Annotated in this window: 120 protein-coding genes, 4 tRNA genes, 1 rRNA gene and 4 pseudogenes; 97 read left to right on the forward strand and 32 right to left on the reverse strand. The window is 43.0% G+C overall.

Translation table 11 applies throughout. The features are described 5' to 3' along the window. The 8 genes from OQ477_RS10950 to dnaA all read right to left on the reverse strand — a co-directional run. A 16S ribosomal RNA gene (locus tag OQ477_RS10950) occupies window positions 1-66 on the reverse strand; the annotation flags it as partial. A 299-nt stretch (window positions 67-365) separates the two neighbouring features. Beyond that, window positions 366-2825, reverse strand: a complete 2460-nt coding sequence (gene gyrA, locus OQ477_RS10955) for a DNA gyrase subunit A (protein WP_032875298.1) — start codon at window positions 2823-2825, stop codon at window positions 366-368. A gap of 215 nt (window positions 2826-3040) precedes the next feature. Then, window positions 3041-4957, reverse strand: a complete 1917-nt coding sequence (gene gyrB, locus OQ477_RS10960) for a DNA topoisomerase (ATP-hydrolyzing) subunit B (protein ID WP_007409911.1) — start codon at window positions 4955-4957, stop codon at window positions 3041-3043. 56 nt (window positions 4958-5013) lie between these two features. After that, a complete protein-coding gene (remB, locus tag OQ477_RS10965; protein ID WP_004392908.1) occupies window positions 5014-5259 on the reverse strand; it encodes an extracellular matrix regulator RemB in 246 nt (81 codons plus the stop codon). A 17-nt stretch (window positions 5260-5276) separates the two neighbouring features. Further along, window positions 5277-6389 carry a DNA replication/repair protein RecF gene (recF, locus tag OQ477_RS10970; RefSeq protein WP_007409910.1) on the reverse strand — a complete coding sequence of 371 codons (1113 nt, stop codon included), beginning with the start codon at window positions 6387-6389 and terminating at the stop codon, window positions 5277-5279. Between the two features lie 15 nt (window positions 6390-6404). After that, window positions 6405-6620, reverse strand: coding sequence for a ribosome maturation protein RlbA (gene rlbA, locus OQ477_RS10975; RefSeq protein ID WP_004392910.1), 216 nt, complete (start codon window positions 6618-6620; stop codon window positions 6405-6407). A 134-nt stretch (window positions 6621-6754) separates the two neighbouring features. Next, window positions 6755-7891, reverse strand: a complete 1137-nt coding sequence (dnaN, locus tag OQ477_RS10980) for a DNA polymerase III subunit beta (RefSeq protein WP_007409909.1) — start codon at window positions 7889-7891, stop codon at window positions 6755-6757. Window positions 7892-8075: 184 nt separating this feature from the next. Then, a complete protein-coding gene (dnaA, locus tag OQ477_RS10985) occupies window positions 8076-9416 on the reverse strand; it encodes a chromosomal replication initiator protein DnaA (RefSeq protein WP_007409908.1) in 1341 nt (446 codons plus the stop codon). A gap of 620 nt (window positions 9417-10036) precedes the next feature. Here dnaA and rpmH point away from each other — a divergent pair. The 10 genes from rpmH to OQ477_RS11035 all read left to right on the forward strand — a co-directional run bounded on the left by rpmH (window position 10037) and on the right by OQ477_RS11035 (window position 19406). After that, complete coding sequence (gene rpmH / locus OQ477_RS10990) at window positions 10037-10171, forward strand: 50S ribosomal protein L34 (protein ID WP_003178075.1); 135 nt, start codon at window positions 10037-10039, stop codon at window positions 10169-10171. Between the two features lie 154 nt (window positions 10172-10325). Continuing rightward, window positions 10326-10676, forward strand: coding sequence for a ribonuclease P protein component (gene rnpA / locus OQ477_RS10995; RefSeq protein WP_004392944.1), 351 nt, complete (start codon window positions 10326-10328; stop codon window positions 10674-10676). Between the two features lie 160 nt (window positions 10677-10836). Continuing rightward, window positions 10837-11586: a YidC family membrane integrase SpoIIIJ gene (spoIIIJ, locus tag OQ477_RS11000; RefSeq protein ID WP_007409906.1), complete on the forward strand. Its 750-nt coding sequence runs from the start codon at window positions 10837-10839 to the stop codon at window positions 11584-11586. Then, a complete protein-coding gene (gene jag, locus OQ477_RS11005) occupies window positions 11583-12224 on the forward strand; it encodes an RNA-binding cell elongation regulator Jag/EloR (RefSeq protein WP_017418434.1) in 642 nt (213 codons plus the stop codon). The genes spoIIIJ and jag overlap by 4 nt, the downstream gene beginning before the upstream one ends. Before the next feature lie 289 nt (window positions 12225-12513). After that, entirely contained in the window at window positions 12514-13893 is a 1380-nt protein-coding gene (mnmE, locus tag OQ477_RS11010; protein ID WP_007409903.1) for a tRNA uridine-5-carboxymethylaminomethyl(34) synthesis GTPase MnmE, read from the forward strand. A 16-nt stretch (window positions 13894-13909) separates the two neighbouring features. After that, on the forward strand, window positions 13910-15796 hold the full coding sequence (gene mnmG, locus OQ477_RS11015; RefSeq protein WP_007615086.1) for a tRNA uridine-5-carboxymethylaminomethyl(34) synthesis enzyme MnmG: 1887 nt from the start codon (window positions 13910-13912) through the stop codon (window positions 15794-15796). 13 nt (window positions 15797-15809) lie between these two features. Then, complete coding sequence (rsmG, locus tag OQ477_RS11020; RefSeq protein WP_007409901.1) at window positions 15810-16529, forward strand: 16S rRNA (guanine(527)-N(7))-methyltransferase RsmG; 720 nt, start codon at window positions 15810-15812, stop codon at window positions 16527-16529. A 121-nt stretch (window positions 16530-16650) separates the two neighbouring features. Continuing rightward, entirely contained in the window at window positions 16651-17502 is an 852-nt protein-coding gene (gene noc / locus OQ477_RS11025; protein WP_007615083.1) for a nucleoid occlusion protein, read from the forward strand. A 298-nt stretch (window positions 17503-17800) separates the two neighbouring features. Beyond that, window positions 17801-18562 (forward strand): sporulation initiation inhibitor protein Soj, encoded by a 762-nt coding sequence (gene soj / locus OQ477_RS11030; RefSeq protein ID WP_007409899.1) that lies wholly within the window; start codon window positions 17801-17803, stop codon window positions 18560-18562. Then, window positions 18555-19406, forward strand: a complete 852-nt coding sequence (locus OQ477_RS11035) for a ParB/RepB/Spo0J family partition protein (protein ID WP_265972459.1) — start codon at window positions 18555-18557, stop codon at window positions 19404-19406. Before soj ends, OQ477_RS11035 begins: the two co-directional genes overlap by 8 nt. 29 nt (window positions 19407-19435) lie before the next feature. Here the strand turns inward: OQ477_RS11035 and yyaC are convergent, their stop codons facing one another. Both yyaC and OQ477_RS11045 read right to left on the reverse strand, forming a co-directional pair. Continuing rightward, the gene (gene yyaC / locus OQ477_RS11040) at window positions 19436-20050 is read right to left on the reverse strand and encodes a spore protease YyaC (protein WP_004392969.1); all 615 of its coding nucleotides are present in this window, start codon (window positions 20048-20050) and stop codon (window positions 19436-19438) included. A gap of 174 nt (window positions 20051-20224) precedes the next feature. Further along, on the reverse strand, window positions 20225-20728 hold the full coding sequence (locus tag OQ477_RS11045; protein WP_265972461.1) for a GNAT family N-acetyltransferase: 504 nt from the start codon (window positions 20726-20728) through the stop codon (window positions 20225-20227). A gap of 143 nt (window positions 20729-20871) precedes the next feature. Here OQ477_RS11045 and OQ477_RS11050 point away from each other — a divergent pair, with 143 nt between their 5' ends. The 12 genes and pseudogenes from OQ477_RS11050 (at window position 20872) to OQ477_RS11105 (ending at window position 30219) form a co-directional block, all read left to right on the forward strand. Then, window positions 20872-21897 (forward strand): hypothetical protein, encoded by a 1026-nt coding sequence (locus OQ477_RS11050; protein ID WP_088005468.1) that lies wholly within the window; start codon window positions 20872-20874, stop codon window positions 21895-21897. An 85-nt stretch (window positions 21898-21982) separates the two neighbouring features. Beyond that, window positions 21983-22189: a DUF951 domain-containing protein gene (locus OQ477_RS11055; protein WP_004392973.1), complete on the forward strand. Its 207-nt coding sequence runs from the start codon at window positions 21983-21985 to the stop codon at window positions 22187-22189. Window positions 22190-22235: 46 nt separating this feature from the next. Next, the gene (locus tag OQ477_RS11060) at window positions 22236-24239 is read left to right on the forward strand and encodes a molybdopterin-dependent oxidoreductase (protein ID WP_265972463.1); all 2004 of its coding nucleotides are present in this window, start codon (window positions 22236-22238) and stop codon (window positions 24237-24239) included. Window positions 24240-24365: 126 nt separating this feature from the next. Then, on the forward strand, window positions 24366-25466 hold the full coding sequence (ychF, locus tag OQ477_RS11065) for a redox-regulated ATPase YchF (protein WP_004392975.1): 1101 nt from the start codon (window positions 24366-24368) through the stop codon (window positions 25464-25466). A gap of 111 nt (window positions 25467-25577) precedes the next feature. Beyond that, a complete protein-coding gene (rpsF, locus tag OQ477_RS11070; protein ID WP_004392977.1) occupies window positions 25578-25865 on the forward strand; it encodes a 30S ribosomal protein S6 in 288 nt (95 codons plus the stop codon). Window positions 25866-25904: 39 nt separating this feature from the next. Next, window positions 25905-26423, forward strand: coding sequence for a single-stranded DNA-binding protein SsbA (gene ssbA, locus OQ477_RS11075; RefSeq protein WP_007615071.1), 519 nt, complete (start codon window positions 25905-25907; stop codon window positions 26421-26423). Window positions 26424-26466: 43 nt separating this feature from the next. Further along, window positions 26467-26706: a 30S ribosomal protein S18 gene (gene rpsR / locus OQ477_RS11080; protein WP_029325793.1), complete on the forward strand. Its 240-nt coding sequence runs from the start codon at window positions 26467-26469 to the stop codon at window positions 26704-26706. A 188-nt stretch (window positions 26707-26894) separates the two neighbouring features. Beyond that, entirely contained in the window at window positions 26895-27476 is a 582-nt protein-coding gene (locus tag OQ477_RS11085) for a bifunctional transcriptional activator/DNA repair enzyme AdaA (protein WP_265972467.1), read from the forward strand. Beyond that, on the forward strand, window positions 27473-28030 hold the full coding sequence (locus OQ477_RS11090; RefSeq protein ID WP_265972469.1) for a methylated-DNA--[protein]-cysteine S-methyltransferase: 558 nt from the start codon (window positions 27473-27475) through the stop codon (window positions 28028-28030). The genes OQ477_RS11085 and OQ477_RS11090 overlap by 4 nt, the downstream gene beginning before the upstream one ends. Then, window positions 28027-28785, forward strand: coding sequence for an exodeoxyribonuclease III (gene xth, locus OQ477_RS11095; protein ID WP_038464547.1), 759 nt, complete (start codon window positions 28027-28029; stop codon window positions 28783-28785). Before OQ477_RS11090 ends, xth begins: the two co-directional genes overlap by 4 nt. A 62-nt stretch (window positions 28786-28847) precedes the next feature. Continuing rightward, window positions 28848-29782, forward strand: a pseudogene (locus tag OQ477_RS11100) (LacI family DNA-binding transcriptional regulator). A gap of 56 nt (window positions 29783-29838) precedes the next feature. Further along, on the forward strand, window positions 29839-30219 hold the full coding sequence (locus OQ477_RS11105; protein WP_265972472.1) for a VOC family protein: 381 nt from the start codon (window positions 29839-29841) through the stop codon (window positions 30217-30219). Between the two features lie 31 nt (window positions 30220-30250). On the opposite strand, the gene OQ477_RS11110 is transcribed toward OQ477_RS11105, so the two are convergent. Continuing rightward, entirely contained in the window at window positions 30251-31582 is a 1332-nt protein-coding gene (locus OQ477_RS11110; RefSeq protein ID WP_265972474.1) for an MFS transporter, read from the reverse strand. A gap of 214 nt (window positions 31583-31796) precedes the next feature. Here OQ477_RS11110 and OQ477_RS11115 point away from each other — a divergent pair, with 214 nt between their 5' ends. Beyond that, a complete protein-coding gene (locus OQ477_RS11115; protein WP_265972476.1) occupies window positions 31797-32693 on the forward strand; it encodes a CPBP family intramembrane glutamic endopeptidase in 897 nt (298 codons plus the stop codon). Here OQ477_RS11115 and OQ477_RS11120 read toward each other — a convergent pair. Together OQ477_RS11120 and OQ477_RS11125 are read right to left on the reverse strand one after the other, a co-directional pair. After that, on the reverse strand, window positions 32690-34579 hold the full coding sequence (locus tag OQ477_RS11120) for a thioredoxin domain-containing protein (RefSeq protein ID WP_265972478.1): 1890 nt from the start codon (window positions 34577-34579) through the stop codon (window positions 32690-32692). The genes OQ477_RS11115 and OQ477_RS11120 overlap by 4 nt on opposite strands. 38 nt (window positions 34580-34617) lie before the next feature. Beyond that, window positions 34618-34779 carry a DUF255 domain-containing protein gene (locus tag OQ477_RS11125; RefSeq protein ID WP_088680211.1) on the reverse strand — a complete coding sequence of 54 codons (162 nt, stop codon included), beginning with the start codon at window positions 34777-34779 and terminating at the stop codon, window positions 34618-34620. Between the two features lie 279 nt (window positions 34780-35058). Here OQ477_RS11125 and emrC point away from each other — a divergent pair, with 279 nt between their 5' ends. The 3 genes from emrC to OQ477_RS11140 all read left to right on the forward strand — a co-directional run bounded on the left by emrC (window position 35059) and on the right by OQ477_RS11140 (window position 37623). After that, the gene (gene emrC / locus OQ477_RS11130; RefSeq protein WP_265972481.1) at window positions 35059-35436 is read left to right on the forward strand and encodes a multidrug efflux transporter outer membrane subunit EmrC; all 378 of its coding nucleotides are present in this window, start codon (window positions 35059-35061) and stop codon (window positions 35434-35436) included. Window positions 35437-35631: 195 nt separating this feature from the next. After that, on the forward strand, window positions 35632-36213 hold the full coding sequence (locus tag OQ477_RS11135; RefSeq protein WP_257182299.1) for a hypothetical protein: 582 nt from the start codon (window positions 35632-35634) through the stop codon (window positions 36211-36213). Between the two features lie 213 nt (window positions 36214-36426). After that, window positions 36427-37623: a Rap family tetratricopeptide repeat protein gene (locus OQ477_RS11140; protein ID WP_323054507.1), complete on the forward strand. Its 1197-nt coding sequence runs from the start codon at window positions 36427-36429 to the stop codon at window positions 37621-37623. A 112-nt stretch (window positions 37624-37735) separates the two neighbouring features. On the opposite strand, the gene OQ477_RS11145 is transcribed toward OQ477_RS11140, so the two are convergent. Both OQ477_RS11145 and OQ477_RS11150 read right to left on the reverse strand, forming a co-directional pair. Continuing rightward, window positions 37736-38266, reverse strand: coding sequence for an ImmA/IrrE family metallo-endopeptidase (locus OQ477_RS11145; protein WP_257182298.1), 531 nt, complete (start codon window positions 38264-38266; stop codon window positions 37736-37738). Next, window positions 38263-38646, reverse strand: coding sequence for a helix-turn-helix domain-containing protein (locus tag OQ477_RS11150; RefSeq protein WP_019716391.1), 384 nt, complete (start codon window positions 38644-38646; stop codon window positions 38263-38265). Before OQ477_RS11150 ends, OQ477_RS11145 begins: the two co-directional genes overlap by 4 nt. Window positions 38647-38942: 296 nt before the next feature. Between OQ477_RS11150 and OQ477_RS11155 the strand changes: the two genes are divergently transcribed. From OQ477_RS11155 to OQ477_RS11260, 22 genes are all read left to right on the forward strand, one after another. Beyond that, entirely contained in the window at window positions 38943-39122 is a 180-nt protein-coding gene (locus OQ477_RS11155; RefSeq protein ID WP_017418449.1) for a hypothetical protein, read from the forward strand. 32 nt (window positions 39123-39154) lie between these two features. Next, on the forward strand, window positions 39155-39379 hold the full coding sequence (locus OQ477_RS11160) for a hypothetical protein (protein ID WP_373692319.1): 225 nt from the start codon (window positions 39155-39157) through the stop codon (window positions 39377-39379). Between the two features lie 52 nt (window positions 39380-39431). Then, the gene (locus OQ477_RS11165) at window positions 39432-39692 is read left to right on the forward strand and encodes a hypothetical protein (protein WP_257182296.1); all 261 of its coding nucleotides are present in this window, start codon (window positions 39432-39434) and stop codon (window positions 39690-39692) included. A gap of 205 nt (window positions 39693-39897) precedes the next feature. After that, window positions 39898-40014, forward strand: coding sequence for a hypothetical protein (locus tag OQ477_RS11170; protein ID WP_129138121.1), 117 nt, complete (start codon window positions 39898-39900; stop codon window positions 40012-40014). Between the two features lie 47 nt (window positions 40015-40061). Beyond that, a complete protein-coding gene (gene helP, locus OQ477_RS11175) occupies window positions 40062-40442 on the forward strand; it encodes a helicase processivity factor HelP (RefSeq protein ID WP_087614343.1) in 381 nt (126 codons plus the stop codon). A 29-nt stretch (window positions 40443-40471) separates the two neighbouring features. Continuing rightward, window positions 40472-40705 carry a hypothetical protein gene (locus tag OQ477_RS11180; protein ID WP_257182295.1) on the forward strand — a complete coding sequence of 78 codons (234 nt, stop codon included), beginning with the start codon at window positions 40472-40474 and terminating at the stop codon, window positions 40703-40705. A 31-nt stretch (window positions 40706-40736) separates the two neighbouring features. Beyond that, on the forward strand, window positions 40737-42158 hold the full coding sequence (locus OQ477_RS11185) for an ATP-binding protein (protein WP_265973216.1): 1422 nt from the start codon (window positions 40737-40739) through the stop codon (window positions 42156-42158). After that, window positions 42151-43209: a DNA relaxase NicK gene (gene nicK / locus OQ477_RS11190; RefSeq protein WP_265972486.1), complete on the forward strand. Its 1059-nt coding sequence runs from the start codon at window positions 42151-42153 to the stop codon at window positions 43207-43209. Before OQ477_RS11185 ends, nicK begins: the two co-directional genes overlap by 8 nt. Before the next feature lie 266 nt (window positions 43210-43475). Beyond that, window positions 43476-43742, forward strand: coding sequence for a hypothetical protein (locus OQ477_RS11195; RefSeq protein WP_080624164.1), 267 nt, complete (start codon window positions 43476-43478; stop codon window positions 43740-43742). A gap of 11 nt (window positions 43743-43753) precedes the next feature. Beyond that, a complete protein-coding gene (locus OQ477_RS11200) occupies window positions 43754-44071 on the forward strand; it encodes a hypothetical protein (RefSeq protein ID WP_265972490.1) in 318 nt (105 codons plus the stop codon). A gap of 12 nt (window positions 44072-44083) precedes the next feature. After that, window positions 44084-44362: a hypothetical protein gene (locus OQ477_RS11205; RefSeq protein WP_080624166.1), complete on the forward strand. Its 279-nt coding sequence runs from the start codon at window positions 44084-44086 to the stop codon at window positions 44360-44362. Window positions 44363-44379: 17 nt separating this feature from the next. Continuing rightward, window positions 44380-44529, forward strand: coding sequence for a hypothetical protein (locus tag OQ477_RS11210; protein ID WP_003328171.1), 150 nt, complete (start codon window positions 44380-44382; stop codon window positions 44527-44529). Between the two features lie 27 nt (window positions 44530-44556). Next, the gene (locus OQ477_RS11215; RefSeq protein ID WP_265972502.1) at window positions 44557-45621 is read left to right on the forward strand and encodes a conjugal transfer protein; all 1065 of its coding nucleotides are present in this window, start codon (window positions 44557-44559) and stop codon (window positions 45619-45621) included. A gap of 13 nt (window positions 45622-45634) precedes the next feature. Next, window positions 45635-45883 carry a hypothetical protein gene (locus tag OQ477_RS11220; RefSeq protein WP_080624168.1) on the forward strand — a complete coding sequence of 83 codons (249 nt, stop codon included), beginning with the start codon at window positions 45635-45637 and terminating at the stop codon, window positions 45881-45883. A gap of 12 nt (window positions 45884-45895) precedes the next feature. Further along, on the forward strand, window positions 45896-46420 hold the full coding sequence (locus OQ477_RS11225; RefSeq protein WP_213384640.1) for a conjugal transfer protein: 525 nt from the start codon (window positions 45896-45898) through the stop codon (window positions 46418-46420). Beyond that, on the forward strand, window positions 46308-48803 hold the full coding sequence (gene conE, locus OQ477_RS11230) for a VirB4-like ATPase ConE (RefSeq protein WP_265972504.1): 2496 nt from the start codon (window positions 46308-46310) through the stop codon (window positions 48801-48803). Before OQ477_RS11225 ends, conE begins: the two co-directional genes overlap by 113 nt. Window positions 48804-48820: 17 nt before the next feature. Further along, entirely contained in the window at window positions 48821-49147 is a 327-nt protein-coding gene (locus OQ477_RS11235; RefSeq protein ID WP_031600315.1) for a YddF family protein, read from the forward strand. 3 nt (window positions 49148-49150) lie between these two features. After that, window positions 49151-51574, forward strand: coding sequence for a CD3337/EF1877 family mobilome membrane protein (locus tag OQ477_RS11240; protein ID WP_265972505.1), 2424 nt, complete (start codon window positions 49151-49153; stop codon window positions 51572-51574). Further along, on the forward strand, window positions 51571-52560 hold the full coding sequence (locus tag OQ477_RS11245) for a bifunctional lytic transglycosylase/C40 family peptidase (RefSeq protein WP_144482757.1): 990 nt from the start codon (window positions 51571-51573) through the stop codon (window positions 52558-52560). The genes OQ477_RS11240 and OQ477_RS11245 overlap by 4 nt, the downstream gene beginning before the upstream one ends. Before the next feature lie 14 nt (window positions 52561-52574). Beyond that, a complete protein-coding gene (locus OQ477_RS11250; RefSeq protein ID WP_160216259.1) occupies window positions 52575-53081 on the forward strand; it encodes a hypothetical protein in 507 nt (168 codons plus the stop codon). Window positions 53082-53143: 62 nt separating this feature from the next. Then, entirely contained in the window at window positions 53144-53524 is a 381-nt protein-coding gene (locus tag OQ477_RS11255; RefSeq protein WP_160216296.1) for a DUF4467 domain-containing protein, read from the forward strand. Window positions 53525-53753: 229 nt separating this feature from the next. Beyond that, window positions 53754-54122 carry a hypothetical protein gene (locus OQ477_RS11260; protein WP_144486887.1) on the forward strand — a complete coding sequence of 123 codons (369 nt, stop codon included), beginning with the start codon at window positions 53754-53756 and terminating at the stop codon, window positions 54120-54122. Between the two features lie 32 nt (window positions 54123-54154). On the opposite strand, the gene OQ477_RS11265 is transcribed toward OQ477_RS11260, so the two are convergent. The 3 genes and pseudogenes from OQ477_RS11265 to OQ477_RS11275 form a co-directional block, all read right to left on the reverse strand. Further along, complete coding sequence (locus OQ477_RS11265; protein WP_265972508.1) at window positions 54155-55666, reverse strand: recombinase family protein; 1512 nt, start codon at window positions 55664-55666, stop codon at window positions 54155-54157. A gap of 76 nt (window positions 55667-55742) precedes the next feature. Then, window positions 55743-55922 (reverse strand): annotated as a pseudogene (locus OQ477_RS11270) (DUF255 domain-containing protein); the annotation flags it as partial. A 149-nt stretch (window positions 55923-56071) separates the two neighbouring features. After that, window positions 56072-56983: a DMT family transporter gene (locus tag OQ477_RS11275; RefSeq protein WP_140957738.1), complete on the reverse strand. Its 912-nt coding sequence runs from the start codon at window positions 56981-56983 to the stop codon at window positions 56072-56074. Window positions 56984-57111: 128 nt separating this feature from the next. Here OQ477_RS11275 and OQ477_RS11280 point away from each other — a divergent pair, with 128 nt between their 5' ends. From OQ477_RS11280 to OQ477_RS11295, 4 genes are all read left to right on the forward strand, one after another. Next, window positions 57112-58560, forward strand: coding sequence for a PLP-dependent aminotransferase family protein (locus OQ477_RS11280; protein WP_265972510.1), 1449 nt, complete (start codon window positions 57112-57114; stop codon window positions 58558-58560). 285 nt (window positions 58561-58845) lie between these two features. Then, window positions 58846-60294 (forward strand): NAD(P)/FAD-dependent oxidoreductase, encoded by a 1449-nt coding sequence (locus OQ477_RS11285; RefSeq protein ID WP_265972511.1) that lies wholly within the window; start codon window positions 58846-58848, stop codon window positions 60292-60294. Window positions 60295-60308: 14 nt separating this feature from the next. After that, window positions 60309-60737, forward strand: coding sequence for an NUDIX domain-containing protein (locus OQ477_RS11290; protein ID WP_265972512.1), 429 nt, complete (start codon window positions 60309-60311; stop codon window positions 60735-60737). Window positions 60738-60739: 2 nt separating this feature from the next. Beyond that, window positions 60740-61387 (forward strand): HAD family hydrolase, encoded by a 648-nt coding sequence (locus tag OQ477_RS11295; protein WP_265972513.1) that lies wholly within the window; start codon window positions 60740-60742, stop codon window positions 61385-61387. Window positions 61388-61615: 228 nt separating this feature from the next. Here OQ477_RS11295 and OQ477_RS11300 read toward each other — a convergent pair whose 3' ends face one another. Continuing rightward, on the reverse strand, window positions 61616-62401 hold the full coding sequence (locus OQ477_RS11300) for a 3-hydroxybutyrate dehydrogenase (protein WP_101670647.1): 786 nt from the start codon (window positions 62399-62401) through the stop codon (window positions 61616-61618). 118 nt (window positions 62402-62519) lie between these two features. Between OQ477_RS11300 and OQ477_RS11305 the strand changes: the two genes are divergently transcribed. Both OQ477_RS11305 and OQ477_RS11310 read left to right on the forward strand, forming a co-directional pair. Next, window positions 62520-63428, forward strand: a complete 909-nt coding sequence (locus OQ477_RS11305; protein WP_265972514.1) for a LysR family transcriptional regulator — start codon at window positions 62520-62522, stop codon at window positions 63426-63428. Window positions 63429-63532: 104 nt separating this feature from the next. Next, window positions 63533-63934, forward strand: a complete 402-nt coding sequence (locus tag OQ477_RS11310) for a carboxymuconolactone decarboxylase family protein (RefSeq protein ID WP_007615035.1) — start codon at window positions 63533-63535, stop codon at window positions 63932-63934. A 181-nt stretch (window positions 63935-64115) separates the two neighbouring features. Here OQ477_RS11310 and OQ477_RS11315 read toward each other — a convergent pair whose 3' ends face one another. After that, window positions 64116-64982, reverse strand: a complete 867-nt coding sequence (locus OQ477_RS11315) for a DUF1259 domain-containing protein (RefSeq protein WP_265972515.1) — start codon at window positions 64980-64982, stop codon at window positions 64116-64118. 356 nt (window positions 64983-65338) lie between these two features. Beyond that, window positions 65339-65770: a GNAT family N-acetyltransferase gene (locus OQ477_RS11320; protein ID WP_032875371.1), complete on the reverse strand. Its 432-nt coding sequence runs from the start codon at window positions 65768-65770 to the stop codon at window positions 65339-65341. A 120-nt stretch (window positions 65771-65890) separates the two neighbouring features. Here OQ477_RS11320 and OQ477_RS11325 point away from each other — a divergent pair, with 120 nt between their 5' ends. The 5 genes from OQ477_RS11325 to OQ477_RS11345 all read left to right on the forward strand — a co-directional run bounded on the left by OQ477_RS11325 (window position 65891) and on the right by OQ477_RS11345 (window position 69014). Further along, entirely contained in the window at window positions 65891-66343 is a 453-nt protein-coding gene (locus OQ477_RS11325) for a MarR family winged helix-turn-helix transcriptional regulator (protein ID WP_007615031.1), read from the forward strand. A 168-nt stretch (window positions 66344-66511) separates the two neighbouring features. Then, complete coding sequence (locus OQ477_RS11330; RefSeq protein WP_265972516.1) at window positions 66512-67390, forward strand: YitT family protein; 879 nt, start codon at window positions 66512-66514, stop codon at window positions 67388-67390. Window positions 67391-67528: 138 nt separating this feature from the next. Then, window positions 67529-67963, forward strand: coding sequence for a MarR family winged helix-turn-helix transcriptional regulator (locus tag OQ477_RS11335; RefSeq protein WP_007409877.1), 435 nt, complete (start codon window positions 67529-67531; stop codon window positions 67961-67963). Between the two features lie 13 nt (window positions 67964-67976). Continuing rightward, window positions 67977-68615, forward strand: coding sequence for a nitroreductase family protein (locus OQ477_RS11340; protein ID WP_004393039.1), 639 nt, complete (start codon window positions 67977-67979; stop codon window positions 68613-68615). 30 nt (window positions 68616-68645) lie between these two features. After that, window positions 68646-69014 carry a DUF1304 domain-containing protein gene (locus OQ477_RS11345; protein WP_265972517.1) on the forward strand — a complete coding sequence of 123 codons (369 nt, stop codon included), beginning with the start codon at window positions 68646-68648 and terminating at the stop codon, window positions 69012-69014. A gap of 183 nt (window positions 69015-69197) precedes the next feature. Here OQ477_RS11345 and OQ477_RS21065 read toward each other — a convergent pair. Continuing rightward, window positions 69198-69322, reverse strand: a pseudogene (locus OQ477_RS21065) (LysR family transcriptional regulator); the annotation flags it as partial. Between the two features lie 226 nt (window positions 69323-69548). On the opposite strand from OQ477_RS21065, the gene OQ477_RS11350 reads away from it, so the two are divergent. The 4 genes from OQ477_RS11350 to OQ477_RS11365 all read left to right on the forward strand — a co-directional run bounded on the left by OQ477_RS11350 (window position 69549) and on the right by OQ477_RS11365 (window position 73614). Further along, window positions 69549-70691 (forward strand): delta-aminolevulinic acid dehydratase, encoded by a 1143-nt coding sequence (locus OQ477_RS11350; RefSeq protein ID WP_265972518.1) that lies wholly within the window; start codon window positions 69549-69551, stop codon window positions 70689-70691. 103 nt (window positions 70692-70794) lie between these two features. Then, the gene (locus OQ477_RS11355) at window positions 70795-71745 is read left to right on the forward strand and encodes a DMT family transporter (protein WP_095271394.1); all 951 of its coding nucleotides are present in this window, start codon (window positions 70795-70797) and stop codon (window positions 71743-71745) included. A gap of 91 nt (window positions 71746-71836) precedes the next feature. After that, entirely contained in the window at window positions 71837-73054 is a 1218-nt protein-coding gene (locus OQ477_RS11360) for an MFS transporter (RefSeq protein WP_265972519.1), read from the forward strand. Between the two features lie 50 nt (window positions 73055-73104). Beyond that, a complete protein-coding gene (locus OQ477_RS11365; RefSeq protein ID WP_265972520.1) occupies window positions 73105-73614 on the forward strand; it encodes a DinB family protein in 510 nt (169 codons plus the stop codon). A gap of 77 nt (window positions 73615-73691) precedes the next feature. Here OQ477_RS11365 and OQ477_RS11370 read toward each other — a convergent pair whose 3' ends face one another. From OQ477_RS11370 to OQ477_RS11390, 5 genes are all read right to left on the reverse strand, one after another. Next, a complete protein-coding gene (locus tag OQ477_RS11370) occupies window positions 73692-74354 on the reverse strand; it encodes a GntR family transcriptional regulator (RefSeq protein WP_265972521.1) in 663 nt (220 codons plus the stop codon). A gap of 79 nt (window positions 74355-74433) precedes the next feature. Then, window positions 74434-75978 (reverse strand): glycoside hydrolase family 32 protein, encoded by a 1545-nt coding sequence (locus OQ477_RS11375; RefSeq protein WP_323054508.1) that lies wholly within the window; start codon window positions 75976-75978, stop codon window positions 74434-74436. Between the two features lie 73 nt (window positions 75979-76051). Next, a complete protein-coding gene (locus OQ477_RS11380; protein ID WP_032875393.1) occupies window positions 76052-77473 on the reverse strand; it encodes a glycoside hydrolase family 68 protein in 1422 nt (473 codons plus the stop codon). Between the two features lie 347 nt (window positions 77474-77820). Beyond that, window positions 77821-78738, reverse strand: coding sequence for an EamA family transporter (locus tag OQ477_RS11385; protein WP_323054509.1), 918 nt, complete (start codon window positions 78736-78738; stop codon window positions 77821-77823). A 182-nt stretch (window positions 78739-78920) separates the two neighbouring features. Then, a complete protein-coding gene (locus tag OQ477_RS11390; protein ID WP_004393053.1) occupies window positions 78921-79850 on the reverse strand; it encodes a manganese-dependent inorganic pyrophosphatase in 930 nt (309 codons plus the stop codon). Between the two features lie 206 nt (window positions 79851-80056). On the opposite strand from OQ477_RS11390, the gene OQ477_RS11395 reads away from it, so the two are divergent. Further along, a complete protein-coding gene (locus OQ477_RS11395; protein WP_007615010.1) occupies window positions 80057-80428 on the forward strand; it encodes a winged helix-turn-helix transcriptional regulator in 372 nt (123 codons plus the stop codon). A gap of 36 nt (window positions 80429-80464) precedes the next feature. Here the strand turns inward: OQ477_RS11395 and OQ477_RS11400 are convergent, their stop codons facing one another. Further along, window positions 80465-80950, reverse strand: coding sequence for a spore coat protein (locus tag OQ477_RS11400; protein ID WP_007407913.1), 486 nt, complete (start codon window positions 80948-80950; stop codon window positions 80465-80467). Between the two features lie 133 nt (window positions 80951-81083). On the opposite strand from OQ477_RS11400, the gene OQ477_RS11405 reads away from it, so the two are divergent. The 10 genes from OQ477_RS11405 to OQ477_RS11450 all read left to right on the forward strand — a co-directional run bounded on the left by OQ477_RS11405 (window position 81084) and on the right by OQ477_RS11450 (window position 91192). Beyond that, entirely contained in the window at window positions 81084-81236 is a 153-nt protein-coding gene (locus tag OQ477_RS11405) for a hypothetical protein (protein WP_004393059.1), read from the forward strand. 243 nt (window positions 81237-81479) lie between these two features. Beyond that, window positions 81480-82415 carry a YybS family protein gene (locus OQ477_RS11410; RefSeq protein WP_265972523.1) on the forward strand — a complete coding sequence of 312 codons (936 nt, stop codon included), beginning with the start codon at window positions 81480-81482 and terminating at the stop codon, window positions 82413-82415. 30 nt (window positions 82416-82445) lie between these two features. Further along, complete coding sequence (locus OQ477_RS11415; protein WP_007407911.1) at window positions 82446-84425, forward strand: DHH family phosphoesterase; 1980 nt, start codon at window positions 82446-82448, stop codon at window positions 84423-84425. Next, on the forward strand, window positions 84422-84871 hold the full coding sequence (gene rplI, locus OQ477_RS11420) for a 50S ribosomal protein L9 (RefSeq protein WP_004393063.1): 450 nt from the start codon (window positions 84422-84424) through the stop codon (window positions 84869-84871). Before OQ477_RS11415 ends, rplI begins: the two co-directional genes overlap by 4 nt. Before the next feature lie 40 nt (window positions 84872-84911). Continuing rightward, window positions 84912-85577, forward strand: coding sequence for a kinase (locus OQ477_RS11425; RefSeq protein WP_323054510.1), 666 nt, complete (start codon window positions 84912-84914; stop codon window positions 85575-85577). An 87-nt stretch (window positions 85578-85664) separates the two neighbouring features. Next, entirely contained in the window at window positions 85665-86321 is a 657-nt protein-coding gene (locus tag OQ477_RS11430; RefSeq protein ID WP_007407908.1) for a PIG-L deacetylase family protein, read from the forward strand. Then, entirely contained in the window at window positions 86318-87652 is a 1335-nt protein-coding gene (locus OQ477_RS11435) for a glycosyltransferase family 4 protein (protein WP_265972524.1), read from the forward strand. Before OQ477_RS11430 ends, OQ477_RS11435 begins: the two co-directional genes overlap by 4 nt. Then, entirely contained in the window at window positions 87642-88829 is a 1188-nt protein-coding gene (locus OQ477_RS11440) for a carbamoyl-phosphate synthase (protein ID WP_007614989.1), read from the forward strand. Before OQ477_RS11435 ends, OQ477_RS11440 begins: the two co-directional genes overlap by 11 nt. After that, window positions 88822-89877 carry a phosphotransferase gene (locus OQ477_RS11445; protein WP_265972525.1) on the forward strand — a complete coding sequence of 352 codons (1056 nt, stop codon included), beginning with the start codon at window positions 88822-88824 and terminating at the stop codon, window positions 89875-89877. Before OQ477_RS11440 ends, OQ477_RS11445 begins: the two co-directional genes overlap by 8 nt. A gap of 22 nt (window positions 89878-89899) precedes the next feature. After that, window positions 89900-91192: a glycosyltransferase family 4 protein gene (locus OQ477_RS11450; protein ID WP_265972526.1), complete on the forward strand. Its 1293-nt coding sequence runs from the start codon at window positions 89900-89902 to the stop codon at window positions 91190-91192. 79 nt (window positions 91193-91271) lie between these two features. Here OQ477_RS11450 and OQ477_RS11455 read toward each other — a convergent pair. Both OQ477_RS11455 and OQ477_RS11460 read right to left on the reverse strand, forming a co-directional pair. After that, a pseudogene (locus tag OQ477_RS11455) lies at window positions 91272-91499 on the reverse strand (hypothetical protein); the annotation flags it as partial. Between the two features lie 78 nt (window positions 91500-91577). Then, window positions 91578-91721 (reverse strand): YycC family protein, encoded by a 144-nt coding sequence (locus tag OQ477_RS11460; RefSeq protein ID WP_014306172.1) that lies wholly within the window; start codon window positions 91719-91721, stop codon window positions 91578-91580. Between the two features lie 118 nt (window positions 91722-91839). Here OQ477_RS11460 and OQ477_RS11465 point away from each other — a divergent pair, with 118 nt between their 5' ends. Further along, a complete protein-coding gene (locus OQ477_RS11465; RefSeq protein WP_015418617.1) occupies window positions 91840-92049 on the forward strand; it encodes a hypothetical protein in 210 nt (69 codons plus the stop codon). A gap of 30 nt (window positions 92050-92079) precedes the next feature. Here OQ477_RS11465 and OQ477_RS11470 read toward each other — a convergent pair whose 3' ends face one another. After that, on the reverse strand, window positions 92080-92277 hold the full coding sequence (locus tag OQ477_RS11470; RefSeq protein WP_007407900.1) for a DUF2188 domain-containing protein: 198 nt from the start codon (window positions 92275-92277) through the stop codon (window positions 92080-92082). Window positions 92278-92447: 170 nt separating this feature from the next. Between OQ477_RS11470 and dnaB the strand changes: the two genes are divergently transcribed. The 20 genes from dnaB to OQ477_RS11570 all read left to right on the forward strand — a co-directional run bounded on the left by dnaB (window position 92448) and on the right by OQ477_RS11570 (window position 111923). Next, window positions 92448-93812, forward strand: a complete 1365-nt coding sequence (gene dnaB / locus OQ477_RS11475) for a replicative DNA helicase (RefSeq protein WP_004393100.1) — start codon at window positions 92448-92450, stop codon at window positions 93810-93812. 116 nt (window positions 93813-93928) lie between these two features. Beyond that, window positions 93929-94342, forward strand: a complete 414-nt coding sequence (locus OQ477_RS11480) for a VOC family protein (protein WP_265972527.1) — start codon at window positions 93929-93931, stop codon at window positions 94340-94342. 238 nt (window positions 94343-94580) lie between these two features. After that, entirely contained in the window at window positions 94581-95873 is a 1293-nt protein-coding gene (purA, locus tag OQ477_RS11485) for an adenylosuccinate synthase (protein ID WP_012118894.1), read from the forward strand. Window positions 95874-96075: 202 nt separating this feature from the next. Continuing rightward, window positions 96076-96151, forward strand: a tRNA-Lys gene (locus OQ477_RS11490). Window positions 96152-96159: 8 nt separating this feature from the next. Next, a tRNA-Glu gene (locus tag OQ477_RS11495) sits at window positions 96160-96231 on the forward strand. Window positions 96232-96315: 84 nt separating this feature from the next. Beyond that, a tRNA-Asp gene (locus OQ477_RS11500) sits at window positions 96316-96392 on the forward strand. A gap of 36 nt (window positions 96393-96428) precedes the next feature. Then, window positions 96429-96501 (forward strand) — tRNA-Phe (locus tag OQ477_RS11505). A gap of 337 nt (window positions 96502-96838) precedes the next feature. Further along, a complete protein-coding gene (gene walR / locus OQ477_RS11510; RefSeq protein ID WP_004393104.1) occupies window positions 96839-97546 on the forward strand; it encodes a cell wall metabolism DNA-binding response regulator WalR in 708 nt (235 codons plus the stop codon). Window positions 97547-97552: 6 nt separating this feature from the next. After that, complete coding sequence (gene walK, locus OQ477_RS11515) at window positions 97553-99388, forward strand: cell wall metabolism sensor histidine kinase WalK (protein WP_004393106.1); 1836 nt, start codon at window positions 97553-97555, stop codon at window positions 99386-99388. Continuing rightward, a complete protein-coding gene (yycH, locus tag OQ477_RS11520; protein WP_015418614.1) occupies window positions 99378-100736 on the forward strand; it encodes a two-component system activity regulator YycH in 1359 nt (452 codons plus the stop codon). The genes walK and yycH overlap by 11 nt, the downstream gene beginning before the upstream one ends. Continuing rightward, the gene (locus OQ477_RS11525) at window positions 100723-101562 is read left to right on the forward strand and encodes a two-component system regulatory protein YycI (protein ID WP_044802320.1); all 840 of its coding nucleotides are present in this window, start codon (window positions 100723-100725) and stop codon (window positions 101560-101562) included. The genes yycH and OQ477_RS11525 overlap by 14 nt, the downstream gene beginning before the upstream one ends. A 14-nt stretch (window positions 101563-101576) precedes the next feature. Beyond that, entirely contained in the window at window positions 101577-102371 is a 795-nt protein-coding gene (locus tag OQ477_RS11530; RefSeq protein ID WP_007614969.1) for an MBL fold metallo-hydrolase, read from the forward strand. Between the two features lie 86 nt (window positions 102372-102457). Then, a complete protein-coding gene (locus OQ477_RS11535; RefSeq protein WP_007407894.1) occupies window positions 102458-103654 on the forward strand; it encodes a S1C family serine protease in 1197 nt (398 codons plus the stop codon). Window positions 103655-104141: 487 nt separating this feature from the next. Beyond that, window positions 104142-104354, forward strand: a complete 213-nt coding sequence (locus OQ477_RS11540) for a winged helix-turn-helix domain-containing protein (protein WP_032875422.1) — start codon at window positions 104142-104144, stop codon at window positions 104352-104354. Beyond that, on the forward strand, window positions 104351-105769 hold the full coding sequence (locus OQ477_RS11545) for a sensor histidine kinase (protein ID WP_265972528.1): 1419 nt from the start codon (window positions 104351-104353) through the stop codon (window positions 105767-105769). Before OQ477_RS11540 ends, OQ477_RS11545 begins: the two co-directional genes overlap by 4 nt. Before the next feature lie 232 nt (window positions 105770-106001). After that, on the forward strand, window positions 106002-107009 hold the full coding sequence (locus OQ477_RS11550) for a ThiF family adenylyltransferase (RefSeq protein WP_265972529.1): 1008 nt from the start codon (window positions 106002-106004) through the stop codon (window positions 107007-107009). Beyond that, a complete protein-coding gene (locus OQ477_RS11555; protein WP_265972530.1) occupies window positions 107006-108328 on the forward strand; it encodes an ABC transporter substrate-binding protein in 1323 nt (440 codons plus the stop codon). Before OQ477_RS11550 ends, OQ477_RS11555 begins: the two co-directional genes overlap by 4 nt. 18 nt (window positions 108329-108346) lie before the next feature. Beyond that, window positions 108347-109537, forward strand: a complete 1191-nt coding sequence (locus tag OQ477_RS11560) for an MFS transporter (protein ID WP_014306161.1) — start codon at window positions 108347-108349, stop codon at window positions 109535-109537. Window positions 109538-109564: 27 nt separating this feature from the next. Next, a complete protein-coding gene (locus OQ477_RS11565) occupies window positions 109565-111190 on the forward strand; it encodes an ABC-F family ATP-binding cassette domain-containing protein (RefSeq protein WP_007614956.1) in 1626 nt (541 codons plus the stop codon). A 13-nt stretch (window positions 111191-111203) separates the two neighbouring features. Next, window positions 111204-111923 (forward strand): cupin-like domain-containing protein, encoded by a 720-nt coding sequence (locus OQ477_RS11570; RefSeq protein WP_007407887.1) that lies wholly within the window; start codon window positions 111204-111206, stop codon window positions 111921-111923. Window positions 111924-111963: 40 nt separating this feature from the next. Here OQ477_RS11570 and OQ477_RS11575 read toward each other — a convergent pair whose 3' ends face one another. Beyond that, a complete protein-coding gene (locus tag OQ477_RS11575) occupies window positions 111964-113379 on the reverse strand; it encodes a sigma-54 interaction domain-containing protein (RefSeq protein WP_416346530.1) in 1416 nt (471 codons plus the stop codon). 174 nt (window positions 113380-113553) lie between these two features. Between OQ477_RS11575 and OQ477_RS11580 the strand changes: the two genes are divergently transcribed. Beyond that, window positions 113554-113841 (forward strand): autorepressor SdpR family transcription factor, encoded by a 288-nt coding sequence (locus OQ477_RS11580; protein WP_032875437.1) that lies wholly within the window; start codon window positions 113554-113556, stop codon window positions 113839-113841. After that, the gene (locus tag OQ477_RS11585) at window positions 113838-114473 is read left to right on the forward strand and encodes an SdpI family protein (RefSeq protein WP_265972531.1); all 636 of its coding nucleotides are present in this window, start codon (window positions 113838-113840) and stop codon (window positions 114471-114473) included. The genes OQ477_RS11580 and OQ477_RS11585 overlap by 4 nt, the downstream gene beginning before the upstream one ends. Window positions 114474-114630: the final 157 nt, after the last annotated feature.

Below are 114630 nucleotides of genomic sequence, written 5' to 3' on the forward strand. Positions count from 1 at the left end.
CTCGACTTGCATGTATTAGGCACGCCGCCAGCGTTCGTCCTGAGCCAGGATCAAACTCTCCGATAAAGTAGTTTGACTGACTACGCACATCGCTGTGCGATTTATTTAAAACTTTGAATTAACAGGTGCGTTTTGTCTTGTTTAGTTTTCAAAGAACTTTTTTCACTTCTCTCGAAGCGACCTCTTAATCATAACATTTTTAGTTTGCTAGGTCAATACTTTTTTAAAAAATATTTTCGCTAGGCTTGCCTTTCTATTAAAAAGACAACAAAAATGATTATATCAGCATCATCACTATGTGTCAAAGCTTTTTTTCATTTCTTTATATAGTAAAAGCGCAGCTGTAACAGGCTGCGCTTTTACGTTTATACTTCTTCCGTTTCTTCCGGCTCTTCTTCATTCTTTTCCACAAGCGCCACAGTGGCTACATGCTCTTGATCAGACATGCGGATCAGACGGACGCCTTGTGTTACGCGTCCCGTAGTGGAAATATCATTAATATCCATTCTGATTAACACGCCGCTTGCCGTAATAATCATTAAGTCCTCTTCGCCTTTTGTTGCTTTCACGGTTACTAACGGACCGTTGCTGTCAGTGATTTTACATGTTTTAAGGCCTTTTCCGCCCCGGCTTTGAACTCTGTATTCTGAAGCAGGTGTGCGTTTGCCGTAGCCGTTTTCTGTCACTATGAGGACGTGGGAGTCTTCTTCAAGAATCTCCATGCCTACAACGACATCATCGTCTGTCAGCGTGATGCCTTTAACACCCGCAGCTGTGCGTCCCATTTGTCTTACATCTTCTTCAGGGAAACGGATCAGCAAACCGTTCTTCGTTCCGATGATGATTTGTTTCTTGCCGTCAGTCAGGCGGACGGCCATCAGTTCATCGTCTTCCCGGAGACCTAGGGCAATCAGCCCGTTATTCCGTATATTCGCAAACTGGGACAGTGCCGTACGTTTCGACACCCCTTGTTTGGTCGTAAAGAAGAGGTATTGCTCCTCATCAAACGTGCTGACCGGAATAATGGCATTAATCCATTCGCCTTTTTCAACTTCCAGAAGGTTAATAATCGGAATGCCTTTTGCCGTACGGCCGTATTCAGGGATTTCATATCCTTTAGAACGGTATACCTTCCCTTTATTAGAGAAGAACAGGATCGTATCGTGCGTTGATGTGGAAATTAAGTGTTCCACAAAGTCATCTTCATTCGTTCCCATTCCCTGTACGCCTTTTCCGCCCCGTTTTTGGCTGCGGTATGTGGACGCCGGGAGACGTTTAACATAGCCGTTATGGGTCAGTGTGATGACGATATTTTCTCTCTCGATAAGATCTTCATCTTCAATTGTTTCAAGACCGGACGTCACGATTTCAGTGCGTCTCTCATCATTGAAACGCTCTTTGATTTCATTGAGCTCTTCACGGATGATCTCAAGAACTCTTTCTTCATTGGCTAAAATATCTTTCAGCTCGGCGATAAGCGCAACAAGTGATTGATATTCCTCTTCAATCTTTTCGCGCTCCAGACCGGTTAATCGCTGAAGGCGCATATCCAGAATGGCTTGCGCTTGTTTTTCAGTCAGTGAGAATTGTTCGATCAAACCTGTTCTCGCAATTTCAGCCGTCTGGGAACTGCGGATAAGAGAAATAACAGCATCTAAATGATCGAGAGCGATTCTTAAACCTTCCAGAATGTGAGCTCTCGCTTCCGCTTTGCGAAGTTCGTAAGCCGTTCTGCGCCGGATCACAATCTTTTGGTGATCAAGATAATGCTCCAGACATTGTTTCAGGCTTAGTACCTTCGGCTGTCCGTCAACGAGCGCCAGCAGGTTGATTCCGAAAGACGTCTGCAGGGCCGTTTGTTTGTACAGGTTATTCAAAATGACGTGAGCATTGGCGTCACGGCGGATCTCAATGACGATTCTCATTCCGTTACGGTCGGATTCGTCACGCAGATCGGTAATTCCTTCGATTTTTTTGTCCCGGACAAGATCTGCGATTTTTTCAATTAATCTCGCTTTGTTCACCTGATAAGGAAGTTCTGTGACAATAATTCTTTCTTTTCCCGATGATGTCTCTTCGATTTCAGCCTTAGCCCGGATTGTGATGGATCCCCGTCCGGATTCATATGCCTTGCGGATGCCGCTCCGGCCCAAAATCTGACCTGCAGTCGGAAAATCCGGGCCCGGGATGTATTCCATCAGCTCCTGGTTTGTAATCTCAGGATTCTCACTTACGGCAAGCACGCCTTCAATGACTTCCCCAAGCTGATGCGGAGGAATATTTGTCGCCATTCCGACCGCAATACCGGCAGCTCCGTTTACGAGCAGATTCGGAAATCTCGAAGGCATGACGACAGGTTCTCTTTCTGCGCCGTCATAGTTATCTTGATAATCAATCGTATCTTTCGTAATGTCCCGGAGGATTTCCATTGCGATTTTTGACATTCTCGCTTCTGTGTAACGCATCGCGGCCGCTGAGTCGCCGTCAACCGAACCGAAGTTGCCGTGTCCGTCAACAAGCATGTAGCGGTAGTTAAAATCCTGCGCCATTCTGACCATTGATTCGTAAACCGCTGAGTCACCGTGCGGGTGGTACTTACCGATAACTTCACCGACGATACGGGCAGATTTTTTATATGGTTTGTCACTGGTCATGCCTAAATCATTCATTGCGTACAAAATCCGTCTGTGAACCGGCTTCAGACCGTCACGCACATCCGGAAGCGCCCGGGATACGATAACGCTCATTGCATAGTCCAGGAAGGATGTCCGCATTTCCTGACTGATATTGACTTCACGTACTTGTGGTGTGTTTTGTTCACTCATTAAAAAAACCTCCCTGAAGTATCACATGAAATAATGTGGGAGTAGATTGTCCATTATGATCTTCAATACGATTTCACTATTCTCCATTATATCAATAAACTTGTGTTTATACACATTAATTTAGTAGAATATACGGGTTTTGCGGGTTTTCAGAGGCTTTAGAAGCCGCTTTGAGAAAAAAGCCTTATTTCTTAACGAAAATAAGGCTTTCTTGGTTAAATATCAAGATTTTTCACGTATCTGGCGTTTGCTTCTATGAAGTTTCTCCGCGGTTCTACTTTGTCACCCATCAGCATTTCAAAAGTCTCGTCAGCGTCCATTGCATCTTCAAGATTAACTTGCAGAAGCGTTCTGGTCGCAGGGTCCATTGTCGTTTCCCAAAGCTGAGTCGCGTTCATTTCTCCAAGACCTTTATAACGCTGGAGGCCGGGCTTAGGTGATTGCGGAAGTTCTTTTAACAGCTCATCAAGCTGCTTATCGTTATAAGCGTATTCCACCCGTTTTCCCTGCTGCACTTTATAAAGCGGCGGCTGGGCAATGTAGACATAGCCGTTTTCGATGATTTCCCGCATGTATCTGTAGAAGAACGTTAATAAAAGCGTTCTGATGTGGGCGCCGTCAACATCGGCATCCGTCATGATGACCACTTTATGATAACGCGCTTTTTCAAGATTAAAATCTTCTCCGATTCCTGTTCCGAGGGCCGTGATCATTGATCTGACCTCATTGTTTGAGAGAATCTTATCAAGTCTGGCTTTCTCAACGTTCAGAATCTTACCGCGCAGCGGCAGAATGGCTTGGAAATGACGGTCCCGTCCCTGTTTCGCTGATCCGCCCGCAGAGTCACCCTCTACGATATACAGCTCGGAAATGCTCGGATCTTTAGAAGAACAGTCCGCCAGTTTGCCCGGCAGATTGGAAATCTCAAGCGCACTTTTGCGCCGGGTCAATTCCCGCGCTTTTTTCGCTGCCATCCGCGCTCTTGCGGCCATTAAACCTTTTTCAACGATTTTGCGGGCTGAGTCCGGATTTTCAAGAAGGAATGTTTCCAGCGCAGAAGAAAACAGCGTATCAGTGATCGTTCTCGCTTCGGAGTTGCCGAGCTTCGTTTTCGTCTGCCCTTCGAATTGCGGATCAGGGTGCTTAATTGAAATAATGGCAGTCAGCCCTTCTCTCACATCATCCCCGCTTAAATTCGGATCATTTTCTTTGAAAATCCCTTTTCTTCTTGCATAGTCGTTTATGACACGGGTCAGACCGGTTTTAAATCCGGCTTCGTGCGTGCCGCCTTCGTATGTGTTGATATTATTTGTGAAAGAATAAATATTGCTTGTATAGCTGTCGTTGTATTGCAATGCAACTTCAACCGTTATGCCGTCTTTCTCGCCTTCGATATAAATCGGCTCTTCATGAACGACTTCTTTGGAACGGTTTAAGTACTCAACATAGCTTTTGATTCCGCCTTCGTAGTGGTACTCGTTTTTCCGTTCTTGTCCTTCACGTTTGTCTTCAATCGTGATGTTTACGCCTTTTGTCAGGAAGGCCAATTCCCGGACACGGTTTGAAAGCAGGTCATAGTCGTATTCGGTTGTTTCTTTGAAAATTTCCGGATCCGGAACGAAGTGCGTAATCGTTCCGGTCTTATCAGTATCACCGATTACTTCAAGATCGGCCACAGGTACACCGCGCTCGTACGCCTGATAGTGGATTTTTCCATCACGATGAACCGTAACATCAAGAGTAGTCGACAAGGCGTTTACGACAGACGCCCCTACACCGTGAAGACCGCCGGATACTTTATATCCGCTTCCGTCAAATTTACCGCCGGCGTGGAGAACGGTCATGATGACTTCAACCGCAGGGCGGCCCATCTTCTCCTGGATACCGACCGGAATTCCGCGCCCGTTGTCCTTAACGGTAATGCTGTTATCTTTTTCAATCTCGATGTTAATATCTGTACAATAACCGGCCAGGGCTTCGTCAATACTGTTGTCGACGATTTCCCACACCAAGTGGTGAAGGCCTTTGCTGTTAGTTGATCCGATGTACATCCCCGGTCTCTTTCGAACAGCTTCCAAACCTTCTAATACCTGTATCTGATTCTCATCATAACTATTTTGCTGCTGTTCCATAGCCATGCACATTCACCTACACTTTTCTTAAACGATATATTCATTGTAAAGATCCGCTAAGAATCTATTTCTAACATAAATTGCGCACGTTTCTTCAGTGTGCCGGAAGATAAGGGAGAGTAATATATATTCTCAGTCGTGACTACGATAGACTTTGGCGTGCCGTTTACGGACGGCACTACTTTTTCTTTCTGTCTGTCCAGAAATTCTTCAACGATCGGCGATACATTGACCTTGCAGTCAAAAATGCCGACGATATCGCGTGTTGAAACGACAAAGTCGTCACCTAAATGAATATACAATCGCTCACCTCATTTCTTCACTTCACTAACGTACCGTTTTCCACACGGAACATTCCTGCTTGATGTAAGGTATCGTGGTCAATGCCATCCACGCTTGTCGTGGTGACAAATGTCTGCACACGGCCTTGGATCGTATGAAGCAAATGGGACTGTCGGTAATCATCCAGCTCGCTTAGTACATCATCCAAAAGTAAAATGGGGTATTCTCCGATTTCTTCATGAATCAAATCTATTTCGGCCAGCTTCAAAGACAAAGCCGTCGTACGCTGCTGTCCCTGTGAACCGTACGTCTGCACATCGCGTCCGTTCACATAAAAAAGGACATCATCCCGATGCGGTCCGAATAATGTGACGCCTCGTTCTATTTCTTTTTCTTTTAATTTCGAAAAAGACTCCTGGTAGCTGTTACCTATTTTCGACAAATCTTTGGGATCTGATACATCAAGCGCCGTGTGATACTTAAGCGTCAGTTCTTCAAGTCCCCGGGAAATGCCGGAATGGATCGGCTGCGCCCATTTTTCAAGCTGCGCCGTAAACTGCAGACGTTTGGCGACAACTTTTGCGGCTGCTTCAATCAGCTGATCAGTGAGAACGTCAAGCATAGTCCGGTCAGTCTGTTTCCGGCTTTGCAGCTGTTTCAGAAAATGATTCCGCTGTGAAAGGATTTTTTGATAAAGAGATAAATCATACAGATAAACGGCAGAAACCTGCCCGATCTCCATATCGAGAAATCTCCTCCTCACCTGAGGGCTTCCTTTGACGAGATTTAAATCCTCAGGGGCAAACATAATGGTGTTCAGCGCTCCGACATACTGACTGAGTTTTTGCTGCTCTATATGATTGACCTTGCCCTTTTTACCTTTTTTGGAGATGACAAGCTGCATCGGGATGTCCCCGTTACGCTTCATCACTCTTCCTTCTATTTTAGCATAGTCTTCGTCCCACCGTATAAGTTCTTTGTCATTTGAGGTGCGGTGTGATTTTGCCATCGAAAGGACATAGATGGCTTCCATCAGATTGGTTTTGCCTTGGGCATTTTCCCCGATGATCACATTCACCTTGTTTTCGAATTGAAGCTCAGCGCGCTCATAATTACGGTAGGATGTTAATTCTAAATTTTGGATATACAACCGCTGTCACCCGCTTTAATTGACGACTTGAAATGAACCAAATCCTTCAATCGCGACCACGTCTCCAACGTAAAGCTTTCTGCCGCGGCGATTGTCAGGTTCATTGTTGACAGTCACCTCATGCTCGCTCAGAAACCACTTCGCCATGCCGCCGGACTGAATCACATCGGCTAATTTTAAAAACTGGCCAAGCGTAATCATTTCTGTATCAATCGAAATCGGATTTGCCATATTATCGACCTCTTTCAAATATCACTAATATCTAATTGTACTAAAAAATCCTGAAATAAGGAAAGGGAAAACTTGAGGGAGCGGCTGATGAATAGAAAAGCTGCCGAACTAAGCCGGCAGCACATTCTGTTTGATTAATACGTTCTGACCGGAAGGATGAGCTGAACGATGGTTTCATCATTCGGCGTACGGATAAGAAACGGTCTCATCGCTCCCGTAAAGCTGATACGGATGTCCGCTCCTTCAAGTACTTTCAGTGCGTCCATCATATATTTTGGACTGAATGAAATATTTAATTCCTCGCCGTCAATCTGGTCAGCCAGCACAGCTTCGACCACTTTCCCGATTTCCGGAGAATTTGATGAAATCTCCAGCGAATCCGCCGGTTTGGCAGAAAGCTTTACAACGTTGTTTCGGCCTTCTCTCGCCAATAAAGAAGCACGGTCTATCGCCTGTAAAAATTCCTTCGTGTTCACGACGATTTCCGTTTTGCTTTCCTGCGGAATTAAGCTGGTCGTGTCCGGATAGTTTCCGTCAAGCAATCTTGAGAAGAACAATACGTTTTTCGCTTTGAACAGAACTTGAGTTTCTGTAATGACGATATCAACCAGTTCTTGGTTGTCATCAAGAATTTTGCTCAGCTCGGTTAAGCTTTTCCCGGGAATGACCACGTTATAAGAGCTGTCTTCCGGAATATCAAGCTTCGCCTTTCTTAAAGCGAGTCGGTGGCTATCCGTGGCAGTGCATAATAATTCACCGTTTTCGACTTTCCAGTTTACACCTGTCAAGATAGGGCGTGTTTCTGAGGCGGACACAGCGAACACGGTTTGGCGGATCAGGTTTTTTAAAAGATCCGTCGGAATCTGAATGGCATGATGCTCTTCGATTTGCGGTAGATGCGGATATTCATCTGCATCAAGGCCGTTTAAATTAAATTCGGCTTTTCCGGAACGGATAATCGTTAAATATTGATTTTGAACTTCGATTTCAACAGTCGCCATCGGCAGTTTTTTAACGATTTCACTGAAGAAACGCGCTTGCAGTACGATACTTCCCGGCTGATCGATCGTCACGATTTCTTTATCATCATCTTCTTTCGGAATGAATGACTCGATTGAAATATCAGAGTCACTTCCTGTGAAAGATACACCTTCATCTGAGGCGACGATCTTAATACCAGTGAGAATGGGAATTGTGGTTCTGGATGAAACGGCTTTTAGAACGTCTTGTACACTTTCGACTAAACGATCTTTTTGAATCGTAAATTTCATGTTTATCCTCCTAACGGATAATATAATTAATATATTTTAAAAATAGCAGTAGTAATAGTAGGGCCTGTGGATTTGTGGATAAGTTGTGAAAAAGACAGGAAACACAGCCTATCCACATGTGGACAGACTGTGTATGGCTATGAAAAAGTTATTCACACTTTCCCCGATTCATCCGAGGACACTATTATTTAAGAAGTTCTTTTATTTCTTTCACCTGCTGCTGAAGCTGCTCGTCATCAATCAGCAGTTTTGAAATCTTTTCATGGGCGTGAATGACGGTTGTATGGTCTCTGCCGCCAAATTCTTCCCCGATTTTAGGCAAAGAAGAATCTGTCATTTCTCTTGAAAGATACATCGCGATTTGTCTTGGGAACGCCACGGATTTCGTACGCTTTTTCGCTTTGAAATCTTCAAGCTTAATGTTGAACTGCTGTCCGACAATCCGCTGAATCTCTTTTATCGTAATGACCTTCGGCTTAGAAGACGGAATAATATCTTTCAATGCTTCTGCAGCCAGGTCTGCGTTAATGTCTTTATTGATTAAGGATGAATAGGCGACAACCCGGATTAATGCCCCTTCCAGTTCGCGGATGTTACTGTCAATCTGATTCGCGATGTAAAGCATGACCTCGTTCGGAATATCAAGGCCTTCCGCCTTCGCTTTCTTTCTCAGGATGGCAATCCGCGTTTCCAGATCCGGCGGTGTGATATCCGTAATCAATCCCCATTCGAACCGCGAACGCAGGCGGTCTTCAAGGGTCGGGATCTCTTTCGGCGGTCTGTCGCTGGAAATCACGATTTGTTTGCTTTCTTCATGAAGCGTGTTGAATGTATGGAAAAACTCTTCCTGTGTTTGTTCTTTTCCGGCTAAAAATTGAATATCATCTATCAAAAGTACATCAACGTTCCGGTAGCGGTTGCGGAAATCAACGGCTTTATTATCGCGGATTGAGTTGATGAATTCATTTGTGAATTTTTCAGAAGATAGGTACACCACTTTGGCTGAAGGATTATGATCAATGACATAATGGCCGATCGCGTGCATTAAGTGGGTTTTTCCTAAGCCGACTCCCCCGTATATAAATAAAGGGTTGTACGCTTTAGCGGGTGCTTCCGCCACAGCCAGTGATGCTGCATGGGCGAATCGGTTTCCCGATCCGATGACGAATGTGTCGAATGTATATTTCGGGTTGAGCATGCTTTGGGGAAAATCAGACGGTTCCTCTTTTGCCGCTTTTTTCACTTGCGGTTTCGGTAAAAAGTTTTCTTCGTCCTGATTTTGAGGAATGACAAATTTGACGCTCAATTCTTCCCCGGTTAATTCGTATATGGTATCTGCAATGAGATGTAAGTACCTGGACTCCAGCCAGTCTCTGGCAAATTCATTGGGAGCGGTGATGGTTAAGGTATCCCCTTGCAGCGAATGGGCTTTCGTCGACTTCATCCAAGTTTCGAAACTCGGTTTGCTTAGCTTTTTCTCAATTTGAGCTAGAGCTTGATTCCAAAGATCTAATATATTCTCCATTATCCGGCACAGCCCTCCTTTTCTTTAAAAATCAGCGCCCTTTCCCTGTTATAGAACACAAAAAAAGAGCATATGGCTCTGACCATTCGTACACACGAAATGTTGAAAACATATAGTATAGTAGAAAAACAGCTTTTCGACAAATTCCACAAGTTGTGGACAACAATCTACACAAGCTGTGTAAAAACAATCCACAACTTATCCACAGTTTGTGGATAAAGAGAATGGGCTGGATAAGTAATTAAGAGTTAAAACACAAATATAATATCAAATTAAGCGAGGACTTGCAATGGTTCTCGTAATCTTATCCACAAACCTGACAACTTGTTGAAAAATCTTTGTCCACAGGGGTTAGCAATGTGAAAATGTTGTCGATAACGACTGTGGATATTAAAAAAAGGCAAAAAAATTATCCACATGTCGTTTTTTCGGGGGAGCGCGGCTTTTTTTTGCGTTAAAAAAAGGAATATGAAAAATAAGGTTTCTAAACTGGTTAAGGTATGTTATCCTATTATGGTTGTAAGAAATAAAAGCACTGCTAAAGTTGACAATGAATAGGCAGCACAAATATAATAAGTAAGACTGTCTTTAACAGCTATTCCTCGAGGGAGGTGTCATAAATGAAAAGAACATTCCAACCGAATAACCGTAAACGCAGTAAAGTTCATGGCTTCAGAAGCCGTATGAGTTCAAAAAACGGTCGTCTAGTATTAGCACGCCGTCGCCGCAAAGGCAGAAAAGTATTATCAGCTTAGGCCACTGAATAATGTCAGTGGTCTTTTTTCACATTAAGAGAAAAGTGATGTCATGCGTCGCCCGGTACTGGAGAAATTTCTTCAGTATTCCGGCGGCCCGTTTTTTTTAGATAGAAATAAAAGTTTCTGCGAGTGAATATCGGAGTGAATTAAAGTGAAGAAGCGAAATCGGTTAAAGAAAAATGAAGATTTTCAAAAAGTGTTTAAACGCGGAACGTCTATGGCAAACCGCCAGTTCGTGCTGTATACGCTTGATCAGCCGAAACAGGAAGAGCTCCGGGTAGGGCTTTCTGTCAGTAAAAAAATCGGCAATGCCGTCGTGCGCAATCGGGTGAAGCGGTTAATCAGACAGGCTGTTCAGGAGGAAAAAGAGCTGCTCAAGCCGAAAGATTTTATTATTATCGCAAGAAAACCCGCCGGCGATCTCAGTTTTGAAGAAACGAAAAAGAGTCTGCAGCACTTATTCAGAAAAACCTCATTATATAAGAAATCTTCGTCAAAATAGCTCATATTTTGTTTTCTTCACGTTTTTAAAAGCGCTTCCTTTTATTTGGCGAAAAATGAACGCCATTTGAAACTGAAAGATGCTAAAATACATACAAGGTTCATAAAGATTGGTATAGGAGGAAACGTTCTTGAAAAGGAGAATATGGTTACTACTGAGTATGGTCGGTATGCTCGTGCTGCTGGCCGGGTGCTCGAGTGTGAAAGAGCCGATTACGGCGAATAGTCCGCATTTCTGGGACAAATATGTTGTGTATCCATTGTCAGAAGTCATTACGTACGTAGCGAAACTGACGGGCGATAACTATGGTTTATCGATCATCATCGTTACGATTTTAATTCGTCTGCTGATTCTGCCGCTGATGATCAAGCAGCTTCGAAGCTCAAAAGCAATGCAGGCGCTGCAGCCTGAAATGCAGAAGCTCAGAGAAAAATACAGCTCTAAAGATCAAAAAACGCAGCAGAAGCTTCAGCAGGAAACGATGGCCCTGTTTTCAAAGCACGGGGTAAACCCGCTGGCGGGATGTTTCCCGATCCTGATTCAAATGCCGATTTTGATCGGATTCTACCACGCCATTATGCGTACGCAAGCCATTTCACAGCACAGCTTTTTATGGTTTGACCTAGGAGAGAAGGATCCTTACTATATTCTTCCTATCGTTGCGGGTGTGGCCACTTTTGTCCAGCAGAAGCTGATGATGGCCGGAAATCCGACTCAGAATCCTCAAATGGCAATGATGGTATGGATTATGCCGATCATGATTATCGTATTTGCGATCAACTTCCCGAGCGCGCTTTCTCTGTATTGGGTAGTCGGAAACCTGTTTATGATTGCTCAGACATTCCTTATTAAAGGACCTGACATTAAACACGATCCGGAAACGCAGAAAGCGGGAGGAAAGAAAAAGTGAAGAAGGTGACTGCTGCGGGACGGAATGTCGAAGAAGCAGTTCAATCAGGCCTTCAGGAACTTCAACTGACGAAAGATCAAGTAGAAATAACGGTGGTGCAAGAAGAATATAAAGGGTTTTTGGGTATTTTCGGGAAAAAGAATGCGATCGTAGAACTGGAAGAGAAAAGAAATCCTGTTCAGGAAGCGAAAGCGTATTTGGAAGAAATCATCCATTCCATTGCCGGGCCTTCTGAGATTGTTACGGAAGAAAACAAGAAAACAGTCTGTTTTCACATTAAAGGTGAAAAAGCGGCGCTGCTTATTGGCAAAAGAGGACAAACACTCAATGCCCTGGAAACATTGACGCAGCTTGTTTTGAACCGCGGCTCCGGCCAGTATCGCCAAGCTGTTGTCGACGCTGAGAATTATCGGCGGAAAAGAAGAGAAATTCTGGATCAGCTGGCAAACAGGCTGGCCAAGCAAGTGTCGAAAACGAAAAAAGATGTGCATTTAGAACCGATGCCGTCAGGTGAAAGAAAAATCATCCATGACGCGCTGTCAAAGCATCCAAATATCAAAACATTTTCTACCGGTGAAGGCCGGTACCGCCATCTCGTTATTTCCCATAAAGATAGCAGAAAACCGAAGTCCGGGTAAAATCGGAACTTCGGTTTTTTTATTGGTAAAAATGGCTCTATTCCTAAGCAGAATCGCATTTTTTGCGTTTAAGTTTTTTCTTTTTCGGTCTATGCTGTTGATAAAAAAGGTTTTAGGAAATAAAATTAATTGTTATTCACATGTGGATAAGTTAAAGTAATAAGGGATGAATTTCTGCCTTTGTGGATAACGTATCTTCCACTTCAAACCAAACTATGTTATCTTTTAATTTTGGCGTAAATAAAATTTTTTATATAGATGGAAACAGAGATAAAGAGAGGTGAACAGCATGGATACAATTGCAGCGATTTCAACTCCGATGGGTGAAGGCGCGATCGCGATCGTTCGGCTGAGCGGCCCGGAAGCCGTAAAGATCGCCGACAAAATGTACAAGGGTCCGAAAGGCAAAACGCTCAGTTCGGCAGAATCGCATACCATTCATTACGGGCATATCGCGGACAGCACGACGGGACGGATTATTGAGGAAGTCATGGTGTCTGTTTTAAGAGCGCCCAGAACATTCACAAGGGAAGATGTCATTGAAATCAATTGTCACGGAGGTATTGTGACGGTTAATCAGGTGCTCCAGCTTGCTTTAAGAGAAGGTGCGAGACTGGCAGAACCCGGTGAGTTTACGAAGCGCGCATTTTTAAACGGACGGATTGACCTATCACAGGCGGAAGCGGTGATGGATCTGATCAGGGCCAAAACGGACCGTGCCATGAATGTCGCCATGAACCAGATGGAAGGACGGCTTTCCGCGCTTGTCCGCCGTCTGCGTGATGAGTTGTTAGAAACACTTGCCCATGTTGAGGTTAATATAGATTATCCGGAATATGATGACGTCGAAGAAATGACGCATCAGCTTTTAGTGGAGAAGGCAAGCGGCGTGAAGAAAGAAATCGAGGCGCTGCTCCGTACGTCTGAGCAGGGGAAAATTCTGCGTGAGGGACTGTCTACCGTGATCATCGGCCGTCCGAACGTCGGAAAATCCTCTCTGCTTAACAGCCTTGTCCATGAAACGAAGGCGATCGTAACCGATATTCCGGGAACGACGCGTGATGTGATTGAGGAATATGTCAACGTGCGAGGCGTGCCGCTTCGGCTTGTCGATACCGCGGGAATCCGTGAGACAGAAGACATCGTCGAAAGAATCGGTGTGGAACGGTCACGGCAGGTTCTGAAGGAAGCGGATCTCATTTTGCTTGTGCTTAACCACAGCGAAGAGCTTTCTGAAGAAGATGTGAAATTGTTTGAAGCGGTTGAGGGAATGGACGTCATTGTGATTATGAATAAGACGGACCTTGAGGCTAAGATTGACGCTGAGCGCGTCAAGGAACTGGCGAAAGGCCGGCCTGTCGTCACGACCTCATTGCTGAAAGAAGAAGGCATTCAAGATTTAGAGGAAGCGATTCAGTCGCTATTTTATACAGGAGCGATCGAAAGCGGAGATCTCACCTATGTCAGCAACACCCGTCATATCTCGATTCTGCATCAGGCAAAGCAAGCGATTGATGATGCGCTGAACGGAATTGAACAGGATGTTCCGATTGATATGGTCCAAATTGATTTGACAAGGTGCTGGGAACTGCTGGGCGAAATCATCGGTGATGCCGTCCACGAAAGCTTAATTGATCAGCTCTTTTCACAATTTTGTTTAGGTAAATAAAAGGGAGGAAAAAACCATGGGGTATGAAGCAGGCCAATACGACGTGATTGTCATCGGCGCCGGGCATGCCGGTGTTGAGGCTGCCCTCGCATCCGCGCGCCAGGGAGCCAAAACGCTTGTTTTGACGATTAATCTTGATATGGTTGCGTTTATGCCATGTAATCCGTCTGTCGGCGGCCCCGCGAAAGGGATTGTCGTCCGCGAAATTGACGCGCTCGGCGGAGAAATGGCTAGAAATATAGATAAAACTCATATTCAAATGAGAATGCTGAATACAGGAAAAGGTCCGGCCGTACGGGCGCTGCGTGCGCAGGCGGATAAATTCCAATATCAGCACGAAATGAAGCATACGCTGGAAAAAACACCGAATTTGACACTTCTTCAAGGGATTGCCGAGCGTTTAATCATTGAAGACGGAGAGTGCCGCGGTGTCATTACGCAAACCGGTGCTGAATACAAGGCAAAAACGGTCGTGCTGACAACCGGAACGTATTTAAGAGGGCGGATCATTCTCGGTGATCTGTCTTACTCAAGCGGCCCGAATAACCAGCAGCCGTCTATTAAACTTTCTGAGCACTTAGAGGAGCTCGGTTTTGATCTCGTCCGTTTTAAAACGGGCACGCCTCCTCGTGTCTCAAGCGATTCCATTGATTACAGCAAAACAGAAATCCAGCCGGGGGACCCGGTTCCGCGCGCTTTCTCATATGAAACGGTTGAATACATTACCGATCAGCTGCCTTGCTGGCTGACTTACACGAGTCCTGAGACTCATGAGATCATCGACAGCAACCTGCATCGTTCGCCAATGTATTCCGGTATGATTAAAGGAACGGGACCGAGATACTGCCCTTCGATTGAAGATAAAGTCGTTCGGTTTAATGATAAACCGCGTCATCAGATTTTCCTTGAGCCGGAAGGCAGAAATACGCAGGAAGTATACGTTCAAGGTTTATCCACGAGTCTTCCTGAGGACGTGCAGCAGCGGATGCTGGCGACCATTCCGGGACTGGAAAAGGTGCAGATGATGAGAGCCGGATACGCGATTGAGTATGACGCAATTGTACCGACACAGCTCTGGCCTACACTGGAGACGAAAAAAATCCCTAACCTGTACACAGCCGGTCAAATTAACGGTACATCAGGTTATGAGGAAGCGGCCGGGCAAGGAATTATGGCAGGGATCAACGCAGGCCGCAAAGCGCTTGGAAAAGAAGAAGTGATCCTCAGCCGTTCCGATGCTTATATCGGTGTATTGATTGATGATTTGGTAACGAAAGGAACCAATGAACCGTACCGTCTGCTGACTTCACGGGCGGAATACAGACTGCTGCTCCGTCACGACAACGCGGATCTTCGTCTGACGGAAATCGGCCACGATATCGGCTTAATTTCTGATGAGCGCTATGAAGCGTTTGAGAAGAAAAAAGCGGCGATCGAGGCGGAGAAAAAACGTCTCTGGTCTGTTATTATCAAGCCGTCTCCTGAGAATCAGGAATATATCCGTTCACTCGGCGGAAGCGAGCTGAAAGACGGAGTGCGCGGCACAGATTTAATGAAACGTCCGGAAATGAATTACGAAACAGTGACAAAACTTGCGCCTGCAGATTCTCCGGTTCCGCAAGATGTGGCGGAACAAGTGGAAATTCAGGTGAAATATGAAGGATATATCGAAAAATCCTTGCAGCAAGTGGAAAAGCTGAAGAAAATGGAAAACAAAAAAATCCCTGATCGGATTGATTATGACGCCATTAAAGGAATTGCTACTGAAGCCCGTCAAAAGCTGAAAGAAGTGCGTCCTTTATCAGTTGCTCAAGCGTCCCGTATTTCCGGCGTCAATCCGGCAGACATTTCAATCCTGCTGGTATACCTGGAGCAGGGCCGTATTGCCAAGGTAGCTGAATAGAAAGGATGACGGCATGAATATAGAGGAATTTACATCCAGTTTAGCGGAGAAAGGGATTTCCCTTTCTGACCGCCAGCTGGAGCAATTCGAGTTGTATTACCGGATGCTTGTGGAATGGAACGAAAAAATGAATCTGACATCCATCACTGAGAAAAAGGAAGTTTATCTCAAGCATTTTTATGATTCGATAACGGCGGCATTTTATATTGATTTTGAAAAGGTCACCACTCTTTGTGATGTCGGCGCCGGCGCCGGTTTTCCAAGCCTGCCCATCAAAATCTGCTTCCCGCATCTGCATGTCACCATCGTCGATTCACTGAATAAGCGGATTACGTTTTTGGAAACTCTCTCTGATGCTTTACAATTAGAGCATACGACATTTGTCCATGACAGAGCGGAGACATTCGGACAGCGGAAAGACGTCCGGGAAAGCTTCGATCTCGTGACGGCCCGTGCGGTGGCGCGTCTGTCGGTCCTGAGTGAGCTTTGTCTGCCGCTGGCCAAGAAAAACGGCGTATTTGCGGCACTAAAAGCAGCAGCAGCTGATGAAGAGCTGAAAGCGGGGCAAAAGGCGATTAAAGTATTGGGAGGAGAGCTTGAACAAGTTCATTCCTTTACACTTCCTGTTGAAGAAAGTGAACGGAACATTATGATCATTCGCAAGACGAAAAGCACTCCGAAAAAATATCCGAGAAAACCGGGTACTCCAAATAAATCGCCAATTGAAGGGTAATTTAGACAGCCTGATGTGACAATTCCATCATATTTTCTGCAAAATTGATGAAGATACAGCAGGAAAAACCATGAGAAAATAGAATTATAAAAATGGCAGTTTTTAAAGGTGGTGTAGGTACATGAAGCATTCATTCTCTCGTTTCTTCGGGTTTGGTGAGAAGGAAGAGGAACCGGAGATAGCTGAGCATGATACAAACAAAGAAGAGATACTCGAAATACCGGTACATGCTATCGTTCCCAACCGTTTTCAGCCACGCACCATTTTCTCAGATGAAAAAATCAAAGAGTTAGCAATGACTATCCATACACACGGCATCATTCAGCCGATTGTTGTCAGACATACAGAAGATGAAGGACAATATGAGCTCATTGCGGGTGAAAGGCGCTGGAGAGCGGTACAGACGCTTGAATGGGAGAAGATTCCCGCAATTATTAAAGATTTTTCTGATACGGAAACAGCATCTGTCGCTTTGATTGAAAACCTGCAAAGGGAAGAATTGTCCTCCATTGAGGAAGCTCATGCGTACGCAAGGCTGTTAGAACTTCATGATTTAACACAGGAAGCCTTGGCGCAGCGCTTAGGAAAAGGCCAGTCAACGATTGCGAACAAGCTCCGATTGTTAAAGCTCCCGGAACCCGTCCAGGATGCGATTATGGAGAAAAAAATTACGGAACGTCATGCAAGAGCACTGATTCCGCTCAAACAGCCGGAGCTTCAGGTCACATTGCTTGCGGAAATCATTGAGAAAAGCTTAAACGTTAAGCAGACGGAAGACAGAGTGGTGAAAATGCTTGAACAGAATAAGCAGAAACCAAAGCCGAGACGCAAAGCGTTCAGCAGGGATACAAGAATTGCGATGAATACGATTCGTCAGTCACTGTCTATGGTAGAAGACAGCGGAGTCAGACTGAATACTGAAGAAGAAGAATTCGAAGAGTACATCCAGCTTACCATTCGGATACCTAAATAAAAACTCTCCTGATCAGCAGGGGAGTTTTTATTTTAATCAAAAAACTATTTTGAGATAATGATAGATTTATTGTGCACTATACATTGTATATGTAAAATTTTATCTTTTTGTGTCGTGAATTGTCTTTTCACAGTCAAAAAAGTCACTTTATCGGAGAACTTATATTAGAAAGTGTCTTTTTCGTTTACATTTTTTTCACTTGCTGATAAACAAATTATGAAAAAAATAAAACGCTTTACTCTTTTTTTGATAAGATAGAAACAAGACAGTACATGTTCATGTGAAGGTAGGTGACATCGTGGGAAAAATCATAGCAATTACGAACCAAAAAGGCGGAGTCGGGAAGACAACGACTTCTGTTAATCTGGGGGCTTGCTTGGCTTACATAGGTAAAAGGGTTCTTCTTGTTGATATTGATCCGCAGGGCAATGCAACGAGCGGATTAGGGATTGAAAAAGCCGATGTGGATCATTGTGTGTACGACATTTTAGTAGATGATGCAGATGTTACAGATATTATTAAACCGACTTCAGTAGAGAACTTAGATGTCATTCCGGCCACGATCCAGCTTGCGGGAGCGGAAATCGAATTGGTTCCGACGATCTCACGGGAGGTCAGGCTGAAAAGAGCATTAGAATCTGTGAAACAAAATTACGATTACATGATTATTGATTGTCCTCCGTCTCTCGGGTTATTAACGATTAATGCGCTTACCGCTTCAGATTCAGTCGTTATCCCGGTTCAGTGCGAATACTACGCTCTTGAAGGATTGAGTCAATTATTAAATACAGTTCGGCTTGTGCAAAAACATTTAAATACCGACTTAATGATAGAAGGAGTGCTTCTGACGATGCTTGATGCCAGAACGAATCTCGGCATTCAAGTGATAGAAGAGGTAAAGAAATACTTTAGAGATAAAGTGTATCAAACCATTATCCCTCGCAATGTCCGTTTAAGTGAGGCGCCGAGTCACGGCAAGCCGATCATATTATACGATCCGCGTTCGAGAGGTGCGGAAGTATATTTAGATTTAGCAAAGGAAGTGGCAGCGAATGGCTAAAGGCGGGCTCGGAAAAGGGATTAACGCGTTGTTTAATCAGGTTGATTTGTCTGAAGAGACAGTGGAAGAGATTAAAATCAGTGATTTACGTCCCAATCCTTATCAGCCAAGAAAACAATTTGATGATGAGTCATTAGCTGAACTGAAGGAATCCATCATTCAGCATGGCATTCTTCAGCCCATTATCGTGAGAAAATCATTGAAGGGCTATGATATTGTAGCCGGCGAACGCCGTTTCCGCGCCGCAAAACTTGCCGGTAAAGAGACAGTGCCGGCTATCGTGCGGGATTTATCTGAATCGCTGATGCGGGAAATCGCTCTTTTGGAAAACCTTCAGCGTGAAGACTTATCACCGCTTGAAGAAGCTCTGGCATATGACTCACTGCTGAAGCATTTGGATTTAACCCAGGAACAGCTCGCTAAACGGCTCGGGAAAAGCAGGCCTCATATTGCCAACCATTTAAGACTGCTGACGCTGCCGGAAAGCATCCAGAACCTCATTGCAGAAGGTACGTTATCCATGGGACACGGCAGAACCTTGCTTGGTTTGAAAAATAAAAACAAGCTTGAACCGCTTGTGAAGAAAGTGGTTGAAGAACAGCTGAACGTCCGTCAGCTTGAGCAGCTGATTCAGCAGTTAAACAGCAATGTTCCACGTGAAACAAAGAAAAAAGAACCTGTTCAAGATGTTGTGTTAAAAGAGCGGGAATCGTATTTGCAAAATTACTTCGGAACAACAGTAAATATTAAGAGACAAAAGAAAAAAGGGAAGATTGAGATTGAGTTTTTCTCCAATGAAGATCTTGAACGTATCCTGGAACTATTGTCTGAAAGAGAAGCGTAAAAACCATCTTTTTATAAAAAGATGGTTTTTTATATACGTCTTGTCAGCTTATGAAACGGACTGAGCCGTTCCTGCCGGCCTTCTGATTTATCTGTCAGCTGTAACCCCTCTGCTAAAACATTTGCCATGCTCATAACAAGATGAAGCCTCGTATTCTGCAGGACAAAATACTCCATAAACCCGCTGACATTGACGATTCCGTTGATATGGACGTCACCGATTTCAGGAAGGTCTTTTTGAACACCTGCTCCGGGCTTCAGCGGCCCATCGCCGATTTGAAATGACCCTACGCTTTTGACGCGGCCTAAACAAGCATCAACCGCTATAATAAACGGATTTTTATGTAGATGTTGAATATCTTTCAGCTTGTCTTTCATATTGACGGCGTGAACAGGATCTGACAGCGTGCCGTAAACGTGCAATCTGCCTAAATTCATTTTTTCTAACTTTGTTCCTACGAGCGGACCTAATGAATCTCCGGTCGACCGATCTGTACCGATACACACGGTGACTAACGGTCTGCCGGCTGCTTTACGTAAAGATGAAGTAAGGATCGCTTGTATTTGATTCGCAGCAGAAGAATCCGTATGAGAAACATATTGTTTTGCCCGTTCTTGAGAAAAAAGCCCGCCTTTTCGATTCATAAGGTTCACTTCCTTGTCATGTCATACGAGTAATACATTGTTGTTTTTGGTGTTGTATGGTTGTTTACAGTATATCCAGCGCTGCCTTTTTTTATGCTTATGTCATGATGAGCATGCCGGTTGTTTGAAAAGAGCGGGATAGAAAAAAGAACTCAGAGCAGTTATTCTCTAAGTTCATGAAAGAAATAAGACCATTTGATCTACGTCGACATATTGCTGATGATCCAATTTCAGCGCTCTTTTTTCTGTAGAGAAGAGGATAAATCCTAACTGAGCGTAGAGTTTTTTTGCGGGTTCATTTGTTGAAGTAACAGAGAGATGGAGCTGTTCTGTGTCTTTCATCTTTTTTGCCCGGTTGATGGCTTCCGTCATTAAAGCTTTTCCCGCGCCTGACCCTCGGTGTTTGGGGGAAATATACATAGAACCGATAACCGCAATGTGTCTTAGTTTAAACAGCGGATGCTTGGAGATCTTGAGGATTCCTATCAGTCTGTCTTGTTCAAAGGCGCCAAGCACGATAGCATTGCCGGCTTCAAGCCTGGCTTTGAATTTTTCGGACGGCCATTCTTTCTCCTCCTCATAGCTGACGGCGAATGCGTCGGGGTGATCTTTTAAAGCTTTGAGCCTGATATCGGAGTAAGGCTGGGTATCACTTGCGGTTAAACGCCTGATGTACATGATTTGAGCTCCTTATATAAATAAAATTTTCTGAATAGTTAATCGTCGTTATCATACCATATTTGTCCCATTTGTATGAATGTTTGCCGCTGTCACTCAATATAGTAGCAATATGCGGAGATGATCAGAAATTTTATGAGGTGATGAGGGTGTGGAGAGCCGGGATGAAGTGGATGCTGCTCATATTAAGCAGCCAGATTGGGGCTGGATATGCAAGCGGGCAGGAAATATGGCAGTTTTTCGGTGTCGAAAGCGGACTGGCTATTGTATTGTTTACAGTCATGTTTACGATTTCGGCTTATATTGTGTTGAAGATCAGCTATCGGGTTCAATCAACGCACTTTTTACCTGTGCTTGAGCATCTGATGGGGCCGGCTCTTGCTAAAGTCTATGATGTGCTTATTATGTTTTATTTGTTTTCAATGACGATGGTTATGATTGCCGGCGGCGGTGTGACGCTGCAAATGTACAAGCTGCCGTTTTGGATCGGTATTTTTCTTCTTTGCATTGTGACCGTCGGTTTATTCTTTTGGGATATAAAAGGAATATTATCTCTGAATAGTATTTTGATACCGATTCTTGTAGCGGGGCTGTTATATGCATTGGTCTTTTTTCAGACAACCCATCATTACACCTGGACGATAGATTTGACCCGCCAGTATAATTGGCCGGCAAGCATTACCTTCACGTCCTTAAACATCCTTTCTGTTGTCGCTGTTCTTTCTTCAATCGGGAAAGATATGAAGGGACTGGGAGAAGCGAAAATCGCAAGCGTTGCAAGCGGACTGATTTTCGGTATGATTTCATTTGTTTACAATGAAACGCTTGTACAGCTTTCAGGCAGTCTTACACAATATGAGATTCCTCTTTTCGCCGTTCTTGAAGGCGCTCCTTATCCGTTATTTCTTTGTATGGCCGCCGTGCTTTTTTTAGCCATCTATACGACAACCGTGACCGGTCTGTTCGGGCTGTCCAGCCGCATGCTTGCATTTGTGAAATTGCCGAGATGGACGCTCGTATCTCTTCTTTTAGCTGTGATGGTGCCTTTTACGACAATCGGTTTTTCAGATTTGATCGCCATTTTATATCCCATTTACGGGCTTTTAAGTCTTTATTTGCTGGTATGTCTTCTTCTTTACCCTATTTTAGGGAGATGGAAAAAAGTATAATGCTCATTTTGAGTGCGGCCGTTGCTCTTATCCTGTCTTTTTTTGTACAATAAATAAAGCAGTCTATGGAGAGAGGTGAAGGGTCTTGGCGGATAAAGACTTTGGCCTGAATGATATTGTTGAAATGAAGAAACCGCATCCTTGCGGTGAAAACAGGTGGAAAATCATTCGGATGGGAATGGATATTCGGATCAAATGCACGGGTTGTTCCCACAGTGTCATGATTCCGAGAAGAGATTTTGAGAGAAAGCTGAAAAAAGTACTCGTCAAGCATGAGGAGCCTACATCATAAGGGCTGGCGCTCATGCTTTTTCATATAGAGGAGAGGAAGAGGCCCGATGAGCAAAGTGCATCAGTCAGCGTGCCCGCTGAATTGCTGGGACAGCTGCGGCTTTTTGGTGACAGTTGAGGATGGAAAGGTGACGAAAGTAGACGGAGACCCGAATCATCCCATTACAGAAGGGAAAATTTGCGGCCGTGGCAGAATGCTGGAGACGAAAACGAATGCGCCGGAACGGCTTCGTTTTCCTTTAAAAAAGAAAGACGGCGAATTTGTCCGCGTTTCCTGGGAGCAGGCGTTAGATGAAATCGCTGAAAAAATGGCGGTGATTAAGGAGACGTTGGGCACTGCCGCAGTGCTGCACAGTCATGATTACGCCAATAACGGTCTTTTGAAGGCGCTCGACCAGCGTTTTTTCAATGGATACGGCGGTGTGACGGAGATTGCAGGCAGCATTTGCTGGGGTTCCGGCATTGAAGCGCAGCGCTGGGATTTCGGGCGTTCTTACGGGCATGGACCGCTTGATATTTATCACAGCAAGCATGTGATCGTATGGGGCAGAAACGTGTCCCGGACGAATATGCACCTCTATCATCATCTGCAGCAGGTGAAGAAAAAAGGAGCGACACTGACGGTCATTGATCCTATTTTTAACCCGACTGCAAAGCTTGCCGATCGGTATATATCCGTCAAACCCGGCATGGATGGCTGGCTTGCGGCGGGTGTTTTAAAAATATTATGCCAAACCGGCAGAACCGATTCTGATTTCATTCAAAGGCATTCGGTCGGTTTTGAAGAAATAGAAAAGCTTCTACAGACGATTTCTTTTGAGGAGATCATTGAGAAAACAGAAACGTCTTTAGAAGTGCTAGAATATCTTGCTGATTTATATGCTGACGGTCCCGCCTCCACTTTTATGGGTCTTGGGATGCAGAGATATAAAAACGGGGGCGGGACGATACGGTGGATTGACGCTTTAGCTGCGGCGAGCGGAAATGTCGGTATCAAAGGCGGCGGCGCAAACTTCGGAAATGTGCAAGTCGGTGAAAGCTTTGCAAAGGCCGAGCTCACCCGTCCTGATCTGAAGAAAAGTTCGAGAACGTTTTCGATGATGACTCAAGCCGAAGAGGCGCTGAATGCAGCCGATCCGCCGATTGAGATGATCATCGTGACGTGCGGCAATCCGCTGACACAGGTGCCGAATACAAAAAAAGTGAAGGAAGCGTTTGAAAAAACACCGGTCACAGTGGCCATTGATTCGGTCATGACCGATACGGCGAAGCTCTGTGACTATGTGCTGCCGACGGCCGTTGTTTTCGAAGAGGAAGATATTTATTATTCCAGCATGTATCATCACTATGTTCAATATGGCAAGAAGCTTGCGGAACCGCAGGGAGAGGCAAAATCAGACCGCTGGATCTGGACGGAGCTCGCAAAGCATCTCGGATTCGGGGAACTCTTTGATTACAGTACGGAAGATTTCTTGAAAATGGGGCTCTCTTCTTTGGAGAAAGAAGGAATCACCCTTGAGCAATTAAAGGAAAAAGGACATATGCCGCTTCCGGTCAAACAGGTTCCGTGGAATGATTTTCAATTTTTAACCCCGAGCGGAAAATTTGAATTCGTCTCGTCACTGGCAGAAGAGAAAGGATACAGCGGCCTCCCTCAATTGGAAGTGCCGGAGGAGTCTGTTTATCATGACGCCGGACTGGCCGGGAAATATCCGTATACGCTGCTGTCCATTCACCCGCAGCGCTCCAATCATTCACAGCACGTGCCGTTTATTGAAAAGCTTCAGCAGATTCAGGTGGATCTGTCGCCGGATATCGCCGAGGAGCTTTCACTTCAAGACGGAGATACGGCAGAGGTATACAATGACCGCGGCCGTCTGCGCGGCAGGATAAAAATCATGAAGCAGGCTCACCCGAAGACGGTGAATATAGATGAAGGCATGTGGGCGGCATTCGGAGGCTCCGTCAACATGCTCACAAAGGATTCAAATTCCGATAATGGAATGGGAAGTACGCTTTTTGACTGTCTGGTAGCGGTTAAAAAAGGATAATCTAAGGAGAGAGAGGGCGGGAAATGCTTTTTTCTCAGCTTGTCTTTTCCTATGAACCTCCTTATAATTGCTCTAGGTTTACAATACGTTTATACGATGATGGTTTGATATAGAGGAGATGAAAGAATGGCTTTAACTGCTGGAATTGTCGGTTTGCCGAATGTCGGAAAATCGACGTTATTTAATGCAATTACCCAGGCTGGTGCCGAATCAGCCAACTACCCGTTCTGTACAATTGATCCGAACGTGGGGATCGTGGAAGTGCCGGATGAACGTCTGCAAAAGCTGACTGAATTGGTGAATCCGAAAAAAACGGTGCCGACTGCGTTTGAATTCACTGATATCGCGGGGATCGTAAAAGGCGCATCTAAAGGTGAAGGACTCGGAAATAAGTTTCTTTCTCATATCCGTCAGGTTGATGCGATCTGTCACGTTGTACGCGCGTTCGCTGATGACAATATTACGCACGTGTCAGGGAAAGTCGATCCGATTGACGATATTGAAACGATCAATCTTGAATTGATTCTTGCCGACATGGAGACAGTCGAAAAACGCATCACGCGTGTAAGCAAGCTTGCTAAGCAAAAAGACAAAGAAGCGGTTTTTGAATTTGACATTCTGTCTAAATTAAAAGAAGCTTTCGAACAAGAAAAGCCTGCCCGTTCCGTTGAATTTACGGAAGAACAGCAAAAGCTTGTGAAGCAGCTTCATTTGCTTACGTCAAAACCCGTGCTTTATGTGGCAAATGTAAGCGAGGATGAAGTGGCTGATCCTTCAGATAATGAATATGTTGCGAAAATCCGGGAGTACGCCGCGGGTGAAAACGCCGAAGTTATCGTCGTCTGCGCGAAAATTGAGTCTGAAATTGCTGAATTGGAAGGCGAAGAAAAACAAATGTTCCTTGAGGAGCTCGGCATCGAAGAATCAGGTCTTGATCAGCTGATTAAAGCGTCATACTCTCTTCTCGGCCTTGCGACATACTTTACAGCGGGCGAACAGGAAGTGCGCGCATGGACATTCAGAAAAGGCATGAAAGCTCCTGAGTGTGCGGGTATCATCCACACTGACTTTGAACGCGGCTTTATCCGCGCTGAAACGGTTGCTTATGAAGACCTTTTGGCAGGCGGCGGAATGTCCGGAGCGAAAGAAGCCGGAAAAGTGCGTCTGGAAGGTAAGGAATATGTAGTCCAAGACGGAGATGTCATTCATTTCCGATTTAATGTATAGGACACAGTTGTAAAGGGACAAGAGCTTTGGTATAATATAAACTTGTGAGTAATAGAATTATTGCTCCTTGCCCATTATAGGGCCGCTTAGACCAAAAGGAGGTGCAAACAGATGAAAAAGTACGAAGTTATGTACATTATCCGTCCGAACATTGACGAAGAGTCAAAGAAGGCAGTTATCGAGCGTTTCAACAACGTATTAACTTCTAACGGAGCGGAGATCACTGGAACAAAAGATTGGGGTAAACGTCGTCTTGCTTACGAAATCAACGATTTCCGTGACGGTTTCTACCAAATCTTAAACGTTCAGTCTGAAGCTGCAGCGGTTGCTGAATTCGACCGTTTAGCTAAGATCAGTGACGATATCATTCGCCACATCGTTGTTAAAGAAGAAGAATAAGCAATTTGAAATATATAATGTTAAAAGGTGGTCTTTCATATGCTTAACCGAGTTGTATTAGTCGGAAGACTGACAAAAGACCCAGAGCTTCGTTATACGCCAAGCGGTGCGGCTGTCGCCACGTTTACTCTTGCTGTGAATCGTACATTCACGAACCAGTCCGGAGAACGTGAAGCCGATTTCATTAATTGTGTCACTTGGAGAAGACAAGCCGAAAACGTTGCAAACTTTCTTAAAAAAGGAAGCCTTGCCGGCGTAGACGGCCGACTCCAGACAAGAAATTATGAAAACCAGCAGGGACAGCGTGTCTTCGTGACAGAAGTCCAAGCTGAAAGTGTTCAATTTCTTGAGCCTAAAAACAACGGCGGTTCTGGATCAGGCGGATACAACGAAGGAAACAGCGGCGGAGGCCAATACTTTGGCGGAGGCCAAAATGATAATCCGTTCGGCGGAAATCAGAACAACCAGAGACGAAATCAAGGGAACAGCTTTAATGATGATCCATTTGCCAACGACGGCAAGCCGATTGACATCTCGGATGATGATCTTCCGTTCTAATAGATTATCGCTATATTCATAACGAGAAAGGTGGGAAATGACAATGGCAGGAGGACGCAGAGGCGGTCGTGCGAAACGCCGTAAGGTTTGTTACTTCACTTCTAACGGCATTACGCACATCGATTACAAAGATGTAGATCTTCTTAGAAAGTTTGTTTCTGAGCGTGGTAAAATCTTACCTCGCCGTGTAACTGGAACACATGCGAAATACCAACGTAAATTGACTATCGCGATCAAACGCGCACGTCAAATGGCTTTACTTCCATACGTAACTGGCGAGTAAGCCGAAAGAAAAGAGCAAGAGCCTGCGGGCTCCTGCTCTTTTTTTATATCAGTCTCCCTCCATCCTGCCGAAATGTTTCACATGAAACATGGAAGTGCTTCTTACACCTTTGTTATCTTGCTCCTCTATTCAAAAACGCGTACTTATAGAATGAATTTGTTTATACTGAAAAACAGGGGGTGGCTGAGATGGAGACAGACAGAAATATCCTGACTGATGAAAAGTGGAGCGCAATCATACACAATGATGCTTCTTATGACGGGGCATTTTATTATGCAGTAAAAACGACGGGGATTTTCTGCCGGCCTTCTTGTAAATCGAGAGTTCCGAATAAAGAAAACGTACTGGTGTTTGATACGGCTGATGCAGCGCTCGATAAACAGTTTCGTCCCTGTAAAAGGTGCCGGCCGAACGGTCTTCGTCTTCCAGATGAAGAATGGATTGCTCAAATCATTGAATACATTGAACACCATTATCACGAATCCCTGACTCTGAGTGTACTGGCCGAAATGTGTCACGGCAGCCCCTATCATTTACAGCGGACATTTAAAAAAATCAGGAGAATATCCCCGATTGCGTATATACAGAAAATAAGATTGTCGAAGGCGGAACACCTTTTAAAGCATACTGATATGACAGTCATGGAGATCGCTCTGACTGTCGGAATTCCAAACACAGCGCATTTCGCGACTCTTTTTAAAAAGAGAACCGGGAGTTCGCCCACAGAATACAGAAAAACCGCCAAAATGGGACAGGGAGGTTCAATATGAATAAAGAGACTGTGATCTATTGGACACTCTTCACACGGAATGATTGGAGCCTGTATACAGCCGCCACATCTAAGGGGCTTTGCTTTATAGGTTCAAATCATGGAAGCTTTGAAGAGCTTGAGCAGTGGGCAAAAAAATCACTGCCGCAATACCGATTGGCACGTGATGATGAAAAGCTGGCGCCTTACACGGCAGAGCTGTCCGAGTACATTGAAAATGGCAGATCAGCTTTTTCAGTGCCGGTAGATCTTTACGGGACAGAATTTCAGCTTGCTGTATGGAAAGCGCTTATGGACATACCGTACGGCGAGACATACTCCTATTCGGATATAGCAGAAATGATTCAGAAACCGGCAGCTATAAGAGCCGTGGGCGCAGCGATTGGAAAAAATCCGGTATTGATTACGGTTCCGTGCCATCGCGTCATCGGAAAAAACGGGAAACTGACCGGATTCAGAGGCGGTTTAGAAATGAAAAAGCAGCTGCTGGCGTTAGAGGGCGGAAACATTGAAACACTGGAATACCGGCTGAGCCGGACAGGAGGGATCACATGAAACTGATTTCTTGGAATGTAAACGGCTTGCGTGCCGTGATGAAAAAGATAGATATCAATACTTACGTTCAGGAAACGGAAGCCGATATTCTATGTCTGCAAGAAACAAAAGTACAAGACGGACAAGTATCATTACAGCCTGAAGGATATCACGCCTATTGGAACTATGCGGTGAAAAAAGGCTACTCAGGCACGGCTGTTTTTTCGAAAGAAAAGCCGCTGCACGTGTTCTATGGACTGGGGATTGACGATCATGATCAAGAAGGACGGGTGATCACCCTTGAATTTGAGAACGTGTTTGTCGTCAACTGTTACACGCCAAATGCCAAACGCGGATTAGAGCGAATTGATTACCGTCTTCAATGGGAAGCCGATTTTAAGGATTATCTGCAGAAGCTTGACCGGAAGAAGCCCGTGATCTTATGCGGCGATCTGAATGTCGCACACAGGGAGATAGACTTAAAAAATCCGAAAGCCAACCGGAAGAACGCCGGCTTCTCGGAGCAGGAGCGGGAAGCGTTCAGCGCCCTGCTGAACGCGGGATTTACCGACTCATTCCGCTATTTATATCCTGATCGGGAAGGCGCCTATTCCTGGTGGTCTTACAGGACGAACGCACGTGAGAAAAACATCGGCTGGCGGCTTGATTACGTCATTGTTTCAGACAGACTGAAGCCGCGGATCAGCGAAGCGGCCATTTGTGCCGATATCATGGGTTCTGACCATTGCCCTGTTGAAATGACAGTGGATTTATGATGAGATAGCAGTAAGAGAAATCCACTCTTGCTGCTTTTTTATCACCGAAAATGGAGGAGCACATGGCAAATATAAAAGAGATTGCGAAACTGGCGAATGTGTCGGTGGCCACCGTATCACGCGTATTAAACCGACACCCGTACGTATCTGAGGAGAAAAGGCGTCTTGTGAATCAAGTGATGAAGGAGCTGGATTATACCCCTAATCGAACCGCCATTGATCTGATTCGCGGAAAGACCAATACAATCGGTGTGATTTTGCCGTACAGCGACCATCCCTGCTTTGACAAAATTGTAAACGGTATCACGAAGGAAGCGTTTGCCCATGATTACGTGACAACCCTTCTCCCCACCAACTATGACCCCGCTATAGAGATGACCTATTTCGAACTGCTGAAAATGAAAAAAGTTGACGGACTGATTGTCACGTCCCGCGCGAATGAATGGGAAACCGCCGTGCCTTACCTTGAATACGGCCCCATTGTCGCTTGTGAATATACACACCATCAAGAGATTCCCTGCGCTTATAATGACAGGCAGCATACAGAGAAAGCTTTTTGTATTTGAAAAACCGCGGACATCAAGACGTTGCTTTTACATGTGTGCGGGGAGCGGAAAAAAGCCCGAGTACGGCCGACAAGGTAACCGCATATAAGGCCGTTTTCGGCTCTCTTGATGAAACCCGCATTCTGGTCGGATGCCATGATATGGACGACGGAAAGTGGGCGGGTGAGCACTTCTGGGGTTTCGACAAGGCGCCGACGGCCATCTATGCGCACAGTGATGATGTGGCTGCCGGCTTGTACCAGTTTGCGAAAGAACAGAAATGGGACGCGGAGATCATCGGAGAGGGAAATCTGAGCGTCAGCCGGGCATTGAATATTCCATCCCTGGAACTTCATTTGGAACGGGTCGGAAAGGAAGCATTTTTATTGTTTTTTCACGAAGAAACGGCTAAAAAACAAATTATGCATCAATTTCAGCGGAAAAAGTCTTGAGCTGAAATGGGTTTCATGCTTTATAAATAGATTGAGAAAAAAAGGGAGGCGGACATATGCGAATTGAACATGCAGCGATATGGGTGAAAGATTTAGAACGAATGAAAGAATTTTATGAGACATACTTCGGCGCCAAGGCCAATGACCTTTATCATAATGAGAAAAAAGATTTCAAATCGTATTTTCTGACATTTGACTCTGGATGCAGGCTGGAACTTATGAAAAAAGGCGGCATTGATGAAGCTCCGTCACAGAATATGACCGGATGGGCGCATCTCGCATTTTCTACAGGCAGCAAGGAGCGGGTGAATGAATTGACGGAGACGTTTAAAAACGACGGATTTCAGGTTGTAAGCGGCCCGCGCGTGACGGGGGACGGATATTATGAGAGCGTGATAGAGGATGGGGAAGGCAATTTGATAGAAATCACGGTGTAACAGTGCGGGGGAACCCGCACTGTTTTATTGATTAAATTTGCTGTGCATTTGTTTTCGGGCCGAAGAGGATTAACAGAACGGAACATAGAAGCCAGCAGCCGCCGATGAACAAAAAGACGCTGATGTAGCCGAGCTTAACGGCAATAAATCCGACGAGCAGGGAGCCGAATATATTGGAAAAACGGCCGAGCCCGTACGCCAGCCCGCTCCCTGCCGAGCGATATTCCGTAGGATACGGCTCCGATGTATATGCGTATAAGTTTGAGGTGAAGATCCGTTCCGTGACGTTAACGACAAATCCAAACACAATAATCATGACGGGAATAAACGTCATGCCGTATAACAGTCCGGCAATGGCAGTCAGAAAAGCACTTGCGGCCAGAATCCATTTCCTTTGGAACGTCTCGGATATCATGGAACCGAGCAATGCGCCAAGCGGTGCGCCGACAGAGTGAAGCACATTATACCACAGCGTTTTTTCCATGGTGATGCCGTTGCTTTTCAGCAGGCTGGGCACCCATGAAGCAAAGCCGTAAAAGCCAAAGGTTTCCAGAATCCATACCGCTGACAGGATGATGGTGATCTTTAAATTCCTGCCCTGAAACAGCCCTAAGTAGCCTGCGTGCTTCACTGTATGTACTTCTGCCGCCTCTTTTGGCGCGGGAAGCGGGCCTTTTTCTTTCTCTGCACGTGCTTCAAGCCGGTTCATAATGGCGTTTGCCTGATCATATGCGCCCCGATTTTCGTGCCAGCGCGGCGATTCCTCAAGCCGGCGGATAAAAAAGAAATAAATGAGACCGGCCGCCCCCCATACGAATATGAGCCGCCACCCCCATGAGCCTAAAGGGATGACAAAAGCGGAAACAACGTTTGTAACGGGAACGCCGACCAGCCCGATCATGGCGCAAAGGGAGATGTATTTTCCCCGTACGGAGGATGGAAAAAATTCCGCCAAATAGCTGTTCGTCACAATCATGGCGGCCGCGACGCCGAGCCCGGTCAAGAATCGGAAAATCATTAAGGACGGAATATCCCATGCCAGCGCATTCAGAAAAGATGAGATCGAAAAGACAAGGACAAAACAATTCAGCGCTTTTTTCCTGCCGATCCGATCGGACAGCCTTCCGCCGATGGAGGCGCCTAAAAACATGCCCAGGAAGGATGCGGCCGTGATGTCGGCAATGGTGGACAGCTTCACGCCCCAATGCTCAATCAGCGCCGGAGCCACGTTGCTGAGCGTAAACAGATCAGCGAGATCAAAAAAATAGATGATTCCGAGAGCGGTTAATACTTGATAGTGCACACGTGAAATGGGGAGACGGTCTAATCGGTTCGCTACATTTGAGAATGTCTGATGTTTCATAAAAAACCCCCTGACTTTGCAATTGTGATCAGAAAATACTGTAAATTTATCTGACGAATACATTATAAAGGTCTTTTTTTGGCAAAAACAGAGTGTAAATAACCAGAGCCAAAGGAAACGGCATAGCGCTTTCTTCTTAAAATATATAACATTTCCTATATCTGTTTTTGTTTATATTGTAAAATGTTGAAGGAAAGGAAGTTGATGCATAAATATGAATACGTTTGTACGCCCAGCAGAGGGAAGAAATAGCGTATGGAGATATCTTCTTTCTCTGTTGGTCATTGTGGGTTTGTTCTTTTTCGGAAGCATACTGACCGTGTTTTATATGTTTCTCACGTCCGCTTTCAATCCTTCACTGACGATAAATTGGGATGAGGGGGCATTAAGTGACCCGCTGGCGGATATTTATTTACAGCATATCGTCTATTTCATTGCGATTCCGGGCATTTGGATAGCGGTTCGTTTCATTATGAAAAGGCGGTTTTTATCCATCATCACACCGAATCAGTCGCTGAACTGGAAGAGGATTTTCTTTGGATTCGGCACATATGTTGTGCTGATGTTTGTCGCGGGGCTGATTGATTTTACAATTCATCCGGATCGTTTCATGCTTCAGGAATTCCATGCTTCACGTTTTCTGCTGCTGTTAGCGGCGGCCGTCTTGTTGGTGCCGATTCAAACCTCTGCGGAGGAATTTCTCTTTCGCGGTTTTCTGCTTCAGTTCGCCGGAAAATTGACAGCAAACGCGGTAGTTCTGACGGTCATTATCGGCGGATTATTCGGCGCACTTCATTTCGGAAATCCGGAGATGGAAAATGGAGCTCTCTGGGCGGGAATCGGATATGTCACCATCGGCATGATCTGGACCTTTATCACGATTAAAACGGGCAGTATGGAGATGTCCCTTGGCGGTCACGCTGCCAATAATATGTTTTTATTTATCTTTCTCACAGAGGATCATTCGGTGTACGGCGGCATTCCGTCGATATTTACAACAGCAGCCGGCGGCTATGAAATATATGATTGCATATCGACTCTGGTGATCAATATCATCTTCGTATGGCTCGCGTTCCGTTTTGTGAAAAAAGAAAAGCAGCAGGCCGCCTAGGCTCTGCTGCTGATTTGTAAGGTGTTCATCGCTTCATCAATATCCGTCGTCGGCCTCCGGCAGGCGAAATTCTCGCAAATGTAGACCGTTGTCTTTCCGTCGATCATTTGATAACCCGCGGCAAAATCAGAAATGCCGACAAGCTCATCCGGATGTTCTGCGGCGAGAATCGTATAGGCGGGAGTGAAATGCTCCTGAAGCGCCTCAATGAAACGTTTTCTGTCCGGGTCATCTTTCCTTCCGAAAACAACAATTTCTTTTTGGGGCATTGTATGTGCCAGTACGCTTTGCATGAAGAAAGTGTTGCTGCTCGGATAGGCCTCTATTTCCCGTTTGAACACGGAAAACATCGCTTCGGCTTTTTCAATCAGTGATATATCACCCGTCAGGCGGCCGAGACGAAGCAGCTGTACGGCAGCCGCGCTGTTTCCGGAAGGCACGGCCCCGTCATAAACCTCTTTTTCCCTGACAAGAAGGGTCTCAGCATCATTCCCCGTAAAGAAGAAACCTCCGTGCCGTTCATCCCAGAACAGCTCCAGCATTCTTGTACATAACGTTTTCGCTTTCTGCAGATAAGACGGATTAAAACCCGCTTCATACAGTTCAAGGTAAGCCCAGATGAGAAAAGCGTAATCATCGATAAACCCTTTGTTTTTCACTTCGCCCTCGCGATAGCGGACCATGACGCGCCCGTCCGGCATGAGGTGCCGTTCGAGAAAGCGGATCGCTGTTTCCGCCATGCTGAGAAAGTCAGGCTCGTGAAATACCTTTGCGGCTTTTGCCAGCCCGGCAATCATGAGCGCGTTCCATGAGGTCAGCACTTTGTCATCTGTATGCGGATAGCTTCTGTTTTCACGGGCCTCCAGCAATTTTGTTCTTGCCTCTTCAAGGCGTTCGGCCAGCTCATGTCCGGTGAGGCCGGTCTCTTCGAGGATGGCCTCACGCCGCGTGAAAATGAGGTGCGGGATGTTTTCGCCTTCAAAATTGCCTTGATCTGTAATGTTATACACCTTGCAGTAAAGCGGGCCGAGTTCATCACCGAGAAGGTTCATGATTTCTTTTTTGGACCATATGTAATATTTCCCCTCACGGCCTTCGGTATCAGCGTCTAAAGCTGAGAAAAAGCTGCCGTCTTCGTGTATCATTTCCCGCTGAATAAACGTTACGATCTGCATCGCAATCTGTTTGTAGCGCTCATTACCCGTGACTTGGTAGGCTTCCGTATATGCGGTCAGGAGAAGGGCGTTGTCATACAGCATTTTCTCAAAATGCGGCACGAGCCATTCATTATCAGTCGAGTAGCGGGCGAATCCGAACCCGATGTGGTCAAAAATTCCGCCGTTCGCCATGCCGTCGAGTGTCTTGGTTACGCCGGCCAAAGCCTGTTCCTTGCCCGTATAGCTGTAGTAGCGAAGCAGAAACATGAGCATATGCGGCATCGGAAATTTCGGAGCCTGGCCGAACCCGCCGTACACCGTATCAAACCCGCCGGCCAGCTGGCGATACGTGTCATGAACCGCCTGTTCGCCAAGAATGCCCTCAGCCGGGTGAACCTTGACTTCAAGATGAGCGGCGGCGTTTTCGGCGATATCCTCGACATGCTGCCGGTCATTCGCAAACGTTTCGGACAGATGTTCAAGCACATCGATAAAGCCCGGGCGGTTAAATTTGCTCGTCTTCGGAAAATACGTCCCCGCATAAAACGGCTTCTGATCTGGTGTGACGAACACGTTCAGCGGCCACCCGCCCTGCCCCGTCATCAGCTGGCATACTCTCATATACACGGAATCCACATCAGGCCGCTCTTCACGATCAACCTTGATGGCTATGAATTTATCGTTTAACATACCGGCGATCTCTTCGTCCTCAAAAGATTCGTGGGCCATTACATGGCACCAATGACATGTGCGTGTAGCTACCCGAGCTAGCTATACCCAATAGATACGAGAACAGGTTTGTTCTCGCGTTTCGCTTTTTCAAATGCTTCTTCTCCCCAAGGGAACCAGTTTACAGGGTTATGAGCATGTTGAAGTAAGTATGGAGACTTCTCAGCGATTAATCTATTGGGTGTATTGTTAGTGGGCATGGGATCACCTTCTTTCACTTTTGCTATTGGTTGCTATTTTTACTTTACCATAATGGAGTTTAGTTTATACCTAATTAGATTATCTAGATTAGATTTTATTTACTCTTCTAAGGAATAACAGCCATATGTGCGCACAACTTTTTTGCAAAATCAAGACTTATAATTATTTGCTGTTTTTTGTAAAGTTGTAACTAATAAAGAAATAATGAAACAAACCTATAGAGGTTTAGTACAGATTTATAAGACGTTGATTATTTATACAGGAGGAGAGAATTAACAATGGTATATTTATATTTATTGCTCGCAATTTTTGGTGAACTTATTGGTTCCTCTATGCTCAAGGCCGCAGAAGGCTTCTCGAAACTTTACCCTACTATTGGTGCAATTATTGCTTTTATAGGTTCCTTTTTCTTCTTATCACTTGCAATGAAGTCCATGCCTTTGAATACCGCCTATGCAGTTTGGTCTGGTGTAGGGATTGTTGCTACTACAATAATTTCGATTTTGATTTGGAAAGAAAAAATTAACATTGCCAGTGTTACTGGGATTGTTTTGATACTTGTAGGAGTTGTAATATTAAACCTTTTTGGACCTGGTCATGGTGAAGCACATAGTGTTGAAAACGCAAGCGCTACGACACACAATGAAACTGATTGAGGTTTTAAAGTTTTATAGGTTTGATAGTGAGGTGTATAAAACCTCACTTTTTTATTTATATCATTTTTAGCTGGATTGGTTTTATTGGGAGTGGGATTACGTTGGACGTCGTGCAATCATCATTAACCCCTTAACGTGGTCTTACTTAATACTTCATATCAGTGGTACAATTAGGAAAAACAAGGGAGCTTGTATATGGAGATTTTAAGTGTGATTTTGCAGTTAGTATTAGTTTTTGTTGGCTGGTTTATAATTACTTATGTTAAAAAATTACCTGATCAAGTACATGCCAAAAATTTAAAAAAAATTGAGCACGATTTAAATACTCAGTTAGAAGAATTTAGAAATAAACTGACAACTGACCTAGAGTTAATGAAAATCAATGAAGCTCAGTTACATATTCATAAGACAGAAGAATTTGTGAGACTTATTAGGCTACTTGTTATGAATTTGACTGATAAAGATTATATAAATGACTTGACAACAAATGAAGAAGTTAAGAAAGAGCATAGTAAAAGCATGACTGAGTTAGGTTCTAAACTTTTTTTCTTTGCATCAGATGATACAGTTAAAAAGTTTGTTGAGTATAGAAAGCAATCTTTAAAAATAAAAGGTGATAAGCCCACAGAAGCTGAAAGATTAATAGTCCTTTTGGGTGAACTAATGGTTTTAATAAGAAAAGATTTGGGATACAGTCAAACAGAATGTGATAAGAATGATTATTTACATATCTTGTTGAATGATTGGGATAAGTATGAACAAAAATATAATAATTGAGGATAACTTTTGTTATCCTCTTTTTATTTTTTAAATATCATGTCAAGCCTCGAAAGTATTACTATTGCCGCAAAAAAAAACGCAATCAGATTGCTTGTGTGTAGCCAAAATGTACCCTTTTACATTAAGAATTGTAAATGGCTAATTGATCTGACATAATACAATTAATGTAAATATTCGAATAATTTTGTAAATCTGCGGGGTGAGATTTTCTTGGATCATACATCTATAAAAAAAGAAAGGATTCCGTATGAAATTTTAATATCTAAGTTGAATTCATGGTATACCACCATAAAGAAAAATATGATTGAAGAAGCCCAAAAGAAGAAGTCGGAAATTGAATCTCTTTTAGAAGAAGTCGAAATGAAGCAAGATGTACTCCTATATTATCAACTTTTAGATTTTAGACATGAACTAATGCTAATTTATTTGAGATCAAAAGATGTTGAAGAAGTTAGAAATACTTACGAAATTTTGAAAGAAAAAGAAGGCAGTTTGTCAAAAATGCTTGAGTATTATTTCTTCTTTTTCATGGGAATGTACGAATTCAGAAGAAAAGAACTTGTTTCTGCAATAAACGCCTATAGTTTAGCTGAAACCAAATTATCAGAGATTGAAGATGAGATTGAACGTGGAGAATTTTATTTTAAAGTATCAGAAGTATATTACTATATGAAACAAACTTATTTTTCACTGAGTTATGCAAAGAGAGCTATAAAGATATACCAGAAATTTGACATTCATGATGAAAGAATACTTCATTGCAGGTTTATCGTTGCTGGAAACTTAATTGATACTTTAAATTACAATAGTGCAATTAAGGAATTGAAAAAAGGATTACAGGATGCTTTTAAAATCGGAAAAAAATATCTTATTGCAACATTTCATATGAATTTAGGTATCGTTTATAGGAGTGTTGGTCAATATGATTTGTCGATTCAAAATCTCATGAAGGCATTGCAAGTCTTTCAAGAGGAAAAGCATATTTTTATGTCTAAAACTTTATTTAATTTGTCTCATGTATTAGCCCAAAAAGGGGAAATGAATAAAGCGTTTCTTTATTTTGAACAAGGAAGTGCCATTGCTATGCGTAACAATGATTATGAATACCAAGCCAAATTCAAATTGTTAAAGGGATTATATTTTTCCGATGAAGATGTTTCTTTGATTAATGAGGCCTTAGATTACTTTCAATCAAAGAAATTATTTGCTGATATTGAAGAATATGCTCATGAGGTTGCAGAGTTTTATTATGAAAAAGGAAATTCTTCACTCTCTAACGAATATTATCGTAAGGTAATAGCAGCCAGAAATGAAATTCGAAAAGGGGAGATTATTCATGAAGAAAAAAATGATTGCCTTGTCGATGACGATTTTAATGGGGATGACAATACTGGGCTTATCCTTTAATTCAGATACCTTTGGTCATCAAGCTAAATCTGAAAACGTAATTAGTATTGCATCAGATCGGCTTGGAAGCTAAAGTAAACCCACTCGTTTTTCGTGAGTGGGCTTTTTTTCTTTATATAGAGATTTCGCATACATGATTAATTCCTGTTTCCATTCGGTTTCTTGACAGAAGTTTCAATTGTGAGTGTTTGTGCTGTATGACATGTGTAGGTAGATTGAAGAAAGATGCTAGTTGATGAATTGTTAAGTTTTGTATTTCGAATAAATGTTCTTTTAATAATTTGTCCGGAAGTAACAATTCAGAAGCGAATATATTTGCTTGGTGTTCTAACTTGTCTTTTAAGACAACGGAGCAATTAGCCACTTTAAAAGCATTTAAATTTTTGTGGAGGAAATAATGTCCTAGTTCGTGGGCTACAATGAATTTTTGGATTGTTTGGTGCGTTAGTTTTTCATTTGTATGGATTATATAACGATTTTCTTCTTTAAGATGTTGAAGTAAACCTTCGGCTTGTCCTAAGTTGTTCTTGGTTATAATTATATTTAGTTGTTCGCAAATTTCATAAACATCATTAGTTCCGTAACTTAACAAGATTAACTGTACTTTATGTTTTATGTTTTTGCTCGTATAAATTGGTATCACTCTTTCCTCTTTAATTCATCAACAAGCTTTATTCCATTTTTTAATGCCTTCTTAATTAGAAGGGCTGTTTCTTCGTCGAACTCACCGTCATTTTTAAAGAGTAGTGTATCCTCATCTTTTAGCTCCTCAATTACTTCATTAAATGTTTGGGTCAATTTTGAAGCTTTATTGTTGCTTTCAATGGGGGCTTTACCTACTAAATAATCAGTTGAAACATTATACAGGTCGCTTAATTGCTTTAATGTTTTTGTGTCTGGATCACGAAAATCTCTTTCATAATTAGAAATGACTTGGTTAGAAATGTTAAGTTTTTGAGCAACTTCAATTTGAGAAAGTCCACGTTTTTTTCTCGCTTCTTTTAATCGTTTTCCTAAACTCATTTTAATTCGTCCAATCTACAGAGAGTTTATTTTTATCTTATCACCACTAATTGTAACCAAGCTAGGACTTATCTATTATCTTTTCGATAAGTTTATTATTGTTGTTGACTTAAACTTAACGCATAAATATAATGGTTTTACACCTATTATATGTAATATAAGGTTTTGCATTGAAATTAAAAAAAGCTTATTGATTTTATGCAAAAAGTTTAATTTTGTATTGACTTAAACGTATAGTTTAATTATAATTAACTTATAAACGAAAAGACGAAAAAGGCAGAAAAGGAGGGAGTTGTTTGAAAGAATTTTTAACTGCTGAAAACATCCAAAACATTTTGGGGGTAGGGCAGGCAAAAGCATATCAAATCATTAGGGAATTAAATAAGGAACTCAAACAAGAGGGATACAAAGTTGTTAAAGGAAAAGTCAGCCGTGCCAGATTTGAAGAGAAATATATTTATAAAACAACGGGGTGAGTGTCATCGGTTTAAACCAAACTCATTTGTTTATGAAAGAAGCTGTTCCGTTGGCCAGACAAATGGAAGGTAATTGGATAGCGCGAATGAAGATTGCTCTTAATTCGGTCATCATAAATCATTATTTAAACCTTCCGTTAACAAATGAAAATGTTAATGAATTACTGCGAAAAGGCGTTTCATATCGCAGGATATGTAAGCATTATGGCATTGGAAGAAAAGACATTGAAAAACTGCGGCAATCATCCATAGTGTGACGTTATATACCACTATAGGGAGCCGTTAAGAATACTTTGAAGGGGGGATGCGATGAAAATAAGAGTGAATGCAACAATCATTACTGATGTTGAAGCTTTAAAGGCTGATAAGGATTTGAATCATTTTAAAGACTATGCCACTTGTGAAACATTCGTTGTTGAAGCTGATAATTATTTGAAGGCTAATAAAGAAATATCTGAGCTGTTAAAAGGCTGGGATTGGTGGTGTATCTGGTCTACTCGTCCATTGAGTAAGAAGGAAAACCAAGTGTTTACTTTGTATAACGATGATCTGTATAACTTATGTCGCTAGGAGTGTTTGTTCTTTGAAAACTACATATAAACAAAAAAAGCGCCTTGACGAATAATCATCAAGAACGCCGGAAAATAAAAACTAGACACTTTTATTATACGGTATTCTTGTTGAAATGTCATGCGTGAGTATTTGAGTGATGAACAGCAATCACTTTAAATGCTGTAGCAGGCTAGAATAAGCGTGCGGAATAGCTGTAGTCAGCTTGATGGCTATAATTAGCCTACTAGGTTGCCATGAGGGCGTAAAGCCGTTAGCAACTGATAAGCGCCAAGATGGATACAGAACCGGAGCGAATCCAAAATATAAAATCGAAATTTAACGATCTTTTGAAAATAAATAATAAAAAATGAAATGGGGATATGAAAAATGAACTTAAACTTTATTGTACCGGATATCAATATGACTTTTGGAGACATGAAATTCATGGGACTTAACAAAGAAAGATATGTTTATGATCGGGAAAACAATAAGCGTACTGACGTACTGGAATCTAGGGTTTATAACATTGCTAGTGCTGTCCAAGGTGGTCAAATTGAGGTAACTATTCCTGAGTATGCTGGGGCAAAAGAAATTCCTCCTTTTGCAGATATTGAGTTGAAAAACCCGAAAATTAGCGCTATGGCAACTAGTCAAAGGGACTCAACCTTTGCCAATGTGATGTGGAAACTTGAAGCTGATGATATTGTTGTAAAAGGCGGTTCTTCTGTGAAACCTGCGGCGGCAACTAGTGGCAATGATAAAAAGTAATATGCTCTCTTTAAGCTATAGGGTGTAGGATGATAAAAAAACTTTTTGAAACTAAAACAATGCGTTCAATAATTGTGCGTGTTGTTTTATGGATTGTATTCTTTGTGTTTTTCGCTTGGTATCGTAAGCCAGTGGGATGGTTGCCTTTTGATATTTTCATCACCGTTTTTGTGTCAATCTGTATATTTGCTATGTTTGGTGGTCAGTTTTTAATCATGGATATAATGAACTTATGGTGTGAGAAAAAGAAAACTAAACGTTAGGAGTGTGTTATCCATTTCTGGGCTTAAGTCGATGCTTTGGAAGTATAGGGGGAGGCGAATCCGCCCTTACATGAGAAACAACGTAAAATTAGCAGGCGCAATGATATTTGTGCCTGTTTTTTTGTTATCTATGTTTCTCTTTTGGAAAGATCAACTTCTTCACTTTGATGTATTTCAAGTGATTCATCACTTTGAATTGAATGTACCTTTGATCGTTAAAAGTTTAGTCTGCTCATTGGCTGTTGGTATTGGAAGTGTGTATGTTGCCTGTTTAACTTTTAATGGACCCTTTAAAAGGTTAAAGCACAGGCAGATGCTTGCAAGAATGATTTTCTCTAACAAGTTTTATGAAAAAGATCATGTGAAGGTTAAAAAGCTATTCTCAAATGATACAGGGACAAAGGAAAAAATCACGTATTTTCCTAGGATGTATTACCAAGTTAAAAACAATCACATTTATATTCGTATTGCTATGGATATGAGCCGTTTTCAGAATCGCTTCCTAGACTTAGGAAAGGATTTAGAAAACGGCTTGTTTTGTGACTTGGTTGATAAGCAAATGGAAGAGGGATTTGTCTGTTTCAAGTTACTGTATGACGTAAGTAAGAATCGTATATCTATAGATGAAGCTGTCGCTAAAGATGGTGTTCTGCCATTAATGAAACACGTCTCATGGAAGTTTGATAAATTACCTCACATGCTCATATCCGGTAGCACAGGCGGAGGGAAAACCTATTTTATGTTGACTGTCATAAAAGCGTGTGTAGGACTTGGGGCAGATGTGAAAATCTTAGACCCGAAAAATGCTGATTTAGCAGACTTGGAAGAGGTGCTCTCGAAAAGAGTCTATTCGCAGAAAAATGGCATCCTTATGTGTCTAAGAAAGTCGGTTGATGGCATGATGGAACGAATGGATGAAATGAAGAAAATGCCCAATTACAAGACTGGTGAAAACTACGCCTATTTAGGGCTAAAACCTGTCTTTATCTTCTTTGATGAATATGTGGCATTTATGGATTTGCTGGATATGAAAGAAAGGAATGAAGCCTTATCATACATGAAACAATTGGTTTTGTTGGGGCGTCAAGCGGGTTATTTTCTTGTTTTAGGGGCACAGCGACCAGATGCAAAATATCTAGCTGATGGGATACGAGATCAATTTAGCTTTCGTGTTGCTCTTGGCAATATGTCTGATACTGGCTATGGGATGATGTTCGGTGACGTTGATAAAACATTTATGGAAAAAGACGTGAAAGGTCGAGGATATGCCTATGTCGGCACAGGTTCAATATTAGAGTTTTACAGTCCAATTGTGCCAAAAGGATATGATTTTATGACATCTATTAAAAATGCGCTGGTTGGAGTCGAGGGAGCGCAGGCGACGGCAGTCGCCAGCGGCAGCGTAAGCGACCAGACGGCCAGCGGCGAAGGAGTGAGCGAAGCGAATGGATGAGCTAAAACAACCCCCCCACGCTAACAGGGGGGTAGTAATCGTAAATGAAGAAAATGAAACTGTTGAAAATCCTTTAATATCAATGGTTGACTATATTCGAGTCTCTTTTAAAACTCATGATGTTGACCGAATTATTGAAGAGGTTCTTCACCTTAGCAAAGACTATATGACTGAAAAACAATCTGGTTTCTATGGCTACGTTGGCACGTACGAACTGGACTATATCAAAGTCTTTTATTCTGCGCCGGATGATAACAGAGGTGTTTTGATAGAAATGTCCGGTCAAGGTTGCCGTCAATTTGAATCCTTCTTGGAATGCCGGAAGAAAACATGGTACGACTTCTTTCAAGATTGCATGCAACAAGGCGGTTCGTTCACTCGCTTTGATTTAGCTATTGATGATAAAAAGACATACTTTTCTATACCACAACTGTTAAAGAAAGCCCAAAAGGGCGAATGTATTTCACGATTTAGAAAATCGGATTTCAATGGCTCCTTTGATCTATCTGATGGCATTACAGGTGGAACGACAATATATTTCGGTTCTAAAAAGTCAGAAGCGTACCTTTGCTTTTATGAGAAAAACTATGAACAAGCAGAAAAGTATAACATTCCGTTAGAAGAACTAGGCGATTGGAATCGTTATGAATTGCGGCTTAAAAATGAACGTGCACAAGTGGCTATAGATGCTTTATTGAAAACAAAGGATTTAACCTTAATCGCTATGCAGATCATTAATAACTATGTAAGGTTCGTTGATGCTGATGAAAACATCACTAGAGAGCATTGGAAAACGAGCCTTTTTTGGTCTGAATTTATAGGTGATATCGGGAGACTTCCTTTGTATGTCAAACCACAAAAAGACTTCTATCAGAAATCAAGAAACTGGCTTCGCAACTCTTGTGCCCCCACTATGAAAATGGTGCTTGAAGCTGATGAACATTTAGGGAAAACCGATCTATCAGATATGATTGCAGAAGCTGAACTGGCAGACAAACACAAAAAAATGTTAGATGTGTTTCTTGCTGATGTTACTGATATGGTCGTTTAAAAAACAAGCTGATAAATCTTTATAAACACAGGTGATGCGATTAAACGTATGTGTCAACGGTACCGGAACGAAGTGAGGATAAGGAGTTGACATATTCAGCGCCACCAAAACCCTCTTGGCATTGAACAAACAACCGTTTGTTCCTGCCTACCGGCGAGGGAGTCCCCCGATGATTCGGGGGAATAGGGGGATAGATTAACAGCAATCCAACGGGCTTCCGTTGGTGGGTTTGGGTGAAACCCAAGAATTTAAATCGGAGGGATAAGATGTTTAACATTAATCTGTTGAATCAGGCCCGACTAGAGAGTGATTTGGAGTCTCTTGGCTGTTTGGATATTGCTGAGGAATTAATTGAAAAAATGATGGAAGATGTCTTTTACAGTGATGTTGCTCAAAGAGTCATAGTCCAAACTCTTGCGGTTATAGATAACGTGAATGCTAAACTTCAAGCCACATTCAACATACTGGAGGATGAAGATTTTGAGACAGATGAACGGAGCGTCGAATTTGAAGGAATAACCTACTATCACTGAGGGGTGAAAACATGGATTACAGGATTATAAATGAGTCCTCCCTTATAAACACATTAGAAAGGCATCTTAATATACACTTGTTGGATGACGTACTCGAAAGATTAAGGGATGAAATGTCATCGGGATATGATCAAATGATCATTATTCATGTTAGAAAGGATAACGGCGGGGACATGGTTGCGAACTTGTATTTTCACTTTAGAGTCCTTGAAGAAAATGAAACGGAATCAGATGACGGAGGAGTTCTTGTCGAATTTGTAATGTATGACCCTCATGTTATTAGAAAAGATTACGAAGAAACCCATCTTAAAAACGGAGGAAGGATATAACGAGGTGATCAAGTGTCTGCGGTTGATAATCACTTCAAAAGACTGGGCTTTAATGTTGGTATTCCCTCTTTAGTCTTTGTAAGAAGTTTAAGCAGAGACTGCATGTTGGTTGTCGAGGGCGAACGAGTAAAAGGGTTTGCAGAGTATCGTTACACATTCTATAAAACAAGATATTTGCCGGACGGTCGAATGACTAGCTTAAAAGTTTATGTGGAGAATCAAAGCATAAAAAGGGTGTTACATCGTGTAGCATCCTTTTTATTATTTCTTGAAAAAACAAAACAGGTTTAAAGAAAGCGAGGTCTTTCATGAAACAGAGTGTTGAGGTCGTTGAAATTAAAGGTAAGCCAGTGGAAGTGATTGTGACGGAGTTAAACGAACCGAACTATGAAAAAATGGCGAGAGCCATTTTGAAAATGACAAGAAACATGAAAGTTAACCAGGAGGAAAGTGCTTAGAAATATATGAAAGGAGAGTGAATCGAATTGCTCCATAAAGAAAATGGCTCGGATAAAAAAGAAGAGTCCTTTTTTCGGTCTGCCTTTCAAAAACTGAAACGAATTGAAAGACCGGAAAAAGATAAACAGAAAGTTCCTCGTGACAGGTCAAAGCTGATAGCAGTCACATTATGGTCTTGTGTAGGGGGCTTGCTGTTTATATGTCTGCTTGCTGTGCTTCTGTCAATTAATACTCGATCCCAACTTAATGACATGAAAGACGAAGCGAATAAGCCAACAAATGAAGATAAACAAAAAATTTCGGTGACTGCTGCTGAAAACTTTCTGTCAGGGTTCATCAATGAATATGTGAATGTGAAGAACGATCAAGAATCTATTGAAAAACGCATGCAGAGCCTTGAAAGCTACATGGTGAAACAGGAAGATAACCATTTTGAGGATGAAGATCGTTTTAATGTGGATGGCTTAAAAGGTGATCGAGAGTTAAAGGGTTACAGCTTATATAACGTGAAAGAAGGTGATAAAAACAGCCTTTTTCAATATAAGGTCACATATGAAAATCTATATCCTGTAGAAAAGGAAGTTGAAAAAGAAGTTAAAGACGGAAAGAAGAAAAAGAAGGTGAAAGAAAAGGTTAAAACAAACGAAAAATCTGAGAAACAAATGTTGCTGAATATTCCAGTCACAAATAAAGGTGATTCCTTTGCGGTGTCTGCTGTCCCTTACTTTACACAGATTTATGATCTGAAAGGCGATATTGCTTTTAAGGGCAAAGAAGAAACTAGAGACGAATATGCAGGCGAGAAAAAAGAATCTGTCGAATCATTTCTTCAAAATTTCTTTGAGAAATACGCTTCTGAAAAGAAAGAAGAAATGGTTTATATGATGAAAAAGCCAGAAGCATTGGAAGGAAACTTGTTATTTGGGGAAGTGCAGTCAGTGAAAATCTTCGAGACGAAAAAAGGTTTCGAGGTTTTTTGTGCTGTTCAATTTAAGGAAAAAGAAAACAATATTCCGGTAAATGAAAAATTCAGCCTAGAGATTACGGAAAACAGTGGTCAATTCTATGTGAATAAACTTAAACATCAATAGGAGGGAAAATGATATGGATTTCATGAATTTCTTTATACTCGGGGCAGACCTTCCAACATTAAGTGGTGTTAAAAATTGGGGGCAAGATGTTGTTATCCAATTCATTACAATCGTTGTTATGTTCTTAGCCGCAAAACATGTCATGAAGTTGAAAATGGGCGGTATTGTTTTTGTCTGCTGTGTTGGTAGTGCAGTGACATGGGTTATTAAACACTGGTCAGAATTCTCCGGCTGGATCAATGCACTAATGGAAAAATTGTAAGGGGGCATATGAATGGGGCGTCTGGTGTTCAACTACCGGAAGGCAATGAGAGAGCCGAAAAAAATTCAGCAATTAACCGAAAATTATTCGTTACCCTTTGCAGTTGAGTTAATACCGGCTATTAACTATTTCATTTTTGTTGGTCTCTGCTTTGGATTTTGGTACGGCGTGAGGATGATTTTTCCTCACGCTTTTGATAACAGTTTCGTCATCGTGATTTTTGGAATACCAATCTTTTTAACAATGCTTGTTACGAAAATAAAGCCGGAAGGCAAAAACATCTATTTATACTTCATTGATTTTGCAAAGTATTACTTCTTCATCAAGCTTCCACAAAAGAAGTTTTGCAATGACCGAAAGGTTGATTTAAGTAACGAAAAACAAATTGAGTTTCGAAAACTTGTGAAGGTGGTGGATTATTCAAATGAGACTAAAAACGCCTATGAAGGCAATATACAAGAATTTGCTGTTAACAAGAACGGGCGACGTGTGGGCGTACTACCGAATAAAAAGCAATTCGATTCCTATGCAAAATAAAGAAAAAGTTGAATCGTATAAAAAGAAGTGGCAGCATCTTTTTGAAGAAATTACATCTTATGAGGATTTTCACTTGATGATGTATCCAAGTGAGTATGAATTAGAAAAACGATTTAAGGATTTAGAAACAGATATTGCGGCAGATGCAATGGATGTGGCACGTTACTACAATGAAGAAACGGTAAGGCTGTTAGAACAGCGATTAGGAAGGCTGACAAAGTATGACTTCATATTAGGTGTAAAACTGAAAAGCAGTCTTGTAAATATTAGTGTCGAACTTAAAGACAATATATTATCTTTTTTCAATACAGCGACTGATACAGTCGTGAAAATGCTCGGGTGGGAACAAAATGTTTCCACCTCTTTTTTTGAAAAATATGAGGAAGTCGAAGAAACACTAGCGAATATCATGGCTTCTGTTCGCGGAGATCGGCTTTCAGAAACAGAAATGACATACATTAACCGTTATCACTTTGTACGTGGGTTAAAGCACCAAACGAATGAAGAAAGTGAGATAAAGGATGTTCGCTCTATTACAAACACGATCATAGACCCCACTGACCCATCAGTATTGCATTTGCATAGTGATCAAGATGAAGGCTATTCAGCTTTTGTCGTGATTGACGAATTTCTTCACAATATGTCGGAAAGTGATTTGTTTTATGAAGCACAGTCTCTTCCCTTCCCTGTTGAAGTTCAGATGAAAATTCAAACGGAATCAAAGTCCATTACCAAGCCTGCCCTCAACCTCAAAAGACAGCAATTGAAAGAAGAACAAAAAGAACAACAAAGCACAGGTGATCGAAGTGATGTTTCCACTGTCACAAGTGCCACAATGATAAGGCATTTACAAGATGAAATAAAGAAAGAAGATGTGCACGTCATGAACTGGCTCTCTGTGATAGTCGTTCATGGAAAGACAAAAAAAGAATGTGTTGGGAAAGCAACGATTGTCAAAAGGCATTTAAAAGGCGCTGGCATTACTTGTCGGCTTCCGGTGGCTGATCAACTGAACCTTTTTTATAAAATGCTTCCTGGTGAAAAGTTAGACATAACTGATAAGAACTGGATTCAAAAAACAACGCAAGACGGTGTGGCAGAAAGTCTGTTTGCTGTTAACTCTGATATTGGTTCGAAAATCGGGTTCTTTCTCGGTTGGGTTGATCGTTTCCAAGAGCACACCGACTTAGAAAGTGCCATTATGTCCAGCCGTGATTTTGTCTTATTCCACCCTTTCTTAGCGAATCAGCAGTTAAAAGGTTCAAAGACACGTTCTCCTCACTGCTTAATCACAGGAGACACAGGAAACGGCAAGTCATATCTAGCGAAATTGATCTTTAACTATATCAGCATGTTAAACATCAAATCTCTGTATATAGACCCTAAAAAGGAAATGAGAAAGTGGATTCAAAGAGTCTTGAATGATGAGTACATTAGAGAGAACTTTCCCTTATATATTGCACATTTAGAGAAATACAACTATATCACGCTAGATCATGAAAACACGCACAACTGGGGAGCGCTTGACCCTATCTCCTTCCTCCCTCCTATGAAAGCAAAAGAGCTAGTTCAAGTCATTTTTGAACAAGTATATGACTTTAAAGGGAAGGACGACATAAACACAGCTTTCCTTCGTGCTACGTCAGAAGTGATTGATGCGAAACAAAAAGGTGAACAGGTCGGCTCACTTGATATTATTCGGAAGATGCAGAGCCATCCCGAAGAAGCTGTACAAAAAGCTGGTGACTATTTAAATGAGGTCGTGTCAGATTCCATTTTGAAACTTTGTATTCATGATGGTTCAAATCCTGCATTGTCACTAGAAAAGCGAATTACCATTTTAGAAGTTGAAAATATGGATTTGCCGGATCATGCTGAGCGACTCGAAAACTACACGATATCACAATTAAAATCTAGTGCCGTCATGTTTGCACTAGGTAAGTTTTGTGAACTATTCGGCATGAATCAAGATGAACAGACTGTTGAATTTATAGATGAAGCTTGGATATTTACCACGTCACAACAAGGAAAAAAAGTAGAAAGACAAATGCGCCGGATTGGTCGCTCATACAACAATGCGGAATACTTCATTTCCCAATCCACAAAAGACGCTTTAAAAGAAGAGGATTCTGGAAACTTCGGTGTTGCCTTTGCCTTTGATGAGCCGAATGAGCGTGAAGAAGTGTTGAAATGGATGAACATGGAGGTCACAAAAGAAAACAAAAAAATGATGGAATCCATGTTTCAAGGTCAATGCTTATTTAAAGATTACTATGGCCGTACCTCCAAAATTTCAATTGAATGCCTATTCGAAGAATGGCAAGGCGCTTTAAAAACAGTCGAGAAAAAAGCTGTCGCATATGCGGAAGAAAAATATTTGTAAAAGGGGTTGAATCGTACATGGAAATAGCTTTCTTAAACTCTCTTGTTGTCACAAGTCCTGGCTTTTATAAAGCTGAAAAAATCACATTGGACGAAGTGAAACAATGGCTGAATCATTATGACGGGCGATACAAAAGTTTTATCGGGCATAAATCAACGGCACTGTTTCTGCAAAAATTATTAGGCATCAAGATTGAACAAAACCGAAAGACTTTTAGGCATATGAAATATCAAAAAGCAATCTGTTTCTCTCTGTATGAACGATATCCCGAAAACGTGCTGCTAACGCAAAGAGACTTAGAGAAAGCCAAATACCAATTTTATTTATTAACTCGGTTAGATTAGGAGGTGGTTGTGATGAAGAAAAAAAGAATTCTAATTGTGTCGGCTATCGTGTTGCTGTTTTTAACTATCGCTTCAGCTGTAACGGTATTTTCGGCTGACGGAGATACCACCACGCAGCCAAAAATTGAAAAAGCCGGCGGTGTGGAATTGAGTGTGAAAAGATTTCCTATCTCACGTTATCAAGCGAATAATGAAGCATCTGACGATTTAATTAAGGGGGCGTTTGTTGGACTGACAAACGTCACTTTTTCTTTTGCGGGAAACATTGTCCGTGTGGTTGATGCGGGAATGGATATTTTGTATAACTTGCAACCAATTGACGAGTTCGCAAATTCTATTACAAACGTCTCTAAAACAGTTTATAAAACACTGAAAAAGAATTTCGGTGAAGCTTTATTTATTTTCACGTGCGCCTATGTTGTCTACCTATTCTGTGTGAGAGGTAGCGTAAAAGAAGCAATGCGGCGGAGTATTCTATTTATTTGTGTCATGGTGATCGGTGGGCTTTGGATGTCGAACGCTGGTTATTACATGAAAGCGTTGAATGCCTTGTCTGTAGAAGCGCAAGGAAAGCTTTTAACTGCGGGAAATGGATTGGTTGGCATTGTTCAAGATGAAGGCAATTTTGCAGACAGTTCAGCGATTGAAAAAGGAAAAGAAATGGAAGGCACGGTTGCGGTTATGCGTAATCTTTACTTTGACATTGCTTTGATGAAGCCTTTTTTAATTGTGAATTTTGATGAAACAAGCGAAAAGAAAATCAATGAGAAAGATACAGATAAAGGCGGACTTAATCGTATAGATAAACTGCTTTCTTATAAGCTTTCAGAGGATGGAGAAAAAGATAAAAAAGATTATATAAAAGAGACTGAAATTGATGATTATAAAAATGAATCTATGACTTCTGGAAATGTGTTTAATCAGCTGGGAGAGTCTTTTATCGCTGTGGTCGCTTCTATTGTCATTGGGATACCATTTTTAGCATTAGCGTTCTTTAATTTCTTGCTTCAAGTTGTCGCTTTAGTGATAGTTTTCTTTGTGCCATTTGCTTTCATCTTAGCGTATGTTCCTCAATTAGCTTATTCGGGATTTGTTACGCTTGGACGCTTGGGGAGTGTTTACCTACTAAAAGCAATGTTAGGGATTATCGTTCTTTTTGTGTACGTGACTTGTTTTATCGTTGACAAGTTAATACCGCCAAATGGTTTTGGAATGTATCTTTTAAATGTTGCTGTCCTTGCTTCAATCTTGTGGATTGGTTTTCACAAGAGGGATGCCATTATCAAGTTTGTGACTGCTGGAAAAGTTGTTTCAGTTGATAATAATATGATGGAAAACATGAGACAAAACATTGTTCAGCCTGCTTGGGAACAAGCAAAGAAAATAGGTAGAGAATGGGGTAACGGAGGCGGCGTATTTACTGACTTTACAAAGCATTTTGGGGGAAGAAAAGACGGTTCGAATGCTGATGGCGTAAATGGTGCTCCAAGTGGTGGTGGTAATTCACCGAGTGGGGCTACTATGGGATATGATAATACTCATGCTATTTCAAGAACACCGCAAAAAGAGACTGCTAACGGAATAGCTAGCCATAACAACCGTAACTTGAAGCGAAATCCTCAAACTCTATTGAAAGAACAACAAAAACAAAAAGAAGCCTTTGCAAATGCAAAAGAAAATAAACAGCAATCCCATTTAGACAGATTGAGAAAAGACGGAATAAACTCTCCTATGCTGAAAGATGTTTTGAATGAAGGAAATGAGGATTTATCCAAACGAGCACCTATCTTGCAGGATAAAAAGGATGAATCAGCACGAACAGATCAAAAAGAATATGTGGAACAGCTTCATAAACAGACCAATATCCAGCAACAAACTGACGATGCATCATTACAACATGAAGAAGAATCTACTTCTAATCGTGCGTCTGTCTTACAAGAGAATGAAAAAGATACAGAACGTACTGATCAGAAAGCGTATGTTTATGAAGGACAAAATCAGAATCCTGAAACAGATCAGCAACAAGATTTTGAAGTCCAGAAAGATGATTCTGTTTCAAAGAGTGAGCCTGTAGCACAAGAGAAAACAGCAGACATCAAACGATCTGACCAAAAAGTCATGACGAATCAACCTGAACCACAGCTCAGTTTTGAAAGTCCTCAATCTACAAAAGTAGAAAATCAACCTATTGCCAATAATGAACGAATAATCAGACCATCTGAACCCGCAAAAGTTCATTCAGATGGTATTCGTGCTGAGAAAAAACAGACGGATGCACCTGCTGGAGAGAAACAGCCTTCATCACAAACCATTAAGCGAACTGAACAAAACGTTAATACATTTGAACAAGTCTCGTTAAATGAAATTGCAAGACGCTCTACATCAAAAGTAGAAGATCGACTGAGAAGGGATGAAAGAACAAGATGATAAGTAAAAAGGTAGTTCTTCCTTTGGTGTTCTCGGCTCCTTTTATCTTCTTTTTTGTTTTATGTATCGCAGTGATTATGACGATTTCAAGAGAAAATTCAGTCGGGGATGATTTTATAGGCGGTGGGGATGGCGAATATGAAACGGTTGGCATTGCACCGGAGGTCGAACGATTTAGGGCTGTATTTGAGAAGTACGCCCGTCAGGAAGGCGTTTTCGATCAAGTGAATATTATTATGGCGCTCACCATGCAAGAAAGTGGTGGGCGTTCTTTAGATATAATGCAAAGCTCCGAAAGTATCGGCTTACCTCCCAACTCCATAACTGACCCAGAACGTTCGATTGAAGTCGGTATTAAACATTTTAAGAAGGTTTTTAAACAGGCTGGCGGTGATGTTCGTTTAACCTTACAGGCATACAACTTTGGTTCTGGATTTATAGACTATGTGAAAAAGAATGGTGGGAAATACACAAAGAAATTGGCACTTGATTTCAGCCGATTGCAAGCTTTTAAAATGGGCTGGAAAAGCTACGGTGACCCAAGTTATGTTGACCATGTCATGAGGTATGTGAAAGGCTCTGATAAAAATGTGAAGCCTGTGAATGGCTCTATGGATTTCTATGAAACGGTCATGAAAGAAGCTTTGAAATATGAAGGGCAACCGTATGCCTGGGGAGGTTCAAATCCGAAAACTGGATTTGATTGTTCTGGCCTTGTTCAGTGGTCTTTTGCGAAAGCTGGAATCACTCTTCCTAGAACAGCACAAGAACAACATGGGGCAACCAAGAAAATAAGTGAAAAAGAAGCGACTGCGGGTGACTTAGTGTTCTTTGGCGGCACATACGAAGGAAAAGCCATTACTCACGTCGGCATTTATGTAGGCAATGGCAGAATGTTTAATTCAAATGACAGTGGAATCGAATATTCTGATTTGAAATCAGGTTACTGGAGAGATCACCTTGTATCTTTTGGACGCATTAAATAACTAGGAGTGAGAATATGAAAACACATATTGCATGGGCTTCAGCTTGTTTATTATTAGTCATGTTAACTGGATTTTTCACGAATGGACAGCTAACGTATAAGATTGAAAAGTTAAAAGATAAAAATGAAGTTTTGAGCGAAAAAATTAAGGAATTGAACCATATAGAATCAACAAGTAGCGCTTCGGAAAATAAGGCATTTTTTGAAGCGTTTTTTAATTACTCCGACATAGATAAACGATATGAAACAGTTAAGAAGCACACAACTGGAAAAGGGTTTGATTATGCATTCCCTTCTCGCTCTGATCAAAAGCACACAGTCAGCGTGCAAAGTGAATTACTATCACTAGAGAGTTATTCAAAGCCGTTAGATGAGTCTCATGAATTGTTTTTAAACATTGTTGAAGTCGCCACAACTGCAAATTCAGTCACTACGAATCAAGTGTTAATTGTACAAACGACTATGAAAAAAGAAAAGGATGGTTGGTTAGTCGATAATGTGCAGGTTAAGGGAAATGGATAAAAAGTGGAAAAGATCAATTTGTTTGTTTATACTAAATATTGAAAAAGGAGGTAATGTTTATTTTGAAAAACCTTTTTATTTTCCTTAGTTTGATGATGATGTTTGTTTTAACTGCATGTGGTGGAAGCAAGTATGATGATGCGATTGATGATGTAATTAGCCAATATAAAGAGCATAAAGGAAATGACACAGAGATAAATATTAAAAGAGAGAATGCGATTGTTAGAGTCTATGAAGGGGGCAAATATATTCAGTTTGCATTTTATATGCCGGATAACTCTTCACGTGAATTAACAACATTTAAGTATTATGAAAAAATAGGAGATAAATATGAAAAGATGACTGATATGCCGGGGAATGGAGAAAATGATCGACTTGGCTTATCAAGGAAAACACCAGATTATGAAGAAGCAAAAGGTGAAGAGACAAAGTTAGAGGAGTAAACCGTGTGTTTACTCCTCTTTTTTTAGTTTGATTAACATTTTGCATCAGAAAGCCCGCACGCAATACCTTTTTTATTTTCGCATTTGCATAGATGTCAGATGACTATAACATTATTTCAGTCACTGCTGTTCCTTAACCGTTATAACGAGTACGGATAAGTAAATGATTATCCTTTTTTCCATAGTTTAGTACAATAGAGGTATTCCAAATAAATGAGGAGGTAATCAAGTGGTTAGTAAATTAGAGATTGATTCTTTAGTTGAGCGTTTAAAAAGCGATGCTTCAGATCATAAAGGTGAAGATGCACATAGTTGGGGTCTTTATGATTACTTAGAACAAATATTAGAGGATGATGTTTTAATTCATCCTGCTGCAATCGGTTCAGCGAAACAAGCAGTGGATAAAGGTCTTAATTCATTAAGCGATGCTCAGTTAAAAGCATTAGCACTTGATATGTTAGAAAATAATCTATATATGGAAGAGTGTCCTAATGAGTGGTGTGGTGAAAAAATAGCATGGGGCGATATGAGTATTGCATTATGGGAAGGACAATGTTATCACTGTGTAAATCAGCAAGAAAAAGTAGAAAATGAATAGTAAATCAGCAAGCCCTTAATTAAGGGCTTGACTTATTCAGCCCAATCAATTTTGATTTCACGATGTTCTTTATTATTTCCTATAGGGTGGTACCATATTATCTTTTTGATAAAAGACATCAATTCATTATTAAGCTGCGACTCATCTAATTCTGACCAATTATTGAGAAAGTGATCTAAGTATTCGATGAATGATTCTTTGTATTTTATCTTATCTTCTTTTGATGTTTCCTTTAATTTGGTTAATTCTTTTTGAAGATTATCCAATTCAATTGATCGGATAGTTTTTCTCTCTTTAAAGTCACTGAGACTTATTAAGTCTTCTTCTAATTGAAGTTGGAGCATTTGTAATGCTTTTTCGACTTTTTTAATTTGTTGTTTAATGCTTTGTATCTCAATTTCAGTTGTATCAATGGCTTCGTTTTCGTCTTTTAGTTTTTCAAGCTCTAACTGTATCTGATCCTTTTTCATTCTTATATTATTTATAATTAATTCCATCATTATATTATATTGTATTCCACCATTAATGCATTTTTCGCCAAGTGGGTTTCTTTTTCTACATGATTGAATTACTCTCATGTTATTTCTATCTTTACGTATAGTAACTGAGTGAGTTCTTCCACATAAACCGCATACAATTAAAGAGGATAATCCGTGTTTTCTCATTTTGGCTCTAGGGTTAAGTAACTTTCGTTTATCTAAAGCTTTGTTTGCTTTGTCCCACGTATCTTCATCTATAATGCAGGGTTTAACAGCATCTTTAACAACAATCCACTGATCTTGTGGTCTTATTTTTCCGTTTGTTTTATTTCTTCCTTTCAACCGATTAGCAACAATCCATCCTTTATATATCTCCGATCGAATCATTCTGACAATGCTTTGGCCGTGAAAAAACTTCCCATTGTTTGTTCTGTATCCCAATTTATTTAGTTTTACTGCTATATTATCAGCACCTATGCCATCAATAGTCATTTGAAATGCGAGCTTTACAGCTTTTGCTTTCTCTTCATCAATTTCCAATTTTCTTTCTAAACGGTTATAAATATATCCGTAGTTGGGTGTGCCATTTGACCAGCGACCCATTTTTGCACTGTCTTTTTTTCCTTTTCTTAGTTGGGCTTTTATATTCTCGTACTCCCAATTGTTAACGAACCCAGTAAATTTTAATGCTTGCCAGTCCTCTTGTACTTCAAGGTCATATACTCTTTCACTATCAGTGACAAAGAGTATGTCATCTTGGCGTAAAAGGTTCATGAATTTAGGTGTCTCTGCATCATCCCTTGTAACCCGTGCTAAGTTAACTGACAAAACAGCATCAAATATGCCATCAGTGAGTTTGTTAATCATCCTTTGGTATTCAGGTCGCATTTCATCCATTGAACTCCCAACTTCTTGGAATATTTCATACTGCCAATTGTTTTTATGAGCAATATCAAGAAGTCTTTTTCGATGTTTTGCCAATGTTTCTTCTGTTTCTTCGCCCTCTTTATTTCGTGACTTTCTTAGATAAATGGCTACTCGCTTGATTTTGTTTTTTAACTCCAACAGCTCATCACCCTTTATGATTTTCTGAATGTAATATAATTCTATATTATCATAATTATAGGTGTGTAGCTATACGAACTTGGCACCAATGACACGTCGAATAGCCGATGCTGACAAGAACCGGCTTGTTTTCGCGTTTCGCTTTTTCGAAGGCTTCTTCTCCCCAAGGGTGCCAGTTTACGGGGTTGTGGGCGTGTTGGAGTAGATAGGGGGACTTCTCCGTGATTAAACTGTTGGGTTTACTATTGTTTGGCATTGGATCACCTGCTTTCTATTCATATTTGTACGTTTAACATACCACAATCCTCTAAAAAAATTCAGACACTCAACTTTGTGAACCAAACCCAAGTCATTAAAAAGGAGAACTGCTTATGACTCTATTTTCAGGGTTAAACTTCATCTATCTTATTGCTTTTTAGATAAGAAGTAAGGATTTAAAATCTTTATCATTTTATTTACTGTTAGATAAGTGAAACACACCCCGGCGACTGTGACCATCCCGCCTGTCAGTGCAATAAACGTAGGTACCTCACCTAACCACACCCAAGAAATGACCAAGGTTATAGCGGGAGTTAGGTAAAGTGAAATGGCTGCTTCTGAAGCACCGACGAGTGAAGTGACGTATGCAAGTGCAAAGTAAGGCACAACCGTTGGTAATAAGCCTAAGTAAACGATAGACAATGTTGAGTTCATTGAAGCGTTCAAAAACTCTTCCCCTAAGCCAGGCAGAAATACAAGCATAGGTACTGTCCCGCCCCAAATAGTGAATGTAACGAATGGAATAAATCCATATTTTTTTATATAGCGGGCTTGAAAAACGAAATAAATACTCTCCGAAAAAGCTGCCAGCAGGATTAACAAAATGCCGTTCACTGAATTTGTATAGTTTCCTGCCCCAAATGAAATGATCGACACACCCAATAAACTTATGATAGAGCCAATCCATTTATAAAGCCCAAAATGTTCACCAAAAAAAAGACGAGATAACATTGCAGAAAAAATAGGTGTCATGGTCACGAGTAAGCTTGCTACCCCTGCGCTGACTGTTTTTTCTCCGATATTCAGCAAAATGTGATATAGTGCAAAACCTAAAAATCCTAAAGATAAAATAGCAGGGATATCCTTCATGTCAGGTAAACGCATATGAGTCAAAACAGCAAAAACCAGCAGTGCCATTGACCCAATCAACAAGCGAAACAAAGCGAGGTGTTCCGGCGTGTAACTCTCCAAACCCGCGCGAATTCCCGGGAAAGCTGATGCCCACAATCCAATCATCAGACTGTAAGATATGCCGATTCGAACTGTTTTCTTTCGCATCTTTCTCACTCCTCTTTACAAAAACCAACCAGTTATTTAATGTGTTTCTATATTAATAAAGATTTGATGATATGACTTCAACCAGTTAAATAGATTTTGACCCAACAACTTTAAGGAGGATACTTTTTATGAGCGCTCCAGAAGAAAAAAAGATGAGAAAGCTTCCTAAGTACATACAAATCATTCAATTTATAAAAGAGAAAATAGGAAATGGAGAATGGCCGATTGGAAGTAAGATTCCAAGCCAGCGCACGCTTGCCAAACACTTTGAGGTGAACAGGAGCACAGTCATTACAGCTTTAGAGGAACTGATGGCGGATGGATTAATCGAAGGCAGAATGGGCAAAGGGACAGTTGTTACGAACAATACATGGACACTTTTGGCTAAGAATTCCGCCCCTGATTGGGATCAGTATGTAACCTCCGGAATCCAGCAGCCAAGCCAAAAAATCGTTCAAGAGATCAATAAATCAGAATCAAATTCCGATCTTATACAGCTCAGTAAAGGAGAACTTTCACATGAGATTTTTCCTTTAGCTGCTATGAAAGAGATGATGGGAAAGGTATCTCAAAACATAGAGGCATTCGGGTATGAGGAACCAAAAGGATATTTGCCTTTGAGAGAGGCATTAAGCGGCTATTTAAGAACAATCGGTATTCAAGCTTCATCTTCTTCCATTCTTATTGTTTCGGGCGCACTGCAAGCCTTGCAGCTGATATCAATGGGGCTTTTGCAAAGGGGATCGACCGTTTATCTTGACCAGCCGTCCTATCTTTATTCATTACACGTATTTCAATCAGCCGGTATGAAGCTGACTGGAGTTCCTATGGATAATGATGGACTTTTGCCGGAACATATCCACATGGCAAGGGGGGAACGGGAGAGAGCTATCTTATATACAAATCCTTGTTTTCATAACCCGACAGGTATTTTAATGTCAAAAAAGAGACGAGAAGAAATCCTTGCGGCAAGTGAGAATGCACAGCTTCCCATTATTGAAGATGATATTTATCGTGAGTTATGGATAGATGAAATTCCTCCAGATCCTATTAAAACAATAGATAAAAATGGGCATGTGCTTTACATAGGCAGTTTATCGAAAACATTAAGTCCGGGTTTGAGGATTGGATGGATCGTCGGGCCGGAACCAGTGATTGAACGTTTATCCGACATAAAAATGCAAACAGATTACGGCTCCAGTTCGTTATCCCAGAGAGTAGCGGCAGAGTGGTTTACATCCGGTGAATACCAGCAGCATCTAGAACAGGTGAGAAGTCAATTAAAGGTGAGAAGACAATTGGTCATGAGTCTCTTAGAAACCAATTTGAAGAATGTCGCTACATGGAATATGCCGAAGGGAGGATTCTTTGTCTGGGTAAAAATATTGCCTTCACTATCTATGAAATTACTTTATACAAAAGCTTTGACAAAAGGGATACTTCTCAATCTCGGCAGTATCTATGCTCAAGAAAAAGGGAACTATATTCGCTTATCATATGCTTATGCATCTCTTGAAGACCTTCAAAAGGGAATTTATGAATTGGGTTTGATGATTAAGGAATTGGCAAGCAGATAAATATATAATGATTACTATCTTAATAAAATGATTCAAATTTAAAAGCAGCCGGAACGCGGTATAAAACTTAGCGGCATCACTTAGTAATTTACATATAAAGTAATTCAGTTCGTTTAAATCCTGACTTAAGTGCTTGTAAATAAGGCATCTTTATTCTCCAAAAAGAAGAAAATATGTCGATTTTAAGTCGAATATAATCCTCTTATGTAAAAATATAGAATTTAATAATCGTTTTTGGTATTATATGGTTTGTAAATTCTAAACATACAATCGGGAGGAATTTTCATGTGCAACGAACATTTTGATGTGGCTATTATAGGTGCAGGACCGGCTGGTTTGTTTTTGGCGAAAGAAATTCTGGAGAATTCAAATCAAAAAGTTGTTTTGATTGATAGCGGACCTTCTATCAAAAAAAGACATTGTCCTCTCATTCAAAAAGGTAACTGCACGAAATGTCCTACGTGTCATGTAGTAGAGGGAGTCGGGGGAGCGGGAATGTATTCAGACGGTAAATTATCTTCTTATCCTGCTGGAAGCGGCCTGGTTGAGCTATTAGGCAGTGAAGAGAAAGTAATTGAAATCAACAATTATGTATTAGAATCTTTTCTGTCAGGGATGAGTGCACAAAACATCAAAGAGACAAAGGCCGATAAAATCCAAAGCTCTGGAATGCAAAAAAATGCTGCAACTCAAAATTTAAATTGGAAAGGCTATGATGTCTATCATATTGGAACAGAAGGTATTATCGAATATTGTATTCAACTGGAAGAGCAGCTGCTGACCATGGGTCTACATCTTTTAACAAACCACAAGATGGTTAATATTGAGAAATTCCATAATATATTTACTTTAACTTTAGAAAATAAGAGAAAAGGGACATTTCATATCTCTTCAGACAAGGTAATTATGGCTACCGGGAAGGACTCAGGGACCTTTTTAAGGAATGTGATGAATAAGCTTGGTGTTAATTACGGATTTAATGAAATTGAGCTGGGTATAAGAGTGGAGACAAAGAGGGAAGGTATTATCGCATTATCAGAAACGCACCTGGATGCTAAAATTAAACAAAAAATAAGTGAAGATGTAGAAGCAAGAACCTTTTGTATGTGTAATGGAGGATTTTTGGTAAACTGTTATTATGATACTTATCTTCCAAACGAGAAGATTGCGACCATTAGCGGCTTTTCATATAGAGACAAAAAATCTCCAAACGCAAATTTTGGTGTATTGATTCGAAGAAAATTTCCTGATCATATTGATCCTATCGCTATGCAGCTGGGTATCATACAAGCAGTTAATCAAGCCTCCGGTCATGGGGGAACGATTGTCCAGCGTTATGAAGATTTCGTTGCCAGAATACCAACAATTGAAGAAAAATTGAAGCAGAATAGCATTAAATCTACTCTGCCGGATGCAACGCCAACAAATCTGCATTGGGTTCTTCCTCAATATGTAACAGAAGCAGTGGAGGAATTTTTAAATCATTTGTCTTTATTATCTGAAGACCTAATTAATGGTGATACCTTACTGCACGCTCCGGTATGGGAACTATGCTGGGATCGTGTTCAAGCAGAAGAGGGTCTTCGTACCAATGTACCTGGATTCTATGTTGCCGGAGATGCCATTGGATGGGCACGCGGAATTATTCAAGCAGCGACTACTGGAATCGTTATTGCAAGAGATATTCTTAATGGTAAAAAACCTTGCGATAAGGAGCTGACATCTACTGTCTAAAAGGAGGACTAACAGTGGAAAAAACAGAGCACCCAAGAGTGGGAGTCGGAGCATTTATTCTGAATGAGGAACAGGAATTACTATTAGTTTTACGAAAGAAGGACCCTGAAGCTAATCATTGGAGTATACCCGGCGGTAAAGTTGAGTGGATGGAAAAGGCAGAAGATACAGTTATCCGTGAAATTAAAGAGGAAGTAGGGGTCACTATTCAGGTTGATTCTTTACTTTGTGTCACAAACCATATTTTACATGATGAGGAGACTCATTGGGTATGTCCGACGTATCAATGCAGTATTCAAACTGGGACTGTAAGAAACTGCGAGTTAAATGCAATAATTGATGTTGGCTGGTTTTCTCTTCAAAATTTACCTGCTCCCTTAACGTTAACTACTAAAAATGCTTTAGAGAGTTATCTTAATAAATTTGAAAGTCAGAGAAAATAAAAATGCATACAATTTTATTCGATTTAGATGGAACCTTGGTAAATAGTGAATGGTTGGCAAAAGAGGCTTATAATCATGGAATTGAAACAGTATTAAAGAGAAAATTAACGAATGAAGAGAGAGAGTCTCTTGTCGGTAAGCCTATTGCGGTTTTTTTGAGAAGATTTCCAAACGAGGCAGAGCAAATACGTTCCTCGATATTGCAGTATTTCGAAAATAAAATCCATCAAATCAGACCGTATCCGGGTGTTATCTCTTTGCTGGAAAGTTTAAGTGAAAGAGGATATGGTTTGGGGATTGTGACCTCACAATTGAAAAAATTTGCTTATGGCGAGTTAATCAATAATAAATTAGATGGGTTTTTTAAAGTCGTTCTCACGGCTGAAGATTGTGATGAGTACAAACCGAGTCCTAAGCCATTACTAACAGCGATAAATCACTTAAATGCAGATGTAAGCGATTGTTTATATATTGGAGATCAAATGACAGATATTGAGGCAGCTCATGCTGCTGAGATGAAAAGTGCGGGCACATTATGGGGAGAGGGGAATCTTACACACTTATCTGCAGCTTCACCGACATACTTTGTAAAAGAACCCCAACAACTTCTTCGCATTCTGCAAGACAACAACTATTCCGCTGCTTTTTAACATTCTCACATTTTAGGATTCAGGATAAAAAAGCCGCCAACAAAGCGGCTTTTCTTAAGTTAAGATGCAAAATGTTAAAAAAAGGTTAATCTTTGCCCTCCTTGTTTTTATTCAAACTTCAATCTGTATGGCTATGTCTTTCCTAGAAGAACATCGGCTTGGTTTATGAAGAGTAAATCATTCACAGAAATTCTTATATCTACAGATGAAGAATAGCGCTTTTTCAGATTATTGGGCTGTATAACCGCCGTCCATTACGACTGCCTGCCCTGTAACTCCTTTAGCTTTGTCACTGGCGAGGAATACTGCGTAATCAGCGATTTCTTGCACGGTTAACAAACGTTTTTGAGGAACCAAGGGGTAAATGACTTCTTCAAACACCTTTTCTATAGAAATGCCTCTAGTCTCTGCAATATCTTGTAACTGGTTTTGCACCAATGGAGTGTCGATATATCCCGGACACAAGGCGTTGACAGTAATTCCGTATTCCGCTCCTTCTAATGCTGATACTTTAGTTAAACCGATCAAACCGTGTTTAGCGCTGCAATAAGCTGCTTTCCCTGCAAAACCAATTAAACCATTTATGGAAGCCATATTGATGATGCGGCCAAATTTTTGTTTTTTCATCAAAGGGAATACTCTTTTTGTCGCACTAAAAGGAGCAGTAAGCATTAATTTCAGCATAAATTCAAATTTATCAGTCGGGAAGTTTTCTATATCCGACACATGCTGAATCCCCGCATTGTTTACCAGAATATCCAATCGTCCAAAGGTTTCAAGTGTCTTAGAGAAACTTTTTTCAACTTGTTCTTCGTTTGTTACATCACAAACCGCAGAGAGGACTTCATATCCTTGTCCCTTAAGTTCCTCAGCTGCATGATGCACGGCTTTTTCGTTCAAATCGGAAATTACCACTTTTGCGCCTTCTTTAGCGAATTCACGTGCAATTTCTAACCCAATTCCGCTAGCCGCGCCTGTAACAAGAGCAACTTTACTTTCTAATAATTTACTCATAGTAACCCCTCCAGGAAACATTTTGGTCTCCTAAAAGTTTACACCCGGCAATTGTATAAGTAAAATGAATAAAAAGAATATAATGTATTCGTTAAACTTATGGAATGGAGATCATACGATGGATATACGCCAAATCACTTACTTTCTTGAAGTTGCTAAATCCAACAGTTTTACTAAGGCATCAGAAAATCTGCATTTGTCACAGCCTGCCTTAAGTAAGATGGTTAAAAGTTTGGAAGAGGAATTAAAGGTTGAGCTCATTGATCGATCCGCTAGACAGATCGCATTGACAGATGCAGGCGAAATTGTATTTGAACAAGGCCAAATGATTATGAAGTCAATAGATGACTTGTCGACGAACTTATACGATCTTTTACATTTAAAAAAAGGAAAAGTGAAAATTGGAATACCGCCGCTTATCGGTGTCTTGTTTTTTCCTAAAATCATTAAAGGATTTAAACAATTGTATCCTGATGTGAACATCAAGCTGATAGAACATGGGGGAAACAAGGTGAAACAGGAGGTTGAAGATGGAGTACTGGATCTTGGCGTGGTTATTGAACCAGTGGACAAAGAGCAGTTTGATATCATTCCATTGCTTAATGAAGAACTGATGCTCTTCGTTCATTCCGCTCACCCGCTTGTTCATAAAGAGATTGTGGAAATGCAAGACTTGAAAAATGAACCTTTCATCCTGTTTAGTGAAGACTTTTCTCTTCACGATCGGATTATTCAAGAGTGTATTAGAGCCGGTTTTCGTCCAAATATTGTTTATGAAAGTTCTCAATGGGATTTTATCAGCGAAATGATTGGAGAAGAACTAGGTATTTCCATTTTCCCTCAATCTATAGTAAAAAAGACTGATCGAAGTTTAGTTAAGGCAATCTCCATTGTTAATCCATCAATTCCTTGGAAAGTGGCGATTATTTTAAAAAAAGGAAAATACGTTTCACACGCAGTACGCGAATTTATCCGGTATATTTCATCTTTTTGTAAGAGTAATTACGTGAACCAAGATCACTCATGAAAAAAATGAATGGTTTTTATAGTTTTTATGTATTTTACGGTTAGAGAGGGCTGCGATATATTATCTTATGTCAGAAAATAAGTACCTTTCAGGAGGAAATTCAAATGGATCAGAGCCGTTACCAGCAAGGTTTAGACAAATTAATGGAGTACACTTTAACAAGCGATGATAAAATCTCTACGCATTTAAAGATTTCTGAAGACTTGAAAGATATCGCTCCAGATGTAAGTAAGTACATTATAGAATTTGCTTACGGAGATATATATTCACGGCCGGGATTAACCAATCAACAACGTGCGCTTGTTACCATTTCATCCCTTGTAACGCAAGGAACCGAGCCGCAGCTTGAACTTCATATCAATACAGGGCTTACATCCGGATTAACACCGACTGAGATTGTAGAGAGTATCACCCAATTGGTTCCTTATACAGGCTTCCCGCGTGTACTTAATGCTCTTTCAGTGGCTAAGAAGGTGTTTGCACAACGACATGTAGAAAGCCATTGAGAAATAAAGAGCTTGTATGGAATGCGGGGTGAAGTAGTATAAACTCATCAATAGAATATACGCAAAACGACAGCCTATAAGGCTGTTTTTTAACATTAAAATGTCTGACCTCTTTTTTGTTTTTCGGTTGATCATATGTAAAAGCGATTATATTAATCGCTTTTTGATACTTCAAAACATGCTAAGCTTTGACCTCTTTATCAGTAAGCACTTTTAAAGCATCTCTCACTTTTAAGGCGAAGTTGACAGGTTTATCAATCGCTTCGAAATGAATATACATCAGTCTCGGTTTGTCAAACAGCCAGTGATTGTGAAGTGATGTTACAATCAGATCATGTTTCCGAAGGACGCTGATAAATGGATTGATTTCTTTTTGCAGAATTACAGTTTCTCCGCTGCAAAGAGCACGGCCGTCTTTTGTCATTGATTCAAATGAAAACATTTGCGGAATGAGCAAAAATGATCTTCCGGGCCGTCCCAGTACAATCGGTTTTATATTTGTTCGTGATCTCATTACTGTACAAATTCCATTTTCAAACGTATGCATGGTTCCGCCTAGAATATCGTTGAATTCGTCACAAAGACCATGCCGTTCAATCATTTCCCCGTCAGTTTTTGGTACCGCACGCACAGTTTTAGTAGTTAGAACTCTCAGAGCCTCTCTCACTTTTCTTGCAAAATTGAGAGGTTTATCAATTGATTCAAAATGCATAAACATCAGACGCGGTTTATCAAACAGCCAATGGTTATGAACGGCCGTTACGATGATACCGAATTTGCGCAGCTCACTCATTAACGGGTTCACTTCTTCTTGCAGTAAAACAGTCTCACCTAAACATAAAGCTCTGCCTTCCCGATCCATGCTTTCAAATGAAAAGGCCTGAGGAATAAAAGGAAATGCCTCGGCTCTCCTCCCGAGTACCACCGGATGAATGTTGCTTCGAAATCTTGTCGCCGTACATACGCCATTTACGACACTGGGCGTTGAATTGAGAATTCTAGCAAATTCTTTGCAGAGCCGTGATGGCTCCATACTCGTTTCTTCCACTTCATATCTCCTCCTGGAATCTATTTATAACGTACTTAGTATTAAAGATATGTGAAGATAGAAAGAATGTAACGCGTCAGGAGTCCATATCAGAGAGAATCAGCTTTTTCCACAATCTCTTTAACTGTTAATTTTTAATAGATTAAAAGCTTTTGATCGGACTATTTAAGAAATGAAAACATTATAAATTGGTGGTTTTATTCCAGCTTTGATTTTTTTGTGGCGGCCATTTGTGACAAGCACCGGCTGCGCACACATACCTTTTAGTTGTGAGTTTCAGAATATGAAAAAAAGCCTTTATACAAGGCTTTCGGTAAATAATTCATACAGCCGTTTGGCAGCTCATTAGTGACAGCTCACAGCTCTTTTGTCATCAAGACATGCGGGATGCCGTCTTCCATAAATTCCGGTGAATCTGTCTGATAGCCCAGTTTGTGATAAAAGCCTTCCGCATGTGTTTGTCCATGCAGTTTACATTGGGTGATGCCTTTTTCTTTTACCATGTTTTCTAATTCGCTTATGATTACTTTGCCCAACCCGTATTTGCGGTAAGGCTTCAGGATGCAGATTCGTTCGAGCTTGCCTGTATGGTTTACAATGCGGACGCGTCCTGTGCCGGCAGGCTGACTTTCATGATAAACCAAGACATGCCCGCACTGTTCCCCAAGCGTATCGAACTGATCAAATTCATCGGATTCAGGTACTTGCTGTTCCTCAATGAATACTGCTTTTCTAATCTCAAGCGCTGCTTGCAAATCAATTTCCGTTGTTATTCTTTTTATCCTCATGATCAATCAATCCTTTTCACATATTAGTCTGGACTGCACGGCTTGCTTGTGGTCTTATAGAAGTAACGATAAAACAATTATATTGCAAATGCAACAAAAATACGAAGGGTTTGAAAAGATATGACTGATATTTTGCGGGAAATCGGCATGATCGCACGGGCACTGGATTCCATCAGCAATATTGAATTTAAGGAATTAGACTTAACAAAAGGGCAGTATCTCTACCTTGTGCGTATATGTGAAAACCCGGGAGTGATACAGGAAAAAGTGGCGGAAATGATTAAAGTTGACCGAACAACAGCGGCGAGAGCAATCAAAAAACTGGAAATACAGGGGTTTATTGAAAAGCGTCCTGATGATCAAAATAAAAAAATAAAAAAACTGTTTCCGACTGAAAAAGGGAGAAAGGTTTATCCATTATTGCAAAGAGAAGGAGAGCATTCTGCGGAGGTAGCCCTGTCCGGCTTTACATCTGAAGAAAAAGAAACCATTTTCAGCCTTCTTCAGCGGGTGAGAAAAAATATAGAACATGATTGGGAATATGTGAAGAAGGGGAATAAAAGAGATTATTGATGGTTATTAATTCCTTTTGGTGAATGATTAAAGTCATAAATGGATACGTTATCTGTGAAATCTCCGTCCTCGGTTCCTGCTTCAACATAGCCGATAGGCTTATTTTTAACGAAAAGTATCAATTATGGTATATTTAAATAAGGAAAAATAATTGAAGCGGGGAATGATATGAGTACAATCGAAAAACAAAGACGTAAGAAATTCAGAGTGAAATCAATCGTACGGGCCATCATGGTCATCATCGGCGGAATTATTGCCGCGTATGGACTGGAAACCGTATTGATTCCGAATAGTGTATCTGACGGCGGTGTAACCGGACTCAGCATTGTCGGTTCACAGCTGTTTCATTTGCCTCTTGGGATCTTAATTGCGGTGATCAATATACCGTTTGTCTGGTTGGGATATAAGCAAATCGGGAAAGGTTTTGCGTTTCTATCCATTATCGGTATTGTCTCACTTGCCGCGGGCACGAGTTTTTTCCACCACACACCGGCTATCATCGAGGGAGACACCCTGTTAATCACCGTTGTCGGCGGGATTATTCTCGGCTTTGGAATGGGATTGGCATTGCGCAACGGCGGCGCATTAGATGGAATTGATATGCTGGCTGTGCTTCTGTCACGGAAATTGCCGTTTGGCACGAGCGACCTCATTTTATTTTTAAACATGTTTGTGTTTATTTTTGTTTCTTTTGTATTCGGGCTGCAAGGCGGATTGCTTTCCGTCATTGCTTACTACATTGCATCTAAGGTGATTCATGTGGTTGAGGAAGGCTTAAGCGGTTCTAAAACATTTCAGATTATCACCAATGAGCCTGCATTAATGGTAGAGACCATTCGTGAAGAATTGGGCCGGAGCGCTACTTATAAAGAAGCATACGGCGGTTTTTCTCATGAAAAATTCCAAGAAATCACATGTGTCATCAACCGTTTGGAAGAAACCAAACTGAAAGAAATTATTAATGACATTGATAAACAAGCCTTTGTGACGGTATATGATGTCGCAGAAGTAAAAGGCAGTAATTTCAGAAAAGTCCATAATCATTAAGAAGCGAGCTGCCGTTAATCGGCAGCTTTTTTTAAAAAAGGAGAAAAAACTTGCAAAAATAGAATGGCAGCTGTATATTATTGATATGTCAAACGTTGACTAGTCAATTAATTGCGCAAAAGAAAGTGGGGATGGGTTTTGACAGCATGTTGTTCAGAGGAAGGCGAGATTTTATATCAGCTCCAATCACTGCATAAAGTGATCGGCACGAAGTTTGAAGCGTGCACCGGAATCAGCCAATCCCGCCTTGAGCTTCTCGCCGTGCTTTTTTACGTCGATGAGATCAGCCAAAGCGATCTTCAGAAAAAGGTGAATATTGATGGCGCAGCCGTGACAAGACACTTGAAACAGCTTGAAGCCAAAGAAATGGTCACAAGAAGGCGGAAGCCCGAGGACAACCGAATTATACTTGTCCGGCTTACTGAACAGGGGCGGGAGAGAATTGAGGCTTCCAAAAAGGAGAAGGAGCGTTTCATAAAGGAAATGCTTGCCGGTGTCAGCGAAGAAGAACGCAGTATGTTAAAAAACGTATTGTCACAGATGCAGAATAATATAGAAAATATGAAAGCATAGGAGTGTTTTACACATGAAAACAGAACTGAAAACAAACGACTTTATGGACATTATGAAAGGCCGCCGTTCCATTCGGAATTACGATCCGGCTGTTAAAATCAGCAAAGAAGAAATGACTCAAATCCTGGAAGAAGCAACGACAGCGCCGTCTTCAGTCAACGCGCAGCCGTGGCGTTTTCTCGTCATTGACAGCCCTGAAGGAAAAGAAAAACTCGCGCCGCTTGCCAGCTTTAACCAAACACAAGTCAGCACATCATCTGCGGTGATCGCGGTTTTCGCAGATATGAACAGTGATGACTATTTAGAAGAAATTTATTCAAAAGCGGTCGAACTGGGCTACATGCCGCAGGAAGTAAAAGACAGACAAATCGCTGCGTTGACGGCGCATTTTGAAAAACTTCCGGAGCAAGTGAACCGTGAAACGATTCTGATTGACGGAGGACTCGTTTCCATGCAGCTGATGCTTACGGCACGCGCGCACGGCTATGACACAAACCCGATCGGCGGCTACGATAAAGAAAAGATTGCCGAGGTTTTCGGAATGGATAAAGAGCGTTATGTACCGGTCATGCTGTTATCAATCGGAAAAGCGGCAGACGAAGGATATGCGTCCTACCGTCTTCCTATCGAAACAATCGCACAATGGAAATAAATTTGAAGTGAAGCTGAGAGGAGAGGGACAGTGGACATGATAGCAGCTGTTTTCGTCGGAATTGTAGCTTTAGAACATATAGTTATCATGATACTTGAAATGTTTTTTATTAATTCGAAGGCAGCCAAGCGGTCCTTCAAATTGCCGAAGCATTTAGAAGGTGATCGGAATGTAGCGGTCATGTTTGCAAACCAGGGTCTGTATAATGGATTTCTGGCTGCCGGCCTCATTTGGGGGCTGATCCTCGGAGCTGATCCGATTGGCCATATGATTCAAATGTTTTTCGTCATCTGCGTGGTCATCGCGGCCATTTTCGGAGGCTTTACTTCAAACAAATCAATTATCGTAAAACAAGGACTTCCGGCTGTTTTAGCGCTTATTTTTCTTTTATTGGCGTAGGCAGAACGGAGTGAGGGCTTCCGGAATGGGAGCCCTCTTTTTTTATTCTGTTTTGAAAAACAGTTTCGGCCGCCGCGGCTTTTGTATCCCTTGTTCTTAGTCGTTTGATATTTAATGATGTTTAGTTTAGTTTGAAAGCCGATGCTTGCACGCATCGGCTTTTTTTCGTCAAGACGGCATTGTTCAGCCGAAATGTTCAATCACATGCTGTTTGAACGTTTCAGCAGCAGGAGATAAAAATCTGCCCCTTTTATCCAGGCGATGCCCATCACGCGCTGGCATTTTGGCCAGCTGATGCGTATTTTGCTATGACGCTGATTTCTTTATTTCATTGAAGCCCGGAAGCTCTTTAAGCAGCATGAGTATTTGCTGATTTGCCTGAAAACAATAATGCCACTGACTAAATGCTCTTAGGGAATACCTTATACCCAAAAAGGACTTGCACTAATAAAATTCATACCATTCATCGGTTATTATTTTTTCGAATAATTCTATAATTTGTTTTATCAAATACGTAGAGAGGGTGCTTTAACCATGATAGAATTATTTGAACACTCGGAATTTGGTAAATGGGATCAAAGGAGAACATCGAGAAGATTGACTCAAGATTTTGAGGTTGAGGTAAGTGCGGATAAATTATCACAACCGATTGATGTTGATGTTTATTTACAGGGCGACACCACCAGGGAAATGAAAAATATGGATGATTATCCTTATCGTTCTGTTGAAAATTCAATTGAATTTATAAAAGAGGTAAGATCTCATGGGATTTATTCGATAACTCTCCGTCTTGTCGGAAAGCCCTCTGATAACTGCTGGGATATATATGATGTCTTAAAGGACCATGTTGATGCGTTTAAGACAATACGAGCACGTTATCCTAAGGGGACTCTCCATATCACAGTGGATCCATTCAGTATTGGATTAAATGAGGACGGAACATGGGGGATTAAACACAGTTCCGGTCAATTAGATTACCTGCAGACCATTGAATTAATTTCTAATATTACTATGAGTTTCAGTCAAGCAGGAACTGACTCTATTTTAACTTTGGGAAGAATTGAAGGTGAGGTCGAAGTAACAAAAAGAGTATTAGAGAAAGTTGGTGCAGACACCACAATCACCTCGTTTTCACAAAATACAGAAACCAAAAATGCTTATATGTATTTAGAAAATACACCAGCACGCTTGGACACGGGTCAAAAAATTTTAGTCGGAAACATCACAGAGATGAACTTACATACGCTTATTGATATTTACGAAGGGACAAATACAGTTATTATAAAACCTATCGAGAATTTCCATTTAATCACATTTACATCTTTGTTTTTGAAAGATAAATATGAAATCATAGATTTTCTAACCGCTGAAAAAGTAAAAAAAGCACTAAGTAGTCATCCTTCTATGAGAGAGAAAGTTGTAGACATTCTTTTTAATATTGATGATTTTTTTGCAAAGTGCAAGAAAGTCAAAATAGGCGGTTACACTGTTTCAGGAACCTATTATTTACAAAAAAACTTTGAAAATGAGAAAGGAAAGTATTTTTCATTTAGCATTATTGATGAACTATTAAAAAATGCCGTTTCCGCTTCAGACTCCAGTATTTCTAAAATTATTGATAGAAATGCATTATGGTATATAAAACAAAAAGGAAAACTGCTTACAGAATCGAATTAAATAATATATTAAATTAAATGTATGATAAAAAAATAACCATGAGCACCTTGCGCTATGAGCCTGGGTGTTTCATTTCTTTCATACTAAGGAAAGGTGTAAATCTATGAGCAAAATCGAAGTGAATACTCCGCCAAAACTAAACCATCCGTTTCTCGCCGGAATGTTGTTTATGATTGTTGGTACGCTGTGTTTTGCCTCAAAGTCGATCTTTATTAAGTGGGCTTACACATTCGGAGCCACCCCGGAGTCAACGCTATTTTTCAGACAAATGATTGCAACCCCTCTTTTTTGCATCATTTTTCTTATGTATCGTGCAAAATTATCTGAAAAACCGGCAAAGGCTGATATAGTCAGAGCAGGGATCACGGGTCTGCTCGTTTTTTTTCTATCACCGCTGTTGGACTTTATCGGGCTGCATTATGTTTCAGCTATTGTAGAAAGGATGCTCGTTATGAGTTATCCGATTTTTGTCATGATTATCTCTTTTTTTGGAAAAATGGAGAAAATCACCGCTTCAGACATCATTTCAGTCGTTGTGGTCAGCATAGGAATCTTTTTTTCCATTGGCGGCTGGAATCTGCACGAATTGAGTGCTAATATATTTGGCGCTTTTCTCGTTCTTCTGTCGTCCGCGGTTTACGGACTTTATTTGGTCTTATCCGGTCAGCTTGTTCGCAAAGTAGGGAGTATCCGTATGAATGCATATGGGATGTCCTTAGCAAGCATTGCTATGGTGCTTTTTTTAATCGCAAGAAAGGGTTTTGGCTATCAGACAGAGCTATGGTCGTTTCAGCCACCCGTATATTTCCTTTTTTTAATCATTGCTGTATTTACAACAGTCGTTCCTTTTTTATTTATGCTGGAAGGTATCAAACGGATTGGGGCAGTAAGAGGGTCTTTGATTTCAATGATGGGCCCGATCATCACAATCATCTTTGGCGCTTTTTTCTTGGGCGAGCGCTTAACATGGATACAGTGGATAGGCTGTTTCATTGTCCTAAGCATGATTACTTTTTCGGAAGGCAGGAAGATCAAATTAAAGGTGAGAGCCTGACATACGAAAGCCTCCCACTAAGGAGAGAAAGTAAACGAAAAAATAAGCCGATGCCTGCACGCTTCGGCTTTGGGGAGTGAGGTTGCAGAGGATGAATATGAAGAGGGCGTATTATGCTATTTTATACAGCCAGACCGCTATCAACTTGGGGTTCTCACTTTATACGATGGCTGTCATCTTGTTTTTGTTTACAAAAACCGGTTCGACGGCGATGGCCTCTCTTATGACGTTCGTCAGCATTGTATGTCGTGTATTGGGCAGCGCCGTTTTGCCGCTGGTCACCGGCCGGTTCACGCTTCGTTCTTTGTTAATCGGTTCTCAATTGATACAGATCACACTGTTAGTCTGTTTGTTTTTTGTCATCCAAACCGGTTCATCTGCATTCTTTTTTCTGCTGTTTTGTCTGATCGGAGGCATTTCTTTTTGCAACGGATGGTTTGCTCCGATAAAAAGCGCGCTGATTGGGGAAATCATTCCTCCTGATCGAAGGGCGAAAGCGAACGGTTTATTATCTGCGGCGGATCAGACCGTTCAGTTTGCGGGGTGGTCTCTCGGCGGCGTCATCATAGCGTTCTTGGGAGAGAGCGATACAATGATCGTCACTGTCATGTTATTGGTTTCTTCGCTTTTGGGCATCATTCTGTTTCTTCAAGTACGCATGTGTGCGCCGGCAGCAGTCAGGGAACGTTCCCTTTTTGCAGATGCGGCAAGCGGCTGGGTGTATTTATTTCAGCAAAAACAGCTCAGGGTTCTCATTGTGATGGATGTGATCGAATCGTGGGCAGGCATGATATGGATCGGGTCTGTGTCCTTAACTTATGTGCATGACGTCCTTCATAAAGGAGAGGCTTGGTGGGGGTATGTCAACGGAGTCTATTATGCGGGGACGATGATCGGCGGACTGATCATCTATAAGTTATCCGGTAAGTTTCAGCATCATCTCATTCCGCTTATGCTGACGGGAGCTTTGGCATATGGAATGTTCACGTTTATTTATGGGTTGATCACAAGCGCCGTTGCGGCCCTTTTTCTGGTGCTGTGTATGGGGCCGGCTTGTGTATTACGAGATCTCACGCAGGAAACATTACTTCAAAACATCACGACCGAAAAGACACGGGTCAATATATTAGCGGCGAGATCAGCTTTAGTTCAGTTCATTTTTATGTTTTCCATTATCGGAACGGGGGTTATCTCGGATGTATTCGGCGTGCGGTTTATTTATATTGGCGCAGGCCTCCTCTTATTAATTTCGGCTTTTATCGGATTTTCTCAGCTGCGAATGAAGAAGATGGTACAAAGCCGCATGTAGTGTAGTATAATTAGGAACGTACGTTCTATATCGAGAGAGGAGAGGGTAATGTGGGACATCTGGCACTGCAATTGTATGATTATCATCTTTGGGCAAATCAGCAAATATTCACCCGGCTTAAAGAGCTTCCGGAGGATGTGTACCGTAAGGAGATTCAAAGTGTCTTTCCGTCGATAGCCGGTGTATTAACTCATGTGTATCTGTCGGATAAGGGGTGGTTTGATGTGTTCTCCGGAGAGCGTCTGAAGGATACGCTGAAATCAGCTGAACAGCAAAAAGAGGACATCTTGTCTAAAGAGATAGAAGAGCTGGAAGAAATGTTCTCGGAATTATCAGACCGGTATCAATTATTTTTGCAAAAGGAAGAAAATATCAGTCTCCCCCTTGAAATAGAGCATCCGTCAGGTGACATCATGAAAACCGCAGCGGCCGATATGATCCTCCATGTTGTGAACCACGGAACGTATCATCGCGGGAATATAACAGCCATGCTCAGACAGATGGGGTATGCTTCTGTGCCGACGGATTACGGTATTTATTTATATATAAACAAAAAGTAAACAAGACAGCCAACGCGGCTGTCTTGTGATATCAGTAAAAAAGCCAAATCATATGAGTGATTTGGCTTTTTCGTTTGCTATGCCATGTTCTGCAGCCGTTCTAAACTGTTTTTCCAATTCGCTTCAAGCGCTGTAAAAGCAGCGGCGGCATCTTGCTGTTCTAATGCGTGAATGATATCAGAGTGTTCATTATATGATCTGTTTAAAGCGCCGTTTTCACTGAAATAGCGGATTTCCATTCTCTGAATTTTGACTTTCAGGCTTACAAGCAATTTGTGAAGTTCGGCGTTGTCCGCAAGCAGAATGATGCGATGGTGAAATGCATTGTCCGCTTCCAGGATGGCCGGTTTATCGCCGTCTTTCATTGTTTGAAGAAGATTTTCATTCAGTTGTTTCAATTCCTGAATCACGGCATCGTCCACATGCGGGAGAGCTTGCTGCAATGCGAGTTTTTCAAGCGTCCAGACGATGGAATACAAGTTTTCCGCTTCTTTTAACTCAATCGGAGCGACAAGCGTCCATCTGTTCGCTTTTGTTATCACCAAGCCGTCATCTTCCAGCCGCAATAAGGCTTCCCGTATCGGGGTGCGGCTGATTCCCAATGTTTCCGACAAATCCTTGTCCTTTAACTTTGTTTCCGGTTTGAGCTTGCCCGTTATGATCCAATTTCTGAGTGTGCGATACACTTCGTCCCGCATGATGGTTCTTTTCAGCACAGGTTCTTTGTTTTGATTATCCAATGGAACACCTCATGAATCGTAGTATACATATTTGCATTTTACCACAGTCCGGGCGCCGGTTAGAAATGAAGAGGGACGTCTAAGAATGAATCGAACCGAGATGCTTCATCTCAATATGCTGAAAGTCAGCGGAGCCGCCTTCAGAAAAGAGCGTGATTCCCTGATCTTCGTGTTTTGGGAACACTTCATTTGTCAGAACGGTTTTTCCGTCGTCTGCAAATACTTCAATACTTGTTTTGTCCACGAGAATTTTCAGGTGGACGCGCCCTTTGTCTCCGTCAAATGGGGCTTTGCTTTCGGCGTATGCGCCGGTTTTATCAGGCTGGTCTGTAAACGATCTGTTCACATAGGCATAGCCGTCTTCTGCTGAAATACCGACATCAATATGCCGGCTTTGGTCTGCTGATTCTCTGAGTCTGACGCCTGCATTTTTGATATCTGACCAAGCGATGTCCATATCAAGCTGATATATATCACCTTTGATCGGCAGTGTCTCTGAACCGTTCACCTGTTTGTGTTCTATGCTGTCAGTTGAAGATGTTAATTGGTTCAATGCTACAACCGGCTCTGACACAAGGCTGTATGTGCCGCCGTCCTGCTTCTGAAGGCGGATTTCACGGACGATAGAATCCGTACCGTTAAAGCCGTTTTTTAGTGTCGGTGTTTCATTCGGATAATCCCAATTGTTCATCCATGCCAGCGCATAGCGTTTTGTCAGCGGATCTTCGCTATTACCGTCTTCAAATGTGACGCCGCCGTACCAGTCAAAGCCGTAATCGAGCCATTGCGGTTCTTCTTGATCGGCGGTAAATTCCTTCCCGTCAAAGTTTCCGGTCCAATACGCGTACGTATTCGGTTTGCCTGCGGGTTTGCCGTTTGCGCTTGCGCCTAGAACCCACTTGGCTGTTCCGTCATCTGCACGCATCATATAAAGGTCGGGGCATTCGACGAGGCCGATCTGCTGAGTGATAAAACCGCCCGTGTATGTCCAATTTTTTAAATCGGGTGATTCATAAAAACCGATTTTTTCGCCTTCGGCCATGGCCATCACCCATTTGTCATCCTGTTCATCCCAGATCACTTTCGGGTCCCGGAAATCCTTAGTTCCCGGGTTTTTCATCACGGGCTGATCACTATAGGAAGTAAACGTTTTTCCTTTATCCGTGCTGTACCATAAATATTGTTCCTGGGCTTTTGTTTTGGCTGTCGGCTGCGTTGTGACGGCGACCAGCGCGTTTTTGCCGAAGCCCGCGGTGTTGTGTTTATCAATGACGACAGAACCGGACCATATATCGCCGTTTTCGTTGGTGTATTTCGGAATAGCCGTGCTTTCGTCCGTCCAGTGCACCAAGTCCTCTGATACGGCGTGCCGCCATTCTGTGCCGTTGCCGTTTGGGTAATCCCGATTATAAAGATAGTAGTAATGATATTTCCCCTCGAAAAAAATGGGCTTTTGAGGGTCGTTTTTCCATTTGTCCGGGGTCGTAAAATGATACGCCGCCCGGTAATCTTTCTTATGCTCCGTGTATGTGTCAGAGGAATTGTGGCTTTTGTGCGGCAGTAAGCCGACAAACAGGAACGCACCCAAAAAGATCAATATTACAATGGGCCATTTTCGTGCCATGATTGAATTCACCATCTTGTTTAGAAATAAAAGAAAATGCCAATGAAGTATCGGCATTTTCTTTTTGTTGTTATTAGTTGTTAACCGTAAGCTGTCCTTGTTCAAGGATGCTGTTTTTAACAACGGATGTTTTCTTGTTTTTGATGTTCAATAAGAAGCTTGGCGCAAATGTTGCCTTTTTATCCTCAAAGAAGCCTCTGTTTGTCATGTAGCTTGTGATCACGACATTGTTGCCTTTGGCTTGCGGCACTGCGAAGTGAGAGTAAGTGAACGTCACATCGTTAGGATCAAGACCCATTTGCAGTACAAGACCAGTTTTGTTCAGCGGCTTGTAAGGACCTGTTAAAGAGTTTGATACATAACCAAGCATGTAAATATCGTTTGAGTTAATACCGTCGATCGTCATTTTTGAACCGCGTGAATCAGTGAACAGGTACCATTTGCCGTTCATTTTGAAAACATTCGCGCGCTCGATTTCATCAGTTACCGTGTTTGAAGTGATCAGCGGCTTCATGACTTTTTTCAATGTGTAGTCATTGTTTAATTCTACGATACCGAGGGCGCCGTTCGCTAATTCAGCATCGCGTTTTTTAGCACTTTGCTGAAGCTTCTGACTTTCTTTACGGAAGAAGTTTGTGCTGCCGCCGTAGTATGCTTTGTTAAATAAAGATTCTTCGCCTTGGTATCCGTTATCTGTTCCCGTGTTGGCTTCGAATACAAGGTATTTATGGCCTTTGTCTTCAACGTAGTGAGGGTCTCTCAGCGTATGGTTGTCGCCGGATGTATAGTTCCCTTCATCGATAAACTGCTGAACGTTTTGGTATGTTTTTCCGTCACCGTCAAAAATCGTTTTATGATCTTCCACTCCGTTGATCTTGAGCGTGTCATCAGATTTTGACACATTTACCTGCGCCGTTGTCAGGCTTTGTTTGCCGTAATGTGTACCGGAAAAGTCAGTGTAGAATAAACGGATTTTTCCGTCAGATGTAAAGGTTGCAGAACCGGACCATTCTTGTGTCTGTTCTTTCAGGATTTCATCGTTGGCGTCGAACTTATCGCTGTCTTTAAAGACACGGCCCGCGTTTTTCCAGCTGTCGATCGAGTTGTCGCCGACTTTTTGATAAAACATGTAGATGGATGTGTCATCAGCGTCTTTCGGGCTTCCGGCAAGAGCAAACACGACGTGATAGCCGTTGTATTCAGCTACTGTTCCGTCAGCGTTTTGGAGCGGCCAGCTGTCCCACACATCCAGTCCTTTTGCGGACTCGATATTTTTAATTGTTGATTGGTCGAATTGAGGCACTTGGTATTTTTCACTTTGCTGCTGTTTAGGGATCTGCAGCATATCATGGCGTGTGATGTGAGAGACGCCGTACGTTTCTTTGTAAGGTTTTTGGGTATTTTCTTTCGCGAAGGCTTGAGTCGCTCCTCCTGCCAGAAGTGCAGTCGTAAAAGTTAGAACTGTGGCTCGTTTTGCAAATTTTTTGATGTTCATGTTCATTTCTCCTTTTGTATGTACCTTTTTTTGCGATCTGCCGATTCGATCCTCCTGCATTCATGGATGGCAGGTTTGTTACAGAAAAAAAGACCTAAAATATGTAAGGGGTGACGCCAAAGAATACACTTTGCCCTTAACACATTTTAGGTCTTGCCTGCTTTATCAGTAACAATCCTGCATGATTTACTTGTCGACATCATTCTATTAGACTCTGATTCTATTGACAACTGGTCTATTTTCCTCTTTTGGATGATAGTAAAATGAAAAAAGACCTTTTAATATATGGGTAATTGAGACTAAGGGGTGCTCTGGGCCTAGGAAAAAACCTCTCTAAAAAAGAGAGGTTATTTTTTCTTGATAGATAATAAAGCGATGGTGGCTAAAATCAGCAAAGTACCCAGCCATTCTGATATTCCGAAGGGAACATGCAGCCAGATAACAGCTAAAAAAGCTGCCGACAGCGGCTCTGCACAGGCGAGCAGGCTGGTTTCAGAGGCACTCAGATATTTCAGGCTTTCCAAGTAGCAATAAAAAGCGATGAGCGTTCCGAAAATGATGATAAACACAATCGCGGCGTATGCCGGCAAGGACCACTCGCCTTCAAATGTCCAGGGCGGGCGGATCAAGCTGAGGGCGGCCCCGCCGATCAGCATGCCCCATCCGACAATAATGGCCGATCCCCATTTCTTCAGCAGACGATGCGGCTGAAGGGTGTAAAACGCCAGTGCAAACGCCGAACTGATGCCCCAAAAGACGGCCAGACCGGATATGGACAGGCTTCCGACATTCCCGTGCGTGACCAAAATGAATGTGCCGGCAACCGCCAATAAGACGGCCAGAAGCTCTTTTGCTGAAGGAATTCTCTTTGCGCGAATCGCTAAAAAGCATGTAATGATCGCTGGCCCTAAATACTGAAGAACGGTAGCAGCGGCCGCGTTGCCGTACTCAATTGCCGCGAAGTAGGTGTATTGAACGCCTAACATTCCGAAAATCCCGAATAAAAGAAGGGGAATTCTGTCCTGTCTGTCTTTCCAAACAGCCCATATCCGTCCTTTTTCTTTACGGTACGCGATGCTGAGCAGAAGCGCCCCTGACACCAGAAGGCGCACCGAAGTCAGCCATTCTGTATTAAAATGGCGGTGCTGAAACAGATACTGGGCAACCGTTCCCGCGACCCCCCATAAGATAGCTCCTGTCAGCACAAGCCAAATGCCTGTTGTTCGTGAATAAGAAAGAGCAGCGTGTTTTTCCAGGATAGACACCCCCGATTCTGATGTTGCGACATTAACTTACAATAATTAGAAAATGAACGTCTTCCATGTGATATATTATATATTACATATTAGTTTTCGTCAAAATGATTTTCGTAGAAAGCGCTTACGAAACGGCCGTCTGATGAATGAGCAATAAAAAAACACCCCGGCGGGTTTCCGGGGTGTGTTGGTTATTCTGCAATCGCGTCTGTTAAAACAGGAACGACTTGTTTCTTTCTGGATACGACGCCTTTTAAAAGAGCCGTGTTGTTTTCTAAAGTCACGTTGAATGCTTTTTCCACTTTTGACGCTTGATCACCGATGGCAAGCGCAAGGGAATCGTTTTCCAGAATATCCGTAATCACGAGAAGGAACAGGTCAAGGTTCTTCTCAGCAATTACTTTTGAAAGAGCCGCTTCTAATTCCGGCTGCCGCTTTTTAACATCTTCAATATCAACTGTGTTGACTTGGGCGATTTCGACTTTTTTGCTGCCGAGCGTGAACTCTTTCGCATCAAGAGAAATCAGTTCTTCCACAGTTTTTTTGCTTAAGTCGGCGCCCGCTTTCAGCATGTTTAAGCCGTACTCTTCCGCATCTACGCCGGCAATTTCAGCAAGCTCTTTTGCCGCTGCGATATCTTGCTCCGTGCAAGTCGGAGATTTAAATAACAGAGAGTCAGAAATGATTGCTGACAGCATGAGGCCCGCAATTTCTTTCTCGATTTTCACGTTATTTTCTTTGTACATTTTGTTTAAGATCGTAGCCGTACAGCCGACCGGCTCAGCACGGTAGTAAAGAGGTTCCGCTGTTTCGAAGTTGGCGATACGGTGGTGGTCGATAACTTCAAGAACCTGAACGTCTTCGATATCCTTGATGCTTTGCTGGCGTTCATTGTGGTCAACAAGGATGACGCCGTTTACTTCGTTTGCGGCTGTTTCCACCAAACGCGGGCTTTCCTGCTTGAAATAATCAAGCGCGTATTGTGTTTCGCCGTTGACTTGTCCAAGGCGGACGGGCTCAGCATTGAAGCCGAGTTTATTTTTTAGATCAGCGTAGGCAATGGCAGAGCAAATGGTATCTGTGTCTGGGTTTTGATGTCCGAAAATAAGAATTTTTTCCATAATAACTCCTTGTCCTTTTTTGTAGTGTAAACAATCTTTTTATAGTTTAACACGTCTTGAGGAGGGTGTAATCTTCAAAACCTTAAAAATTGATGTGAAAAAGAAGCATTTTTGTTGAGAGGTGGGGAGGGTTGCGAGTAAAATACTGGGTAAGTCAGATGCTAATCAGCATATAGTATCAAAAAAGGTACTATGGAGGATGAAAAATGAACATTTATCCGAATAAAGAAGGTTGTCCGGTTGAACTGACGCTTTCCGTTATCGGCGGAAAGTGGAAGGGTATTTTGTTTTATCATATGATCGGCGGAAAAAAGCGGTTTAATGAGTTTCGGCGCATTTGCCCCAGCATTACGCAGCGTATGCTGACGCTTCAGCTTCGCGAGCTTGAGGCGGACGGCATCGTGCATCGCGAGGTATATCAGCAGGTGCCTCCAAAGGTGGAGTATTCTCTTACCGAATTCGGCAGGTCGCTGGAACCGATCGTTTTGCAAATGAAGAAATGGGGAGATGCCAACCGGGAGTTTCTCGAGGCATACCGGGAAAAAACGTCTCCTCAAGATCAGTCCGCTCAAAAATAAGAAGCAGCAAAGGATTAAATTCCTTGCTGCTTTTTTTTATTTCATCGCGATGGCCTTTCTGGCGTTGCGCACGTCATTCTTCAGCAATTCGCTCAGGTTGTAAGCCGGATATTGACCGCGTTCTTCCATATACTCAAAGACCATTTGATGCCACTTGATGGCCGCGTTTAAGTGCTTGACGAAAACGTGTCTTAATTGAGGTGTGGCCGTCTCTGTAATGGCTCCGGCGTAATTGCGGACAGATGTTTTGGCCAGGATGAGCAGGCCGCCGCTGTAAAAGGAGGAATCAGCGCGCTCTTCTGTTTCATCCTCACGAAAAGCGGGAGCTTCAGGGAAGAAAGGAAGCAGTTCACGCAGATTTTGTTCCAGCGAATGGATGGAAAATCTGTAAAGCTGTTTTAATCTGGCATCGCTTACGTCCCGCTCTGTTCTTTTTAATTTCACAAGTCCGTTTGCCTGGAAAGCGACTAACTCATGCAGTTCTAACGTTTCATGCCATGCTAATGTTCTCCGCTCAGTCATGGTGTAAGAATCTCCTTTATCCTTCATTTTCACTTTCAGCATATGCCCCGGTCCCAATGTTGTTCCTGATGTTTTGAAGTTTCCAGAAAGGGAAACTCAATGTAAAGGAAATACGAAATAGAGGTGAAACTATATGTGGGACATGATAAAGAACTTCTTCCTTTTCAGCAGCGGGGTTTTGCAGGCGACCACTCTCTTACTTATCGTTATCGTCTTGTTATATGTACGAAAAACCAAAAAGAAAAACAGAGATACTTCTGGTTTCATGGATGATCAGGATCACTGATACAACGGGCATTCTTTCACTGGGATGTCCGTTTGTCTGTTTTCATGTTTCACATGGAACATTGCGGCTGTCCGCGCTCATTTTACTTGCGATTTCGACTTATGTTAAAATATATACGTGTATTTTGGAGAGTTTATGGAAAATTCAGGTCTTGAAAGAGACATTGCGGCGTCAAAAGAGCAGTCGTCTAAGCTGCTCTTTTCTATTCGTATGTTCGAATGATACAAGGTTTGAGGTGAGTAAGTGAAAAATACAAGGGCTCTAATAGAAGGCGCCATTTTGATCAGTATTTTTGCAATCATTTCCCTTTTGGTCGTGTACCTCCCTTTACTGGGGGCAATTCTTTTCTTTGCTTTGCCGCTGCCGATCATTCTTTACACCATTCGGCACGGTCTGAAGCCCGGGGTATGGATGGGGCTTGCCAGCCTTCCTGTCAGCTTTATTGTAGGTTCGTTTACCGGGCTTACAGGCGCTTTTACGGCAGCCTGTACGGGAATCGCCATGGGATATTATTTTAAAAAGAAACAGCCCGGCTATGCGGTTGCTGCCGGCGCTATGGCGTATGTGCTGTGCGGCGTCGTTTTTTTTGTGGTCAGCATCGTGTTTCTTAATATGAATGTGGTTGATACCGCCATGTCCCAGCTTCGGGAGTCGCTGTCTTTAGCAGAAACCATGTCAAAGCAGCTGGGTTATGGAGACCAGTTCGGGAAGCAGATCAAGCTGATGGAAAGTCAGCTGAGCACGGTTCAATATCTTTTTCCGACAGTGCTCGTATTGACCGGCATCGTTTTTTCTTTCCTCAGTTATGCTATGGCAAGGCCGCTTTTACGGCGATTTTCCCCTGATCTTCCGAAGATGAAGCCTTTTAGAGAGCTCAAACTCCCGCAAAGCGTTGTCATTCTGTATTTTATTGTGACGATATTAGGGTTTCTGCCTTTAGAAAAAGGGCATATGCTGTATTCGGTTTCATTGAATGGGGGATTTATTCTCAGCTTGCTGATTTGTATTCAAGGATTAGCGTTTATTTTTTTCTATTGCCGCGAAATGGAGATGCCGAAAGCCGTTCCTGTATTAGCAATTGTGCTGGGGGTGCTTTTTCCGCTTATCTTGTCCGTGTATCTCCTCTTAGGCATCATTGACATAGGCTTTAACATAAGAAATAAGGTGACGCGAAATTGAGTGTGACTTACAGGTGGGGAGTTGATAGAAATGCCTAGTTTTTATGAAAAACCGTTGTTTCGGTATCCCATCTATGCATTGATTGCATTGTCAATCATCATAATCCTCATCAGCATTTACTTTAACTGGCTGATAGGAGCCATCGGCGTTGTGCTGCTCGCCGTGATCTTGTTTTTCATTAAGCGTGCGGATTCTCTGATCAGAAAAGAAATTGACGATTATATCTCCACGTTATCGTATAGATTGAAAAAAGTAGGCGAAGAGGCATTAATGGAAATGCCTATCGGGATTATGCTGTTTAATGATCAATATTACATTGAGTGGGCGAATCCGTTTTTGTCTTCCTGTTTTAATGAAAGCACGCTCGTCGGACGCTCGCTGTATGACACATGCGAGGCCGTCGTGCCGCTGATCAAGCAGGAGGTCGATTCGGAAACGATCACCTTGAATGAGCGGAAGTTTAAAGTAGTGATTAAAAGAGATGAGCGCCTGCTTTATTTCTTTGATGTGACAGAACAGATTCAGATTGAAAAGCAGTACGAAAATGAGAGAACCGTGCTGGCATATATCTTCTTAGATAACTATGATGACGTCACACAGGGGCTGGACGACCAAACGAGAAGCACGATGAACAGCCAGGTCACCTCATTATTAAATGCGTGGGCGCAGGAGTACGGCATTTTTCTGAAACGGACGTCCTCGGAGCGGTTTATCGCGGTGTTAAATGAACACATTTTAACGGAGCTTGAAAACGCGAAATTTTCGATTTTGGATGAAATCCGAGAAAAAACATCCGTTCACACTGTATCTTTGACCCTCAGCATCGGGATCGGCGCATCGGTTTCTTCCTTGAAGGAGCTTGGAGATCTGGCGCAGTCCAGCCTCGATTTGGCTCTCGGCCGCGGAGGCGACCAAGTGGCGATCAAAATGCCGAACGGCAAGGTGAAATTTTACGGCGGCAAAACGAATCCGATGGAGAAGCGCACAAGGGTGCGCGCCCGGGTGATTTCTCACGCGCTCAAGGAAATTGTCTCAGAAAGCAGCAATGTCATTATTATGGGGCACAAATTTCCTGATATGGACGCGGTCGGAGCCGCAATCGGAATATTGAAGGTGGCGCAGGCCAACGGCAAAGAAGGCTACATCGTCATTGATCCGAACCAGATCGGATCAAGCGTTCAGCGCCTGATTGAAGAAATTAAAAAATATGAAGAGCTGTGGTCGCGGTTCATCACGCCGGAAGAGGCGATGGAAATTTCAAATGATGACACGCTGCTTGTCGTCGTTGATACACATAAACCATCCCTTGTGATGGAAGAGCGTCTCGTGAACAAAATCGAGCACATCGTTGTGATTGACCACCACCGCAGAGGCGAGGAATTTATTAAAGACCCGCTGCTCGTTTATATGGAGCCATACGCTTCATCCACCGCAGAACTCGTGACGGAGCTGCTTGAATACCAGCCGAAGCGGCTCAAAATCAATATGATTGAAGCGACCGCCCTGTTAGCTGGTATAATAGTGGATACGAAGAGCTTTTCCCTTCGCACGGGCTCGCGGACGTTCGACGCCGCTTCTTATTTGAGAGCGAAAGGCGCCGATACGGTTCTGGTGCAGAAAGTTCTCAAAGAATCCGTCGGTTCTTATATCAAACGGGCGAAGCTGATCCAGCATACGTCTCTTTATAAAGAACATATCGCGATTGCTTCTCTTCCTGAGAACGAAGAGGAGTACTTTGACCAGGTGCTGATTGCGCAGGCGGCTGATTCCCTCTTATCGATGAGTGAAGTGGAAGCTTCATTTGCGGTAGCCAGACGGGATGAGCATACGGTGTGCATCAGTGCGAGATCGCTGGGCGAGGTCAATGTGCAGATTATTATGGAGGCGCTGGATGGCGGAGGGCATTTAACCAATGCGGCAACCCAGTTATCGGGCATTTCTGTCTCAGAAGCGCTCGTCCGGCTGAAGGAAGCCATTGATGAATATTTTGAGGGAGGCGTTCAGAGATGAAGGTTATTTTCTTACAAGATGTAAAAGGTAAAGGAAAAAAAGGCGAAATGAAAAACGTAGCAGACGGTTATGCACATAACTTTCTCATTAAAAAAGGCCTCGCTGTCGAAGCAAATGCGACAAACATCAGCGCATTGAAAGGACAGAAAGAAAAAGAGAAAAAAGAAGCGATTGCCGAGCTTGAAAGAGCGAAAGATTTGAAAGAAACGCTTGAACAGCTGACTGTTGAGCTGAGTGCCAAATCCGGTGAAGGCGGCCGTCTATTCGGATCTGTCACAAGCAAACAGATTGCAGAAGCGCTGCAAAAAACGCATAAGATTAAAGTGGATAAACGGAAACTGGAGCTCCAAGACGGTATCCGCACACTGGGATATACAAACGTCCCTGTAAAGCTGCACCCTGAAGTTCAGGCTGTGCTGAAGGTTCACGTAAAAGAAGAAGCGTAATACACAATGAAAAAACCCGCCGATCCGGCGGGTTTTTTTCATGTCAGCAGACGGTGCAGCGCAAGAAAATGATGAGATTGTTTCATTTCCGATCATCACCAGAGTGCATATTATATTACATCATAACGAAGGATGTGTCGGTATGAAACGATTTTTTTCTGAAACATATTTTAATAATCCGGAGAATAAAAAGGCGCTGGAGCACTATCCGCTGATCGGTGACGGAAAAGACGGGGAAGTCTATCGCTTAACACACAACAAATGCGTAAAGTACTTCTTTGAAAAAGGGACATGCAAGAAGGAATTGGCAGCTTTAAAGACCGGACAAGGTTCCCCAGTGATTCCAAGACTGTATGAATACGGAGATCGTTATATTGTGATGGAATATGTCCAAGGCACCTCTCTTGCCCGCCATATCAAACAAGAAAAATCCCTGTCCGTCAAACTGACTGCTGATATTTTAAATATGCTGGATGAATTAAAGAAAATCGGTTTTACCAGATGGGATGCCGAAATCAGGCACATTCTGATCAATGAATACGGCAATCTTAAAGTTATCGACCATAAAAGAGCTTTTTCCGCCATTACCCGGTTTCCCGTAAAACTATTAAAAGGACTGGACAAATACGGCTTGGCGGATGAGTTTTTGAACACTATAAAAAAATTAAATCCGTCACGTTACCTGGAATGGCAGCCGCACATGTAAGTTTCTGAAAATCCGCACATGTAAGTTTCCTTTTTTTAGGGTCGTCATATGATATTTGTAACATTTGTTTGGTGGAGTGTGGAAAAAATGGCAGAATACATTATGGTTATCGGCGCTCATCCCGATGATGAACTATTGGGATCAGCGGGCACCATAAAACGGCTGATCAATGAAGGATATAAAGTGATTTCCGTTATTACGGCATTAGGAAGAAAAGAAGAAGCTCATCATATTAAACAATTAGGCGAACGCGCGAATCAAGAGCTTGGAATTGAGAAAGTCATCTTTTTGGAGCACACGAATTTAGAGCTGGAATGTATCCCTCTTCATAAGCTTGTTAAAGAATTAGAGCAGCTCATTCGCGTCTATCAGCCTGATAAAATCTTTACACATCATTACGGCGATATCAATATGGACCACCAGAGAACATTCCAAGCAGTTTTAACAGCCGCCAGACCGCTTCCGAATCAAAAGCCTATCGAACTGCTTACGTTTGAAACGCTATCTTCAAGCGAGTGGGAGAGAAATACGGCTGATAAACTCTTCAAGCCTAATTACTTCGTTAACATCACAGACACAATGGATGCCAAACTCGCGGCGCTTCACCACTATGACGTAGAAATGAGGGATTACCCTCATCCCCGTTCATATGAAGGCGTAAAACATTTAGGAAAAGTCAGAGGGATGACGGCGGGTGTGGAATACGCTGAAGCTTTTGAAGTCGTGCGGAGGATCTGGAAATGAACAAGACATTTTCCGTCCCCTATCCGTATATGGTCCAGACGCTTGACCGCTACTACGGGGTCAAAACGCGCCCGCAAAAACAGAAAGCCATAAAGACACAGATGAAACATGCAGATCGAATTCCGCCGGTATACAGGAAAAAAAATAAGTTATCCATTTTGATTGCCACGTTTTGGGACTACCCGCACACGGGCGGTTTATCTAACTATATTAAAACGCTTAGTGAAGGCCTGAAAAAGAGAGGTCATAAGGTGGATGTCATATCCCCTAATCTGTTTCCGTCCGCACAGGTAAAAGAACTGCGGGCGGCTGTTGTTCCGAAATTAAAAGATTTCTTTAAAGACAGATATGGGGTTTATAACGATCATATTTTGAAAAATAATCGGCTGATGTTTATATACGAGCAAATGCTTCAAAAGATTCATTTGGAAAGATATGATGTGTTCCACGCTCAAGATTTATTTACAGCCAATATGTTAGGCAGGTTCAATCAAATCTATAAAAAACCTTTATTTTTCACACCGCATGGCATGTTTACTTTCAACAGACTTAAATTTCACATCTTTAAAAAAGGCTCGGTAGAAGAGATTTATTATAAAAAATTAGAGATGAAAGCCATTGAATACGCAGATCGCCTGATTATTATCAGCGATACGTTCCGCTGCCCGCTCATGAAGCTCGGAGCCGAACAGGAAGACATGACAACGGTGGTCACAGGAATCGATTACGATGCAAAAACAGGCGGGAAAAGAAAAACCCCGTTACCGAAAAATAAGATCATCATCTCGTGTATTGCAAGATTAGGCCCGAGAAAAGGTCACAAATATTTACTGGACGCACTTTCGAGAATTCCATCTGATGTACTTGAGCATGTTGAAGTGCTGATCGCGGGCGACGGAGAGATGAGGAGCGCCTTAGAGGAACAGGCTCGAAAGCTGAATCTGTCTATGGTTTCCTTTTTAGGAAAAAGAGATGATGTTCCCGCTATTTTGAATATGACGGACATATTCGTACTGCCGACCATTAATGATAGCCTGCCTATTTCGATTATTGAAGCGATGTTCAGCGGCTCGGCTATCATCGCGACCGATTGCGGGGGTATTCCGGATCTGATCCGCCATAACAAAACGGGGCTTATTGTCGAGCCGGGAAATGCAAAGGTTCTTGCCCGGGCTTTAGCGTTTTTTATCACTAACAAATCTGCGCGGAAGATAGCTGCTTCAAACGCAAAGGCCTACGCGGAGAAATATTTAAGCAGTGAGACGATGATAAAAAATATCGAATCGATTTATCAAAATACCAACAGCTCGGAGGGAGATCATGAAACATGAACATGCAGCCGTTGTACTTGATTTCAGTGCAAACGGGATTGGGATCATTCGCAGTCTGGCCCGAAGAGGAATCGATGTTTACGCATTTGACACGGAGGGACCTTATCGTATCGGAAAATCAAGATTGGCAGATTGCGGGATATGTCCCAGCCCTTTAACACAAGAGGAAGAACTGCTGACATTTCTGACTGATTTCGGGAAGCGATTCCAAGCAAAGCCGGTTCTGTACGCAGGATCTGATGATTATGCGGGATTTATATCTAAATTCCGCGAGACATTAGCCGGTTTTTTTTTATTTTTGCTCCCGAGCCACTCTCTGTTAGAAACGGTTTTAGATAAAAGCAAAGCATATGAATTAGCGGTCAAGCATAACATCCCCTGCCCGAAAACCTTTTTTCCGAACAACCAGGATGAGCTGGAAGAGGCCATCGCCAATATTGACTTCCCGTGTATTTTAAAACCGGTGGCCGGCCATGAATACAGAAAAAAAGTAAACAAAAAAGCAATTGTAATGAAGGATGCCGCACAATTGCGCAAGGAGTTCAGCTCCTACAGAGAAAATGGAGAACTGCTCGTGCAGGAGATCATCCCCGGAGACAACCAGTGTTTTTATAAAGTCGCCACTTTTTATGATGACCAAATGAAATTAATGGGCTTATTCTCTCTGCAAAAGAACCATCAATTCCCTGCAGATTTTGGCGCGGGGGCCCACGTCGTCAGCAAACGGCTTCCTGATTTAATCGAGAAGACCCTGCCGTTTTTTGAAGCGATTCAGCTGAAGGGAGTAGGCATGGCGGAATTTAAAAAGGATCCCCGGGACAATGTTTACAAGTTTATCGAAATTAATCCGCGCTTTTGGCTCAGCCATAGCCTGACAGAACCGGCAGGCGTTCATTTCGTTTACATGTACTATCTGTATTTGACCGGACAACATGTGAAGCCCCAGCTCGAACAAAAAGACGGAATCAACTGGATTTATGAGGTGCGTTACTTCTTAACATTTTTGAAGAAACGAAAAAGAGGAGAAATGACGTTCCGGGATTTTTGGAAAGGGTGTAAAGGAAAAAAAGAGTACGCTCTTTTTGCTTGGAATGACCCGATGCCATTTATCAGAAACACTTGGTCTCATCTCAAAAACAGCTGGAAACGGAAGCGGAAGGAAGATCGGCATGTATGAAAAGGATCTTTTGTATGGCGCATTTCAAAAACTGAGAATTGACGAAAAACTGTCGTATTCGTTCGGTGAAAGGGCCGCGGTGAATCCGGATGACATCACGTGCCTGAAATCGACGGACAGAAGCGCCATTTATAAACTGTCTGTAAAGAAAAAATCCGGCACTGTTCCGCTGATATTGAAGGTATATAAATCTTCCCGTGAAAAAAATAAGGTCGAGATTAATATATACGGGAAAGCCCGTTCTGTTTTAGGGGATTTGCTGCCGGACATCTATCATATAGAAGAAAGTGACCATGAAACGTGGATATTTATGGAGTTTGTCAGCCAGATCAGGGGACAGCTTACATTTCACCCGAAGCATTTCAAGTATATTATTCCGTCTGTCGCAGAACTGCACAGCCGCACCTTTGAAAACAAGAATATTTCTGACGGTAAATGGCGGTCGTGGCTGCCGGTATACAAATCGGAAACCATGAGAAAAGGGCGTAAAAAGCAGATCAAAAAGACAGCGGAATTATTGGATAGAGCTCTTAAAGATGAGCGCACAAAAGATATCGTGAAGCCTCATTATCGGCAAATCACAAACTTGCTTGAGCAAGAGGAGCCGGATTTTTTCCCTGAATTGATACAAAACGGCTCAGCCATCACACACGGTGATCTTCATATGCAGAATATCTGCACCCACGATGCGTCCGGACATGAACCGTGGGATATTCAATTCATCGATTGGGAATCCGCAAAATACGCGCCGGTTTGGTTTGATATGACGGTGCTGGTCGAAATTCTGCTTGGCTTCAGAAAAGATTGGAGCCGGCATGCAGAAGATATTCGGACGTATTGCGTAAAAGTGTATACGAAAGAAATGAAAAAGCGGGGCATTCATTTTCAGACCCCTCCTATGACGCTTTATAAAATGGCTTATTTGCAGAGAACACTTGAGAAAGGGCTTCATACCCAATTGCGGAGAATCTTCGACAATCGGGGAGGGGAACTGCTGCCGTATCATGTTGACAAAGTGTCAAAATGGGGACGGGAATTAGGATTATAAGTTTGAGAGAGGGGGAGCGGATTTGAGAGAAGAGATCGGCAAGCCGAACGGTCTGGTGCCTCCAGCCTTATTGCGCGTCATGGATCAATTTTACGGGATCGAACATCAAAGTGAGCCAGAGATGCTGTATTCGTTCTGTGCGGAAGGAAAAAGCTCCCCCAAACGAAAAAAGCCATTGCGTATTCTGTACGCAACCTTTCTCCGTTACCCGAATGTCGGAGGGTTGGCGAGTTATATCACGTCAATTAAGACCGGTTTTGAGCGCATCGGTCATCAGGCGGATGTCATCTCGCCGCTCCAAATGCCGCCAACTTTTTTTCAGGAAGATATCCCGCGGGCCGCTGACGAGATCAGAGCGTTTCTTGTTGGCAGATACGGCGCCGTAAATGAAAAGTTTGTGAAGAATCTCAGCTATTTACATGTCTTTCAAAGATTTTTGAAGGAGAAAGACTTAGAACAATATGACCTGTTTCACGCGCAGGATTTATTTGCGGTATTTTTGCTGGGATACCTTAATCAAACGTATCGGCGTCCTCTTTTTTTCACGCCGCACGGACATTTTACGAAAAGCCGGATGAAGTTTCATAAAATCCAAAAGGGTTCAATAGAAGAGGCATATTTCAGTGAAATAGAAAGGCAGGGTATTCGGGCTTCGGATAAAATCATTACAATCAGCAACTCCTTTCACGAGCCCTTGCTGGAGTACGGAGCGAAGGAGACTCAGCTGACGACTGTTCATACCGGTATTCACATTCAGGATGCCCCTGAGCCAAAGCGTGCTGAAAAGCTCGTGATTGCGTGCGTTTCCCGTCTGACCGAGCGAAAAGGACATGATGTGCTGCTGGACGCTCTCGCACACATCCGGCACCATTTATCCGGAGTCGATATATGGATCATCGGAGACGGCAACATGAGAGGGTTTCTGGAAGAAAAGAAACGGAAACTGGGCCTCTCGAATGTGTTTTTCCTCGGAAAACGACGTGATGTGCCGGCGCTTTTGGCTGAATCATCTATATTTGTCCTGCCGACATTGAATGATAATTTCCCTATAGCGATCATTGAAGCGATGTTCTCAGGTCAAGCCATTGTTGCAACTGACTGCGGAGGAATCCCTGAGATGATCCGGCATGAGGACACAGGGCTTATCTGTCAGCCCGGCAACAGCCGCGAGCTTGCTGATGCTCTCGTAATGCTGATGACGGATCAGTCTCTCAGGGAACGGCTTGGAAAAGAAGCGCGCTCCTATGCCGGCCGGCATCTGCGTCAGGAACTGATGGTTTCAAAAATAGAAAGGATTTATCAATCATTTTTCTGAATGATACCGGCGCCGCATGGCAGGTGGTTCAAGAGCAAAATAAAGAGGCCGGTGTTTAACTATCCAGCCTCTTTCCGAGCTATTTTTTCATCTCATACAGAGTCTGCTGACTTTGTCCGCCCGGGCCGCCTGTCATTCCTTGCCGGGCTGAGCTTGTTTTTTCGGTGCTGTATGGGTCAGCTGAGATTTTTGTGCCGTTCTTTTTAATCCATGAGACAAGCTTTGTGTTGCCTGAATTGTTTCCGGATAATAAGAAATATTTCACTTTTCCTTCGTCAACAAGTTTTTTCAGCTGTGAGACTGTTTTACCAAAATTTTCTCCACGAAAAAAGAGGCGGAAAGCCATCGCATCCGCCTCCCGCACATATATATGAGAGAGCAGCCTTTATTTGTGATCGTTCTCTTTTTGGATTTCAGCTAATTTGGCAAGCAGAATGTGCTGAGGCATGTGCATGATTCTCTCAAGCGGCATATTCAGTGATTCTGCGAGTTTTTGCGCCGTTTCGGCGGAAATTTGCAGCGGTTTCATGTGATCACTCCTTCCGTTTCTTTATTGTACTAAAATCAGAAATCTATCGTAAGAGGATATGACAAAGGAATGGAGGTTTGAAAAGCGGGGCTTTATAACAGAATGGGGGAGGTTTTTTATGCAATCGCCATTGATGTTATTACAGCTGAAGCTGGCTGATTATCAGAAAAAAGCCGCAGAACTGCGGACAATTGACGAATTTATCATACTGAAACAGACATTGCAGGACATGATGAAAGTATTCGCCGCCTGTGAAGAATGGGAGCTGTATCAAAAAACGGCCGATCTCATGGCGCAGACGGTGCTGCACATCCGTTTCATTGAATAAGAAAAGCCCTCGCTCGGGCGAAGGCTTTTCTTAAAAGGACCGTTCTTCTTCAATGTTTTTATGCTGATCATAAATGACAAGCTTAGACGGGCTGTTCTCTTTAGCCGTCTGCTCCGCTTTCTCGATCGCCGCGTCCTTCGATGTATAAAGAGCCGTCGGCGCCACATTTTCCACCTTCACAAACCATCCGTCCGCATCAACACTGGGTGTTACTGCATATGTTTTCATCCTTCTTACCTCCTGGTTTCGATTTATTTATCAGTTTCCCGGCATTCGGAATGGCGAAACACGCAGCGGCTGTTTAACAAATACAGGGAAAGTGATATTTTTCTATTCTTTTTCATGAGAAATGGTAAAATGGAGTTTGGATATTTTTTAAGGAGAGGACGGTGCTTAGCATGACAGACCTTCTGAATGATCGGCTGCCGCCGCAAAACATAGAAGCTGAGCAGGCCGTGTTAGGTGCTGTTTTTTTACAGCCGTCTGCGTTGACACTGGCTTCTGAAGTGTTGATTCCGGATGATTTCTACAGAATGTCACATCAAAAAATTTACAATGCCATGCTCGTGCTCGGAGACCGCGGTGAACCGGTTGATTTGGTCACGGTAACGTCAGAGCTTGCGAATACCGATTTGTTAGAAGAGGTGGGAGGCGTCTCTTACCTGACGGACATCGCGAATTCCGTTCCGACAGCGGCTAATATAGAATATTACGCGAAAATCGTTGAGGAAAAATCCATTCTCCGCCGTTTAATCAGAACGGCGACCTCGATTGCTCAAGACGGGTATACGCGCGAGGATGAAGTTGAAGATTTATTAAGCGATGCGGAAAAAACGATTATGGAGGTCGCGCAGCGAAAAAATTCGGGCGCCTTCCAAAATATTAAAGACGTGCTTGTGCAAACATACGACAACATTGAGCAGCTTCACAACCGGAAAGGCGATATTACCGGGATTCCGACCGGTTTTATCGAGCTTGACCGGATGACAGCGGGGTTTCAGCGGAATGATCTGATCATTGTCGCGGCCCGTCCGTCTGTGGGGAAAACGGCGTTCGCCTTAAATATTGCGCAAAACGTGGCCACCAAAACGGATGAGAGCGTCGCGATATTCAGTCTTGAGATGGGTGCCGAGCAGCTTGTCATGCGTATGCTCTGCGCCGAAGGGAATATTAACGCCCAAAATCTCAGAACGGGAAATCTGACGGAAGAAGATTGGGGCAAGCTGACGATGGCGATGGGAAGCCTGTCAAACAGCGGTATCTTTATAGATGACACCCCCGGCATCCGCGTCAGCGAAATCCGTTCAAAATGCCGCCGGCTGAAGCAGGAAAACGGATTGGGCATGATTTTAATTGACTACTTGCAGCTCATTCAGGGAAGCGGCCGTTCGAGCGACAACCGCCAGCAAGAGGTATCGGAAATTTCACGGGCGCTAAAAGCGCTGGCACGGGAGCTTGAAGTCCCGGTCATCGCTCTGTCTCAGCTCTCCCGGGGTGTTGAGCAGCGGCAGGATAAACGTCCGATGATGTCAGATATCCGTGAGTCAGGAAGTATTGAGCAGGATGCCGACATCGTCGCCTTCCTGTACCGTGATGATTACTATGATAAAGAATCCGAAAACAAAAACATCATCGAGATCATTATCGCCAAACAGCGTAACGGCCCGGTGGGCACCGTCTCACTGGCTTTTGTGAAAGAATACAATAAGTTCGTAAACCTGGAAAGGCGCTTTGATGACGGCGGTGTTCCGGCAGGTGCGTAAAGCCTCAAGCAATGTCTTGAGGCTTTTTTCATCCGAAAGAATGAGAGAATGCCGTCCGTTCGGCAGACGAAATAAAGAAAGCGCTTTTATATAATGGCATTAAGGGAGGGATGATGATGACAATTGAATTTCCGCAATTTCAAGCGGCGCAAATCCGGATTGCCCGGCCGACCGGACAGCTCAAAGAAATCATCAGGTTTTATGAAGAGGGCCTCGGGCTGAAGAGGGTCGGCAGCTTTTCCGGACATAGAGGCTACAGCGGTGTCATGTTCGGCCTGCCCCATACGCAATATCACTTAGAATTCACCGAAGAAACCGGCGCGTCTCAGCCGGCGCCCGTTCCGCACGGCGACAGCCTGCTTGTCTTTTACATCCAGGATCAGCAGGAGGTCATTCGCATCAGCACGAAATTAAAGCAGATGGGATATGAGGAGAAAGCACCCGAAAACCCGTGCTGGGAAGAAAAAGGCGTGACCATCGAAGATCCTGACGGCTGGCGGGTCGTCCTGATGAATACAAGCGGCATATAAATGACTGTCTGAAGAACCCTGATTACGGGTTCTTTTTCTTGTTAAAGCATGAAAGTTTCAGGAGTAATAGATAGTAAATGAAAGAGAAAACGCTTTTAATCATGTTTAAGGCGAACAAATATAGATTGATAAGATTTTAATGTTCGGATTTACGATTGACTTTCTGTTTCGGCACTGATACACTTAATTTGTTTGAATGAGATATCGTTTTGAAAGGTTAACGGAGGTGCACGGATATATGTCTTCAGTAGTCGTAGTAGGTACGCAGTGGGGCGATGAAGGAAAAGGTAAAATTACAGACTTCCTATCAGAAAATGCAGAAGTGATCGCACGTTATCAAGGCGGAAACAATGCAGGACATACCATCAAGTTTGATGGCGTCACGTACAAGCTTCATTTAATCCCATCAGGAATTTTTTATAAAGAAAAAGCGTGTGTCATCGGGAACGGAATGGTTGTTGATCCGAAAGCGCTCATAACGGAGCTTGCGTATCTTCATGAACGCAATGTGAGCACGGATAACTTGAGAATCAGCAACAGAGCCCACGTCATTCTTCCATACCATCTGAAACTGGATGAAGTAGAGGAAGAACGCAAAGGGGCCAACAAGATCGGCACAACGAAAAAAGGCATCGGACCTGCTTATATGGACAAAGCGGCGCGGATCGGCATCCGGATCGCAGACCTGCTAGATCGTGACGTGTTTGCAGAAAAGCTTGAACGGAACCTTGAAGAGAAAAACCGTCTGCTTGAAAAAATGTATGAAACGGAAGGCTTCAAAATTGAAGATATTCTGGATGAGTATTATGAATACGGCCAGCAGATTAAAAAGTATGTATGCGATACATCCGTCGTCTTAAATGACGCGCTGGATGAAGGCCGCCGCGTTTTATTTGAAGGCGCTCAAGGGGTTATGCTTGATATTGACCAAGGGACATACCCGTTTGTCACTTCATCCAACCCGGTCGCCGGAGGGGTGACGATCGGTTCAGGCGTAGGCCCGACAAAAATCCAGCACGTCGTCGGTGTATCTAAAGCGTACACAACCCGTGTCGGTGACGGTCCTTTCCCGACTGAGCTGAAAGATGAAATCGGGGATCAAATCCGTGAAGTCGGACGCGAATACGGCACAACGACAGGCCGTCCGCGCCGTGTCGGCTGGTTTGACAGCGTTGTTGTCCGCCATGCCCGCCGCGTCAGCGGAATCACAGATCTTTCTCTGAATTCAATCGATGTGCTGACTGGCATTGAAACATTGAAAATCTGTGTCGCTTACCGCTACAAAGGTGAAGTGATTGAAGAATTCCCGGCAAGTCTGAAAGCTCTCGCAGAGTGTGAACCGGTATATGAAGAAATGCCTGGCTGGACGGAAGATATCACAGGCGCAAAAACATTAAGCGATCTTCCTGAAAATGCGCGCCATTATCTGGAACGCGTATCTCAGCTGACAGGTATTCCGCTTTCTATTTTCTCTGTCGGTCCCGACCGTTCACAAACGAACGTCATCCGCAGTGTATACCGCGCTAACTAAGAATTTGCAGCAAACAAGCCTCCGGTCACGGAGGCTTGTTTTTTTATGCAGGAAAAAAATAATAGATTTTTTTCAAAAAAGTAGTTGCCACTTTCGAATGTTCTATGATATTATAAATCTCGTTGTTACGGAACAGCTTCAATAGAGTACTGCAAGAAAGCTTTTGTCTGAATGCTCTATGATACATAATCCGACACATCAAGAGCCATTAGCTCAGTTGGTAGAGCATCTGACTTTTAATCAGAGGGTCGAAGGTTCGAGTCCTTCATGGCTCACCACTTTTTATGGCCCGTTGGTCAAGCGGTTAAGACACCGCCCTTTCACGGCGGTAACACGGGTTCGAATCCCGTACGGGTCATTGATTTACTTTAGCGTTATTGCTAACTCCTTATTTGTCCTCGGAGGGCCGCCACGATACGGCTCTCCGGACAAATTACTGTAAGGTCCGGTAGTTCAGTTGGTTAGAATGCCTGCCTGTCACGCAGGAGGTCGCGGGTTCGAGTCCCGTCCGGACCGCCATTTTACTTTACTTTATAGTATAGAAAAGAAACATCTGGCTCGGTAGCTCAGTTGGTAGAGCAACGGACTGAAAATCCGTGTGTCGGCGGTTCGATTCCGTCCCGAGCCACTTACCCAAACGCATCTGCAATAGTAGGTGCGTTTTTTCTTTTGTTATAAAAAAAGGGAGAGCCGGCTTTTCAGCCGGCCCAGAAGAAGACGTCAAACACTAGACGGCGTTTTTTTTCGTGAGGTTTCAAAAAAATATTATTTTTTAAAAGAAAATAAAAAACATGACAAAAGGATGGCAGTTCAATACGTTTTTGCGCTGTTCTCTTTAATTTTTTTATCTTTTGACCTGAAACCGTTATAATAGACGGGGAACGTTTTTCACGATCCGAATTGTGATCATCATGAAACATCAATAGATGAAATGAAGTCATTCTGGCAGGAGGAAAATCAAGATGATGGATAAGAAAATCCTTGTAGTCGATGATGAAAAACCGATTGCAGATATATTAGAGTTTAATTTAAGAAAAGAAGGCTATGACGTGCATTGTGCGTACGACGGAAACGAAGCCGTGGAAATGGTGGAGGAGCTTCAGCCTGATTTAATTCTTTTAGATATTATGCTTCCGAATAAAGACGGAGTTGAAGTGTGCCGGGAAGTCCGGAAAAAATATGATATGCCGATTATTATGCTGACGGCAAAAGACTCGGAGATTGACAAAGTCATCGGGCTTGAAATCGGAGCGGATGACTATGTCACGAAGCCTTTCAGCACGCGTGAGCTTCTGGCTCGCGTCAAAGCGAACCTGCGCCGCCAGCTTACGGTTGCGCCGGCTGAGGAAGAATCAGCTTCTAATGACATTCATATCGGTTCTCTCGTCATCTTCCCTGACGCTTATGTCGTATCAAAAAGAGAAGAAACGATCGAGCTGACTCATCGTGAGTTTGAATTGCTTCATTACTTAGCCAAACATATCGGACAGGTTATGACGCGTGAGCATCTGCTGCAGACTGTGTGGGGCTATGACTATTTCGGTGACGTGAGAACGGTGGATGTAACAGTGCGCCGCCTTCGCGAGAAAATCGAGGATAATCCGAGCCATCCGAACTGGATCGTCACAAGACGGGGTGTCGGTTATTACTTGAGAAACCCTGAACAGGACTAACCGGCGATGAATAAGGTTGGTTTTTTTCGGTCGATTCAGTTTAAGATCACGCTGATCTATGTGCTTCTCATTATCATCGCCATGCAGATTATCGGCGTGTACTTTGTGAAACAGGTGGAGAATTCTCTTCTCAAGTCCTATGAATTATCGTTAAATCAGCGCATTGACAATCTATCCTATTATATTGAGCAGGAATATAAAGGAGATAATGACAGCACCGTCATTAAAGATGACGTCAAACGGATTTTGAATGATTTTACGAAAAACAATGAAATACGGGAGATTACATTTGTTGATAAAAGCTATGAGGTCGTCGGTTCTTCGAGGCCTTATGGCGAGGAAATAGCGGGGAAACAGACGACTGACCCGATTTTTAAACGGATTTTCTCAACAAAACAGGCCTATTCAAAAAAATATTATGATCCTAAAAGCAAAAACAGAGTGCTGATTTCAGCAAAACCTGTCGTCACAGAGAATCAGGAAGTTGTCGGCGCGATTTATGTCGTGGCCAGTATGGAAGATACCTTTAACCAGATGAAAACCGTCAACTCGATTCTTGCTTCAGGAACAGGCTTAGCCCTTGTTCTGACGGCTCTTCTCGGTATATTTCTCGCCCGTACCATTACCCATCCGCTCTCAGATATGCGTAAGCAGGCGATGGAACTGGCAAAAGGGAATTTCTCCAGAAAGGTGCGGAAATACGGGCATGATGAAATCGGTCAGCTCGCAACGACGTTCAACCATCTGACGAGAGAGCTTGAAGATGCCCAAGCCATGACGGAAGGGGAGAGAAGAAAGCTTTCTTCCGTTATCGCGTATATGACGGACGGTGTCATCGCTACGAATCGCAACGGGGCTATTATTCTTTTAAACAGCCCTGCGCTTGAACTGCTGAATGTTTCACGTGAAACGGCTTTAGAGATGCCGATTACGTCTTTATTGGGCATAAAAGAGAACTTTACATTTGAGGATTTAGTAGAACAGCAGGATTCAATGCTGCTGGAGATCGAACGTGACGATGAGACGACTGTACTGCGGGTGAATTTTTCCGTTATTCAGAGAGAGCACGGAAAAATCGACGGTTTAATCGCGGTTCTTTATGATGTCACCGAACAGGAAAAACTCGATCGGGAACGCAGAGAGTTCGTTGCCAACGTGTCTCATGAGCTGCGGACACCGCTGACGACCATGCGAAGCTATTTAGAGGCGCTTGCAGAGGGCGCGTGGGAAAACAAAGATATCGCTCCGCGTTTCTTAATGGTGACCCAAAATGAGACTGAGCGCATGATCAGATTGGTGAACGACCTGCTCCAGCTTTCTAAATTCGACAGCAAAGATTATCAGTTTAATCGGGAGTGGATTCATATGATCCGCTTTATGTCACTGATTATCGATCGTTTTGAAATGACGAAAGAACAGCATGTCGAATTTATCCGCGAGCTTCCGGACAGAAATCTGTACGTGGAGATTGATCAGGATAAAGTGACGCAGGTTCTCGATAATATCATTTCTAACGCACTGAAATACTCACCGGAAGGCGGACATGTGACTTTCTCAGTCGATGTGAATGAGAAAGAAGAGCTGCTTTATATCAGCGTAAAAGATGAAGGTATCGGCATTCCGAAAAAAGATGTGGAAAAAGTCTTTGACCGTTTCTACAGAGTGGATAAAGCGCGCACAAGAAAACTCGGCGGCACCGGGCTCGGCCTTGCGATTGCAAAAGAGATGGTTCAGGCTCACGGCGGAGACATTTGGGCCGACAGTGTAGAAGGCAAAGGAACGAAGATTACATTTACTCTTCCATATAAAGAAGAGCAAGAGGATGATTGGGATGAGGCGTGAAAATATAAAAACAGTCATACTGTCAGTGCTGGTCGTCATTAGTCTTGTTTTAACATGGGGAATTTGGACATTCCAGCCCAATTTTTCAGAAGGCACGGCCTCAACCAAATCGACTGTCCGGGAAAAGCATAAAATTGATAAAACGAGCCAAAAAGTGTCGCAAACGGTAAAACCCCGGGATATGTTTATTCATACAAACGGCTCTCATTATAAAGTGGATGATGAGACGCTCTTTAATGACCTGTGGGCGGATTTGCCGCAATGGGAAGTAAAAGGGATGAAGGATATTTCCGATCAATACGACAAGCTCGGTTTTAAAAATTGGCTTTACGGCAGAAACGGCAACTCGGCAAAGCTCGATCTGCAATTCAATGACACTATTCCGATTGATTTCTTCCAAACGATGTTTAAATGGTCGAATCCGTCAATGGAATACAGCTCCTTTGACCATATTGTCATTCCGTTTAATGAGAATAAGACAAATAAGAAGATTTACATGGTCTCATACAGCAAGCAGCTGATTTTGGAAGTGACTGTGGAATCGGCGAATTACCGCAATCTGATGAATGAGCTGTACAGCAAAAAGTCGAGTATGCCGTTATACCACCTCTATTCGGTCGGAAAAAGCAAAGAATTTCTCATGCCGAATGCGCGGTTTAATATGAAGGAAAAAGAATTTATCACTGAAACCATTAAGACGAACCTGTTTAAGCAGACGCTTTTTAATGATCCGAGCACGGTCAGAGAAGACCCGAATTACAATCGGAATGTGCTGACTGACGGAATCAGCCGTCTGGAAATCAATTCGACACAGCGGCAGATTCAATTCCAGCATCGGAACCTGGCACAAAGCGCTTCTTATCAAACAGGGGAGCTGATTAAGAAAAGCTATAAATATTTAGAGGATACGGGAAGCTGGACGGATCATTATCAATTTTTCAATGTGAGTGATAACCAGCAGCTGAGTTTCTACATGTTTAAAGACCAAATGCCTGTGATCAACAGCACGTCTAAGCCTTTCGGATCCGGACCTGTTTTGACCCTGCAATGGGCCAATGACGAGGTTCTCAGCTACAAGCGGCCGAACTATGTTCTCGGACCGAATCCGATTAAAACAAAAGACGTAAAAATGATGAACGGCAATGAGGTTGTGTCTCTGCTGGAGCAGCAGGATAAATACGACGTGAATAAAATCGACCAGATCTTCCTGTCCTATCAAATGGTCTCTTCATCAACGAATGATCTCGTTGAGCTGGAACCCGTCTGGAGTATGAAAATCAACGGGAAGATCGTCCCGATTACGAAAGATCTGCTGGGGAAGGAGGAGGACGATAATGGAGTGGAATAAGACAAAAACGATCTTCATCATTGCCTTCCTCATCCTCGATATTTTTCTCGGCTATCAGTTTTTTGAAAAACGCTCGAGCAGTGAATACGAAGTGATTAAAAATTCAAATGTGGAAAAAGACATGGAGATGGATCATATCACTTTCGGCAACCTGTCTTCTGATTCCGCGACGGGCTACCGGCTGACGGCGGGCCAAAAGGTATTTACCGCTGAAGATATTGATGCTTTGAAAGATCAAAAGCCTTTAATGGAGATGCCGGCGGATGATCACAAGGTTACGACGCTGAAAATGAAACTTACCGATCCGGTCGGTTTATCGAAGCAAAAACCGCAGGAGGATGCGGAATCGCTCGTCAGCTCTAAAATAACCGGCGGTGAAAAATATAAACTGTGGAAAGTCGACAAGGATAAAAAACAGATCATTTTTTACCAGATGTATGACGGCCAGTTGATTTATCAGGATTTTGACTCGTCCACGGATGCGATCGGACAGGTGATTCTGCATCTGAACGATAAAAACGAGGTCGTATCTTACGAGCAGACCATGCTGGAGTCATTCAAGCGAATCCAGACGGAGAGCCTGATTCCTGAGCTTGATGCGGTCGAATTATTGTATTCTCAAAATTACTTAAAAGCGAATTGCGCAGTTAAAAGCGTTAAGTTCGGCTATATTGCCCAATATCCGCTGACAAGTACGCAGGTGCTGGCGCCGGTATGGAGAATTACAATCGAAGATAAGTCAAAAGGGACGAAGAAAAAGACACTGCAAACGTACACTGTGAACGCATTGGAAAGTACAGTCATTGATAACAATCAAAATAAATAATGGAGTGAGACACAATGGGCTTGCAATTTAGCGTGCTTGCGAGCGGGAGTACCGGAAACGCGTTTTATCTGGAGACAGATGAGCACTCTTTTCTGGTGGATGCCGGCCTGAGCGGTAAAGCGATGGACGGGCTGATGGAGAGAATCGGCCGCAAGATAGACGACGTCGACGGCATTTTTGTCACTCACGAGCACAGCGACCATATTAAAGGGCTCGGCGTCATTGCGAGAAAGTACGGACTTCCCGTCTACGCCAATGAAAAGACGTGGAAAGCGATGGAAAATCAGATCGGCAAGCTGGATACCGGACAAAAGTTTTTGTTCCCGATGGAAAGCGTGAAATCCTTCGGCGGGCTTGATGTTGAGTCATTCGGCGTCTCTCATGACGCGGCCGAGCCGATGTTTTATGTTTTCCATTACCAAGGCAGAAAGCTCGCGCTGATGACGGACACCGGGTATGTGAGCGACAGAATGAAAGGCATTATCCGTTCGGCCAATGTGTTTGTGTTTGAAAGCAACCATGATGTCGGCATGCTGCAAATGGGCAGATACCCATGGAGCATTAAGCGGCGGATTTTAAGCGATGTCGGCCACGTCTCCAATGAAGACGCGGCGCTCGCCATGACTGATGTCATCGGCGACGGCACATCGCGCATCTATTTGGCGCATCTGAGCCAAGACAACAATATGAAGGAACTGGCGAGAATGTCCGTGCAGCAGACATTGGCTGCGAAAGGATTTGTCGCCGGGGAAACGTTTCAGTTATTTGATACCGATCCGAAAATCCCGACGCCGCTGTGCGCCGTGTAATTTTTCCAAATGAATCATGATTATTAATCCGCGATCTGACCCACACTATAAGCAAATCGAGTACTCTTGAAAGGATTTGAGATAGGGTGGATTATAATCGCGATGATGAACAGTACGCCTCCGAACAGCCCCGCCGCAGCAAGAGAGGGTACTTTCTATCAAGTCTGATCGGCGTCATCGTCGGGGCCGCGCTCATGGCATTCCTGCTGCCGTACTGGACAGGCGGAGACCATGGGGAAAGCAGCAAAAGCACCAGCCAGCGTCTCGGCAGCGAACAGGTGAAAACAGTCAACGTAAATGTCAATGACGCTGTCACGAATATGGTCAGCCGTGTATCAGATTCGGTAGTCGGCGTTCTCAATATCCAAAAGACCGATATTTGGGGAGAGGGCGGCGAAGCGGGAAGCGGGTCCGGCGTCATTTACAAAAAGAACGGAAACACTTCTTATATCGTAACCAATCACCATGTCATTGAAGGTGCGACTGAGATTGAGATCAGCCTGAAGGATGGCTCACGCGTGCCTGCTGAGCTGATCGGGAGCGACCGTCTGATGGATCTCGCCGTGCTGAAGGTGAAGTCTGATAAGATCAAATCGGCCGCCCAGTTCGGCAATTCCGATCAGGTCAAAGTCGGAGAACCGGTCATTGCGATCGGAAATCCGCTCGGGCTTGAATTTGCGGGATCAGTGACACAGGGGATCATTTCAGGTACGGAAAGGGCAGTGCCCGTTGACTCAAACGGCGACGGACAGCCGGATTGGAATGCGGAAGTGCTGCAGACCGATGCCGCGATTAACCCCGGCAACAGCGGCGGCGCTTTGATGGATATATCGGGCAAGGTGGTCGGCATCAACTCAATGAAGATCGCTGAATCCGCCGTTGAAGGCATCGGCCTGTCCATCCCGTCAAAGCTTGTCATTCCCGTTATTCAGGATTTAGAAAAATACGGAGAAGTCAGACGGCCTTTCCTCGGTATTGAGATGAAATCCTTAACGGATATTGCGAGCTACCATTGGAGCCAGACGCTGAAACTTCCGAAAGGCATTAAAACCGGAGCGGTCATTATGGGTGTCGACGCGTTTTCACCGGCCGGAAAAGCGGGTTTGAAAAAGCTCGACGTGATCACCGGGTTCGACGGACATAAGGTCAATGACGTTGTGGATCTCCGTGAGCGCCTGTATCGCAAAAAGATCGGCGACCGTGTGAACATCACGTTCTACCGTTCGGGAAAGAAAAAAACAGCGGAAGTCAAACTGACAGAAGCGGATCGATTACAGAAATAAAAAAACAGCCCGGATTTCCGGGCTGTTTTTTATTGATTTATTTGTTAATATTATACTATTATGAAACAGGGAGGTGAAACACATGAAAACAGCTGATGTGATCATCGTATTGAATGAAATTGAAGGTGAATGTGAAGGAAGAATTATTTTAGAATGCAGAATTTAAGAACATGAAACATGTCATATCAAACGTCCTTTTTCAGGGCGCTTTTTTTATGCCTTTTTTCAGAAGCCATAAAAAAGAACTGAACGCGGGTCACAACACGTTCAGTTGGAAATGGGTATATTTAGAAAAAGGCAGACATGAACTTAGAACTTTGTGATTGAAACAGACTGGTGCTGCTGAATTGAAGCGGCAGATGAAACTGCTGGCAGCTTTTTGTTGTTATTTGCAGATGGCTCCGTTTTGTTTCAGATAAAAGCGAATAATAGAAGGGGAAGCGAAAAAAATAAACACAGGCTGATACATCTAAGGAGAGACTGCATCATGGAGAAGTTGAAAGGCATCAAGCTGCTGAGTGCAGACGGCGAGTCTGCACTCATTGATTCTTTAACGATGGGGCTTCATCACGGAACGGTCCTCGGAGAAGACAATATCGTCGAGGTGTACATCCGTTCTTTGCGCGAAAAGCTGAAGGACAAAGAACACAAGGTGATTCGCACGGTTCGGGGAGCCGGGTACAGGGTGGATCTGGCATGAAGCGGCTGTACAGAACCCTGCGATTCCAGCTCCTGTACAGGTCACTGGCGATTTTGGCTTTGCTGTTATGTTTTATCGGCGGCACTCAGTACATGTTTATGACACGGACGATGTATGAAAATCAGGCGATCAGCATTCAGAGTGATATCAATTCAATGGATCAAAGCGTATGGAGGTCAATCAAAACCCTTGCCCGTTCCGAAACACCGGCTCATCCGAATTTGATTTACCCCGGGGTGACGGTTGCTTTTATCAATCCATCATACAAGATGTCTGTTTTATCAGAAGACCCGCACGCGGGGGCCGCTCCTTCTTTTCCGAAAAACGTGTATCAGGATGCGCTGACAGATACAACGGCGCTTCACTATCAGGTGGCTCACAATAAGGCGGGTGAGGAAATCATCGTCGTGTTTCAGGCGATTTCCGTTGACGGAAGGCCGGCGGGAGTTGTGCAGATGAGCACGCTGACCCAGCCTCTGAATGATTCGCTTTTCCGCCAGATCAGCATTTTCGCGGTACTTTCCTTTGCGGCTTTGGTCATCGGACTGTTTGTTTTCCTGCCGGTGATCCGGCTCACACTCAAGCCGCTGTCCCGCATTGTGCATATGATGGGTGACATTCATGCCGGCAGTCTCGATAAACGGCTGCCGATCGATAGGAAGCAGGCCGAAATTGAGTCATTGGGCATCTCTATCAATCAGATGCTGGAACGGATTGAAACCTCTTTTCAGGCGGAAAAAGAAGCGAAGGAACGAATCCGGCAGTTTGTATCAGACGCATCACATGAGCTGAGAACGCCGCTTACCTCCATTCATGGCTTTATCGAAATATTAATGCGCGGAGCGGCGGAAAAGCCGGAGCAGAAAGAAAAAGCGCTTCAAAGCATGTACGCGGAATCCGCCAGGGCGAATAAGCTGATAGAGGATCTTCTGTTTCTCGCGAAGATTGACCGGGTGCCGAGCTTTGAAATGAAAAAAGGCGCATTGGGAGACGTCATTTTGGAAATGGAGGCTCAGCTGAAGCTGCTCGCGAGAAACCGGAAGCTCGAGTTCTTTGTCGATCAAAAGATAGAAGCCATTTTTGACAAAGACAAAATGAAGCAGGTCATTCTCAATCTCTTTTACAATGCGGTGCAGCATACGGATGAAGACACGGGTGTCATCACCGTCTCCCTGCAGAAAGACGGAGGAATCATGCTTATGATTGCGGATAACGGAACGGGAATCGCTCCGAAGCATGTGCCTCATTTGTTTGACCGGTTTTACAGGACGGAAACCTCCCGATCCCGTCAATCCGGCGGCGCGGGGCTGGGTCTTGCCATTACCAAAACCATTATCGACAGCCATAACGGAACAATTGAAGTGAAAAGTGAGCAGGGAAAAGGCTCCGTGTTCATCATCCGGCTGCCGGGATAAACCGGGAAGCAGGAAGAAATATCACAATTTATATATAAATTCTAAATTTTCAAAAAATAACTTGTCCTTTTCCAAAATTGATGATAATATCTAGTTATTGGTAAAGGGGGGTGTGTACTGATGAAGATTGAAGAACTTGATCTTGATACAGAAACAGCAAGCTTGGTGCATCGCTGCTAGTAAAGCCGTGACTCCCCTCATTGGGGAGTTATTATCTTTCAGGGGGTATGTCATGATGTCAACGGACTGTAAGCGCTGGAAGTTTAAAGACAGCGTGCAGGTGCTGACCTACACGGCGCATATTATCATTCAATATCGAAAGGCGATTAAGCTTGCGCATACGAGTGAGATCAAAGAGGCGGTTGAACGGCTGATCACCGGCTGTGAAAAACAAGAGCTTTCTGATCTTCTGGGAGAGGAAGCGGGAAACCAGTTTTTCGATGCGTTAATGAAATTGGATGCTTTAATAGAACCATGGCAAAACGGCCGTGAAGGCCGCATCACTGAAAAGCAGCTGTACCATTTTGAGAAATACAACCAAAACCCCAATCTGATCCAAAAGAGATTAGACGGCAGCAGGGCAGCGATCGTGGGTCTGGGGGGCGTCGGAACGATCATTCTTCAAAACCTTCTGGCGGCGGGCATGCAGCATTTTATTCTCATTGATTTCGATGCCGTATCAGTACATAACCTGAACAGACAATTCGTCTATAATCAATCTTCTGTAGGCAAATTAAAGATCTCAGAATGCAGAGATTATATTGCGGGTATCAATCCCCATGCGGACGCAGCACTTTACCATAAGGAAATTACACAGCCGCAGGACCTGCGTGTGTTAGATCCGTACGAAATTGATATCGTCATAAATGCCGCTGACAAACCCCATAACATTTCTGAATGGGTTTACCGGTATTGCAAGGAGCGGAATATTGCGTTTATGACCGGGGGTGTCGGCAGCTTCAGCGGCCAATGGGGGCCTCTGCTCACGCCTGAATCCTATCAATCCGGCGTCACCTATGAAAAAAACATGCCGGCCGGACTTCTGAACTGTTACCCCGATGAACCGATCAAAGGTTCCTTAGGAGCGACAAACGGTATTATATCCTCGTTTATGTCTCATGACATTATCACATACCTTGCAGGCGGAAGCCCGAAATCCCTGAATACCCGCATCGGCCTGGACTTTGACGGCCTTCATATTACAGAAACGAAGCATTCTCAAAAGGAAAGCGCTTTATGAAGACGATGCATCGTACGGCGAGAAAACCGGGCGACCCTCTGAAAATAGAAATCGACACAAGCCCGATACGCTTGAACCCATTAGATACGCAGGATTACACAAGCAAGATGATTTGCAGCATTATGTATGAAAGTCTGCAGGACGGCTATAACTGCCGGATCATCCGCAAAGATCCACGCACCTGTCAGGTGGACATTCACCCTGACTATTTAGGTGACGCCGAGGGTGTGGTTCAAACGATCATCTATCATCTGACGAAAGAAAATCAAAGCCCCCATCTCGGCAGTTTCCTGAACATAAAACAGGCCGTTCCGTATGTAAAAGGCCTCGTCTCTTCCGATCAGCTCGGGGTGAACGTAACGGGCGAAAAACGCTTTGAAGTCACCTTGGACGAGCCGTCTGATGAGATAGAAGCCGTTTTGCAGAGCAGCTTTCTGATTCCGGGGACCGCCGGGGGCGGCGTGCCGGAAAACGGCCCGTACCGATTCAAGCGTACGTTTGAGAAGGGGCTGGAATTTGAGCGGAATCTGCAATATAAAATGACGCCCGCGGATCACCGCACGGTTCAGACCATCCAATTTATTTTGAATGATGATCTGGAAAAAAGCATCGGTCTGTACGAAGCGAATCAAACGGACGTGACCTGCCACACCCAGTTTCATCATTCAAACATGAGGTATCGGCAGTATGCTGATTTTAAAGAAAGTCATTTGCCGATGTTATTTACCTTCAAGGTAAAGGACGACATGCTGAGAACTTTCATTCAGCATTATTTTGATAAACAAAAGCTGGCCGGCGATTTGGGGCATATCATCACACCGACTGATTCACTGATCGGTATATGGGAAAGCGGGAGGACACCGCAGAAAGATCCGCCCCTTTTGACAAGAGAAGAGCCGATCCGAATCGTTTATGCCGATTATTATCCCAACGGAGAGATCATTGAAAGGCTGGCTGATCTGTTTCGGCGGGCCGGAGCGGACGTATCCGTCTCCCGCGTCAGTCATTTCAATGATTATTACCATATGGATAAAAGCGGGTTTGATATTGAGCTCCATTTGTTCCTGCCGGCTTACATGCATGAGCTGAGCTATATCAAGTATTTCATCCGCGACATCAGCGATCCAGAGAAGAAAAAAACGATCATTGATGCCATAGGAACTGAAAAAAAGAAGGAACTTTTTGGGTTATTCGAGAATACAACTCATTATTGCCCAATTTGTTTTGGGAAAAGTCTGTATCTGCAAGATCCATGTATAGAGGGTTTTAGTGTAAAGACTGACGGGCTCCTTTCTGTTCATGATGTTAAATGCAGATAGCTGGAAAGGGGTATTCATTTGCGGAATCGAAATTTGCTTTACTTCTCCGGTTTTTTCGGAAACTTCTTTTTCGAACGGGGAATTTGGATTTTATATTTAACAAGCATGAATTATTCATTGTTTCTAGTGGGCATCCTGCAATCGGTCCTGAATTTGGCGATGTTTCTGGCGGAAGTGCCGAGCGGCGTCATCTCGGACAGAATCGGGAGAAAAAAATCGCTCTTGCTCGGCCATTTTATGGTCATTGTCTATTTGGTGATGTTCCTGAGCTTCCATAACTTCATTGCCCTCTTCATCGCCCATATTATATACGGTATCGGGCTGACGTTTATATCAGGAACGGACCACGCCTTTTTGTTTGATTCACTGAAAGAACAAGGGAAAGAAAAGTGGTACGGCAAATCCATCGGAAACTATAACGGACTTGTCATACTCGGTCTTGCGATCGCCATGGGCATCGGCGGCTACTTGCAGGAAATATCATGGTCGTATGTGTTTATCGCCGGGATTGTCACTCAGCTGATTGCGATGGCGGTCATTACACAGCTGACGGAAATCAAATTTGAAAACAGTGAACACGAAACGCAGACGGTCGGTGACATCTTAAAAGAAGTCAAAGATTTCTTCAGGCTGAACAAAGCCTTTAAATATCTGGTGCTGTCACTCTCCGTTTTCTTTGCGATTACATCGGTTTTTTATATGTACGGACAGGATTTGTTAAGTCAGGAAGGGCTGTCCGTGCGCAATATATCCATTATTTTTGCGGGACTGTCCATCTTGCAGGCGCTGTGCTCCATCTTTTCTTCAAAGCCGGCGGAAAAATTCACGCCGAGGCGCGTGCTTCTGCTGACATTCTGCATCATCGGGGCGGCTTATCTGTTTATACCTTCGGGCAGTCTGTACGTGACGATTGCAGCTTTTGTCGTCATTAACGCGCTCTATGATGTGATAGAACCCGTATCCAGTCAGGTGGTGAATAATGAGATTCCGTCCAGAACGAGAGCCACGCTGCTGTCCATTATCAGTTTGATGACCTCGCTCTTCATGTTCATTGCCTTTCCGTTTATCGGATTCTTAACGGACTATTTTGATTCAGCTTTGCTGCTGACCGCAATCGGGGTATTATCCATCTTATTGTCGCTGTTTATGATGCTCAGCTTTTACAAACTGAAAGCGAGCGTCGCCATCCAGAATAAAGTCGAGCTTTGAACCAGATTGACAAAGGGATGATGTGAGTTGCTCAATATTCATAATCTTACGGTAAATTTAGCGGGAGATACGATTTTCAAACAAGTATCTTTTTTCATCAATGAAGGCGAGAAAGTGCTTGTGGCCGGGCCGAACGGTTCCGGCAAAAGCACGCTGTTCAGGGTGCTTTCCGGAGAGCTTGAGGCAGATGAAGGAACGATTGCGATTAACAAAGGGGCGAAGGTCGGTTTGCTGAAGCAGATCGCTGATCCCCATGAAGATCTGACGTTGTATCAATATCTGGAAAAATCGTTTGAAGCCCTCGCGGCGATCCAGAAGGAAATGAAGGCCATTGAGCTGAAGCTTTCGGAACCGATGAGTGATGACGAGCTGACTGCTTTATTGGAAAAATACAGTCAATACACGGAAACATTTGAGCGGAACAACGGCTACCAGATGCATGCGATGATTGACGAGGTGTGCAACGGGCTCAGCCTCAGCGAATTAAAGGATCAGCCGTTTTCAAAGCTGAGCGGCGGCGAAAAAACAAAAGCCGGCCTTGCCGAAATTTTAATCCGCAACGACGACGTTATATTGCTGGACGAGCCGACCAACCATTTGGACGTCCATGCGATTGAGTGGCTTGAAGGGTTTATTAAAAAATCGAACAAAACCATTCTGTTTACGACCCACGATAAAACGTTTGCCGACCAAACGGCGATGAAGGTGCTCGAGATTGACGATACCGAGGTGAAGATTTGGCCTTACGGGTTCAGCGAATACTTGAAAAAGCGGGAAGAATTCATCATCGCCCAGTTTGAGAAATATGAAGAACAGCAGAGAAAAATACAGAAGATGAAGGAATCCATCGCCCAGCTGAGAGATTGGGCCAACCGCTCGAATCCGCCGTCTGTCGGCCTGCACAGACGCGCGAATAATATGGAAAAGGCGCTGAAAAGGATTGAGCTGATTAATAAGCCGGTCCGGACGGAGCAAAAATTAAAAAACGCATTTCAGGAAGCGGGCGCCGGTTCAAAAGATATTGTGTTCATTGAAAACGGAAAGGTGACCAACGGATCTTCCCTTTTATATCAAAATGTGAACCTGCGCATAAAGCATAAAGACAGAATCGGCATCGTCGGCAGAAACGGCGTCGGCAAAACAACGCTGATCCGCTGCATCATCGGGGAAAGAGAACTGTCGGACGGCACCATTAAAGTGGGGGAGAATCTTAAAATAGGCTACATTGATCAAAAGAGCCACGTCGGAGATTCGAGCCAGACGATTCTGCAATTCTTTAAAGAAAATCTGCTGACTGAAGAGGGCATGGCCCGGAATATGCTGGCCAAGTACGGATTTTACGGGTCGTCGGTCTTTAAAAAACTTTCCGTCCTGTCAGGCGGTGAGAGAATCAGGCTGAAGCTGTCCATCTTAATGGAAAAAAAGCTGAATGTCCTGATCCTGGATGAGCCGACCAACCACTTGGATATTGAATCTCAGGAAATTCTCGAAAACAGCCTGATGCAGTTTCAAGGCACCATCATCTGCGTTTCTCATGACAGAAACCTGCTGGAGAAGTTCAACAAGATTTTCTGGCTTGAGAATCAAAACGTCACCATCTTTTCAGGTCCATACAGTTACGCCAAACAAAAAAAACGGCAGATTGCCGAATAAAAGGGGAATGGATATGACCATTGACAGACTGACAATCAATGAGTTATCGTACGATCTTTTTGTAAGCGAGTATGCTGATAAAAAACCTTTTATTTTGACGGGGGCAATGGATCACTGGGAATGCAGGCCGTGGACGCTTGAATACATTGATGAACACTATGGAGACAGAATGGTCACCATCCGGAAATCAGATATCGAAGGGGTCAAAACGTTTAAACAAGTAAAGCTTTCCAACTATATCGAGTACATTGATCAGAATGATGACAAATGGTACTGTGACTGGAATTTTACGCAGCTGAACCAAAATGACTTAGACCTTGTCTATTCGGCACCCGAGTATTTTACAAAAGACACATTGAGAGCGGATGAAGAAACGGGACGGGACTGGAAATGGTTCTTTCTCGGTTCTAAGCAGACAGGCACACCGCTGCATCAGGATTTTAACAACACGCACGCGTGGAACGGCGTCATTTTCGGGGAGAAGGAATGGATCTTCTATCATCCGGACGATTCTCCGTATTTGTACGAAGGAAATATCAATGTCTTTGATGAAAAAGATATAGAGCAAAAACCGTTGGTGCAAAAGGCGTCTCCGATCCGCTTCAGACAAAAGGCGGGAGAAATCATTTACGCGCCGCGCCATTGGTGGCATCAAGTCGAGAATACGGAACATACATTGGCAGTGAGTGAGAACTTTTGGTTTACCGGAGAGCGGCTTGCCAATCAGATATAAACGAAAGGCTGAGGAGCATCTCAGCCTTTTTTGTATGGATTCATTTCATCCGGTCCAGACCGAATTTTTTCAGGCGGTATTGCAGGCTTTGTCTGCTGATTCCGAGCTCGTTTGCCGTTTTGGATATGTTATTGCCGTGTTTTCTCAGGGTTTTTTCGATCATGTATTTTTCGAAGTTTTCCATTTTGTCTTTTAAATCTGTGCCGGGCTGGGTGCTTGCGGCGGCTTTGCTTTCCGTGTCAGCGGGTTTGATTTTCATCCGGTATTGATAAGGCAGGTGGGCCGCCGTAATCGTCGTTTCATCCGTCATAAAGTTCATGGCGCCTTCAATCATATGTTCAAGCTCGCGAATGTTGCCCGGCCAGTCATATTCCAGGAAGAATCGCTGCACATCGTCACTGATCGAATCGACATGCATTTGGAACAGGTGATTGTTTTTCTGGATAAAGACTTCGGCCAGAGGCAGAATATCCTCCTTGCGCTCCCGGAGCGGGGGAATGATCAGCGTGACAACGCTTAAACGGTAGTATAAATCTTTGCGCATCCGCTCTTCTGAAATGGCGGTGATCGGGTCTTCATTCATCGTGGCGATGATGCGGACGTCAATCGGTTTGTCCTGAGCTGATCCGATGCGCCTGATTTTCTTTTCCTGAAGGGCGCGGAGCAGTTTTGCCTGCAGGCTGAGATTGAGAGAGTTGATCTCATCAAGGAGCAGGGTGCCTCCCTGCGCCTGCTCAAATAAGCCGGGCTGGTCGATGGCTCCGGTAAAGGCGCCTTTTTTCGTGCCGAATAAAATACTTTCGACCAGGCTGTCCGGCAGGGCGGCGCAGTTTTGTGAGATGAACGGGGCGCCTGAGCGCTGGCTGCCGTTGTGAATGCTTTGGGCGAACAGTTCCTTGCCCGTTCCCGTCTCGCCGGCCAAAAGAACGGACGATGACGTACGGGTTGCCCGTTTCGCGTTTTCGATGACTTCCCGAATAACCGAGCTGTTGCCGAGAATACTGTCAAACGTGTAGCTGTTCTGTTCTTTCCTGTGCATGTTCTCCCTGATCAGCCGTTCGAGCTTGGTGACGTCCTTGGCGATTTCTACGGCGCCCTTGATTTCGCCGTTTTGCACAATCGGGAAGGTGTGGTTGATCGTCGTGATTTCCTGGCCTTTGTTATTGAAATAGCTTTGCTTTACGTTTTTAATCGTTTTGCCTTCTTGAAGGGCCTGAACGAGCGTACTGTCCTGCTGATTGGAAAACATAAATACATCAGTCAGGTTTTTATGCAGGACGTCCCGTTCATCCATATCTTCAATCTGCATCATTTTCTTATTGTAAATGACGGTGCTGCCCTTCTCGTCCACCACATGCAGCCCGACATCAATCTCTTCCAGAATGCTTTGTAACACGAGTGTGTAAAATTCGCTGGTTGTGTGCAGATCAATTCCCCCTCTCAATCGTCTTAACATTCATTATTTTAAAATAAATCGAACGGGAAACGCAAAAAAATTTTGCGCTTGGACGATGTTTAAAAATAAATGGAAATTGAGGTAATAAAACCATTGACTTTTTTAGGGAAATGATTGATATTTAGATATATACTTAAATATCTAAATCATGTACGTATGAGAGGGGGAAAGTTTTTGAATAAAGCTTTTAAAGCACTGGCCGATCCTACAAGGAGAAAAATTTTGGATTTGTTAAAGAAACAAGACATGACAGCTGGTGAAATTGCGGAACACTTCGACATGTCAAAACCCAGTATTTCTCATCACCTTACCATATTGAAAAATACTGATTTGGTTCACGATGAGAGGAAAGGCCAATTTATTATGTATTCATTAAATACCACTGTATTACAGGATCTTATAGGCTGGTTCTTTTCTCTGACTGATTCAGAACATGATAATAAGAAAGGCGGGGAATCATGAAAAAATATCTCTTTTCAGCAGGAATCATAGTTTTAACTGTTTTCACATGGGTTTGCACATATTCATCTTTACCGGACAATTTGGCGACACACTGGGGATTAAACGGAAGTGCAAATGACTACCAAACGAAAGCTAATGCGATGACGATGCTTATTGGCATCATGATTATTCTATATATTTTAATGGTTCTCATCCCTAAGATTGATCCTAAAAATAACTACAAAACATTTATCCGGCCATATATGGCTATATTTAATACAATGTTTGCGATTCTGTTTGTCATTAATCTGATGACCATCTTGACCGGCCTGGGATATGATCTCCCTATATCTTATTTAGGAAACTTTATAGTGGGAGTCATTTTCATGGTGTTTGGAAACTTCATTCAGATCGTTAAGCCTAATTTCTTTTTAGGGATAAGAACACCTTGGACGCTGAGCAGTGAAAGAGTTTGGAAGGATACACACAGAGTTAGTTCGAAAATTTTTGTCTTAGCGGGCATACTCATGATGCTTGCAGCTTTTTTGCCGCCGGTATATAGAGTGTCAGTCATTTTCATTGCGGCAATCGGCTGTATCATATTATCTTTACTATATTCTTACATTGTATATCAGAGACAATTGAATAAATAATTGTTGGATAGGAGCAATCTAATTGGATTGCTCCTATTTTGTCAGCGGGAAACGCAAAAAAATTTTGCGCTTGGCTGAAGTTTGCACGCAAACTGCCGGAAAATTTTGCGGGAAAAGAAAGAATGCTGGCGAAACATCCCGTTTTTTCGGATTGGCA

This window comes from Bacillus sp. ChL18 (assembly GCF_026241425.1).
Taxonomy (GTDB): Bacteria; Bacillota; Bacilli; order Bacillales; family Bacillaceae; genus Bacillus; species Bacillus velezensis.

What these genes read in the sequence shown, in the direction of transcription:
- gyrA (WP_032875298.1), bottom strand. Translation starts at nt 2,825, where the DNA reads ATGAGTGAACAAAACACACCACAAGTACGTGAAGTCAATATCAGTCAG.
- gyrB (WP_007409911.1), bottom strand. Translation starts at nt 4,957, where the DNA reads ATGGAACAGCAGCAAAATAGTTATGATGAGAATCAGATACAGGTATTA.
- rlbA (WP_004392910.1), bottom strand. Translation starts at nt 6,620, where the DNA reads ATGGCAAATCCGATTTCGATTGATACAGAAATGATTACGCTTGGCCAG.
- dnaN (WP_007409909.1), bottom strand. Translation starts at nt 7,891, where the DNA reads ATGAAATTTACGATTCAAAAAGATCGTTTAGTCGAAAGTGTACAAGAC.
- dnaA (WP_007409908.1), bottom strand. Translation starts at nt 9,416, where the DNA reads ATGGAGAATATATTAGATCTTTGGAATCAAGCTCTAGCTCAAATTGAG.
- rpmH (WP_003178075.1), top strand. Translation starts at nt 10,037, where the DNA reads ATGAAAAGAACATTCCAACCGAATAACCGTAAACGCAGTAAAGTTCAT.
- spoIIIJ (WP_007409906.1), top strand. Translation starts at nt 10,837, where the DNA reads ATGGTCGGTATGCTCGTGCTGCTGGCCGGGTGCTCGAGTGTGAAAGAG.
- mnmE (WP_007409903.1), top strand. Translation starts at nt 12,514, where the DNA reads ATGGATACAATTGCAGCGATTTCAACTCCGATGGGTGAAGGCGCGATC.
- mnmG (WP_007615086.1), top strand. Translation starts at nt 13,910, where the DNA reads ATGGGGTATGAAGCAGGCCAATACGACGTGATTGTCATCGGCGCCGGG.
- rsmG (WP_007409901.1), top strand. Translation starts at nt 15,810, where the DNA reads ATGAATATAGAGGAATTTACATCCAGTTTAGCGGAGAAAGGGATTTCC.
- noc (WP_007615083.1), top strand. Translation starts at nt 16,651, where the DNA reads ATGAAGCATTCATTCTCTCGTTTCTTCGGGTTTGGTGAGAAGGAAGAG.
- OQ477_RS11035 (WP_265972459.1), top strand. Translation starts at nt 18,555, where the DNA reads ATGGCTAAAGGCGGGCTCGGAAAAGGGATTAACGCGTTGTTTAATCAG.
- yyaC (WP_004392969.1), bottom strand. Translation starts at nt 20,050, where the DNA reads ATGAATCGAAAAGGCGGGCTTTTTTCTCAAGAACGGGCAAAACAATAT.
- OQ477_RS11045 (WP_265972461.1), bottom strand. Translation starts at nt 20,728, where the DNA reads ATGTACATCAGGCGTTTAACCGCAAGTGATACCCAGCCTTACTCCGAT.
- OQ477_RS11050 (WP_088005468.1), top strand. Translation starts at nt 20,872, where the DNA reads ATGAGGGTGTGGAGAGCCGGGATGAAGTGGATGCTGCTCATATTAAGC.
- OQ477_RS11060 (WP_265972463.1), top strand. Translation starts at nt 22,236, where the DNA reads ATGAGCAAAGTGCATCAGTCAGCGTGCCCGCTGAATTGCTGGGACAGC.
- ychF (WP_004392975.1), top strand. Translation starts at nt 24,366, where the DNA reads ATGGCTTTAACTGCTGGAATTGTCGGTTTGCCGAATGTCGGAAAATCG.
- rpsF (WP_004392977.1), top strand. Translation starts at nt 25,578, where the DNA reads ATGAAAAAGTACGAAGTTATGTACATTATCCGTCCGAACATTGACGAA.
- ssbA (WP_007615071.1), top strand. Translation starts at nt 25,905, where the DNA reads ATGCTTAACCGAGTTGTATTAGTCGGAAGACTGACAAAAGACCCAGAG.
- rpsR (WP_029325793.1), top strand. Translation starts at nt 26,467, where the DNA reads ATGGCAGGAGGACGCAGAGGCGGTCGTGCGAAACGCCGTAAGGTTTGT.
- OQ477_RS11085 (WP_265972467.1), top strand. Translation starts at nt 26,895, where the DNA reads ATGGAGACAGACAGAAATATCCTGACTGATGAAAAGTGGAGCGCAATC.
- OQ477_RS11090 (WP_265972469.1), top strand. Translation starts at nt 27,473, where the DNA reads ATGAATAAAGAGACTGTGATCTATTGGACACTCTTCACACGGAATGAT.
- xth (WP_038464547.1), top strand. Translation starts at nt 28,027, where the DNA reads ATGAAACTGATTTCTTGGAATGTAAACGGCTTGCGTGCCGTGATGAAA.
- OQ477_RS11105 (WP_265972472.1), top strand. Translation starts at nt 29,839, where the DNA reads ATGCGAATTGAACATGCAGCGATATGGGTGAAAGATTTAGAACGAATG.
- OQ477_RS11110 (WP_265972474.1), bottom strand. Translation starts at nt 31,582, where the DNA reads ATGAAACATCAGACATTCTCAAATGTAGCGAACCGATTAGACCGTCTC.
- OQ477_RS11115 (WP_265972476.1), top strand. Translation starts at nt 31,797, where the DNA reads ATGAATACGTTTGTACGCCCAGCAGAGGGAAGAAATAGCGTATGGAGA.
- OQ477_RS11120 (WP_265972478.1), bottom strand. Translation starts at nt 34,579, where the DNA reads ATGGCCCACGAATCTTTTGAGGACGAAGAGATCGCCGGTATGTTAAAC.
- OQ477_RS11125 (WP_088680211.1), bottom strand. Translation starts at nt 34,779, where the DNA reads ATGCCCACTAACAATACACCCAATAGATTAATCGCTGAGAAGTCTCCA.
- emrC (WP_265972481.1), top strand. Translation starts at nt 35,059, where the DNA reads ATGGTATATTTATATTTATTGCTCGCAATTTTTGGTGAACTTATTGGT.
- OQ477_RS11135 (WP_257182299.1), top strand. Translation starts at nt 35,632, where the DNA reads ATGGAGATTTTAAGTGTGATTTTGCAGTTAGTATTAGTTTTTGTTGGC.
- OQ477_RS11150 (WP_019716391.1), bottom strand. Translation starts at nt 38,646, where the DNA reads ATGAGTTTAGGAAAACGATTAAAAGAAGCGAGAAAAAAACGTGGACTT.
- OQ477_RS11160 (WP_373692319.1), top strand. Translation starts at nt 39,155, where the DNA reads ATGAAAGAAGCTGTTCCGTTGGCCAGACAAATGGAAGGTAATTGGATA.
- OQ477_RS11165 (WP_257182296.1), top strand. Translation starts at nt 39,432, where the DNA reads ATGAAAATAAGAGTGAATGCAACAATCATTACTGATGTTGAAGCTTTA.
- helP (WP_087614343.1), top strand. Translation starts at nt 40,062, where the DNA reads ATGAACTTAAACTTTATTGTACCGGATATCAATATGACTTTTGGAGAC.
- OQ477_RS11180 (WP_257182295.1), top strand. Translation starts at nt 40,472, where the DNA reads ATGATAAAAAAACTTTTTGAAACTAAAACAATGCGTTCAATAATTGTG.
- OQ477_RS11185 (WP_265973216.1), top strand. Translation starts at nt 40,737, where the DNA reads ATGCTTTGGAAGTATAGGGGGAGGCGAATCCGCCCTTACATGAGAAAC.
- nicK (WP_265972486.1), top strand. Translation starts at nt 42,151, where the DNA reads ATGGATGAGCTAAAACAACCCCCCCACGCTAACAGGGGGGTAGTAATC.
- OQ477_RS11195 (WP_080624164.1), top strand. Translation starts at nt 43,476, where the DNA reads ATGTTTAACATTAATCTGTTGAATCAGGCCCGACTAGAGAGTGATTTG.
- OQ477_RS11200 (WP_265972490.1), top strand. Translation starts at nt 43,754, where the DNA reads ATGGATTACAGGATTATAAATGAGTCCTCCCTTATAAACACATTAGAA.
- OQ477_RS11210 (WP_003328171.1), top strand. Translation starts at nt 44,380, where the DNA reads ATGAAACAGAGTGTTGAGGTCGTTGAAATTAAAGGTAAGCCAGTGGAA.
- OQ477_RS11220 (WP_080624168.1), top strand. Translation starts at nt 45,635, where the DNA reads ATGGATTTCATGAATTTCTTTATACTCGGGGCAGACCTTCCAACATTA.
- OQ477_RS11225 (WP_213384640.1), top strand. Translation starts at nt 45,896, where the DNA reads ATGGGGCGTCTGGTGTTCAACTACCGGAAGGCAATGAGAGAGCCGAAA.
- conE (WP_265972504.1), top strand. Translation starts at nt 46,308, where the DNA reads ATGAGACTAAAAACGCCTATGAAGGCAATATACAAGAATTTGCTGTTA.
- OQ477_RS11235 (WP_031600315.1), top strand. Translation starts at nt 48,821, where the DNA reads ATGGAAATAGCTTTCTTAAACTCTCTTGTTGTCACAAGTCCTGGCTTT.
- OQ477_RS11245 (WP_144482757.1), top strand. Translation starts at nt 51,571, where the DNA reads ATGATAAGTAAAAAGGTAGTTCTTCCTTTGGTGTTCTCGGCTCCTTTT.
- OQ477_RS11250 (WP_160216259.1), top strand. Translation starts at nt 52,575, where the DNA reads ATGAAAACACATATTGCATGGGCTTCAGCTTGTTTATTATTAGTCATG.
- OQ477_RS11275 (WP_140957738.1), bottom strand. Translation starts at nt 56,983, where the DNA reads ATGCGAAAGAAAACAGTTCGAATCGGCATATCTTACAGTCTGATGATT.
- OQ477_RS11280 (WP_265972510.1), top strand. Translation starts at nt 57,112, where the DNA reads ATGAGCGCTCCAGAAGAAAAAAAGATGAGAAAGCTTCCTAAGTACATA.
- OQ477_RS11285 (WP_265972511.1), top strand. Translation starts at nt 58,846, where the DNA reads ATGTGCAACGAACATTTTGATGTGGCTATTATAGGTGCAGGACCGGCT.
- OQ477_RS11295 (WP_265972513.1), top strand. Translation starts at nt 60,740, where the DNA reads ATGCATACAATTTTATTCGATTTAGATGGAACCTTGGTAAATAGTGAA.
- OQ477_RS11300 (WP_101670647.1), bottom strand. Translation starts at nt 62,401, where the DNA reads ATGAGTAAATTATTAGAAAGTAAAGTTGCTCTTGTTACAGGCGCGGCT.
- OQ477_RS11305 (WP_265972514.1), top strand. Translation starts at nt 62,520, where the DNA reads ATGGATATACGCCAAATCACTTACTTTCTTGAAGTTGCTAAATCCAAC.
- OQ477_RS11310 (WP_007615035.1), top strand. Translation starts at nt 63,533, where the DNA reads ATGGATCAGAGCCGTTACCAGCAAGGTTTAGACAAATTAATGGAGTAC.
- OQ477_RS11320 (WP_032875371.1), bottom strand. Translation starts at nt 65,770, where the DNA reads ATGAGGATAAAAAGAATAACAACGGAAATTGATTTGCAAGCAGCGCTT.
- OQ477_RS11325 (WP_007615031.1), top strand. Translation starts at nt 65,891, where the DNA reads ATGACTGATATTTTGCGGGAAATCGGCATGATCGCACGGGCACTGGAT.
- OQ477_RS11330 (WP_265972516.1), top strand. Translation starts at nt 66,512, where the DNA reads ATGAGTACAATCGAAAAACAAAGACGTAAGAAATTCAGAGTGAAATCA.
- OQ477_RS11340 (WP_004393039.1), top strand. Translation starts at nt 67,977, where the DNA reads ATGAAAACAGAACTGAAAACAAACGACTTTATGGACATTATGAAAGGC.
- OQ477_RS11350 (WP_265972518.1), top strand. Translation starts at nt 69,549, where the DNA reads ATGATAGAATTATTTGAACACTCGGAATTTGGTAAATGGGATCAAAGG.
- OQ477_RS11355 (WP_095271394.1), top strand. Translation starts at nt 70,795, where the DNA reads ATGAGCAAAATCGAAGTGAATACTCCGCCAAAACTAAACCATCCGTTT.
- OQ477_RS11360 (WP_265972519.1), top strand. Translation starts at nt 71,837, where the DNA reads ATGAATATGAAGAGGGCGTATTATGCTATTTTATACAGCCAGACCGCT.
- OQ477_RS11375 (WP_323054508.1), bottom strand. Translation starts at nt 75,978, where the DNA reads ATGGCACGAAAATGGCCCATTGTAATATTGATCTTTTTGGGTGCGTTC.
- OQ477_RS11380 (WP_032875393.1), bottom strand. Translation starts at nt 77,473, where the DNA reads ATGAACATCAAAAAATTTGCAAAACGAGCCACAGTTCTAACTTTTACG.
- OQ477_RS11390 (WP_004393053.1), bottom strand. Translation starts at nt 79,850, where the DNA reads ATGGAAAAAATTCTTATTTTCGGACATCAAAACCCAGACACAGATACC.
- OQ477_RS11395 (WP_007615010.1), top strand. Translation starts at nt 80,057, where the DNA reads ATGAACATTTATCCGAATAAAGAAGGTTGTCCGGTTGAACTGACGCTT.
- OQ477_RS11400 (WP_007407913.1), bottom strand. Translation starts at nt 80,950, where the DNA reads ATGACTGAGCGGAGAACATTAGCATGGCATGAAACGTTAGAACTGCAT.
- OQ477_RS11405 (WP_004393059.1), top strand. Translation starts at nt 81,084, where the DNA reads ATGTGGGACATGATAAAGAACTTCTTCCTTTTCAGCAGCGGGGTTTTG.
- OQ477_RS11415 (WP_007407911.1), top strand. Translation starts at nt 82,446, where the DNA reads ATGCCTAGTTTTTATGAAAAACCGTTGTTTCGGTATCCCATCTATGCA.
- rplI (WP_004393063.1), top strand. Translation starts at nt 84,422, where the DNA reads ATGAAGGTTATTTTCTTACAAGATGTAAAAGGTAAAGGAAAAAAAGGC.
- OQ477_RS11425 (WP_323054510.1), top strand. Translation starts at nt 84,912, where the DNA reads ATGTCAGCAGACGGTGCAGCGCAAGAAAATGATGAGATTGTTTCATTT.
- OQ477_RS11430 (WP_007407908.1), top strand. Translation starts at nt 85,665, where the DNA reads ATGGCAGAATACATTATGGTTATCGGCGCTCATCCCGATGATGAACTA.
- OQ477_RS11435 (WP_265972524.1), top strand. Translation starts at nt 86,318, where the DNA reads ATGAACAAGACATTTTCCGTCCCCTATCCGTATATGGTCCAGACGCTT.
- OQ477_RS11440 (WP_007614989.1), top strand. Translation starts at nt 87,642, where the DNA reads ATGAAACATGAACATGCAGCCGTTGTACTTGATTTCAGTGCAAACGGG.
- OQ477_RS11445 (WP_265972525.1), top strand. Translation starts at nt 88,822, where the DNA reads ATGTATGAAAAGGATCTTTTGTATGGCGCATTTCAAAAACTGAGAATT.
- OQ477_RS11460 (WP_014306172.1), bottom strand. Translation starts at nt 91,721, where the DNA reads ATGAAACCGCTGCAAATTTCCGCCGAAACGGCGCAAAAACTCGCAGAA.
- OQ477_RS11465 (WP_015418617.1), top strand. Translation starts at nt 91,840, where the DNA reads ATGCAATCGCCATTGATGTTATTACAGCTGAAGCTGGCTGATTATCAG.
- OQ477_RS11470 (WP_007407900.1), bottom strand. Translation starts at nt 92,277, where the DNA reads ATGAAAACATATGCAGTAACACCCAGTGTTGATGCGGACGGATGGTTT.
- dnaB (WP_004393100.1), top strand. Translation starts at nt 92,448, where the DNA reads ATGACAGACCTTCTGAATGATCGGCTGCCGCCGCAAAACATAGAAGCT.
- OQ477_RS11480 (WP_265972527.1), top strand. Translation starts at nt 93,929, where the DNA reads ATGACAATTGAATTTCCGCAATTTCAAGCGGCGCAAATCCGGATTGCC.
- purA (WP_012118894.1), top strand. Translation starts at nt 94,581, where the DNA reads ATGTCTTCAGTAGTCGTAGTAGGTACGCAGTGGGGCGATGAAGGAAAA.
- walR (WP_004393104.1), top strand. Translation starts at nt 96,839, where the DNA reads ATGGATAAGAAAATCCTTGTAGTCGATGATGAAAAACCGATTGCAGAT.
- walK (WP_004393106.1), top strand. Translation starts at nt 97,553, where the DNA reads ATGAATAAGGTTGGTTTTTTTCGGTCGATTCAGTTTAAGATCACGCTG.
- yycH (WP_015418614.1), top strand. Translation starts at nt 99,378, where the DNA reads ATGAGGCGTGAAAATATAAAAACAGTCATACTGTCAGTGCTGGTCGTC.
- OQ477_RS11525 (WP_044802320.1), top strand. Translation starts at nt 100,723, where the DNA reads ATGGAGTGGAATAAGACAAAAACGATCTTCATCATTGCCTTCCTCATC.
- OQ477_RS11530 (WP_007614969.1), top strand. Translation starts at nt 101,577, where the DNA reads ATGGGCTTGCAATTTAGCGTGCTTGCGAGCGGGAGTACCGGAAACGCG.
- OQ477_RS11540 (WP_032875422.1), top strand. Translation starts at nt 104,142, where the DNA reads ATGGAGAAGTTGAAAGGCATCAAGCTGCTGAGTGCAGACGGCGAGTCT.
- OQ477_RS11545 (WP_265972528.1), top strand. Translation starts at nt 104,351, where the DNA reads ATGAAGCGGCTGTACAGAACCCTGCGATTCCAGCTCCTGTACAGGTCA.
- OQ477_RS11550 (WP_265972529.1), top strand. Translation starts at nt 106,002, where the DNA reads ATGATGTCAACGGACTGTAAGCGCTGGAAGTTTAAAGACAGCGTGCAG.
- OQ477_RS11555 (WP_265972530.1), top strand. Translation starts at nt 107,006, where the DNA reads ATGAAGACGATGCATCGTACGGCGAGAAAACCGGGCGACCCTCTGAAA.
- OQ477_RS11570 (WP_007407887.1), top strand. Translation starts at nt 111,204, where the DNA reads ATGACCATTGACAGACTGACAATCAATGAGTTATCGTACGATCTTTTT.
- OQ477_RS11575 (WP_416346530.1), bottom strand. Translation starts at nt 113,379, where the DNA reads ATGTTAAGACGATTGAGAGGGGGAATTGATCTGCACACAACCAGCGAA.
- OQ477_RS11585 (WP_265972531.1), top strand. Translation starts at nt 113,838, where the DNA reads ATGAAAAAATATCTCTTTTCAGCAGGAATCATAGTTTTAACTGTTTTC.